Genomic DNA, 113,219 nt, shown 5'->3' with positions numbered 1-113,219 from the left:
CACTGCTGGAGCCCAGCCTCGACCCGTCCCGCATCAACTCCCTCGCCTGTCTGCACTTCGTCACCAGGGCCTGCGACACGATCCGCACGCTCAATTCCGGCAGCTACCCGGCCGACAGGACCGCCGAACTGCTCGACTACGCGCACAGCGTGTCCCCGATGTCGTATCTCGACCGCGTCCAGGCACCCACGCTGCTGGTCCAGGGACAGGCCGACAGCCTCTTCAACCTCAACGAGGCGACGGCGACGTACAAGACGCTCAAGGCGCAGGGCACCCCCACCAAGATGATCTGGCAGTCCTGGGGGCACAGCGGCGGGCTCACCGACCCGGCGTCCGGTGAACTCAACCTGAGCCAGGGCAATCTGGACTCCTCCTACGTCGGCAAGCGCATCCTCGCCTGGTTCGACCGGTACCTCCACCGGCAGCAGGTCGACACCGGACCCGCCTTCGCCTACTACCGCGACTGGATCACCGACCCCGACGGCACCTACGCCACCGCAGGCCAACTCCCCGCGATCAGCCAGAGGTTGTACCTCTCCGGCGACGGCAAGCTCGTCGACAACCACAAGAAGGTGGCGCGCGGCAGCCGTACGTACACCAACTGGCTGATCTCCACGAGCCATTCGGAGAGCTCGCTGACGGGGATCATCGGGCTGCCCGATCCGGCGCCGTACGACACGCCGGGCACGTACCTGGGCTGGACCAGCGAGCCGTTGGCGCAGTCGGTCGATGTCGTGGGCGCGCCTCGGGCCACGCTCAAGGTGGTCTCCCCGAAGGCCGAGCGGAAGCAGGGCTCCGGCGACGCCGCCGACAAGCTCGTCCTGTTCGCCAAGCTGTACGACGTCGCGCCCGACGGCACCAAGACGCTGGTGCACCGGCTGGTCGCGCCGGTCCGTGTCCCCGACGTCACCAAGAGTTTCACCGTGACGCTGCCCGGGATCGTGCACCGGTACGAGAAGGGGCACCGGCTTCAGTTCGTGATCGCGGGGAGCGATGACGCCTACTTCGGGAACCGGGGGATCAAGCCGGTGACCGTGGTCAGCGCGCCGGGGGACACGGGGGTGCTGGAGCTGCCGGTCGCGGGCGGCTGAGCGAGCGCTCACTCGCCCGGCCCTTCGCGCACGGCGGGCGCTCACCGTGCGTGAAGGCCGGGGACGGACCATGCTGGTGGTATGAGTACGAAGACGTCGGAGAAGGGCGGCAAGGTCGGCGGGCGGGGCGGCGGCGCGCGCGGGGTCATGACCCCCGCCCGGACCACCGTCCTGGTGCTGGCCGTCCTCGCCCTTGTCTTCATTTTCGAGAACACCGGCTCCACCGAGATCAGGCTGCTGATCCCCCTGGTGACGATGCCGCTGTGGGTGGCCCTGCTCGCCATGGGGGTCATCGGCGCGCTGTTCGGTGCCTATTTCATGCGACGGCGACGGTAGCCCTGCGCAAGGAGGCGCGTCGTAGGGTGGCGGGATGCCGCATCCCGCATCCCGCCATCTCGCCGAAGGCCCCCGTGTGGGCATACGCTTCTTCACCCATGCGGACGGCGCCGAGTTCACCGCCCGCGCCCGGGAGAGCAAGGACCTGCACCATCCGTGGCTCTTCCCGCCGGACACCGCACAGGCCTACGCCGCCTACGCGGGCCGGCTGATCGACGACCCCACCAAGGCGGGCTTCCTGGTCTGCGAGAAGGACGGCGGCGCCATCGGCGGATACATCAACATCAACAACATCGTCGAGGGTGCCTTCCTGAGCGGTGCCCTCGGCTACGGCGCCTTCGCGCACGCCGCCGGGCGCGGGCTCATGCGCGAGGGGCTCGACCTGGTCGTCGGATACGCCTTCGGCCCGATGCGGCTGCACCGGCTCGAGATCAACGTCCAGCCCACCAACACCGCGTCCATCGCCCTGGCCCGTGCCTGCGGATTCCGCCTGGAGGGCTTCTCGCCCGACTTCCTCCACATCGACGGGGCCTGGCGGGACCACGAGCGGTGGGCGATCACCGCGGAGCGCTCCGCGGGAAGTGCCGGGAGCGGGGCCGCGCCCCGATAGGTGGTCGGTATGCCGTCGTGTCCGCCTTTGCGCAATCCTGACCGGTAGCTCCTCTGGTCAGGTCTGCGCTGTGCGGGTTCCATGGTGATCGTGACGACGATCCGACGTGACGTAGTGACACTGCCCGCCGCCGAGTTGGGGCCCGACAATCCACTGCCGCCGCTGCGCACCCTCGGCGAGGTGCACCATGTCGACGAGCGGGACCGGGAGGAACTGCCGCGGGACATGGCCCGGCAGATCGGCTACGAGCCGTTGCGCAGCCTGCTGCCGGTACGGGTGCGGGACGGCTACGACCGGACGCGCGAACCCCGCGACATCGACACCCTGGTGATCGAGAACGACCGGCTCAGGGCCACCGTGTTCCCCGGCCTGGGCGGCCGTGTCGCCTCCCTCTTCCACAAGCCGACGGGACGTGAACTGCTCTACCGCAACCCGGTGTTCCAGCCCGCCAACTTCGCCCTCAACGGCGCCTGGTACTCCGGCGGCGTCGAATGGAACATCGGCGCCACCGGGCATACGACGCTCTCCTGCTCGCCCCTGCACGCCGCGCGCGTACCCGCCCCCGACGGCGGTGAGATGCTCCGCCTCTGGGAGTGGGAGCGGCTGCGTGACCTGCCCTTCCAGGTGGACCTCTGGCTGCCGGAGGGCTCCGACTTCCTGTACGTCGGCGTCCGCATCCGCAATCCGCACCAGCGGCCGGTGCCGACGTACTGGTGGTCCAACATCGCCGTCCCCGAGGAGCGAAGGGTCCTCGCGCCCGCCGAGGAGGCGTGGCACTTCGGATACGAGCGGAGTCTGCGCCGGGTGCCCGTGCCGACGTACGACGGGATCGACCGGACGTACCCGCTGAACAGCCCCTACGCCGCCGACTACTTCTACGAGGTGCCCGACGGGCGCAGGCGTTGGATCGCCGCGCTCGACGCCGACGGACAGGGGCTGGTGCAGACGTCCACCGATGTGCTGCGCGGGCGCAAGCTGTTCGTGTGGGGCGCGGGTAGTGGCGGGCGGCGCTGGCAGGAGTGGCTCACCGAGCCGGGCACCGGCGGCTACTGCGAGATCCAGGCGGGGCTGGTGCGCACCCAGTTGGAGCATGTGCGGCTGGAGCCGGAGAGCGAGCTGTCGTGGCTGGAGGCGTACGGGCCGTTGACCGCGTCTCCCGAAGTGTCCGCGGCCGAGGCGCAGTTGGAGGCCGTACTGCCGCGCGCCGACGTCGATGCCGCCTACGCCGCCTGGAAGCCCTGCGCCGACACCGAACCGGGTGAGGTGCTGGCCGTCGGATCCGGCTGGGGTGCGCTCGAAGTGCTGCGCGGGGAGTGGAAGTTGCCGGGCACGCCCTTCGACGAGGGCACGCTCGGGGACGCCCAGGCGCCGTGGCTGGAGTTGCTGCGGGCCGGTGTCCTGCCCGAGCCGCGCCGTGTGCAGCCGCCGGGGGAGACGCTGGTCGCACCGCACTGGCGGGACATGCTGGAGACGGCGCCGGCGACTCCGCTCGCCGAGTACCACCTCGGGGTCGCCCAGTGGCATGCCGGGGACCGGGCGCAGGCGGTGCGCAGCTGGGAGCGGGCGCTGGAACTCGCCCCGTCGCTGTGGCCGTTGCTGCGCTGCCTCGCCGTCGCCGACCAGGAGAGCGGCAACCCCGAGCGAAGCGAGATGGGGGTCCCTCCGCCCGAAGGGTGGGGGAGGGCCGCCGACCGGTATGCGGAGGCCTTCGACGACCTGTGCCGGGAGCGGCGGGACGACGGGGAACGCTGGACGGCGGCGACCGCCTCGCTGGGCCGCGAGGCCGTCGAGGCGCTGCTCGCCGTGGGGCGTACGGCGCACGCACGTGCCGTGTGGGAGCGGCTGCGCCCCGAGACCCGGGCGCGCGGGCGGTTCCGGCTGATCGAGGCGCGGTTGCTGCTCGCGGAGGGGCGGCGTGCGCAGGCCCGCGCCGTCCTCGACGCGGACTTCGAGGTCGCGGACCTGCGCGAAGGGGACGAGGGCATCGGGAGCCTGTGGGCCCGGATCGGCGACGAACCGCTCCCGGCACACCACGACTTCCGTATGCGGCCGCCCGCGGCACCGTGAGGCGTCAGGACGGGCGGCGGTCCACGTACTCGTAGATCGCCCCGTCCGGATGCATCACGATCATGTTCCGGCCCACCGGCGTCGTCATCGGGCCCGCGACGATGTACGCGCCGAGCTCGGTGAGCACCTTGTGGGCCTCGTCGACGTCCGCGACGGCGATCGTCGCCGCGACCTTGCGCAGCACCTCCAACTCGGCCTCGGGCCCGCTCATCAGCAGGAAGCAGCCGACGGCGGCGACCTGGACGCCGCCGCGCTCGAAACGGAGGGCGGTGCCGCCCGCGAGGCGTTCGTAGAAGGGGACCGCGGTCTCCAGGTCGTCGACGCAGACGCGCAGCGTGGCTCCCAGAATGTCCATGTGGACGAGCCTAGTTGGGACGGTCGGCGAGAGGAGATCGTTTTGCCCGATCTCCTCCGCCCGACCACCAAGTCGCCCATGGCCGTGCGCCGCGGCGTTACGCGCACCGGGCCGGGGGTACCCGGCGGCCATGAACCGCTTGGATCATCTGGAGCACTTGGACAAGGCGCTGGTCGACGAACTGGCGCAGGTGGCGCGCGAGACCATACGCGACGAACTGCGTGAGCAGACCCGCAAGCAGCGCCGCACGGCCGTCCTGTACGCCGCGTCCGGCGCCGTCGCCCTGTACGCGGGCGCGGCCCTCGCGCTCGCCCTGGGCCTGGCCCTCGCCATCGGACTGCCGGACTGGGCCGCCGCCCTGATCACCGCGGTGATCCTGGGCGTCGTGGCCTATGTACTGCGCGGAACCGCCCGGCCGTCGGCGTCCCGGCCGACACGCGACGGTGCGGGCGAACCCGTCGCCGAACCCACCCCCGCCGGTACGCCGCCGTATCCGCCCGTGCCGCCCGCCGCGCCCGGCGGGTTCAGCGGGGCGACCGGCGCGCCGGGGGCCGGCGTACCGTCCGCCGCACCGCGCCCCGACGACGGCGACCCCGAGCCGCCGCACCACCGGGCGTGACGAGCGGTTCCTGCGGGTCGGGTCCACCCGCCGGGGGTCACCGGCCATAGGGGGCAGGACCCTCGCTCACGCCGTGTTTGGGGGCGCTGACCAGGGGGACGCGGAAGACCCCGTACGAGCCACAGCGCCGGAGGCGAACTGTGAGTCGACCCCGCATCGTGATCGTCGGAGCCGGATCCGCCGGGTATCAGGCGGCCCGCACGCTGTCGCGGCTGACCCGGAACCGGGCCGAGATCACCCTGCTGAACCCGACCGACTACTTTCTGTATCTGCCCCTGCTGCCCCAGGTCGCCGCCGGAATCCTGGAGCCGCGCCGGGTCACCGTCTCCCTCTCGGGCACCCTGCCCCGGGTACGGCTGGTGCTCGGCGAGGCCGACGGCGTCGACCTCGACGCGCGCACCGTGCACTACCGCGACCCCGAGGGCTCGCGCGGCACGCTGCCGTACGACCGGCTGGTGCTCGCCGTCGGCAGCGTCAACAAACTGCTGCCCGTCCCCGGGGTCGCGGAGCACGCGCACGGCTTCCGTGGGCTGCCCGAAGCGCTGTACCTGCGCGACCACGTGACCCGGCAGGTGGAGCTCGCGGCCGCCGAGGACGACCCCGGGAGCTGCGCCGCCCGGTGCACCTTCGTCGTGGTCGGCGCCGGATACACCGGCACGGAAGTCGCCGCGCAGGGGCAGCGCTACACGGACGCGCAGGTGCGGCATCCGCTGCGGGGCGGCATACGTCCGCGCTGGCTGCTGCTCGACGTCGCGCCGCGCGTCCTGCCCGAACTGGACGAGCATCTTTCCCGCACCGCCGACCGTGTGCTGCGGCAGCGGGGCGTCGAGGTGCGCATGGGGACCTCGGTGAAGGAGGCCACGCACGACGGAGTCCTGCTGACCGACGGGGAGTTCGTCGAGACCCGCACGCTGGTGTGGTGCGTGGGCGTACGGCCCGATCCGCTCGTCGAGGGTGTCGGGCAGCCGCTGGAGCGCGGGCGGCTCATCGTCGACCCGTACCTTCAAGTGCCGGGCCGGCCCGAGGTGTTCGCCTGCGGTGACGCGGCCGCCGTGCCCGACCTGAACAACCCCGGCTCCTTCACACCGATGACCGCCCAGCACGCCTGGCGGCACGGCAAGGCCGTGGGCCGCAATGTCGCGGCATCCCTCGGCATCGGCGAGCGGAGCGTCTACCGCCACCGCGACCTGGGGTTCGTCGGCGGCCTGGGCGGCGCCCAGGCCGCCGCCAACCCTCCCCCACCCTTCGGGCGGGGGGACCCCCATCTCGCTTCGCTGGGCGTGCCGCCGGCCGGCCCGCTCGCCGGGGCGGTCACCCGCGGCTACCACCTCGCGGCGATGTCCGGCAACCGCGTCCGGGTCGCCGCCGACTGGCTGCTGGACGCCGTACTGCCGCGCCAGGCGGTGCAGTTGGGGCTCGTGCGGTCCTGGTCGGTACCCCTGGACACGGCCTCACCGGAACTGCCACGGATGCCGGAGGAGGCGCTCGAGGCAGCGCACAGCTCCGCGTACCCCGAACCACCCGGCCCCGTCAAGCGCCCCGACCACCCCGCGGAAGGAGCCTCATGAACACCGGTGAACTCCAGGAACTCGCCCAGCAACTGCGGGTGGACAGCGTCCGTGCCGCCGACGCCGCGGGCTCCGGGCACCCCACCTCCTCGATGTCCGCCGCGGACCTCATGGCGGTCCTGCTCGCCCACCACTTCCGCTACGACTTCGACCGCCCCACCCACCCCGCCGCCGACCGCTTCGTGCTGTCCAAGGGGCATGCGTCGCCGCTGCTGTACTCCATGTACAAGGCGGCCGGCGCCCTCGACGACGACACGCTGCTCACCTTCCGCAAGCTCGGCAGCATGCTCGAAGGGCATCCGACGCCCCGGCGGCTGCCCTGGGTCGAGACGGCCACCGGCTCGCTCGGTCAGGGACTGCCCGTCGGCGTCGGCATCGCGTTGGCCGGCAAGCGGCTGGACCGCACCGGATACCGGGTGTGGGTGCTCTGCGGCGACAGCGAACTGGCCGAGGGGTCCGTGTGGGAGGCCGCCGAGCACGCGGCGTACGAACACCTGGACAACCTCGTCGCGATCCTCGACGTCAACCGGCTGGGCCAGCGCGGCCCCACCCGGCACGGCCACCACCTCGACGCCTACGCACGCCGCTTCCAGGCCTTCGGCTGGCACACCGTCGAGATCGACGGACACGACGTCGACGCGATCGACCGCGCCTACGGCGAGGCCCTGTCGACGACCGGACAGCCGACCGTGATCATCGCCCGCACCCTCAAGGGCAAGGGCGTCGCGGCCGTCCAGGACCGCGAGGGACTGCACGGCAAGCCGCTGCCCGACGCCGACGAGGCGATCGACGAGCTCGGCGGCCGACGCGACCTGCGCGTCCGCGTCCAGGAGCCGCCCGCCGCCCGGATGCTGCACGCCGTACGCACAGGGCACCTCGACCTGCCCCGCTGGGACGAGGGCGACGAGGCCGCGACCCGGGACGCCTACGGCCAGGCGCTCACCGCGCTCGGCACCGCGCGCGGGGACATCGTCGCCCTCGACGGCGAGGTCAGCGACTCCACACGGGCCGAGTTCTTCGCCAAGGAACACCCCGACCGGTTCTTCGAGTGCTACATCGCCGAGCAGCAGATGGTCGCCAACGCGGTGGGGTTCGCGGCGCGCGGCTGGGTGCCGTACGCGTCCACGTTCGCCGCGTTCCTCACGCGCGCGCACGACTTCGTGCGCATGGCCTCGGTCAGCGGTGCCGGCATCAACCTCGTCGGCTCGCACGCCGGTGTCGCGATCGGACAGGACGGGCCCTCGCAGATGGGTCTGGAGGACCTGGCGATGATGCGGGGGGTGCACGGCTCGACCGTCCTCTACCCGTGCGACGCCAACCAGACCGCGCACCTCGTCGCCGCCATGGCGGGCTGCGACGGCATCCGCTATCTGCGTACCTCCCGCGGCAAGAGCCCGGTGATCTACGGCCCCGGCGAGGAGTTCCCGGTCGGCGGCAGCAAGGTGCTGCGCTCCTCCGCGCAGGACCGGATGACGATCGTCGCGGCAGGCGTCACCGTGCACGAGGCGCTGGCCGCGGCCGACGCGCTGGCGGGGGAGGGCATCGCCGTCCGGGTCGTCGACCTGTACTCGGTCAAGCCCGCCGACCTGCCCACCCTGCGCAAGGCCGCCGAGGACACCGGCTGTCTGCTCACCGTGGAGGACCACCACGAGGAGGGCGGCATCGGCGACGCCGTCCTGGCCGCGTTCCTCGACGGCCGGCCCGTGCCGCGCCTGGTGCGGCTCGCCGTACGGTCGATGCCGGGCTCGGCGTCGCCGGAGGAGCAGCTGCACGCCGCGGGCATCGACGCCGAGTCGATCGCGGCTTCGGGGCGGCTGCTGGTGGAGGAGGCGGTCGTGCGATGAGCCGCGACGACGTGACGACGGTCCGTGCGGGCCGCCGTACCGTCGACGTGCACCGCCCCGACAAGGTGCTCTTCCCCGGCGGCGGGGACGCGAAGGAGTACACCAAGGGCGATCTCGTCGACTACTACCGGGCCGTCGCGCCGTTCATGCTGCCGCACCTGCGCGGCCGCCCGTTGATGCTCCAGCGGCACCCCGACGGGCTCGACGGGCCGCGGTTCATGCAGAAGAACACCCCGGACCACTACCCGGAGTGGATCACGCGCGTCGAGGTGCCCAAGGAGGGCGGCACCGTCCGCCACACCGTCTGCGACGACACCGCGACCCTCGTGTACCTCGCCGACCAGGCCTGTCTCACCCTGCACCGATGGCTGTCGCGCACCGACAGCCTCGACCGGCCCGACCGGATGGTCTTCGACCTCGATCCGTCCGCGGACGACTTCGAGACGGTGCGCGAGGCCGCCCGGCTGCTGGGCGAACTGCTCGACGAACTGAGGCTGCCCTCGGCCCTGATGACCACCGGCTCCCGCGGACTGCATGTGATCGTGCCGCTCGACGGACGCCATACGTTCGACGAGGTACGGGAGTTCGCCCGCGACCTCGCCGGCGCGCACCCCGACCGGCTCACCACCGCCGCCCGCAAGAAGGACCGCGGCGACCGGCTGTACCTGGACGTCCAGCGCAATGCCTACGCCCAGACCGCCGCCGCGCCCTTCACGGTCCGTGCCGAGCCCGGAGCGCCCGTCGCCACCCCCCTCACCTGGACCGAACTGGACGACCCGGGCCTGGACGCCCGCCACTGGACCATCGCCGACGCCGTCGAGCAGGCACGCACCGATCCCTGGGCCGGAGTGCTGAGGAAGGGCCGCGCCCTGGGCCCGGCCCGGCGCAGGCTCAACGCCCTGCGCGACTGAAATCAGTGGTCCCGTGGGTTTGGCCGACGCGTCCAGGGCCACTCGCCGTCCGAGGCGCCCATGACTAATTCACAGAACACACCCAAATCATCCAGACAACAACGGGGCGGGGCGGACGACAAGCCGACCCCCATGGAGATCCTGAGCCAGGCACGCGCCCAACTCTCCGAACTCACCGGCATGACCGCGGAGACGGTGTCGTCCTTCGAACAGACCGAGGACGGCTGGGTGTTGGAGATCGAGGTCCTGGAACTGGTCCGCGTCCCCGACACGATGAGCCTGCTCGCCAGCTACCAGGTCGATCTCGACTCCGAGGGGCAGCTCACCGGCTACCGACGCGTCCGCCGCTACGAACGCGGGCGGTCCGACGCACACAGGCAGGGCGGCCGTTAGGTCGCCCGCCCACCACAACCCAAGACAAGGAGGAACGGTCGGCATGACCGTTGTCCCGGCACAGCAAGGCGGCGGAGCGGGTGGCACCAGCGGCCTCTACGACGTCCTGGAACTCATCCTCGACCGAGGGCTCGTCATCGACGTGTTCGTGCGAGTCTCCCTGGTCGGCATCGAGATCCTGAAGATCGACGTCCGGGTCGTCGTCGCCAGCGTCGACACCTATCTGCGCTTCGCCGAGGCGTGCAACCGGCTCGACCTGGAGGCGGGACCGCGCAAGAGCCCCGGCCTGCCCGACGTCGTCGGCCAGATCACCGAGTCCGGTGCGCGCGGCAAGTCCAAGGGGGCGCTGTCCGGTGCCGCCGAAACCATCTCCGACGCCTTCAAGCAGGCACGCCAGGAAGGGGAGGCCGAACCCCGGCCGCGTCCCCGCAAGTCGGCCGCCGCACGCCGGAAGGAGGAGCAGGAGTGAGTACGTACGTCTACGGCATCACCGCCGCCTCCCATCCGGCCCTGCCCAAGAAGCTGTCCGGCGTCGGCGACCCGCCGCGCCCCGTTCGCGTCCTGACCGAGGCGGACCTGGCGGCCCTCGTCAGCGACGCGCCCGACGGGCTGCGCCCCAAGCGCCGGGACCTGCTGGCCCACCAGGCCGTGCTCGCCGAGACCGGCGCCGCCGGCTGTGTGCTGCCCATGCGGTTCGGCAGCGTCGCCCCCGACGACGGCTCCGTCACCGACGTGCTCGCCGAACGGGCCGAGCACTACAAGGAGCGCCTGCGGGAGCTGGACGGCAAGGTCGAGTACAACGTCAAGGCGGTGCACGACGAAGAGGCCGTCCTGCACCGGGTGCTCTCCGAGAACCCGGAGATCCGGGCCATGACCGAGGCCAACCGGCAGGCGGGTGGCGGCACTTACGATCAGCGGCTGCGGCTCGGCGAGACGGTGGTCTCCGCGGTGAAGGCCCGCGAGGCCGCGGACGCGGTCGAGGTGCGCGGCGCCCTGGAACCGGTCGCCGCCGCCGTGAGCACGGGCCCCGAGTCCGCCGGCTGGCTGGCCAACCTGTCGTTCCTGGTGGACCGAAGGGCGGCCGAGACGTTCGTGACCGCCGTGGAGGCGACCCGCAAGGCCTTCCCTCACCTCGAACTACGCCTCAACGGGCCGCTGCCGCCGTACAGCTTCGTCGAGCCCGGACCGGCCGAGCCGGCGGATTCCGTCCTCGGCGCCGACGCCGGCGAGGAGTGAGCCGTGGGGTTGCTCGGAGAGATCCTGCTGCTGCCGTTCGCCCCGGTGCGCGGCAGCGCGTGGGTGGTGAGACAGGTCCTGAGCGAGGCGGAACGGATCTACTACGATCCGGCCGCCGTCCGGGCCGAACTCGCCCAGCTCGAAGAGCGGTTGGAAGCAGGCGAGATCGATGAGGAGGAGTTCGACCGCCGGGAGGACGAACTCCTCGACCGGCTGGAGACGGGCCTGCGCACCGGCGCGGGCACAGGCAACGGGACGGCACGATGAACCGAATAGCACTGGGCCTCGCGATCGGGGCCGGATACGTCCTCGGACGTACGAAGAAGATGAAACTGGCGTTCGCCGTCGGCACGTTGGTGGCGGGCAAGCGGATGCAACTCGGCCCGCGGGCGCTCGCGGACCTGGTCACCGGGCAACTGGCGAACAACCCGCAGTTCAAGGAGATCGGGGACCAGCTGCGCGAGGACCTGCGAGGCGTCGGCAAGGCGGCGTCGGGCGCCATGGTCGCGCGACAGCTCGACGCGGTCGCCGACCGGCTGCACGGACGTACCGAACAGGTCCGTGACCAGCTCGCGGGCGTGGTACCCGAAACGCCCGACCTCGGCTTCGAGAGGAACGCGGAGGACGAGGAAGAGCCTGAAGAGGCCGAGTACGCCGAAGAAGCAGAAGACGCGGAAGACGCGGAAGACGCGGAAGGTGCCGAAGACTACGAGGAGTTCGACGACGAAGCGGAGCCGCCCCGGAACGACGAGGCCATGAAGGCGCCGGCGAAGAAGGCGGCCAAGAAGGCGCCGGCCAAGAAGGCGGCCGCGAAGAAGACGGCGGCGGCCGAGCAGCCCCCGGCCAAGCAGCCCCCGGCCCGGAAGAAGGCGCCGGCGAAGAAGGCGGCCAAGAAGACCGCGGCCACCGCGCGCAAGAGCACCAGCGGAGCCAGGAGCGCCGTCCGCGGCGCCCGGTCCCGGCTCCCGAAGGGGGGCGGTGAGTGATGACCGACACCCTCGGATCCGCACGCTCCGCCGCACGCGGGGCGACCGCGAGCCCGCTCGGCGACCTCGCTCACAGCGAAGCCGCCGACCGGCTCAAGGCCGAACTTCAGGAATACCTGGCCGCCCAGGCCCAGCGGATGCTGGTGGGCGTCGGCCGCAAGCTCGGCGAGACCACCGGCAAGCTGAACGACATCGCGGAGGGCAACAGCCCCGGCTTCGCCAAGCTCGCCCTCGACGGCGGCCGCAAGCTCGCCGAGGGCAAGGGGCCGCTGCGCAGCGCCCTGGAGCTCGGCGCCGCCCGCGCCAAGGACAACATCGTCGGCGCCCTGAAGAACCTCGGCGGCGGCAAGGGCAGGCGCAAGGGCGGCGCGGGGAAGAAGCCCACCGTCATCATCGAGTACATCGACGTCGGCGTACCGCTGCGCACCGCGTACGACCAGTGGACCCGCTACCAGGAGTTCAGCACCTTCGCGAAGGGTGTGAAGAGCGCGGGCCGCGCCGACGACACGAACTCCGACTGGCAGCTCAAGGTCTTCTGGTCCAACCGCAGTTGGAAGGCGCACACGACCGAGCAGGTCCCCGACGACCGCATCGCGTGGACGTCGGAGGGCGCCAAGGGCACGACGAAGGGTGTCGTCTCCTTCCACCACCTCGCGGACAACCTCACCCGCGTCCTGCTGGTGATCGAGTACTACCCCAAGGGTTTGTTCGAGAAGACCGGCAACATCTGGCGCGCCCAGGGCCGCCGGGCCCGCCTCGACCTCAAGAACTACGTCCGCTTCATCACCCTCAAGGGCGAGGCGGAGGAGGGCTGGCGCGGCGAGATCCGCGACGGCGAGGTCGTCCGCAGCCATGAGGACGTGGTGGCGGAGGAGGAGGCGTACGAGGAGGAAGAGGAGGAAGAGGAGGAAGAGGAGGACGCCGGCGAGTACGAGGACGCAGAAAACGCAGAAGACATAGAAAATCCAGAAGACGAAGAAGAGGAAGAGTACGAGTACGCAGAAGGCGGGAGTCGTCGATGACGATGGCCAGCCGGCTCCCCGAGCCCTACGGCTCGAACGGCGGTGCGAACCTCGCCGACATCCTGGAGCGCGTGCTCGACAAGGGCGTCGTCATCGCCGGCGACATCCGGATCAACCTGCTCGACATCGAGCTGCTCACCATCAAGCTGCGCCTCATCGTCGCCTCTGTCGACAAGGCACGCGAGATGGGTATCGACTGGTGGGAGGACGACCCGTCGCTGTCCTCGCGTGCCCGGCGCGACGAGCTCGCCCGTGAGAACGCCGAGCTGCGCGAGAGGCTTGCCGCCCTGGAGCCCGGCCGAGGGCAGGAGGAGATCCCATGACCGGCCTGCGTTACGTCTACGCCGTGTGCCGTCCCTTCCGGTCCGCGCTCCAGGCCCAGCTGAACGGCGTCGCGGGCGAGCCGCCGAAACAGCTGACGCACCACGGCCTGGTCGCGGTCCTCAGCACGGTGCCGGAGCGCGACTTCGCCGAGGAACCGCTCCGCGCCCATCTGGAGGACCTGGACTGGCTCACCGAGACCGCGCGTGCCCACCAGAGCGTGATCGACGCGCTCACCGTGGTCACCACTCCGCTGCCGCTCCGGCTCGCCACCGTCTTCCGGGACGACAGCGGTGTACGGATCATGATGGAGGCGCGCGAGGCCGAGTTCCGCCGCACCCTGGACCGGCTGGAGGGGCGGGTGGAATGGGGTGTGAAGGTGTACGTCGACCTGGAGCCCGCGGAGACCGGCCCGCCCGCGGGGCCGGCCGCGTCGGGCCGGGACTACCTGCGGCAGCGGCGTTCGCGGGCCCGTGCGCACGAGGACACGTGGCAGCACGCGGAGATGTTCGCGAGCAGCCTGCACACGACGCTTTCCGCGTGGGCCGAGGATTCCAGGCTGCACACCCCGCAGAGCACCTCCCTTTCCGGCGCCTCCGGACGGAATGTGCTCAACGCCGCCTATCTCGTGCCGCGTGCCGATTCCGAGGGGTTCGTCGAAATGGTGGACCGTACGAAGGACGAGGAAGCGGGAATTCGCGTCGAACTCACCGGGCCCTGGGCGGCCTATTCCTTCGTGGGGGAGGAGAGCGCGTGACGGTCATCGAACGCCGTGAGGTCGCCCTCGTGGATCTGCTCGACCGGCTGCTGGCCGGCGGCGTCGTCATCACGGGGGACGTCACCCTGCGCATCGCGGACGTCGACCTCGTCCGTATCGATCTGAACGCGCTGATCAGCTCCGTGAACGCACAGGTTCCCTCGCCCTTTCAGGGGCTGACATGACCCCGCGCAGCCGGCTCGACCTGGAGCCCGACACCGTCGAACGCGACCACGACCGGATGACCGAACTCCGTGAGCGCTACGGACTGCGGCCCGAGGACCTCAATCTGGACCTCGGGCCGCTCGGACCGCTGCTCCCCAGGGACTGATCCGATCAGGGATCGATCGATCGAAGGATCAATCGATCGAGGGGAGCCGACTCACAAGCCGACTCACCACCTGTACCAGCGGCCCCTGCCTCCGGCTGCCGTAGTGCCTCGCATGAGGAATCCCAGCAGCCACAGCACCAGCACTATCAGTGCAATCCACCACAGCAGCTTTACGGCGAATCCGGCACCGAAAAGTATCAGCGCCAGAAGAAGTACCAGCAGAATGGGAACCATAATTCCACCTCCTACTGGCCGGGTTTCCCGGAATCCGGATTTCAGGCTTTCTTGCGGCAGAGAATCTCCCCGTGCAGGACGCTGAACCAGCCGTCCTCCTGCTCGCCCCACGTACGCCAGGCGTCCGAGACGGACCGCAGCCGTTCGGGGGTCGCGTGACCGCCGGCCGTGGCCCGCTCGGCGTACCCGGAAGCCTCGGTGCGGTCCGCCCACAGGCCGCTCCACCAGGCCCGCTCCTCGGGCGTGGAGAAGGTCCAGGTGCTGGAGGTGGCGGTGATGTCGGTGAGGCCGGCCTCCAGCGCCCAGGACTTCAGCCGGCGCCCCGCGTCCGGCTCGCCGCCGTTGGCGCGGGCCACCCGCCGGTAGAGGTCCAGCCAGTCGTCCATGCCCGGTGACGCGGGATACCAGGTCATCGCCGCGTAGTCCGAGTCGCGGACGGCGATGAACCCGGTCGGCTTCGTCACCCGCACCATCTCGCGCAGCGCCCGCACCGGATCGCCGACGTGCTGGAGCACCTGGTGGGCGTGGACCACGCAGAACGTGTCGTCGGGGTGGTCCAGGGCGTGGACGTCGGCGACCGCGAAGTCGACGTTCGTCAGGCCGCGCTCGTCGGCCGTCGCCCGGGCCTGATCCAGGATCTCCGGCGCCCGGTCGACGCCGGTGACATGCCCCTCGGGGACCAGCGCCGCCAGGTCGGCGGTGATCGTGCCCGGACCGCAGCCGATGTCCAGGATCTTCATATGCGGTTTCAGTGAACCGAGCAGGTACGAGGCTGAGTTGGCGGCGGTCCGCCAGGTGTGCGAGCGAAGTACGGACTCATGGTGGCCGTGCGTGTAGACAGCGGTTTCCCGGGTTTTCTCCTGCGGTTTCGACATGCCGACACCGTACGTCGGCATGTCGAATGATGAGACCCGCATTTCATTATGTGGACGTGCCGTTCAGTGGGCGGTACACCGTGAGCGCCTCCGGCAGCTTCTCCAGCGTCACCTCGCCGTGCACTTCGGTGACTTCGCCGTCATGGGCGAGCGGTGTCCCCGGTGCGACGCCGGCCACGCGCAGTCGGTCCACCTGGACCGCGGCGTGGGCCGGGGAGCGGGTGAGCGGGCCCGCGAAGGCGGCCGCGAGCAGGCGCAACGCCGGTTTGCGGCCGCCGTGCACCACACGTACGTCGAAGCGGCCGTCCGCCAGATCCGTGCGGCGGCCCGGCACGAGGCCCATGCGGTGGTAGGTGCAGTTCCCCACGAACAGCAGCCACAACGGACGTGCCCGACCGTTCAGTTCGGCCTCCAGCGGATGCTGGTCGGCGTTCAGCACCCGCAGTGCCGCGAGCACTCCGGCCGGCCAGCCGCCGATGCGGTGCGACCAGCGGTCCCGCTCGCGCACCAGCTCCGGGTAGACGCCGAGGCTGCAGTTGTTGAGGAAGATGCCCCGGTGCTCGCCGGAGGCGAACCGGCCGACGTCCACCCGCACGGCCTCACCACCGCGGACGGCCCGGCTCAGATCGCGGGCGTCCTCCACACCCAGGTCGTAGGCGAAGTGGTTCAGCGTGCCGCCGGGCAGCACCGCGAGAGGCAGGCCGTGCCGCAGGGCGACCTCGGCCGCGGCGTTCACGGTGCCGTCGCCGCCGCAGACGCCGAGGGCCTGGGCGCGGGCGGCCGCCTTCGCCAACTCGTCGCGCATGTCGGCCGGTTCGCACTCCACGAGCTCGGCCTGCGGCAGCGCCTGGGCCAGCGTGCGCGCCCGGTCGGCGCTGCCCGCGGCGGTGTTGGACACGACGATCAGACCCGCACCGTCCGGCAACGCGGGGGCGTCCGCACGCGGCCGGGCCGGCGGGGTGCCCTGGACCCGGGTCGGCACCAGGCCCTGTACGGCGAAGGCGGCACCCGCGCCCAGCGCCGCGCCCGCGAGCACATCGCTCGGGAAGTGGACGCCGGTGTAGACGCGGGACAGGGCGACCGACCAGGCGAGCGGTGCCATCACGGCGCCCCAGGTGGGGGACTCCAGGGCGACGCCGGTCGCGAAGGCCGCAGCGGACGCGGAGTGACCGGACGGGAACGATGTGGTGATCGGCTGCCGCTTCAGGTGCCGCGCCGCCGGAACCGGGTCGAGGACGGGGCGCGGGCGGCGCACACTGCGCTTGCCGAGGGTGTTGATGGTGGCCGAGGCCAGGGCGAGGGAGGCGATACCGCGGGCCGCGGCACGGCGCCCCCGGGGCGTACGGCTCGCCGCCATGACGGCCGCCGCCGTGAACCACAGCACGCCGTGATTGGCGCTCCGGCTCAGCCGGGGCAGGACGTGTTCGGCGCCGGGCCAGTTGCGTTCGGCCGCGAACTCGAACAGCCGGGAGTCCAGCGCGAGCAGCCGGTCGCGCAGCGCGTGCCGGCCGGGGATGGGGGCGGTGAGGTCGACGTCTGGGTTCATGGGGTGCCGGGTACCCTGAAGTGCCCGTTTCTTGTACGCCGGGCCGCGAACGACACCCGGAGGACCCAGTAGATGCGCCTGCTCCTCATACGCCACGGCCAGACCCCCTCCAACGTGGACCATCTGCTGGACACGGCCGTTCCCGGGCCGGGTCTGACGGCACTCGGCGAGCGCCAGGCGGCCCTGCTGCCGCAGGCTCTCGCCGACGAGGACATCGACGCCCTGTACGTCTCCACCCTGATCCGCACCCGGCTCACCGCCGCCCCACTGGCCGCCGCCCGCGGCCTCGACATGCTCGTCCGCGACGGCATCCGGGAAGTGTCGGCGGGCGATCTTGAGATGCTGCCCGGCGACGCGGAGCACGGCCGGATCTACATGCAGACCGCGTTCGCCTGGGCGGCGGGTGACGTGGGCCTGCGGATGCCGGGCGGCGAGAGCGGCACCGAGGCGCTGGGCCGGTACGACGCCGTGGTCGCCGAGGCCGCCGGCAGCGGGGCCGGGACCGTCGCCATGGTCAGCCACGGCGCGGCGATCCGCGTGTGGACCGCGGCCCGCGCCGACAACGTCGACATCTCCTTCGCCGCCGCCCGCCCGCTCGACAACACCGGCGTGGTCGTCCTGGAGGGCTCCCCGTCCGACGGCTGGAAGGCGCTGTCGTGGGCGGGCGCCGTCGTGGAGGCCACCGGACCCGGCACCGAGGGCGGTCCCACCGGTCAGCCCCTGGAACCGGCCGAGTAGGCGCGATAAGAGTTTGCCCGGTCTCGTCCCCCGCCCGCAGAATGCGTTCCCATGGGACATCTGGAAGCCGCACATCTCGAGTACTACCTCCCCGACGGGAGGGCGCTGCTCGGCGATGTGTCCTTCCGGGTCGGTGAAGGCGCCGTCGTGGCCCTGGTCGGACCGAACGGCGCGGGCAAGACGACCCTGCTGCGGCTGATCTCCGGCGAGCTGAAACCGCACGGCGGGACCGTCACCGTGAGTGGCGGCCTCGGCGTCATGCGCCAGTTCGTGGGCTCCGTACGGGACGAGACGACCGTACGGGATCTGCTCGTGTCGGTCGCGCCGCCCCGGATCCGCGAGGCCGCGCAAGCGGTCGACAAGGCCGAGCACGCGATGATGAGCGTCGACGACGAGGCCGCGCAGCTGGCGTACGCGCAGGCGCTGGCCGACTGGGCGGAGGCGCGCGGATACGAGGCGGAGACGCTGTGGGACATGTGCACCACGGCCGCGCTCGGGGTGCCGTACGAGAAGGCGCAGTGGCGGCAGGTGCGGACCCTGTCCGGCGGTGAGCAGAAGAGGCTGGTCCTGGAGGCGCTGCTGCGCGGCACCGACGAGGTGCTGCTGCTCGACGAGCCCGACAACTACCTCGACGTGCCCGGCAAGCGCTGGCTGGAGGAGCGGCTGAAGGAGACCCGCAAGACGGTGCTCTTCGTCTCCCACGACCGTGAGCTGCTCGCCCGTGCCGCCGAGAAGATCGTCTCCGTCGAGCCCTCGCCCGCCGGCGCCGACGCCTGGGTGCACGGCGGCGGCTTCGCCACGTACCACGAGGCGCGACGCGAACGCTTCGCCCGCTTCGAGGAGTTGCGCAGGCGCTGGGACGAGAAGCACGCCCAGCTGAAGAAGCTGGTGCTGAATCTGCGGCAGGCCGCCTCCATCAGCCATGAGCTGGCCTCCCGCTACCAGGCCGCACAGACCCGGCTGCGCAAGTTCGAGGAGGCCGGGCCGCCGCCGGAGCCGCCGCGCGAGCAGGACATCAGGATGCGGCTGAAGGGCGGCCGTACCGGCGTAAGGGCCGTCACCTGCAAGGGACTTGAGCTCACCGGCCTGATGAAACCCTTCGACCTGGAGGTGTTCTACGGCGAGCGGGTCGCCGTCCTCGGCTCCAACGGCTCGGGCAAGTCCCACTTCCTGCGGCTGCTCGCCGGGGACACCGTCACGCACACGGGGGAGTGGAAGCTCGGCGCGCGCGTCGTGCCCGGGCACTTCGCGCAGACGCACGCCCACCCCGAGCTGGCCGGGCGCAAGCTGCTCGACATCCTGTGGACCGAGCACTCCCAGGACCGGGGCGCCGCGATGTCCCGGCTGCGCCGCTACGAGCTGACGAACCAGGCCGAGCAGAGCTTCGACCGGCTCTCCGGCGGCCAGCAGGCCCGCTTCCAGATCCTGCTGCTGGAGCTGGAGGGCGTCACGGCCCTGCTGCTCGACGAGCCGACCGACAACCTCGACCTGGAGTCCGCCGAGGCCCTCCAGGAGGGCCTGGAGGCCTTCGACGGCACGGTCCTCGCGGTCACCCACGACCGCTGGTTCGCCCGCTCCTTCGACCGCTACCTGGTCTTCGGCAGCGACGGCCGGGTCCGTGAGACGCCGGAGCCGGTGTGGGACGAACGGCGGGTGGAGCGGGCGCGCTGACCCGGGGAATGTTCGTACAGTGGAGGCGAGAAGCGAGATCCGGCGGGTACTCGAACCGTATGGACGACCACGACGAGCGGGGCACCACCATGACCGGAGTCGACCCGGGTCGGCTGGACGACCAGCAGCTCATGAAAGAGCTGGAGACCATCCACCGCACGCGCCACGACACACTGCTGCACGGCTCGAACGACGCGCTGCGCGCCCATAACGACCGTATGGCCCAGCTGGAGGGCGAGTATCTGCGCCGCAACCCGCGGCGACCGGTGGCCGCGGGGCGCACCCGCGAAGGGGCCCGGGAACGGGGCGGGGACACATAGTCCCGGCGAAGGCCGGAAGGTCAGACCGTCTGCCGGGCGAACACCGCGAGGAACGCCGCGTCGAACGCCTTCAGGTCGTCCGGCCTGCGACCGGTGATCAGCAGGTTCGGGCCCTTGTCGTCGATGTGGACCTGCTCGTCGACCCAGGTGCCGCCCGCGTTGCGGATGTCGGTCCGCAGGCTGGGCCACGAGGTCAGCGTCCGACCACGTACGACGTCCGCCTCGACGAGCGTCCACGGGGTGTGACAGATCGCGGCGACCGGCAGTCCCCGCTCGAAGAAGGCTGGACGAACGTCACCGCGCGCTCGTCCATGCGCAGGAAGTCCGGGCTGGCCACACCGCCGGGCAGCACCAGCCCGCCGAAGGACTCGGCCTGCACCTCACCGGGTTCCGTCGATACGAGAACCGGCTCGTGTCCCGCCTCGACCGCCGCCCGCCAGGGGTCGGTCAGCTCGATCTGCTCCACGCCCTCGGGTGCTGTCAGAAACGGGATGCGCATCGTTGTCCACCGTCCTTTCTCGGTGCCGCGCAGCTGCCGGTCGCTCAGCCGCGGGTCAGGGCTTCGGAGAGTTCCTGGACGTTGGCGTAGCGCGCCGAGCGCGGCTGCCGCTCCAGTGCCTCGACGAGGGCGTCCGGCGCGTACCGGCGCCGCAGCTCGCGTGCCAGTTCGCGCGGGCCCGCCGGGAAGGCGCCGCGGGCGAGGAACCTGGCCAGCTCCAGTCGGACCGCGGCCAGGGAGGCCCGGGTGCGGCCGGGTGCCACCGGACCGCCCGCGATCTCCGGGTCGTCCTCGGCCGTCGGCTCGGGGTCGTGCCATTCCTCGGTCCGTGTCGGATGGCCCGACCTGAGCAGACCCTGTAGTTCGTGCTTCATCTCGTCGTCGCGATGGACGCTCAGCCGGTCACTGCCTCGCTGCATGACTCCCTCCAGATCTTCGGGGTGAAGGCTCCGCGTACCCGAAGACCGGCGCGCGACACGCGGCTCATATCGGGAGGCGTGTTTGTGGGAGAGGGAGCAGGGCAGGCGAAGTACCAGTGCTTCGGACAGGAGGCACGTCCGTGGGAGCGACGCTTTCGCCGCCACGGCCGCGTCTGTCCGACGTGCGGCCGCACTCCCACGGTGACCGTCCAACCAGAGCACCGACCAAGGGAGTTGCGGCGCATCATGCCCACTCAAGTGAGCGCGAAGCACCACCCGCACGACGACGCCCCTGACACCGCGGGAGATTTCCGCAAGCTCGCCACGCTTCCGCCGGGCCCGCAGCACGACACGATCCGCGAGCGGATCGTCGAGTCCTGGCTGCCCATGGCCGACCGGCTCGCCGGGCGCTTCCGCAGTCGCGGTGAGAGCCTCGACGACCTGCGTCAGGTCGCGGCACTCGGCCTGGTCAAGGCCGTCGACCGGTACGACCCCGCACGTGGCAACGCCTTCGAGAGCTACGCCGTACCGACCATCACCGGGGAGATCAAGCGGCACTTCCGCGACCACATGTGGACGCTGCACGTGCCGCGCCGGGTCCAGGATCTGCGCAACCGTGTCCGGTTCGCCTGCCAGGACCTGTCGCAGACCGCGGCCGGCCAGCGGCCCACCGTGGCCGCGATCGCCGCGCACGCGAACATGAGCGAGGAAGACGTCCTGGTCGGCCTGGAGGCCCTGGAGAGCTTCACGGCCCTCTCCCTGGACGCCGAACTGCCCGGCAGCGAGGACGGCTACTCCCTGGGCGACGCCCTCGGCTCGCCCGACCCCGCACTCGACACGGTCGTGGACCGTGAGGCCGTACGGCATCGGCTGGCCGCGCTGCCGGAGCGTGAACGCGCCATCCTCTACATGCGGTTCTTCGGCGACATGACACAGAGCCGTATCGCCGAGCACCTCGGCATCTCCCAGATGCATGTCTCACGGCTGATCAGCCGGTGCTGCACCAGGGTGCGCGATCAGGTGCTGGAGGACGCGGCCTAGTCAGCCGCTCTTCCCGAGGGCCAGGGCCAGGTGCCTGGACATCGTGTCCATCGCCTGCGCCTCGGCCATCGAGAACGCCGGCCGGGCCCCGCACCGCAGCAGGGTGAGGACGCCGTGCACGGTGCCTGCGGCCGTCAGTGGCACGCACAGCAGGGATGTGACGTTCGCCTGTACGAGCAACGGGGCCCCGGACGCGTCACGGCCGAGGGCGTCCGGGTCCTCGGGGCGCACCTGGAGCGCCGGGGCGCCGCCACGTGCCGTTTCGACGACGAGGGGGGAATCGGCCGGATCCAGCGCTGCCAGCGCGGCCGATTCCTTCTCCGACGGACCGAGCACGGCCGTACGGGACAGCCGGGCGCCCCCCGCGTCGGCGATCACCCAGTCGGCGAACCGTCCGTGCAGCACGCGCGCCGCGCGCTCCAGGACCTCTCCGGGCGGGGCCGTGAGCAGCGCGGTGGTCATCGCGTCCAGCAGGTCCATCAGGGCCGCGTGCCGGGTGGTCTCGGTGAGATCCGGGACATGGCTGCCCGTGGCGCTGCGGTCCGGTGCCGGGTCCGCGGGCACACCGAGCCCGCCGGGCTGCAACAGGACGAGCACCGTGGTGCGCGGCTCACCGCTCGGCCGTACGGCGGTCAGCGTCACGTGCACCGGCTCGGCGGGGCGGCGCTGGAGATGGACGGTGAGGCTGCGGTCGCCCTCGCCGCGTGCCACGGCCGCGGCCTGGGAGCGGAACGCCGCCCGGCCGGCGTGGGCGAGGAACCCCGTGAGCGGCCGACCCGTCGCGTATCCGGACCGCACGCCCGTGAAGGCGGTCGCCGCGAGGTTCAGCCGGCGCACCACGGTCTCCCGGTCCACCAGCGCGACCGGCAGCGGGAGACACTGGAACACCGCGCGCAGCAGCCGCTGTTCCTGGCGGTCGGCGGGGGCCGGGCGGGGCTTGCCGTGTGTGGAGAGCCTCTCGTACCACGGCCACAACCGGTCGGCCACATGGTCGAGTTCGAAGATGGCCGCGTCCAGGACGGTGGGCAGGTCGTCGGCCGACACGGACCGTGCCGCCTTCAACTCCGCGACACGGCGCACGAAATCCGCGAGCTCTTCACCGAACTCTTCCATCTCCGCCATGCGATGAACCTAGCGCGTGGTAAAGCGTCCCGGGTCCGGCTGGCTCCATCGCGCAGCCTGATCCGTCTCCTCCCGCTGTTTCCCCGCCAGTTGACCGGGAAGCTGACGGGGGAGGGGAGGATCTCATCATGCCGGACACCCAGGACTCCGGCCGCTGGGGCGTGGAGTCCCCCGAATCCACGCTCCCCGGCCGGCGGCTGTCGGAACTGGTCGAGCAGGCCGCCCGCTGCACCACCCACTGCTGCGGAGCGAGCAGCACGGTGGGCGAGGACAGCCCCGAACGCCCCGCGGCCGTCACCCACCCCGACCTCTCCGCGCTCGTCGCGGTGCAGATGCGCTCAGGGGAGGGACCCATCCCGGCTGCCCTGGAACGCGGTGAGCCCGTCGACGCGACGGACCTGCTGAGCGAGGAGCGCTGGCCGCAGTACCGCGCCCTGGCGCTGGACTCGGGGGTGCGGTCGAGTGTCACCATCCCCTTCCGTCGCTCCGGGCTCACGGTCACGCTGAGCCTGTACAGCTTCCGGCCGGGCGCCCTGGAGGACGCCCCGCGCGGGCCGGCCCGGGCGCTCGGCGACCTGGCCGCGACCTGCCTGGTCCGCGACCGCTCCTACCGCGCCGCGCTCAGGGAACTCGACCAACTCGGCACCGCGCTGCGCACCCGCCCCGTCGTCGACCAGGCGTGCGGCATCGTCATGCACGTACTCGGCTGCGACGCGGACGCCGCCTTCGCAATCCTGCGCCGTATCTCCCAGAGCACCCAGCGCAAGCTGGGCGACGTGGCGTCCGCGGTCGTCGACCGGCGTGGCCGAGGCCTGGAGGCGGATCTGGCGGCGCTGCTGAACTGAGCCGGGGCCACGGGCCGCGCGCGGAGGCGGCGCGCGGCGACGGTCTGCCCGGTGGCGGTAAACCCCGCGTCACCCGCTCGGCCGAGTCCGTCCCGCGAATGGTGCCCGGCCGCGCGCGCCGGGCTGCCGTGCGGGCTGTGATGGCTGCGGGGGCACGACCATCGCGCCCCCGCAGCCGTCGGCCGAAGGAGTCCACGCCATGCGCCGCACCGTCCGTGCCCTGTCCGTCGCCGCCCTGGCCGGTGTCCTCCCGGTCATCGCCGCCGCGGCCGCCTTCGCGGATCCGGCCGCGGAGGTCAGCCCAGGACAGGTCTCCCCGGGCCGCAGCATCACCGTGTCGGTCTCCTGCGACGCCCTGGGCGGTCCCGCGCCCGCCGCCCTCGACGCCGCGTCAGAGGCCTTCGAGGAGGGCACCGTCCCGCTGCGCCGGGTCGCCGGCAACGAGGACGGCGTGTCGGGGCCCGCCTACTCCGGCACCGCCCGTATCGCTCCGGCCGAGGATCTGGACGGCGACGGCGGTGTCGGCCCCGACACCGCGTGGACCGTCGACGGGAACTGTCCGGCCGCTCCCGGCGGGCAGGGCAAGGCGTGGAGTGCCACGTTCACCGTGCCCCGCAGCGGCAGCAGCGGCCCGTGCGCCGACCCGCTCGACCTGACCTGCGCCACCAGCAAGCCGTGCCCCGAGCCGACGGTCACCTCCTGCGCCACGAGCAAACCCTGTCCCGAGCCGACCGTCACCTCCTGCCGCACGAGCAAGCCCTGCCCCGAACCGACCGCCACCTCCTGCGCCACCGACAAGCCCTGTCCCGAGCCGCACGACACCTCCTGCGGCGGTGCGGTGATCGAGCACGGAGTCCATGCCGGCGAGGGAGGGGCCTTCAACGACTCCGTGCCCGCCCTGGTGGCCGGCGGTGTGCTGATCGCGGGCGCGTTCGGCGGTGCCGTGTACCGGCTGCGACGCAAGGCGTCGGCGCCCGGCGAGGACTGCTGACCGCCATCGCCTCCCTCGTGTGACCGGCACGACCCGAGCGATACCCCATGGCTCACCGGGACCCTGGGTACGGACAGCCCAGGGACCCGCACCGGACGACGGGCGACCCAGCGACACCGAACCGGACCGGAGGGACCATGCCGCGGACGGACCCGGAAGGCCACGGCCCTGTCCGCTACGGGCCGCCGATCCCGGACGACGGGCTGCCCGTGCTGCCCGAACTCTCCGACGTGGTCGCCGAAGCCGCCACCCGTGCCGTGAGCGAACCGATCGGCGGCGGCCCCGCGCTCCTGGACGCCGCGTGCGGCTACTGGGAGCGGCGGGGCCTTGCCGTCGGGCCCGAACGGACCGTCGCCGCGCCGGGCGCGCCCGCGCTGCTGCTGGCGCTGACCTACGCCATCGGCGGCGACGTCCTGGTGCCCCGGCCCTGCGCGGCCTGGTGGGCGCCGTACGCACGGCTGTTGGGCAGACCCGTCTTCCATGTGGCGACACCCGCCGAGTGCGGCGGTGTCCCGGATCCGTACGCCCTGTTGGAGACCGTGCGCCGGGTCCGTGCCGAGGGCGGTGATCCGCGGCTGCTGGTGCTGTCCGTCGCCGACGACCCCACGGCCACCGTCGCACCGCCCGAAGTACTGCACGCGGCCCTCGAAGCCGCCGAGAGCGAGGGGCTGCACCTGGTCAGCGACGAGACCTGGCGCGACACCCTGCACGCCCCGCACGACACCGTGCTGCTCAGCCCCGCCGAGATGCTGCCCGACCGGGTCACCGTCTTCACCGACCTGGCCGGCGCGCTGCTGCCGCCCGGCTGGCCCGCCGCCGTCGCCCGCTTCCCGGCCGGCGAGACGGCCGACGGCCTCCACGCGCGCGTGCTCGACGTGCTCACCGCGCTCGGCGCCCGCGTCGCCGGACCGGTCGCCGCCGCGGCCGCGTACGCGCTGACGGAGCCCGAGCCGGTGACCGTACGGCAGTCCGCCGCCGTACGCCTGCACGCGCGCGTGGCCGCCGCGGTGCACGCCGCCGTCGTCTCGGCGGGCACCCTCGCCCGCCCGCCGCAGTCCGGCCGCCATCTCTACGTCGACCTCGGCCCGTTGCGCGCCGCGCTCACCGAGCACGGGGTCGGCGACGCCCAGGAACTGGAGGACTTCCTCGCCGCCCGGCTCGGCATGCCCGCGCCCGGCGGCCACCGTTTCGGTGACGACCTGGGGGCGCTGCGCGTACGGCTGTCCACCGGGCCGCTGCTCGGCGCAGCGGACACCGAGCGCGCGGAATGCCTCAGCTCACCCTCGCCGTTGGAACTGCCACACGTGCACCGTGCGTTGATCCACCTGAAGTCGGTCTTCGACGATCTCCGCGACGACGCTCAGCGATGGGAGCCTCCTCGATGACACAGCAGTCCGAGTCGCCCACCACGAGTTCGCCCACGACGAGTTCGCCCACCCGGGAAGCCGACGCACCTCCGGCCCCGTCACCCTTCGCGCCCCCGTTCCCGCCCCTCGCCGAACCCCGCCCGCTCGGCGAACGCCGGGTGTGGCCCCGGACGTTCCACGACCGGCTGACCGCCCCGCTGCCCGGCCTCAAGGCCGCCGCCCGCTTCGCCCGCGAAGGCGCCGTGCGACCGGGCAAGGAGGGCCTCGCCGACATCCCGCGGCTGCCCTTCGAGCCCGCCCCGCTGCCCCGCGTCGACGCGCGCACGGTCGCCGTCTCCTGGGCGGGGCACGCCAGTTGGGTCGTCCGGATCGGCGGACTCACCGTCCTCACCGACCCGGTCTGGTCCCGCCGCATCCTCGGCACCCCGGCCCGTATCACCCCCGTCGGCATCGACTGGGACGACCTTCCGCACGTGGACGCGGTCGTCATCAGCCACAACCACTACGACCACCTGGACGCCCCCACCCTGAGCCGCCTCCCGCGCGACACCCCGATGTTCGTGCCCGCCGGCCTCGCCCGCTGGTTCCACCGCCGTCGCTTCACCTGCGTCACCGAGCTGGACTGGTGGGAGGCGGCGGAACTGCACGGCGTGCGCCTCGACTTCGTGCCCGCCCACCACTGGTCCAAGCGCAGCCTCGTCGACACCTGCCGCAGCCTCTGGGGCGGCTGGGTGCTGACCGCCCCCGACGGACAGCGTGTCCACTTCGCCGGCGACACGGGCTACGGCCACTGGTTCTCCCGAATCGGCCGCCGCTACCCCGGCATCGACCTCGCCCTCCTCCCCATCGGCGCCTACGACCCCCGCTGGTGGCTCAGCGACGTCCACTGCGACCCGGAGGAGGCGGTACGGGCAGCCCAGGATCTGGGGGCCAGACGGATGGCTCCGATGCACTGGGGGACGTTCGTGCTGTCGGCGGAGCCGGTGCTGGAACCGCTGACGCGGGTGCGGGCGGCGTGGGAGAAGGCGGGCCTGGCACGCGAGGACCTGTGGGACCTGCCCGTCGGAGGCTCACGGCTGCTCCAGCGGGCCTAGGGGCGCGCGGCCCGAACCCGCCTCCACACACTCGGCGCCGCGCTGATCGCAAGGGTCAGCGCGACCGCCGCGACCACCCCTTGCCAAGGTTCCCTGAACAGCGCTCCGCCGAGGATCCCGATCAACTGATAGGTCACGGCCCAGGCCATGCACGCCGGAAAGTTGCCCCGGGCGAACCTCCGCAACGGCCACTTCGCCATCAGACAGGCCAGCATCACCGGAATCCGTCCGGCCGGCACCAGCCGGGACAACACCAGTACGGCAACCCCGTGATCGACCAGCTTCTCCTGCGCCCGCGCCAGCCGCTCCTCCGGCGCACGCGAGCGAATGGCCTCCAGCCATCGCGACCCGTTCTTCGACCCCATCCCGCGCCGCCCCAGCCAGTACAGGGCGATGTCCCCGAGAAACGCGGCAAGCGACGCCGTGACAAAGACCAGCGCCAGCGCGAACGGCGCCGTCTGATGGAACGCCACCACGGCCGCCGAACTCACCAGCGCCCCCGTGGGCACCACCGGCACCAGCGCCCCGATCAGCACCAGCAGAAACAGCGACGGATAGCCGATCGCCTGCTGCGTCGACTCCTGTTGCGTGGTCGTCGCGACAACCGCGAGCCACGTCACCGCGCCACCTCCAGGCGCACGCTCTCCCCGTGTCCGAGCAGATGCACCGCCACCTCGGGCGCGACCCCGGAGGCCAGTCGCACGAACTCCGCGCCCGGCGCATGGAATTCGTGCGGGCGTACGGCGTCCATCCCGATCGGCCAGTACGTGCCGTAGTGCACCGGCACCGCGCTGCGCGGTGCCAGCCTGGCCAGCGCCTGAGCGGCCCGGCTCGCGTCCAGATGGCCCTCGCCGAGATACGGCCCCCAGCCGCCGACCGGCAGCAGCGCCACGTCGACCGGCCCGACCTCCTCGGCCATCGAGTCGAACAGCCCCGTGTCCCCGGCGAAGTACGTGCGCGCCTCGCCCTCGACGACATAGCCGAGCGCGGGGGAGCGGTGCGCTCCGACCGGCAGCCGTCGTCCGTCGTGCCGCGCGGGCACGGCCCGTATGAGCAGGCCCCCGACCACCGTCTCGTCGCCGGGCTCCACCTCACGGATCCGGAGATGGCCGAGCCTGCGCAGCCCCGGCACCGCCCGGGGTGCGCCCCGGGGCACGAGCAGGCGGGTGCCGGGCGCGAGGGTGGCGAGGGAGGGAACGTGCAGGTGGTCGGCGTGCAGATGGGAGACGAGCGCCACGTCCGCTTGCCGGGCCCGGGGCGGTGGCACTGCGCCTCGCCGGCGGCGCAGATGCGCGAGCCGGCGCGCGAACAGGGGATCGGTGAGCACGCGTACGTCCGAGTCCGCGACCGTGCAGGTGGCGTGACCCCACCAGGTGATCTCCACCGGCACCTCTTTGCCTCCTTCGCGCGACTCCCCCGAAGCCTACGACCAGGAGTAGTGTCGGCGCCTGAAACCCGGAGGTGAGGGGGACGCCATGGGACCGGTACGTGTCACGACGATCGCGAGTCTGACGCCACTGGAAGAGCTGGACGAGGACCCCTTCCTGGTGGACTCCCGCAGCCAGCACGCCATGTGCGCCAGCTGGGCCGCGGAGCGGGGCTACACCGTGAGCCGGGAGCTGCTGGTCCGCGGGCTGCGCCCCGACCACTGCGTGCTCTGGGACGGCGTCCGGCCCGGCGTCGACCTGTTCGTGGCCCCCAGCCGCCGGGTCCTGGAGAGCGCCCTGTCCTCCGTCGACGAGTTCACCGCCGAGTGCGCCCGGCGCGGGGTGCGGGTGGAGACGGTGGGGGTCGCGGAGCCCGCGTACGACTCGCAGATGAAGGCCCGTGTCCACCGGCGGCTGTCGATGCCGACGGCGGGGTACGACGGCCGCTGAGCGCCCCCGGCGCCCGCCCGCAACCGACGACTTCTCGCGGTGTGCCACGCTGGAAGCGGCCCGCATCGATGACGGACCAGGACGTGAGGTGTGCGGGTCGTGCGTGGTGGGCGTTGGCGGCGGGTCGTCAGTCAGGTGGGGCGGAGTGTCGCCGTGTGGGCGGTCTCCACGGTCACCATGCTCGTGCTCGCCGGCATCCTGCCCGACTTCCAGCTGCGGTCCGCGGACGGTGACAGCGCCACCGACATCGCGGTGACCGCCGCGTTCGGGGCGGGAGCGTTCGGTGTGCTGTCGGCGGTGGTGTGGCCGCTCCTGGTCCGGCTCCTGCTGCTGGTGCCCGCGCTCGTCCTCGGGCTGCTGGTGTTCTTCCTGAACGGCGCGCTGCTGCTGCTGGCGCTGCGCCTCGACCCGACCGAGGGCGGCGCCGTCGCTTGGGAGACCGCGGTCGTGGTCGCCGCGGTGATGTCCGCCGTCGCCTCCGCCACCGGCGGCGCCCTGGCCGTCCGCGACGACGACGCCTACCGCCGTCGGCTGTACCGCCTCGCCGAACGCCGCCGCGGCTCCGGGCCGCCCTGCCCCGCCGTCCCCGGCACCGTCTTCCTGCAACTCGACGGAGTCGGCCACGACGTGCTGCTCGACGCGGTCGGCAAGGGCCTCATGCCGACCGTCGCCCGCTGGCTCGCCACGGGGGACAGAGCCCGGCCCACCCACCGGCTCACCGCCTGGCGCACCGACTGGTCCAGCCAGACCGGCGCCAGCCAGCTCGGCATCCTGCACGGCAGCAACCACGACGTACCCGCGTTCCGCTGGTACGAGAAGGACCGCCGGGAGGTGATGGTCAGCAACCGCCCGACCAGCGCCGCCGAACTCCAGCGCCGTGCCGTCGAGCGCACCGGCGACGCCGGACTGCTCTCCGTCGACGGCGCCAGCCGCGGCAACCTGTTCAGCGGCGGCGCCGACGAACAGGCCCTCGTGCTGTCCATCGCCATCAGGAGGCGCCACCGGGAGAACCGTTCCCGGGCGGGCTACTTCGCGTACTTCTCCGACCCGGCGAACGCCGTGCGCACCGCCCTGTCCTTCGTCGCCGAGGTCGGCCGCGAGATCGGCCAGTCCAGCCGGGCCCGCTTCTGCAAGGTCCGTCCGCGGGTCGGCCGCGGCGGCCTCTACCCCTTCGTCCGCGCCTTCGCGACCGTCGTCGAACGGGACGTCGTGGTCGCCGCCGTGATGGGCGACATGCTCGCCGGGCGCACCGCCGTCTACGCGGACCTGGTGGCGTACGACGAAGTGGCGCACCACTCCGGACCGATGAGCCGCGATGCCGGGAAGGTCCTCGAACGCCTCGACCGGGCGCTCGCGCTGATCGAGAAGGTCGCCGAGCACGCCCCGCGGCAGTACCGGATCGTCGTGCTCTCGGACCACGGGCAGAGCCCGGGCGAGACCTTCCGGGCCCGCTACGGCCTCTCCCTCGGCGATCTGGTGCGGGCCGGCTGCGGGCTGCCCGTGCCGCGCAAGGCGCAGCGCACGCACAGCGGCGCCGAGGCCCGCGCGGCCGTACGGGCCGCGCTGCGCCGGCCGGTCGAGGAGCGCGGCGAGCAGTACCGCCCCTCGCGCCGCCACTCCGAGCCACTGGTGCTGGCCTCGGGGAACCTCGCGCTGGTCTCCTTCCCGGACACGCCGCACCGGATGAGCAAGGAGGAGATCGACGCCCGCCACCCCGCCCTGCTGACCACGCTCGCCAACCACCCCGGCATCGGCTTCCTGCTCGTCCGCAGCGAACAGCACGACGGTGTCGTCCTCGGCCCGTACGGCACGGAGATCCCGCTGGACCGACTCGACGAGGACCCGGGTCCCCTCAAGGACTTCGGCCCCGGCGCCGCCGACGCCGTCCGGCGCACGCACTCCTTCCCGCACACCGCCGACATCATGGTCAACTCCTGGTACGACCCGGCCGACGGCGAAGTCCTCGCCTTCGAGGAGCAGATCGGCTCGCACGGCGGCCTCGGCGGCGCCCAGGCGAAGCCCTTCCTGCTGTCGCCCGTCGCCCTGTCCGCCCCGGTCGACGACGCAACTGAACTCGTCGGCGCCGAGCACGTCCACCGCGTCCTGCGCCGCTGGCTGCGCGAGTCGAACGGGCCGCAGGTGCCGCTGACGACGGAGCCGGAGGAGCGGGCCGCCTGAAAACCGGGTGCGTCAAAACGGTCGTACGCACACACTGTTCTCAGTCGAACCTGCTCGAACAGACTTGAGGAGCCAGCTGCTTTGCAGGCTGCCGTCACCGTCACCCCCGCCCGTATACCCGAGCTGCTGCTCGGTCTCGCGACCGTCCGTCCGGTCTTCCTCTGGGGCGCCCCCGGCATCGGAAAGTCCTCCCTGGTGAGGGAGTTCGCCGAATCCCTGGGGCTCGAGTGCGTGAGCCTGCTGGGCACGCAGCTCGCCCCCGAGGACCTCATCGGCGTGCCGCAGATCCGGGACGGGCGGTCCGTGTTCTGCCCGCCGGAGGCGATCGCCCGCGACGAGCCGTACTGTCTGTTCCTGGACGAGCTGAACGCGGCCACCCCGGATGTGCAGAAAGCGTTCTACTCGCTGATCCTGGACCGCCGTATCGGCAACTACGACCTGCCGGACGGCTCGATCGTCATCGGTGCCGGAAACCGGTCCACGGACAACGCCCTCGCCCGGCCCATCGCCTCCGCGCTGGTCAACCGTCTCGCCCACGTCCATCTGGAGGCCTCCGCCAAGGACTGGCTCGCCTGGGCCGCGGGCAACGGCATCCACCCCTGGATCCTGGACCACCTCACCGACCGCCCCGACCATCTGTGGTCCAAGCCGCCCAAGACCGAGGAGCCCTTCTCCACGCCCCGCTCCTGGCACATGCTCTCCGACGCCCTGCACTCCTTCGGCCACGGCCTCGACGAGGAGACGCTGAAGGTGATCGCGCACGGCACGCTGACGCCCGCCCACGCCACCGCGTTCTGCGGCTACGTCAAGATCGTCCGCAGTCAGTACGGCATCGAGGCGATCATCAAGGGCGACGCCCGCTGGCCGCACCGCATGGAGGACCGCGACCTGCTCTACTACCTCGCCGAGTCCTTCCGCGGCCGCCTCGTCAAGGAGCTGCCGGCCAGCAAGGAGCACCTCTCGGCGAACGGGCAGCAGATGGCGTACCGCGCCAAGTCGCTGCTCGTGCAGCTCGCGGAGATCTCGGTGGAGGTCGCGCAGAGCGTCATCGCCCCCGACACCGACGGCAACCCGCTGCTGCCCGCCTGGTTCCTGGTCGAGTCGGCCCGCGACATGCCCCGGCTGGTGGAGGCGCGGCAGTGAGCCGCACCCGCGGTGCCCAGCGGCCCAAGAAGGACCTGGCGGCCGAGGCGTTCGCGGAGGGCATGCGACTGGTGCGGGCCAACCGGGCCCTGGCGGCCGTCGGATTCAGTACCTGCCGCCAGGAGGACTGCCCCGAGTCACCGGCCTCGGGCCTCGTCCGCGTCGACTCCGACGGCGTGCTGCACGTCCACCCCACCCGGCGCGCAGAGCCCGTCGAGTGGGCCTGGGCGGTCGCCCACGGCATCATCCACCTCGGCTTCGGCCACGTCCCGGCGAAGGAGGGCCGGCGCACCCAGCCCGACCGGTACGACCTCGCCGCCCGCTGCACCGTCGTCAACCGCTTCCTGCTCGGTTTCCCCGTCGGCCGCACCCCCGACGACCTGCCGCCCTCCTACCCCGACGGCGACGAGGAGCAGCTCGCCGCCCGCTGGCGCCGCGACGGCATCCCGGCCCCGTACGAGCACTGCGGTACGGCCGGCGGCGACCCGGACCAGCTCCTGGTGCCCTGGGACACCTGGATGGGCGGCGCGCCGAAGAACTGGCAGCTGGAGTTCGCGCACGCCCTCACCCGCACCGTGGCCACCGCCATGGACGTGGCCGGCGGCCGCCGCAACTCGATGCGCGGCGGACCCACCCGGCTCCAGCCCTGGGAGCGGGCCCTGAGCTGGTTCGTCTCCTCCTACCCGCTGCTCGGTGGGATCGCGGCCGGCATCACCCTGGTGGCCGACGCCGAACTCGCCCGCGCCCACGGCATCTCCGTCGCCGCCGTCGACGCGCAGGCGGCCGAGATATACGTCAATCCCCTGCGCGAACTCGACGACGAGGAATGGCGCTTCGTCCTCGCCCACGAGATGCTGCACGCCGCCCTGCGCCACGGCGACCGCTGCGGCCCCCGCGACCCCTATCTGTTCAACGTCGCCTGCGACTACGTCGTCAACGGCTGGCTGAACGAGATGCAGGTCGGCCTCATGCCCGACGGACTGCTCCACGACCCCGACCTCAAGGGCCTGGCCGCCGAAGAGGTCTACGACCGCATCGCCGTCGACCTGCGCCGGATACGCCGGCTGTCGACCCTGCGCGGCAAGGGCGTCGGCGACATCCTCGGCGGACCGCTCGGCAGCCCGCGCGACTACGTCGACCTCGACGAGTTCTACCGCCGTGGCCTGTGCCAGGGCCTCGATCTGCACCAGGGACAGGAGCGCGGACACCTGCCCGGCGGGCTGATCGAGGAGATCCGCGCGCTGAGCCATCCACCGCTGCCGTGGGACGCGCAACTGGCCCGCTGGTTCGACGAGTTCGTACCCCGTCCGGAGCCGGTGCGGTCGTACGCCCGTCCCTCGCGCCGCCAGTCCTCCACCCCCGACATCCCGCGCGCGGGCCGGTACTTCCCGCCCGAGGAGATCGCCCGCTGCACCTTCGGCGTCGTCCTCGACACCTCCGGCTCCATGGACCGCACCCTGCTCGGCAAGGCGCTGGGCGCGATCGCCTCGTACGCCGAGGCCCGTGACGTACCGGCCGCGCGCGTCGTCTTCTGCGACGCGGCGCCGCACGACGCCGGTTTCGTACCGGTCACCGAGATCGCCGGACGGGTGCGGGTGCACGGCCGCGGCGGTACGGTCCTCCAGCCGGGCATCGACCTGCTGCACCGGGCGGACGACTTCCCGCCGGGCGCTCCCGTCCTGGTGATCACGGACGGCTGGTGCGACACGCTCCGGGTGCGGCGCGAGCACGCGTATCTGATTCCCGAAGGCGCCCGACTGCCGTTCACCGCGCGAGGACCGGTGTTCCGCGTGCAGTAAGCCGGAATGTGATCGGATGGGGGCCAGGGAACCCCGCACAGGGACCACACGTGAAAGGAAGAACAGTGGCAACCACGCGCTCCGCACACACCGTCTGGGAAGGCAACCTGCTCGAGGGCAATGGGGTCGTCACCTTCGACTCCTCCGGTGCCATCGACGAGCAGCCGGTCACGTGGGCATCGCGCGCCCAGGACGCGAACGGCAAGACCAGCCCCGAGGAGCTGATCGCCGCCGCCCACTCCAGCTGCTTCTCCATGGCCTTCTCCAACATGCTCGCCAAGGCCGGTACCCCGCCCACCAAGCTCGTCACCTCGGCCGACGTCAACTTCCAGCCGGGTGAGGGCATCACCGGCATCCACCTCACCGTCGAGGGCACGGTCCCGGGCATCGACAACGACACGTTCGTCGCCACCGCGGAGGAGGCCAAGGTCGGCTGCCCCGTCAGCCAGGCACTCACCGGCACGACCATCACGCTGTCGGCGAAGCTCGCCTGAGGCGTCCGCCTCGTCCCGACGTCGCGCAGGCCCGCCCCGAGCCGGGGGCGGGCCTGCGCGACGCTCGGTTCACGGCCCCGGACCGGGGTATGTAGATGACGCTGAGATGTCGGAAGGACTTCGATGTTGCCGGGAACGTCCAGCAATGGAACGGCGCTTGACTCCGCCACTCGGGAACTGACCCGCATCATCCTGTTATTCAGCCTCGCCGGACGGGTGCGGCCGGACAGCGCCGATCTGGGCGGTCTCGTCGACCGCCTCGACTTCGGCCGTTTCACCCCGCATCTGACGACCAGCGAGGCGGTGCTGCCCGTACCCGTGCTGGCCGACACCGTGGCGCCCGGCGACCTGGGGCTGCCGCACGGGGACCACGGCCTGTCCCTCGCGTCCGTGGGGATCCTGGTCGTCGCCACCCCGCGCGGCGACGCGACACTCGTCGTGGACTGCGGCTTCCAGGGCGAGACGGACGCCGGGGCGGTCGCCGCCTGGCTCGCCGCCACCTGCTTCGACCGCGCACGGCTCACGCTCCGTTCACGGCCCCTGCTGGAGGTGCTGAGCGAACGGCTCGACCTGCCCGAGCCGCTGGACTTCGGACAGAACGTGCACCAACTCGTCTTCCCCGGCGGCCGGTTGCTCCGGGAGCTGCTGGACGCCGAGCCCGGGCGGGACCTGCTGCTCAACGAGATCATCTACCGCGCCAAGCTGCCCCGGCACCCCGGAGCCCCCCTCGACGTCAGCGTCCCGCCCAACCTCAGGAACCACGGCGTGACGCTGTCCGCGCACGGCCGCGGCGTCTCCGTGCAGGCGGGCTGGGCCCCGCACGTGGAGAACGGCCTGACCCTGGTCGCCGTCGGCATGATCTCCGCCCTGGCCGTCCTCCAGCGCACCCGGCTCGCCGCCTTCGACATGATGCGGCGCAACGAACAGGCGCTCACGGACTCGCCGTCCGAGGTGCGCACGCTCATCTCCCGGCTGTCGACGGGCGTGAACGAACTGCAACTGGACCTGGCCTTCGGCGTGGAGGCCTACGTCGACAGCCTGCTGATCCCGGAGATGCTGATGGAGGGCTTCCAGTCCTCGCTGCGGGACACCCTCGGCATCCGCGACAGCCTCGACAACTCCGCGCGCATGGTCGAGCGCCTCACCTCCGTGATCAACGCCCGTTCCGCCGCCCTGGACGCCGCGCTCGCGGAGCGTGACGAACACCGAGACCGCACCGTCTCCGCCCTGGTCGCAGTGGCCACGCTGATCGCCCTGCCGCCCACCCTGCTGCTGGCCTTCTTCGGCGTGAACGCGACGAACGTGGACGACCACCACTCCATCCTCGACCTACGGGAGTACGGACTGGCGTACGCGCTGGCCTGGATTCCCTTCGTCGTCCTGGCCGTGATCGGATACATCCTGCTCAGGCGGGTCAGCGGACGCTCCGGCTCGCTGCTCGACCCGTCCGACGACGGATCGGTTACGGTGCCCGCACCGCGTTCCTCATCCGGGAGTTGACTGTCCATGTCGCGACGACCCGCCGTATCGGCACACAAGGGAGGGTCCGAGCTGGCCGCCGCCGCCACCTGGGAGGCCTATGAGGACGCGATCGCCTCGGGTGCCGAGTACGTCGAGTTCGACATCCGGCGTACGGCGGACGGCGTCTTCGTCGTCTACCACGACCCCCGGGTCGACCACACCGGCCCGCTGCTCTCCCGGATCACCCACGCCGAGCTGAGCGAGCGCGCCGGATACGCCGTGCCGGTCGTGGACGACGTCATGGCCCTGATCGCCGGGAAGCTGATCGGGCACCTCGACCTGAAGGAGGTGGGCGAGGAGCGTGAGGTGATCGACCGGGCGGTCGCCCTGCTCGGCGAGGACGGATTCGTGGCCACGACGCTGGAGGACCGTTCCGTCGCCGCCATCTCACAGGCGTTCCCCGGCGTGCGCACGGCCCTGTCCCTGGGCCGCAACCGCAAGGAGCTCGGGTGGGCCCGGCTGCCGATGACCCGGCTGGGCGAGCTGTTCCCGATGCGCCGGGTGCGCGCCTGCGGCGCGAGGGGGGTGGCCGTGCACCAGCGGCTCGCCCGCGCCAACGTACTGCGCGAGGCCGCCCGCAACGGCCTCTTCACCATGGTGTGGACGGTCAACGACGACGACCTCCTTCAGACCTTCCTCGGCGACCCCCGCGTCGACGTGCTGATCACCGACCGACCCCGGCGCGCGGTTGCGCTCCGCGGGGAGCCGCGGGAGCCTGAGCGCACGCTCAGCTAGCCGGCGCCGAGGCTGCCGCCCCCACCCGCTGGGTACCCGTCCCATTGACAAGAGCGCACTCAAGTTTTGTGCTGGAGTGCGGGAGCGGCCCTGGCGGAAGGGGACAGCGATGGCACGTGCGGTCGGAATCGATCTCGGGACCACGAACTCGGTGGTGGCCGTCCTGGAGGGCGGCGAACCCACTGTCGTCGCCAATGCGGAGGGCGCGCGGACCACACCGTCGGTGGTGGCCTTCGCGAAGAACGGCGAGGTGCTCGTCGGTGAGGTGGCCAAACGGCAGGCCGTGACGAACGTGGAGCGCACCGCCCGCTCGGTGAAGCGGCACATGGGCGACGGGGACTGGCGCTTCCCTGACCAGGGCGACATCGACGGCACCCGCTACCGGGCGCAGGAGCTGTCCGCACGCGTCCTTCAGAAACTGAAGCGGGACGCCGAGTCCTACCTCGGCGAGGACGTCACCGACGCGGTGATCACCGTACCGGCGTACTTCGACGACGCCCAGCGGCAGGCCACCAAGGAAGCCGGGGAGATCGCGGGCCTGAAGGTGCTGCGGATCATCAACGAGCCGACGGCCGCCGCCCTCGCCTACGGCCTCGACCGGGGCGAGGAGCAGACCGTGCTCGTCTTCGACCTCGGCGGCGGCACCTTCGACGTGTCGCTGCTGGAGATCGGCGACGGCGTCATCGAGGTCAAGGCCACCAACGGCGACACGCACCTCGGCGGTGACGACTGGGACCAGCGGATCGTCGAGTACCTGATCAAGAAGTTCAAGGGGCAGAACGGCATCGACCTCGGCAACGACAAGATGGCCGTGCAGCGGCTGCGCGAGGGCGCCGAGAAGGCCAAGATCGAGCTGTCGTCGTCCTCCGAGACCACGATCAACCTGCCCTACATCACCGCCTCCGCCGAGGGCCCCCTCCACCTCGACGAGAAGCTCACCCGCGCCCAGTTCCAGGAGCTGACCGCCGACCTCCTCGACCGCTGCAAGACCCCCTTCCACCAGGCGGTCAAGGACGCCGGCATCAAGCTCTCCGCGGTCGACCATGTGATCCTCGTCGGCGGCTCCACCCGGATGCCCGCGGTGACCGAGCTGGTCAAGGAGCTCACCGGCAAGGACCCGCACAAGGGCGTCAACCCGGACGAGGTCGTGGCGGTCGGCGCCGTCCTCCAGGCAGGTGTCATCCGCGGCGACGTCAAGGACGTCCTGCTGCTCGACGTCACCCCGCTGTCCCTGGGCATCGAGACCAAGGGCGGCATCATGACCAAGCTCATCGAGCGCAACACCACGATCCCGACCCGGCGTTCGGAGATCTTCACCACCGCCACCGACAACCAGCCCTCGGTCGGCATCCAGGTCTACCAGGGCGAACGCGAGATCGCCGCCTACAACAAGAAGCTCGGCGTCTTCGACCTCACCGGACTGCCGCCCGCCCCGCGCGGGGTCCCGCAGATCGAGGTCGCGTTCGACATCGACGCCAACGGCATCATGCACGTCTCCGCCAAGGACCTCGCCACCGGCCGCGAACAGAAGATGACCGTCACCGGCGGCTCGGCCCTCCCCAAGGACGACATCGACCGGATGATGCGGGAGGCCGAGCAGTACGCGGAGGAGGACCGGGGGCGCCGGGAGGCCGCCGAGACCCGCAACCAGGCCGAGCAACTCGTCTACCAGACCGAGAAGTTCATCCGGGAGAACGAGGACAAGGTCCCCTCCGAGACCAGGTCGGAGGTCGAGTCCGCGATCACCGAACTCAAGGAACTCCTGGAGCGCAACGCCGAGACCGGCGAACTGCGCACCGGCGTCGAGAAACTCGCCACCGTCAGCCAGAAGATGGGCCAGGCCATGTACGCCCAGGCCCAGGCCCAGCAGACACCGCCGGAGGGCACCGAGCAGCCCACCGGACCGCAGGACGAGGAAGGCGTGGTGGACGCGGAGATCGTCGACGACGACAAGGACCAGAAGGGCGGGGCGGCCTAGGCCTCGGAACCCGCCCCGTCAGGACCCCGCCCGCTCCCAGCCCCGTCGCTCCGGGCGTGGTCCCAGCTGGTTCAGATCACGGCTGCGGTAGACGATGTACGGCCGGAACAGGTACTGCACGGGCGCGCTGAACATATGCACCAGGCGGCTGTACGGCACGAACGCGATCAGGGCCATGCCGATCACCGCGTGGATCTGGTACAGCACGGGCACGCCCGCCATCCGTTCGGTGTCCGGCTGGAGGGTGAACAGGCTGCGGGCCCAAGGGGCGATGGACTCACGGTAGTTGTAGCCGTCGCCGGAGGCGTGGGTGAGCTTGGCGACCATGCCCAGCGCGATCGCGGCCAGCAGGACGACGTACATGACCTTGTCGTTGACCGTCGTCGCGCGGAAGACCGGCGCATGGGTGCGGCGGCGGTGGATCAGGAGCACGATCCCGGCGACCGTGAGGAGGCCGGCCGCGGTCCCGCCGTACAGGGAGAACAGGTGGTAGGTGTGCTCGCCGACGCCGATCGCGTCGGTCCACGACATCGGGATGAACAGGCCGACGACATGGCCGGCGAGGACGAACAGGATGCCGTAGTGGAAGGCCGGGGAGGCGATGTTCAGCAGCTTCGACTCGTAGATCTGCGAGGAGCGCGTGGTCCAGCCGAACTTGTCGTAGCGGTGGCGCCAGACGAGGCCGGCGACGAGGAGGACGACGGCGACGTACGGCAGGACGCCCCAGAGGAAGACGGTCATGAGCGTGCTCCGGTGCGGGCGGGCGGCAGGGTCGCGCACACGGCGTCCAGGACGCACGCGTACGGGGTGCCGAACTCGGTGAGCCGGGAACGGAGTTGTTCCAGGGCTCCGCGGTGCTCGGTGAGCAGGTCGGTGTTGCCGGTGCGGGACGCGAACTCCAGGACCGCGGGCAGGAAGTCCGGCAGCTCCTCGCCGGTGAACTCCAGGCCGTGGGCACGGTAGATGTCCTTGAAGCGGACCAGGGACATGCCCCTGCGCCGGGTGTCCCCGTCGCTCCACCAGCTCAGATACAGGCTGTGGCGGTTCTTGAAGTCGAAGACCTGGACATAGTGCGCGGCCAGGACCTGCGGATCGGTCAGCGCGGCGTGGTCGGTGAACTCCCGTAGCTGCGGGGCGGCTTCGCGCAGCAGCGGCAGCCGGGCGCGGAACTCGTCGTCGGGGTAGGTGAGACAGAGCGCCGCCGCCTGATAGAGCATCTCGAATCCGGGCATCAGACCTCTCCCTCCTTGTCCGAGGTCTGCCGATGGCGCAGCGCGTGGAAGTTCTCCACCGACACCAGCGGCAGATGGGTACGCCCCCCTGAGTCCTGGCCGAACGGCCCGTCGCCGCCCATGCCCGGCCCGCCGTCGACGTCGAGGCTGCACCCGTCCGGGAGCGCGGACTCCTCCAGCCGCCGGGCGTCCCCGACGGCGGCGGTCGGGATCACATACCGGTCCTCGTACTTGGCGATGGCCAGCAGCCGGTACATCTCCTCGATCTCGTCGGGTCGCATGCCGACGGCGGCGGGGACGACCGGATCGGGCATCTCGCCGAGGTTGATCGCCCGCATATGGGCACGCATCGCGGCGAGCTTCTCGAGCGACGCCCGGACCGGGGCGACATCGCCCGCCGTGAAGAGCTCCGCCAGGTACTCCAGCGGAATGCGCAGGGTGTCGATCGCCCCGAAGAGGTTCTGTGCGTTCTCGCCGTCGTGCCCGGTCTCCGTCAGCGCGTCGACCACCGGAGAGAGCGGCGGGATGTACCAGACCATCGGCATGGTGCGGTACTCCGGATGCAGCGGAAGCGCCACCCGGTACTTGCTGATGAGCGCGTGCACGGGGGAGCGGCGGGCCGCCTCCATCCAGTCGTACGGGATCCCCGCCTCGTCGCAGGCGCGCCGCACCCCCGGATCCTCGGGGTCGAGGAAGACGCCCAACTGGGCCTCGTACAGCTCCTGCTCGTCCCGCACCGAGGCCGCGGCCGTCACCTTGTCCGCGTCGTACAGCACCACCCCGAGATAGCGCAGCCGCCCCACGCACGTCTCCGAGCAGACCGTCGGCAGACCGACCTCGAGCCGCGGATAGCACATCGTGCACTTCTCGGCCTTGCCGGTGCGATGGTTGAAGTAGACCTTCTTGTACGGGCATCCCGTCACGCACATCCGCCAGCCCCGGCAGCGGTCCTGGTCGACCAGGACGATGCCGTCCTCCGCCCGCTTGTACATCGCGCCGGAGGGACAGGAGGCCACACAGGACGGGTTGAGGCAGTGCTCGCAGATGCGCGGCAGATAGAACATGAAGGTCTGCTCGAACTCGAACCTCACCTTGTCGGCGGCCTGTCTGCGGGTCCGCTCGACCATCGGGTCGAGGTCGCCGTGGGCCGGGGCGCCGGCGAGGTTGTCGTCCCAGTTCGACGACCACTCGATCTTCATCGGTTTGCCGTCGAGCTGCGAGACGGGCTGGGCCACCGGGTAGTCGTCGCCGAGCGGGGCGTCGGTGAGGTTCTTGTAGTCGTAGGTCCAGGGCTCGTAGTAGTCCTTGATCTCCGGGAGCCTGGGGTTGGAGAAGATGCCCGCGAGCTTCTTGAAGCGGCCCCCCGCCGTCAGCTTCAGCGCCCCGCGCCGGTTCAGTTGCCAGCCGCCCTGCCACTTCTCCTGGTCCTCGTAGCGGCGCGGATAGCCCTGCCCGGGCCGGGTCTCGACGTTGTTGAACCAGACGTACTCCATGCCCTGGCGGTTGGTCCACGCCTGTTTGCAGGTCACCGAGCAGGTGTGGCAGCCGATGCACTTGTCGAGGTTCATCACCATGGCGATCTGGGCCATCGGACGCATCAGTACTCGACCTCCTGGCTGCGGCGCCGGATCACCGTCACCTCGTCGCGCTGGTTGCCCGTGGGGCCCAGGTAGTTGAAGGCCCAGGAGAGCTGGGCGTAGCCGCCGACCAGGTGGGACGGCTTGAGGATCAGACGGGTGAGGGAGTTGTGGATGCCGCCGCGCCGGCCCGTCGTCTCCGTCTTCGGCACGCCCACCGTGCGCTCCTGCGCGTGATGCATGTAGACGGTGCCGTGCGGGATGCGGTGCGAGACGACGGCGCGGGCGACGACCACTCCGTTGCGGTTGACCGCCTCGATCCAGTCGTCGTCCTTGACGCCGATCGCGTCCGCGTCCTGCGGGGCCATCCAGATGTTCTGGCCGCCCCGGGAGAGCGCCAGCATGAACAGGTTGTCCTGGTACTCGGAGTGGATGGACCACTTGTTGTGCGGGGTGAGGTAACGGACCGTCACTTCCCGTTGGCCGTCCGGGCCGAGGCGGGGTTCGCCGAAGAGCCGGTTCATGTCCAGGGGTGGCCGGTACACCGGGAGCGCCTCGCCCAGCTCATGGATCCAGTCGTGGTCGAGGAAGAAGTGCTGGCGCCCGGTGAGGGTGTGCCAGGGCTTGAGATGCTCGGTGTTGAGCGTGAACGCCGTGTAGCGGCGCCCGCCGGACTCGCTGCCCGACCACTCCGGTGAGGTGATCACCGGCACCGGCGCGGCCTGTGTGTCCGCGTAGGTGACGCGCTTGCCCTCGTGCTCGGCGGCCAGGTGGGCCATCCGCTGCCCGGTGCGCGCCTCAAGGGTGCGGAAACCCTGGGTGGCGAGGCGCCCGTTGGTGGTGCCGGACAGGGCGAGGATCGTGTTCGCGGCCTTCACCGCCGTGTCGAGGGACGGACGGCCGTCGTACGCGGTGCCGTTCAACTGCCGAAGGTCTTCGACCTCCTGGTCGGGTTGCAGGGCGATTCCCTTGGCGGGCAGGCCGAGTTGCTCCACGAGTGGACCGAGGGCGGTGAACTTCTTGCCGATCGCCGTGTAGTCACGCTCCACGACGGTCAGGTTCGGCATGGTCCTGCCGGGCACGGGATCGCACTCGCCGCGCTTCCAGTCCCGGACCACCCCGCCCGGCTGGGCGATCTCGCCGGGTGTGTCGTGCTGGAGCGCCGACGCGACCAGGTCCTTGCGCACCCCGAGGTGGTCGACGGCCAGTCGGCTCAGCTTCTCGGCGAGCGCCTTGAAGGTGTCGAAGTCGGTGCGCGCCTGCCAGGGCGGGTCCACGGCCGGGGTGAAGGAGTGGACGTAGGGGTGCATGTCCGTGCTGGACAGGTCGTGTTTCTCGTACCAGGTCGCGGCGGGCAGTACGACGTCCGACAGCAGTGTCGACGACGTCTGCCGGAAGTCCAGCGACAGCAGCAGGTCGAGCTTGCCCTCCGGCGCCTCGTCCCGCCAGGTCACGTCCCGTGGACGCTCGTCCGGCTCGGCCTCCTGCGCCCTGAGCGAGGACTGCGTGCCCAGCAGATGCCTGGTGAAGTACTCGGCGCCCTTCGCCGACGAACCCAGCAGATTGGCCCGCCACAGCGTCAGTACGCGCGGCCAGTTCTCCGGCGCGTCCGGGTCCTCGCACGCGAACTTCAGGGTCCCGGCGCGGAGTTCGGCCACCACCCGCGACACCGGGTCGCCGAACGCCCCGCTCAGCTCCAGCGGATTGCGGTCGAAGGTCGGATACGACGGCATCCACCCCGAACGCGCCGACAGGGCAAGGCAGTCGGCGCCCGTCATCCCCGCGAACCGGCCCTCACCGAGCGGTGACGCGAGCACGTCGGCGGTGAACCGGTCGTAGCGCCACTGGTCGCTGTTGAGGAACCAGTACGCCGTGCCGATCATCTGGCGCGGCGGCCGCGACCAGTCGGAGGCGGCGGCGAGCGTCGCCCAGCCGGTCACCGGGCGGCACTTCTCCTGGCCCACATAGTGCGCCCAGCCGCCGCCGTTGCGCCCCTGGCAGCCGGTGAGCTGGAGCAGGGCGAGAAAGGCGCGATAGATCGTCTCGGAGTGGAACCAGTGGTTCGTCCCCGCGCCCATCAGGATCATGCAGCGGCCCTTCGACCGCTCGGCGGTCCGCGCGAACTCCCTGGCGATCTTCACGCACTTGGCCGCCGGGACCGAGGTGTGCACCTCCTGCCAGGCGGGCGTGCCGGGTGAGCCGGCGTCCTCGTAGGAGGCGGGCCAGCGGCCGGGCAGGCCGTGCCGGAAGACGCCGTACTGGGCGAGCAGGAGGTCGAAGACCGTGGTGACCAGGGGCCCGTCCACGCCGCCCAGCCGGGTCGCCGGAACGCCTCGGCACACGACGTCCCCCCGCCCCTGTCCGTGTTCGCCGCCCTCGGTGTCGAAGCGCGGGAGCAGCACCGCCACACCGCCGGCGGCCGCATGGCCGTACAGGCTCAACTGCGGTTCGATCGGCCCCAGTTCGAGATTCCAGCGACCCTTGCCTGAGTCGGTCCAGCGGAAGCCGAGCGAGCCGTTCGGGGCGACCGCCCGACCGCTCGCCGCGTCCAGCACGACCGTCTTCCACTCCGCGCCCTCGCTCTCCTGGCCCAGGTCCGAGGCGCGCAGGAACTTCCCGGGGACGTACGCTCCGTCCCGCTCGGACAGGGTCACCAGGAAGGGCAGATCGGTGAACTTCCGTACGTAGTCCGCGAAGAACGGAGTCTCCCGGTCGACGAAGAACTCCTTGAGGATCACATGGCCCATCCCCAGGGCGAGGGCGCCGTCCGTGCCCGGGTGCGGGTGCAGCCACTCGTCCGCGAACTTCGCGTTGTCCGCGTAGTCGGGGGCCACGACCACGACCTTCTGGCCGCGATAGCGGGCCTCCGCCATCCAGTGCGCGTCCGGTGTGCGGGTCACGGGGACGTTCGAGCCCCACATCATCAGATACGCGGCGTCCCACCAGTCGCCCGACTCCGGTACGTCCGTCTGGTCGCCGAAGACCTGCGGCGAGGCCACCGGAAGGTCCGCGTACCAGTCGTAGAACGACAGCATCGGGGCGCCGATCAGCGAATGGAAGCGGGCGCCCGCCGCGTGCGACACCATCGACATCGCGGGGATCGGGGAGAAGCCGGCGATGCGGTCCGGGCCGTACGTCTTGATGGTGTGGACATGCGCGGCGGCGACGATCTCGACCGCCTCGTCCCAGGTGGCGCGGACCAGGCCGCCCTTGCCGCGGGCCTGCTGGTAGCGGCGCCGGCGCTCGGGGTCGCCCTGGATGTCCGCCCAGGCCAGGACCGGGTCACCGAGACGGGCGAGCGCCTCGCGGTACATCTTCAGCAGGACGCCGCGGATGTACGGGTAGCGCACGCGCGTGGGGGAGTACGTGTACCAGGAGAAGGCGGCGCCGCGTGGGCAGCCTCGGGGTTCGTACTCGGGGCGGTCGGGGCCCACCGACGGGTAGTCCGTCGCTTGCGTCTCCCAGGTGATGATGCCGTCCTTGACGTACACCTTCCAGCGGCACGAGCCGGTGCAGTTCACGCCGTGGGTGGAGTTCACGACCTTGTCGTGGCTCCAGCGGTCCCGGTAGAAGGCGTCCGCCTCCCGGCCGCCGGTCAGAGCGATGCTGTGCAGGTCGGGGGAGGCGGTGCCGGGCCGGAAGAACCGCCCCGCGCGCAGCAGCGCCGCGCCAGGTTCGGTGGGCGGTACCTGGGTGTCCGTCACATACGCTCCCTTGCTTGCCCGTGGCTTCGAACCTAGGGGCGAGCGGGGGAGCGCACCTGTTCACGGCGCCCGTACGGGTCAGGGCCTGCGGGCGACTCCCGCGTACAGCGGCACGATGCCCTCCGCCTGGACGGCCACGTCCTCCGGGCCCGGCCGCCACCCGGAGGCCGGGATCACGCCGGGACCCAGCAGCTCCAGGCCGTCGAAGAAGCGGGAGAACTCGGCGAGCGAGCGTGGGTAGAACGGGGTGCCGCCGGCGCGGAAGTGGTCGGCGACCTTCGCGATCACCTCCGGGCTCAGGTCGGGGGTGACCTGGGAGAGGATCAGGTAGCTGCCCGGGGCGAGCTCGGCGACGTACCGCTTGAGCAGGCCGTAGACATCGTCGCCGTCCGGCGCGTCGTCCAGGTAGTGGGTGAGCGCGACCAGGGACAGCGCGACGGGCTGCGACAAGTCCAGGGACTCCGCGGCCTGCCGCAGGATGGTGTCCGGGTCGCGGAAGTCGGCGTGCACGTAGTTCGTGGCGCCCGCGGGCGTGCCGCGCAGCAGCGCCTCGGCGTGCCGGAGGACGATCGGGTCGTTGTCCGCGTACACGACCCTCGACTCCGGGGCGACCTCCTGGGCCACCTGATGGAGGTTGGGTTCGGTGGGGATGCCCGTGCCGACATCCAGGAACTGGCGTATCCCGGCCTCGGCGACGGTCCGGACGGCCCGGTGCATGAAGCGGCGGTTGGCGCGCGCCGAGCGCACCGCCGCCTCGTCCGTGGCGGCGATCCTGCGGGCCAGTTCCTCGTCCACCGGGTAGTTGTCCTTGCCGCCCAGCCACCAGTCGTAGACGCGGGCCGGATGCGGCCGGCTGGTGTCGACGGGGGCGAACTCGGCGTCGGATCCGGTCATGCGGTTACTCTCCTACGACTTCGGGACGGGGTGGCTCAGCAGGCGTCGCGGTAGTCGTGCAGGACCTTCTTGGTCCGCTCGGCGGACGCGGCACGTGCCGTCATGTGGTCCAGCACCTCCAGGTGCGTGGAGACCTCCGTGCGCGAGTCGAGATACAGCGCACCGGTCAGATACTCCGTGAAGACCATGTCGGGAAGCTCGGGCTCGGCGAACCGGAACAGGGTGAACGGCGCGTACGTCCCCGGGTGTGGGCCCGCCTTGAACTCGGCGACCTGAAGGGTCATGCGGTCGCGCTCGCCGAACTCCAGCAGCTTGTCGATCTGTTCGCGCATGACGGAGCCGTCGTCGCTCACGGGGCGGCGCAGGACCGTTTCGTCCATGATCACCCACAGGTGGGGGCGGTTCGCGCGCTCCAGGAGCTGCTGCCGGGCCATACGCAGCGACACATGCCGCTCGATGGTCCGCGGGTCCGTCTGCCCGATCACCCCGGCCTCCAGGACGGCCCGCGCATACGCCTCCGTCTGGAGCAGACCGGGCACGAAGTGCGGCTCGTAGGAGCGGATGATCCCGGCGGCGCCCTCCAGACTCACGTACAGGCTGAACCAGTCCGGCAGCACGTCGTGGAACCGCTGCCACCAGCCCGGCTGGTTGGCCTCCTCGGCGAGCGACACGAACGCCGACGCCTCGTCCTCGGTCACCCCGTACGCGCCGAGCAGCAGCTGGACGTACGGGATCTTCAGCGCGACCTCGGCCATCTCCATCCGCCGTACGGTCGCGGGGGCCACCCGCAGGACCTGTGCGGCCTCCTCGCGTTTGAGGCCGGCCGCCTCACGCAGCTCCTGCAGCCGCCTTCCGAGCACCACCTGACCCACAGTGGGCGCGGGCCGTCGCTCACTCACGCCACGCCTCCCCTACGTGCCGAAGTCAGGGAGCAGTGTGCCATGTTCCGCTGAGCGTCTCACAGACACGGGGGTGAGGCGCTCACCACGCCTCATTACCTCGGGGGTCATCGACCCCGCCGCACGCGCGGGGGATCGTGGACGCATCGGGTTCCGGGCCGGCGCACTCCGGTCCGGAATCCGGGTCCCGCTGCCGCACCTCGACCTCGACATCGACCTCGACGGAGGGTGATTCGTCATGTCCGCGATCCAGCTCGCCGCGCTCGCCCGGACCCTTGACCCGCACGCCGTGCTGCGTCGCTTCCTCGCCCTGGACGCGGTGGTGACCGGAGCGAACGGAGTCGCCTACCTCGCCGCGTCCGGGCCGCTCGGCCGCTTCCTCGGGGTCGACTCCACGCTGCTGCTCGGCCTCGGCGCACTGCTCGCCGTGTACGGGGCCGCCGTCGGCCTCCTCGCCACCCGCGCCCGCCCCGCCGCGCTGCCGGTCCGGGCCGTGGTGGAGGTCAACCTCGCCTGGACGGCGCTGAGTTGCGTCGCCCTGGTCCTGTGGCCGTCGCCGACCACGGCAGGCGCGGTGTGGACGGTGCTCCAGGCGCTCGTCGTCGCCGGGTTCGCGCTGCTCCAGTTCGCGGCCCTGAAGAACCGTCAGGGCAGCAGCGACTGAAGGTACTTGACCGTCGCCGGGTCCGCCGGGAGCAGGGTCTCGATGGCCAGCTCGGCGACGGTCACGTCCATCGGGGTGTTGAAGGTGGAGATGGACGAGATGAAGGACAGCACCCGGTCGTCGTGCTCGATGCGCATCGGGAGGGCGAAGGGCGGGACGGGCTCGGACGGTTCGTCCGCGGGCTCTGCTTCCGCCTCCTCCGGTACCGGGTACGCGGCCACCTCCGCGTACAACTCCCTGAGCGGCTGGGAGCGTTGCAGGGCGATCTGCCGTTCCATCTGGGCGAGCAGATGGCCGCGCCACTCCCGCAGATTGCGGATCCGGGGCGCCAGGCCCTCCGGGTGGAGGGTCAGCCGCATCGCGTTGAGCGGCGGCACGAGCAGCGACTCGGGCAGGCCCTCCAGCAGGGTGAGGATGCCCCGGTTGGCGGCCACCACGTCGTACGTCGCGTCCACCACGAAGGCCGGATAGGGCTCGTAGCCCTGGATCAGCCGCTCGATGCCCTCGCGCAGCGTGTCCAGCGCCGGGTCCGCCAGCGGCGTCTCCCGGTAGCGCGGGGCGTAACCGGCCGCCAGCAGCAGGGCGTTGCGCTCCCGTACGGGCACGTCCAGGTGCTCGGCCAGCCGCAGCACCATCTCCTCGCTCGGCCGGGAACGGCCCGTCTCGACGAAGCTGATGTGCCGTGCGGAGGAGTCGGCCCGCAGCGCCAGCTCCAGCTGGCTGACCCGCCGCCGCTCCCGCCAGGCCCGCAGCAGCGGTCCGACGCCTTCGGCGGCGGGGAGTACGGCGGCGTCGGACGCGGGAGTGGTCATACGTCGACCGTAGTCGAGGCCGGCGGAAATGTGTCCGGGACCGATCTCCGGGCACACGTCTGACCAGGGCCGGGAGTGCGCGGCTGTGGCACGCTGAAGAGGAACCCCGACGCCCTGGAAGGAGCGAGGTCATGCCCCTCGAACCGCTGTCGCAGAAGGAGATCGAGGACCGGCTCGCGGAGCTGCCGGGCTGGTCCCTGGACGGGGACCGCATCGCCCGCTCCTACCGGCTGCGTTCGCACTTCGCGGCCACCGCGATGGTCGTCCACATCGCCCAGGTCCAGGAGGAGCTCGACCACCACTCCGACCTCACCCTGGGCTACAACACCGTGTCACTGAGCGTGAACACGCACACGGTGGGCGGGGTGACCGAGCGGGACTTCGAGCTGGCCCGCCGGGTGGAGGAGCTGGCGCCGGGCCACGGGGCACAGTGACACGGTGCTGGACTACGACAAGGAAGCCGGCGCCTACGACATCACACGCGGCGGCGAACCCCGGGCCGCCGCGGCCGCCGACGCCGTCCTCGACCTGATGCCGGCCGTGACGGGCCGCCTGCTCGACGTCGCCTGCGGCACCGGCATCGTCACCAGGCGGCTGGCGGCGGCCCGCCCCGCCCTGCGGGTGACGGGCGCGGACCTGACGTACGGGATGGCCCGGATGGCCGCCGCCCGCGTGCCGGGCGCGGTCGTGCTCGCGGACAGCCGTCGGCTGCCCTTTCCGGACCGGGCCTTCGACGCCGTGACCAGCGTGTGGCTGCTGCACCTGCTCGACGAACCCGACGACGTACGGGTCGCCGTCGCCGAGTGCGCCCGCGTGCTGCGGCCCGGCGGTGTGTACGTCACCACGGTCGACAAGGCGGCCGCGCACGACGTGGGCAGTGACATCGATGTCGTCCTCGCCCCGCGCCCGCGCCGCCCCGCCCGGGACGCGGCGGCCCACGTGGAGTCGTGCGCCGCCGGCCAGGGCCTGCGCCCGGCCGGGCAGGCCCGCTTCCCGGGCGTGGGGCAGGGCCGCAGCCCGCGCCGGACCGCCGCAGACCTGCGGCGCGGCTGGTTCACCCAGCTGCCGCCCGGCGAGCCGCTCACCGAACGGTTCGCCGTGTCCCTGCGGGCCCTCCCCGACCAGGACAGGCCGCGCCCCGACCCCGTCTTCAGCCTCCGGGCCTTCAGGAAGCCGGCCGACGGCCGAACTCCATGATCCGGTTGTCACGGTCGAGGAGCCGCTGGGTCAGGCCCTCCGCTCCCGGACACGGCATGACGATCATGTGCGGTCACCCGTGGTTCCTGTCTACCGGGACGTCGAGGCGCTGAGCGCGGCCGGTGTCCCGCTCTACGGCGACGCAGGCCACGCGGGCGGCTGTCGACTGCTCGACGGGTACCGCACCCGCCTGACCGGGCTGACGGCGGACGAGGCCGAGGCGCTGTTCCTCGCGGGCGTCCCGGGACCGGCCGCCGAACTGGGCCTCGGCTCCCTTCTCGCCGCCGCCGAGCTGAAAGTGCGCGCCGCGCTGCCCGTCCAGGCCGACCGCATCAGCGGCCGCTTCCACCTCGACGCCCCCGGCTGGTACGCCGACGGTGAGCAGGTCCCGTATCTCCCGGCGGTCGCCGACGCGGTGTGGAACAGCCGGGTGCTGCACGTCGTCTACCGCCGCCGGCGCGAGCCCACGGACGTGGAGCGCCGCCTGGAACCGTACGGACTGGTCCTCAAGGCGGGCCGCTGGTACGTGGTCGCGGGCCCCGGGCCGCGCACCTTCCGGGTCGACCAGGTTCTCGAACTCACCGCGTCCGACGAGGAGTTCGAACGCCCGGAGACATTGCGAACGGCCGTAGCGACGACGACGGTTGGATCCAGGCCACCGTCCCGATCGAGTCCGTCGACCACGCACACGGCGAGTTCCTGCGGCTGGGTGCGGACATCGAGGTGCTGGAGCCGCCGGAGCTGCGCGAGCGGATCGCCCGTACGGTCGCCGAACTGGCCGAAAGATACGGCAACTTCGAGGTGCGCGGCGACCACTGAGGGTTCGGAACCCGTCCGTCCACCCAGGAGGTACGTCTCGTGCAGCACCCGCACAAGCACCGCAGACGAAGGGCCGCCCTCTCCGCGCTGGGCGCCACGACCGCGCTCGTCGCCGCCGGACTCACCACGCTCAACACCACCGGCACGGCCGAGGCCGCCACCGCCCGCCAGGTCGAGGCCCTCGACCGGGGCGTCGTCAGCGTCCACACCAGCAGCGGCAACCTGGTGAGCTGGCGCTGGCTCGGCACCGACCCGAACGACGTCTCCTTCAACGTCTACCGCGCCGGCACGAAGGTCAACGCGACCCCGATCACCGGCTCCACCAACTACTTCCACTCCGGCGCACCCGAACAGGCCGACTACACGGTCCGGGCGATCGTGGGCGGCGTCGAGCAGGGCGACTCGGTCCACGCGATCCAGTTCCGCACCGGCTACAAGGACGTCCCGATCACCCCGCCCGCCGGCGGCACCACACCCGACGGCGTCGCCTACACCTACGAGGCCAACGACGCCTCCGTCGCCGACCTCGACGGCGACGGCGCCCTCGACTTCGTCCTCAAGTGGCAGCCCACCAACGCCAAGGACAACTCCCAGTCCGGCTACACCGGCAACACGATCGTCGACGGCGTCAAGCTCGACGGCACCCGCCTGTGGCGCATCGACCTGGGCCGCAACATCCGCTCCGGCGCGCACTACACGCAGTTCCAGGCGTACGACTACGACGGCGACGGCAAGGCCGAGGTCGCCATGAAGACGGCCGACGGCACGGTCGACGGCACGGGCGCGGTGATCGGCAGCTCGTCCGCCGACCACCGGAACTCCGGCGGATACGTGTTGTCGGGCCCCGAGTTCCTGACCATGTTCAACGGTCAGACGGGCAGGGCGATGGGGACGGTCGACTACGTCCCGGCCCGGGGCACGGTGTCGTCGTGGGGCGACTCCTACGGCAACCGGGTCGACCGCTTCCTCGCCGGCACCGCCTACCTGGACGGCGCCCGTCCCTCGCTCATCATGGCGCGCGGCTACTACACCCGCTCGGTGATCGCGGCCTGGGACTGGCGGGGCGGCGCCTTCACGCGTCGCTGGACCTTCGACACCAACTCCTCCACCAACACGGGGAAGGGGTTCGACGGCCAGGGCTCGCACAGCCTCTCCGTCGGTGATGTCGACAACGACGGCAAGGACGAGATCGTCTACGGCGCGATGGCGGTCGACGACAACGGCAACGGGCTGTGGACCACCAGGACCGGGCACGGCGACGCCCAGCACCTCGGCGACCTCGACCCGTCACACGCGGGCCTGGAGTACTTCAAGGTGTCGGAGTCCACGTCGCAGCCGGCGGAGCTGTACATCAACCCCGCGAACGGCACGGTCAATTGGAGCCTGGCGGCCTGCTGCGACAACGGCCGGGGAGTGGCCGGGGACATCTACGCCGGCAACGCCGGTGCCGAGGTCTGGTCGGCCTCCGACACCTCCATCCGCGACGAAGCGGGCGCCACGAAGGGCCGCGAACCGTCCTCCGCCAACTTCCTGTCCTGGTGGGACGGCGACACCACCCGCGAACTCCTCGACGGCACGCACATCGACAAGTACGGCACGTCGTCCGACACACGGCTGCTGACCGGAGCCTCGGTCCACTCCAACAACAGCACCAAGGCGACCCCCTCGTTGTCCGGGGACATCTTTGGCGACTGGCGCGAGGAGGTCGTCTGGCCGACGTCCAACAACACGGCCCTGCGGATCTACTCCACGCCGAACGAGACGACCACGAAGATCACGACCCTGCTGCACGACCCGATGTACCGCACGGGCCTGGCCTGGCAGAACACGGCTTATAACCAGCCCCCGCACCCGAGCTTCTTCATCGGCAACGGCATGGCCACGGCGCCCAGGCCGTCGGTGTACACACCCTGACCTGGTGAAAGGCGGTCACCCGGGCACTGCGGTGCCTCGGGTGGCCGCCTCTCTTACCCTATTTTTAATAGGGAAACTATATAGGCCGGTGATATGAATATGGATGTGGAACGGATGGGGCCGGAAGAGATCGCCCAGGCGCTGGCCGAAGTCGCCGGGGCCGTGATCCGGAGCCTGGTGGACCGGCGGGGCATGAGTTTCACGACCGGCTCCACACTCGGGCGGCTGGAGCGGGAAGGCCCCGTCCGGCTGACCGTGCTCGCCACGGCGGAGGGGGTCGCGCAGCCGTCGATGACCCAGCTCGTACAGCGGCTGGAGAGCCAGGGGCTGGTGACGCGGATCGGCGATCCCGACGACGGCCGGGTCACCCTGGTCGCCATCACGGACGCCGGGCGCGAGGTGCTGGCCGAGCGCAGACGGGAGCGGGAAGCGCGGCTGGTGAGTCTGCTGGCCACCCTCTCCGAGGACGAGCGACGAGCGCTGGGCTCGGCCATGGAGACGACCCTGCCCCTCGTCCGGCGGATGGCGGACCGCCCGGCCCACCTCGGCGACCTTCAGCGAGACAAGGCCTGACCGAGGAGGCCGGTCCCGTAAGGCATGAGTCTCGGAAGGCATCGGTCCCGGAAAGCAGCGGTCCAGGAAAGCACCAGAGAGAGCAGGCATGGCCACCGAAGAAACGACCGAGCCCGCCGCCGACGTCCGCGCCGCCCGGCGACCCGGACGCACCCCCTGGATCGGCGCCGACCACCCCCGCTACAAGTGGGTGGCGCTGACCAACACCACGCTCGGCATGCTGCTCGCGACCATCAACAGCTCGATAGTGTTGATCTCCCTGCCGGGCATCTTCACCGGCATCCGGCTCGACCCGCTCGAACCCGGCAACGTCAGCTACCTGCTGTGGATGCTGATGGGCTACATGCTGGTCACCGCCGTGCTGGTGGTCGCCCTCGGCCGACTCGGCGACATGTGGGGCCGGGTGCGCATCTACAACGCCGGATTCCTGATCTTCACCCTGACCTCGGTGGTCCTGTCCCTCGACCCCTTCCAAGGGGCGGCCGGTGCCCTGTGGCTGATCGGCTGGCGGATAGCGCAGGCCGTCGGCGGCGCCATGCTGATGGCCAACTCCGCGGCCATCCTCACCGACGCCTTCCCGGCCCGGCAGCGGGGCATGGCCCTCGGCGTCAACATGGTCGCGGGCATCGCCGGATCGTTCCTCGGCCTGGTGCTGGGCGGGGCGCTCGTGACGTGGAACTGGCGCTCGGTCTTCTGGGTCAATGTGCCGATCGGCCTGATCGGGACGGTGTGGGCGTACAAGTCGCTGCGCGAGACCGGCATCCGCACACCGGGGCGGATGGACTGGTGGGGCAACGTGACCTTCGCCGTCGGGCTGACCTCCCTGCTGGCCGGCATCACCTACGGCATTCAGCCGTACGGCGCCCACACCATGGGCTGGAGCAACCCCTGGGTGCTGGCGGGGCTGATCGGCGGGGTCGTCGTACTCGCCGCCTTCTGTGTGATCGAGACACGGGTCGCCGAACCCATGTTCCCCTTGCGGCTCTTCCGCGACACGGCCTTCGCGGGCGGCAACGCGGCCGCCCTGCTCGGTGCCATCGCGCGCGGCGGCCTCCAGTTCATGCTGATCATCTGGCTCCAGGGCATCTGGCTGCCGCTGCACGGCTACGACTACGCCGACACCCCGCTGTGGGCCGGTATCTACATGCTGCCGCTGACCGTCGGCTTCCTGGTCGCCGGACCGGTCTCGGGACATCTCTCGGACAAGTACGGAGCACGGCTGTTCGCCGCCGCAGGGTTCGCGGTGATGGCGGCCTCCTTCGCCGGACTGCTCGCCCTGCCCACCGACTTCGGCTACGGGCTCTTCGCGTTCCTGATCTTCCTCAACGGGCTCGGCGGTGGTCTGTTCGCCGCCCCCAACACCTCCATCATCATGTCGAGCGTGCCGGCCGAGGCCCGCGGCGCCGCGTCCGGTATGCGCGCCACGTTCCAGAACGCCGGCATGGTGCTGTCCATGGGCGTCTTCTTCTCGCTCATGGTGGCCGGACTCTCCGGCTCCCTGCCGCACACGCTGACCTCCGGGCTGACCGCACAGGGCGTACCGGCCGACGCCGCGCACTCCGTTGCCGGGCTCCCGCCCGTCGGCGTCCTGTTCGCCGCGTTCCTCGGCTACAACCCCATCCAGCACCTGCTCGGCACCGACATCCTGGGCGGGCTCCCGCAGGCCAACGCCGAGCATCTGACCGGGCGGGAGTTCTTCCCCCATCTGATCTCGGGGCCCTTCCACGACGGCCTGGTCGTGGTCTTCTCCCTGGCGATCGTGATGTCCCTGGCCGCGGCGGCCGCCTCCCTGATCCGCGGGCGCGTGCGAACCCCGGCCTCCGGCGAGGCACGGGTGGAGCGTCCGTGAACGCGCGCTCCACCCGCGCTCCGGGCCCGCGCTACAAGTGGATCGCCCTGTCCAACACCACGCTCGGCGTGCTGATCGCGACGATGGACGCGTCCATCGTGATCATCTCGCTGCCGGCCATCTTCCGCGGGATAGGCCTCGATCCGCTGGCCCCCGGCAACATCGGCTATCTGCTCTGGATGATCCTGGGCTATCTGCTGGTGTCGGCGGTGCTCGTCGTCGTCCTCGGCCGGCTCGGGGACATGTTCGGCCGGGTCAAGATCTACAACCTCGGCTTCCTGATCTTCGCCTGCGCGTCGATCGCCCTCTCCCTCGACCCGTTCCGAGCGGGGGCGGGCGCCCTGTGGCTGATCCTCTGGCGCATCGTGCAGGCCTTCGGCGGATCCATGCTCACCGCCAACTCGGCGGCCATCCTCACCGACGCCTTCCCCGCCAGCCAACGCGGCATGGCCCTCGGCATCAACCAGATCACGGCGCTCGCGGGCCAGTTCCTCGGCCTCCTTGCGGGCGGTCTGCTCGCCGTCGTCGACTGGCGGGCCGTGTTCTGGGTGAGCGTCCCCGTCAGCGTCACCGGCACGATCTGGTCGTATCTGAGCCTGCGCGAGACCGCGACGGGCCGGCGCGGCCGGGTCGACTGGTTCGGCAACGTCACCTTCGCCGCGGGCGCCGGCATCCTGCTCGCGGGCATCACCTACGGCATCCAGCCCTACGGCGGCGACGCCACCGGCTGGGGCAACCCCTGGGTGCTCGCCGGGCTCTTCGGCGGGGTCTTCCTCCTGCTGCTGTTCTGCTTCGTCGAGACGCGGGTCGCCGAGCCGATGTTCCAGCTGGCGCTGTTCAAGGTGCGGGCCTTCGCCGTCGGCAACCTCGCCGCGCTGCTGACCGCCATCGCGCGCGGCGGGCTCCAGTTCATGCTGATCATCTGGCTCCAGGGCATCTGGCTGCCGCTGCACGGCTACGACTTCGAGGACACCCCGCTGTGGGCGGGCGTCTTCATGTTGCCGCTGACGCTGGGCTTCCTGGTCGCCGGTCCCGTCTCCGGCTATCTGTCCGACCGGTTCGGCGCCCGGCTGTTCTCCACGACCGGCCTGGTCCTGGTCGCCGGCTCGTTCCTCGGCCTGCTGGCGCTGCCCGTGAACTTCACCTACGAGGCGTTCGCGGCGCTGTTGCTGCTCAACGGCCTCGGCCAGGGCATGTTCTCCGCGCCCAACACATCGTCGATCATGGGGAGCGTGCCGGCCGAGTTCCGGGGCGTGGCCTCGGGCATGAGGTCCACGTTCCAGAACTCGGGCACGGCCCTGTCGATCGGCGTGTTCTTCTCGCTGATGGTCTCCGGGCTGGCCACGTCCCTGCCTGCCGCGCTCGGCAGCGGCCTCCAATCGCACGGAGTGCCCGCCGCGACGGCTCACGAGGCCGCCTCCCTGCCGCCGGTGAGCACACTGTTCGCGACGTTCCTGGGCGACAACCCCATCGGCCACCTACTCGGTTCGAGCGGCACCCTCGACCACCTGACCCCGGCCCAGCGCACCACCTTGACCGGGCACACCTTCTTCCCCGAACTGGTCTCCGGCCCCTTCCACCACGGACTCACCATCGTCTTCTCCGTCGCCGCAGGCATGGCAGCGATCTCCGCCCTCGCCTCGGCCCTGCGCGGCCGCCACGAGCCCGCCGACCGGCAGGGCCGGGGAGGACGGGCCGACTCCACGAAGGAACAACGGAAGCGGCCCACGGCACGTTCCTCGTGACGGCCGCCGTCAGACGACCGTGCAGCTCTGCTCACCCAGCCTGAACGACGCCGGCTTCGTGTTCGCCCCCGACCAGCTCCCCGTGAACCCGAAGCTCACCGACGACCCGGCGGCCACGTTCCCGTTCCAGCCGACGTTCTTCGCGGTCACCGCCGAACCGGACTGTGTGTACTCGGCGTTCCACAGCTGAGCGATCCGCTGACCGTCCGGGAAGGACCAGCCGAGCGACCAGCCGCTCCAGGCACCGGAACCGGTGTTGGCCAGCTGCACGTCCGCCTGGAAACCGCCCGACCACTGGTTGGTGATCTTGTACGTCACCGCGCAGGCGCCGGTCGGCGTCGGAGTGGGGTCGGTTCCGCCGCCCGTGTCCGAGGTGTCGCCGTAGACGACTCCGCGGCCGTTCGTAGACACGTACACCCGGCCGTACACCCTCGGATCGCCCGTGATCGCCGCACCCGTCCAACCCCACTGGTGGGCATCGTCGTTGATGCGGGTCCAGGTCGCGCCCCGGTCGGTCGAGCGGAAGATGCCGCGTACGCCGCCGATCTTCGCGCTGGTGTAGAGCGTCTGGTACGTCGCACCGGGCGCCGCCTTGCCGAAGCCGATCGTGTCGGCCTGCTCGACGCCGGACAGCTTGGTGAAGGAGGCGCCGGAGTCGGTCGAGTGCCACAGGCCGTACGCCCCGTCGCTCGCACCGCCCGCCAGCCACACGTCCCCCTTCGTCCCGGGCAGCGCCTTGAAGCGGACGCTGTCACCGCTGGGCAGCCCGGTCGCGGCCGACGCCGAGAAGGTCGCGCCGCCGTCCGTACTGACGTAGAACTTCCCGGACTTGAAGCCGTAGAAGGTCTGCGGATCCACTCGGTCCGACTCCACGATCGCACCCGCCGGGATGCCGCTCGACGCGGACCACGACGAGCCGAAGCCGGAGGCGTGGTGGACTCCCGTTCCCTGCGGACTCCACACGAATCGGCTGCCGTCGGCCGCCGCCGCGACCGTGCCGCCCCCGCTGACACCCGAAGGGTCCGTGCCCGCGAACCAGTTGGCGCCGTTGTCCGTCGAGAACGCGATGTGCGGTCCGGAGTCGAGATTGCCGACCCGCACGACCGTGTTCGCGTTGCTCTCGGCGTAGTCGAGGCCGGTCGTCGAGGTGAAGTTCGGCTGGGTGAACATCATCGACGGGACCTTCGTCAGGTCCGTGTGGCGGAAGCCGCCGATGTCACCGAGCGCGCTGAGCAGGGGCGCGCCCGACGGGGGCGACGCCAGGTCGTTGACCGCCGTCTCCTCCAGGCCCTGCACCATCGGCTTGATGGTGAACTGGCCTCCGCTGTCCCACTTCGACAGATCCTCGGTGCCGTAGACCGTCGCGCCGGTCCCGTACATCATGCGGTCCGAGTTGAACGGGTCGATCTCCAACGCCTCGGTCATCCAGCCCAGTTTCGGGGTCTGTTCCGGTGGTGACGGGTTCGCGCCCCAGGTCAGCCACGGCGACGACGAAACGTCCATGGTGAAGCGGTTCGAGCGGTCCGGGTACGACGTGTAGTCCCAGGCCCTCGTCCAGGTGCCGCCGCTGTCGGTCGAGCGGAAGATCTGGGTGTCCGGCCACCAGGAGCTGTACGCCGTCGCCATCACCGTGCCGGGACGCTGCCGGTCGACGGTCAGGCCACTGAAGCCGTAGTACGTGTCGGCCTCCGCCACCGGGCTGATGTCCGTCCAGGTGCCGGTCGCGGTCGCGTACCGCCACAGCCGGCCCTTGCCGCCGTCGTACGGACCGCCCTTGTCGCTGTAGGCGAGGTACAGATGGCCGTTCGTCGCGTCGAGTACGCCCTTGTGGGCGAGGTAGCCCGTGGGCTGCCCGGCGACGCGGGACCAGGTCGCACCCGCGTCCGTCGACCGGTACACCGCGTTGTCCTGGTCGGCGACCCCGACGTAGATCGTCCGCGTGGCGTTGCCCGACGTGCCCGTCGACTCGTCGAAGGTGACCCAGACGATGCCCTGGTTGTCGGAGGCGTAGCCGCTCGTGTCGCTCGGATCCTGGACGTAGTTGCCGACGTTGGGGAAGTTCGTCACCTGCGACCAGGACACACCGGAGTCCGTCGACCGCCACAGCCCCTTGCCGCTCGGCGCGCCCAGGTACAGCACGCTGTTCCTGTTCGGGTCCACGGCAAGCCGCTCGCCCATGCCCCGGCCGGGCATGTTGCCGCCCAGCTTGAACGGCAGATCCGCCTTCTGCCAGCTCGCGCCCCGGTCGGCGGAGCGCAGCACGGCACCGTTTCCCGGGTCCCAGCTGTTCGTGTACGTGCCGACAGCCGCGTACACCCTGTCCGGGGCGACCGAGTCGGACGCCACGCTCACGACACCCGTGTGCCCCCAGTCGTCCCATCCCACCGAGTCCAGCAGCGGCGTCCAGGTCTTCGTCGCCTCCTGCCAACGGTAGGCACCGCCGATGTCGGTGCGGGCGTACGCCAGGTTCTTCTCGGTGCGGTTGAACACGATGCCCGGGACGAAACCGCCCCCGTCGATCCGGGCGTTCTTCCAGGTATACGTGTCGGCCGCGATCGACACCGGCTCGGCATCGGCGGCGAGTGCGGGCGGTGTGCCCGCGAGTAATCCGGCCGCGAGCGCGAACACGGCCGTGAGGATGCGAGTTCTTCGCACGGACGGGGTTCCCTTCTCCAAAGAGGGATGGCCAGAGGCCCCGAAAGGGGCGCGGGGAACTGCGCGACCAGCCACATACGGCCCGCAGTCGCCAGCCCACCCGCGCCCCCCGGAACGCCCCGCGGCCCTTACTCCAGCAACTCCGCATACGAGCCCATGGCCAGCGCAATATCCGCCTGAGCCCAGAACCGGTGATACGTGAAGGACGGCGCCGCCCCACCCGCGAGATAGGACTCGATCTTCGACCACGCAGGGTCGTCCTCATAGAACGACCGAATCGAATCGAACGTCGACGACGAGTTGATCACGTCACCGTTCGGCATCGTGCCGCTCCAGCCGCCCGGGACGTACACGCCGTCATCGAACCGGCTGTAGTCGGACCGCGTCTCCGGCACGGCGACACCCAACGCGTCCTGGTGGTTGTCCCACATACCGTCCAGCAGCGCCTTCGCCGTCGCCGCGGCAGCACTGTCACCGGAGCGGTCCGCGTAGTACGTCAGGGTCTTGGCGTACGCGGCGGCCACACCGACGTCGTTCGTGTAGTCGGCAACGGTGACGTGAAGGCCGTTGTTGGCGCCGGGACTCGACGCGTTCCAGGTGTCGGGCTGGCCCGACCACTGGAGCGTGGACGGAATCTGGTACGTCCCGTCGGGGTTGACGGTCGTCTCGGACAGCGCCCAGTCCACCCACTTGTCGAGAACCGCCTTCGCCTCGGCGTTCCCCGTCTGCTGGTAGTACTCGGCGACCCGCTCCATCGACCACGCCTGGAAGCCGAACCACTGGTTGGACGGCGGGTCGTGGTAGACGGGCTGCTGGTCGTAGTACATGCCGTAGAACGTCGACTTCCCGGCGGGCGGTGTCGCGTACCGGCCCGCCCAGCTGTTCGTCGCGCCGCCGGCGATCGCGCCCTCGGACGACTGGAGCCAGCGGTAGAACTCCAGCTGCCGGTCGAGCGAGGTGGCCCAGTCCTGCTGCCCAGTCGCCGATTTGGGCTTCAGGTCGGCGTAGCTGCTGAGCGCGTAGGCGGCCAGCGGGTTCTGGTAGCCGCCGTGCATATGGCTCGATCCGATGCGCCAGGCCCAGCCCGCGCTCGTGTCCGTGGCGCCGCCCCATGCGTAGTACCAGGACAGCAGATAGGACGAGGCGTCCTTGCCGGTGCCGGCCGCACATGTGGTCGGGCCGACGCAGTTGCCGATTTTCTTGAAGTACTTGTCGTACATGGCGTAGCGCAGATAGTCGCCCATCTTCGCCGCCTTGCCGACGGTCGCCGAGACATCCGAGCCCTTGCCCTGCTGCTCGGCCCAGATGTCCGCCCAGTACGCGGCCTGCACCGCACGCGCGTCGGCGTCCGGGGCGTTGGTGAACTTCCACTGCCTCGCATAGGAGGAGTCACCGGTGAACAGGTCCAAGTACCCGTTCGTGCCGCCGTACTTGAAGGAGTCACAGGTCGGTTGCGGAACCGTTTCCCACACCGATTCCTGGGCGCCGCGCTGGAAGGTGTTGATGTACGACGGGCCGGTGTCCGCCAGACCTGCCTCGCACTTGCCGGGCGAGTTGCCGTAGCCGTAGACGTTGTCGACGTCCTGGAGCCAGTGCATGCCGTACACGTCGTCCGTGCCGTACGCGCTCTTCAGCTCGGCCGCGATCGGGTCCGAGCCGACGGAGACCGACGGGTCGAGCCGGGCCGGGTACTCGTTCGGAGTGTCCAGCTCGGGCGCGTAGGTCGCCGGCTTCGAGGGGGTGTAGAAGGAGTTGGTCGGCTGGTCGGCGTGGGTGGGGATCATGTACTTCTCCATGATTTCCCAGGCACCGTTGAACTTCGACCAGTCGCCCGTCACCTTGCCGTACATGGCCTGGAGCCACAGCAGATAGCTGTACGCCTCCGAGGTCGTCTCATGGCCGTGGTCCGGCGCCTCGACGATCAGCGTCTCGACCGAGTGGTAGGGGACGCCCTCGGGGGAGAAGTAACCGTTTGCCGGGTTGGTGATCTTGCCGTAGAGATCCAGGAAACGGGCGTCGTACAGCTTCGTCGAGGCGATCTGGGTAACCGTTACCGACGCTTTCGCATGCCCGGTGGCGGTGGACTCGAAGGCCGCCGCTCCGGTGCCCGAGGAAGCGGCCGTGATCGAAACCGTTTGCGCGGTGTTCCAGTTCGACGGTGTGAAGGTCAGCGAGGAGCCGCCGGTCACCGTCAGACCGGTGTTCCCACTGGTCCGCGCGCTGGTGACGGTCACATTGGAGGACGGTTGCGTCGACAGCTTCACCTGGTACGTGCCCGTCCTGCCCTGCTGGACGGCCAGTTGGTTGGTCGAGGCCACCACGGCGGGACCCGAGGCGACCGTGATGCCGACCGGTGTGGAGGTGCCGGACGCCCCCAGGCTGTCGTAGGCCTTCGCCACCAGCGAATGACTGCCCACGGTCAAACTTGAGACCGAGAGCGAGTACGGCGCGCTGGTGTCGGTGCCGAGCAGCGTGGTGTCGTCGTAGAACTCGACCTTGAGAATCGTCGCGTTGTCGGCCGCCGCCGCGGTGGCCGCGAGCGGGATCGCGTTGCCCTGCGAGTAGACGGCGCCCGCGGTCGGGCTGGTCAGCACGGTGATCGGCGGCTGGTGTGCGCCGGCGCAGGTGGTGCCGTTGATCGCGAAGTTCGTCGGGGCGGCGTTGCTGCCGCTGTAGGTGAACTGCGCGCCGGTCGACACGGCGGCTCCCGCGGCGATCGACGCGTTGTGCGGGGCGTTCTGCACGGTGACCGACTGGCCGGACTGGGACCAGGTGCCGTTCCAGCCGTTCGTCAGTCTCTGGTTGCCCGCGTACCCGTACGTCAGGGTCCAGCCGCTGATCGGGTCCGTGCCGCGGTTGGTGATCGTCAGGTCCGCGGTGAAGCCGGAGCCCCAGTCGTTGGTCTTGTAGTCGACGCTGCACTGAAGTGCCGCCGCCCGGGCGGGCGTCGACCCTGTCGACAGCATCGTGAGGGGGAGGGCGAGGGCTGCCACGAGGGCGGTCCATAACCGCCGCACGGCGCGGCGTCTCCTTCTTGGGGGCATGGTGCTGGTTCCTCCTTGCGGCTCGGAGAAGTCAAGGCTTGAACCAGTGGGAGCGCTCCCATAGTGAGGATGGGCGCAAGAGGGGTCAAGGTGCTTGAAGAGTCGAAAAGATTCGATGGATCGAGTTGAGGAAAAGTCAAGCGCATCCCCTGTCCTTTACCGTCACTTGGCGCTACCTTCCTTCGCACCAGTGGGAGCGATTCCATCAGTCGACGCGTCCGTCACGACGCGCCCGAGCTGCAAGGACTCGCTCATGCGACACCCCCCGCGTTCAGGACTTTTACTCGTCCTCTCAGCCGCCGTGGCTCTGGTCGGCACCGCGATCGCACCGGTCGTCACGGCGTCGGGAGCCACGCCCGCGTGCACGGTGGAGTACGCCGTCACGAGCCAGTGGGAGACCGGCTTCCAGGGCGGCGTGACCATCACCAACAACATGGCCGCGGTGAGCAGTTGGAGCCTCACCTTCGACTTCTCCGGCGGCCGGCAGATCAGTCAGGGCTGGAACGCCAAGTGGTCCCAGTCCGGCACGACGGTTACCGCGGCCAACGAGAGCTACAACGGCGCGCTCGCCACCGGCGCGAGCGTCAGCGCCGGGTTCATCTCCTCCTGGTCGGGGAGCAACGCCGCGCCGGCGTCGTTCAGGCTCAACGGCACGACATGCAATGTGGACGCCGAACCGTCGCCCTCTCCCACGCCGACACCGACCGATCCGCCCGACCCTGACGCCGCGCCACCTGCGCTGCGGGTCTCCGGGAACAAGCTCGTGGACGCCGCCGGCACCACGCGTCGTCTGCTCGGCGTGAACCGTTCCGGCGGCGAGTTCGCCTGTGTGCAGGGCTACGGCATCTGGGACGGCCCGGTGGACGACGCGGCCGTCAAGGCGATGGCCGACTGGAACGCCAACACCGTCCGTATCCCGCTCAACGAGGAGTGCTGGCTGGGCCTTTCCAACATCAAGCCCGAGTACGCGGGCGCCAACTACATCAGCGCCGTCAAGGACCTGGTCGCCAAGGTGAAGGCGCACGGCATGACGCCGATGGTCGAACTGCACTGGTCCTGGGGGCAGTACACCGGAAACTCGGCCGGTTGCTCCGATGTGCACGCCAGTTGCCAGAAGCCGATGCCCGACATGCAGTACACGCCGTCCTTCTGGACCTCGGTCGCGAGCACCTTCAAGGACGATCCGGCGGTCGTGTTCGACCTGTTCAACGAGCCCTACCCGGACCGCGCGACCTCCACGGCCACCCAGGCGTGGCAGTGCTGGCGGGACGGCGGCACCTGCCCGGGCATCGGCTACGAGGTCGCCGGCATGCAGGACCTCGTGGACGCCGTCCGGGCCACCGGCGCCCGGAACGTGATCCTGGCCGGCGGGCTCGCCTACTCGAACGACCTCAGCCAGTGGCTGACGTACAAGCCCACCGACCCGGCGGGCAATCTCGCCGCGGCCTGGCACGTCTACAACTTCAACTCCTGCGCGAACGAGAGCTGCTGGAACTCCACGCTCGCCCCCGTCGCGGCCCAAGTGCCGCTGGTGGCAGGCGAGATCGGCGAGAACACCTGCGCGCACTCCTTCATCGACCAGGTCATGAGGTGGTTCGACGACCGTGGCCTGTCCTACCTGGGCTGGACCTGGAACACCTGGAACTGCAACTCCGGGCCGGCCCTGATCTCCAGTTACGACGGCACTCCCACGTCGTACGGCATCGGGCTGCGCGATCACCTGCGCGCCCTCAACGGATAAGCGCCCGTCCGGACGAGCCCCCGTCCTGACAAGCCCCCGTCCGGAGAAGCCCTCATTCGGACAACTCCCCTCACGGAGAAGGAACCCGCACTCATGAGTCGTACGAGAACAGCGATGCTCGCTGCCCTGGCGCTGGTCGCCGGGGCCTCCGGGACGGCGCTCGCCGTCGACACCGGCGGGATGGAGACGGCCGCCGTCCCCTGCACCGTCGACTACAAGGTGCAGAACCAGTGGGGCACCGGCTTCACCACCGCCGTGACGGTCACCAACAACGGCGCCGCCAAATCCACTTGGGCTCTCAAGTGGTCGTACGCCGGAAACCAGACGATCACCAACGGCTGGAACGCGAAGCTCAGCCAGAGCGGTGCCGCCGTCACCGCCGCCAATGAGTCCTACAACGGGACGCTGGCGACCGGCGGTTCGGTCAGCTTCGGCTTCAACGCCTCCTACAGCGGCAGCAACGCACTGCCGACGACCTTCACGCTCGACGGCGTGACGTGCAACGTCGACGACGGCGGCGGCGGTCCGACGGATCCGCCCGACCCGACCGGCCCGCGGGTCGACAACCCGTACTCCGGCGCCAAGGTGTACGTGAACCCGGAGTGGTCCGCGAAGGCCGCCGCCGAGCCGGGCGGCAGCCGGATCTCCAACCAGCCGACCGGCGTCTGGCTGGACCGGATCGCCGCGATCAACGGCGTGGGCGGCGGGATGGGGCTGCGCGACCACCTCGACGAGGCGCTGACGCAGAAGGGCACAGGCGAACTCGTCGTCCAGCTGGTGATCTACAACCTGCCGGGCCGTGACTGCGCCGCGCTCGCGTCCAACGGCGAGCTGGGCCCGACGGAGCTCGGCCGGTACAAGACCGAGTACATCGATCCGATCGCCGCGATCCTGGCCGACGCCAAGTACGCCGCCCTGCGGATCGTGACCACGATCGAGATCGACTCGCTGCCCAACCTCGTCACCAACACCGGCAGCCGTCCGACGGCCACCCCCGAGTGCGACGTGATGAAGGCCAACGGCAACTACGTGAAGGGCGTCGGCTACGCGCTCAGCGAGCTGGGCGACGTGCCCAACGTCTACAACTACATCGACGCCGGGCACCACGGCTGGATCGGCTGGGACGACAACTTCGCCGCGTCCGCGACCGTGATGAAGGAGGCGGCCACCGCCGAGGGCGCCACCGTGAACGACGTGCACGGCTTCATCGCCAACACGGCCAACTACAGCGCCCTCAAGGAGCAGAACTTCACCATCGACGACACCGTGGGCGGCACCTCTGTGCGCCAGTCGAAGTGGGTCGACTGGAACCGGTACGTCGACGAGCTGTCGTTCGCCCAGGCCTTCCGGAACCAGCTCGTCACGACCGGCTTCAACTCCGGGATCGGCATGCTGATCGACACCTCCCGCAACGGCTGGGGCGGCTCCGCCCGGCCCGCCGGCCCCGGTGCGACGACCAGCGTCGACACCTACATCGACGGTGGCCGCTACGACCGCCGCATCCACATCGGCAACTGGTGCAACCAGTCCGGCGCCGGCCTCGGCGAGCGTCCGCAGGCCGGTCCGGCCGCCGGGATCGACGCCTACGTGTGGATGAAGCCGCCGGGGGAGTCCGACGGGTCCAGCACGGCGATCCCGAACGACGAGGGCAAGGGCTTCGACCGCATGTGCGACCCGACGTACACGGGCAACCCGCGCAACGGCAACAACCTGTCCGGCGCACTGCCGAACTCGCCGCTGTCGGGGCACTGGTTCTCGGCCCAGTTCCAGCAGCTGATGCAGAACGCCTACCCGCCGTTGTCGTAGTGCGATGACTGCGACTGCCGGTCCGCTGTGGCTGATCGCGCCCGCGCGGCGGAGCCGCATATAGATACAGCCCCGCGCCCCTGACGGGGCGCTGTAATCCGCCGGGGTCCAGTCAGTTCTCTTGGGCCAGGCCCCGGCGGATTGCGAACTCCACCGCCGAGTAGTTCGCGTCGGCCCGCTCCAGCTCGTACGGCACCGTCGGATGCAGGGGTGGCTGTGCCATGAAGCGGGGGCGGGTGCCGTGGTTCGGCTGGGCGGAGTGGACCAGGAAGGGGTGACAGAGGTAGACGTCGCCGGGGCGGCCGGTGGCGTGGGCGAGGGGGCGGTGCGCGGAGGCTTCGGCGACCTTCGGGCCCAGCTCCAGGAAGGAGGCGCCCGCCTCGCCGTACGGAGCGAGGACCTGCGGTACGTCGAGGTGCGAGCCGACCCGGATGCGGGTCGGGGCGTTGTCCTCTGCGACGTCGCTGAACAGGAACAGCATCAGCAGCGCGCGGTCCTTGGAGCGCAGGTTCGTGTGCGCGTGCTCGGCGCCCTCGGGACAGTAGCTGCCCTCGATGTGCCAGCCCGCGTCGTCCGGTTCCTCCTCGTGCGGGAACCGCAGCGGGAAGCTGCCCAGCGAGTAGCGCGACTGCCAGCGGTCCTCACCCACCAGCACGTCGAACGCCTCATGCAGGACAGGGGAGTTGACGGCCGCCGCAAACGGGCCCTGCGCCATGTCGTACACCCAGTGCACGGGGTCCTTCCAGGTGCCGGGGTCCTGAGGGTCGTACCCGGTCTCCCGCCACAGCAGCCGCGCGCAGTGCTCGGCGACGCGCGGCGGAAAGGCGCCCTCGATCTTCACGAACCCGTCCTCGAGGAACCGCTCCACCATCTCGTCGTCCATGGGGCCATCGTGGGCGACCGGCGAAGGGCGGCGCATCTGATTTTCGGCGCCACGACTTTGCTGTAGCGGCAACAGTGTTTGCCTGTTCGGGGTGTGTCGGCGCACGCTGTGGCCGTACCCGGACGAGAGGCCGACGACCATGGCGCACGAGCACCAGCACCAGCACACGCATGATCACCAGCACGAGCACACCGACATCGACTGGGCGGAGATGGCCCCGCTGCTTCAGGCCCAGGCGGAGCTGTACACGCCCTTGCACGAGCACGCACTCGCCTGGCTGGGCAAGAAACAGACCGAGCCGGGGCTGATCGTCGATGCGGGCAGCGGACCCGGCGTCGTCTCCTGTCTGCTCGCCGACGCCTTCCCCGGCGCCCGGGTCGTCGCCGTCGACGGCTCCGAGCCACTGCTGGAAATGGCGCGTGCAAGGGCGGAGCGGCTCGGCGTCGCGGACCGCTTCGGTACCCTCACCGGTGAACTGCCGGACACCATGGGCGACTTGGAATACCCCGCCGATCTGATCTGGGCCAGCCAAAGCCTGCACCACCTCGGCGACCAGCGCGCCGCCATCGCGGCCTACGCCGAACGGCTGGTGTCCGGCGGCACGCTCGCGCTGGTGGAGGGCGGCCTGCCCACCAGGTTCCTGCCGCGCGACATCGGAATCGGGCGCCCGGGCCTACAGGCACGTATCGACGCCATGCAGGAGGAGTGGTTCACCGAGATGCGGGCGGCCCTGCCGGGCAGCGTGGCCGTGGTCGAGGACTGGCCGGCACTGCTGACCGCCGCCGGACTGAAGCCCTCCGGCACCCGAAGCTTCCTCCTCGACCTGCCCGCCCCGACCCCCGACCGCGCCCGCACCGTCGCCGCCGCCACCCTCTCCCGCATCCGCGAGCGGTTCGGCGACACCTTCGACGCCACCGACCGCGCCACCCTCGACCGCCTCCTCGACCCCGACGACAAGGCGAGCGTGCACCACCGGACGGACCTGTTCGTACTGGCGGCGCGTACGGTGCACACGGCCGTGCGGAGCGGCTGACGGCGGTTCGGCAACCTGCGCCTCTTGACTTGGAGAGCGCTCCAAGTGATGGACTCCCCGCTGTTCACCGAGAGACGTTCCACCGGGACGCGATCCTCCGGGACACGTTCCGCTGAGACGTTCACGAGACACAGGGGGAAACCATGACCGACTCACCGGTCGCGCTCATCACCGGCGGCGGCAGCGGCATCGGTGCCGCGGTCGCCCGGCGGCTGCTCGACGCCGGGCAGCGGGTGGCCGTCACCGGCCGTGGTGAGGAACGGCTGCGCGGCCTCGCCGAGGAACTCGGGGATCCCGAGGGGCTGTTGACGATCGCCGGCGACGCGGCCGACTACGACCAGGTGCGTGGGGCCGTCGAGGCCACGCTGAAGGAGTTCGGGCGGCTCGACACGGTGGTCGCCAACGCCGGGTTCGCCACCCATGACTCGGTCGCCGAGGGTGATCCCGCGGGGTGGACCGAGATGGTGCTGACCAATGTGCTCGGTCCGGCGCTGCTCATCCGTGCGTCCGTCGACGCCCTGAAGGAGACGCGGGGCCGGATCGTGCTGGTCGGCAGCGTCGCCGGGTTCGTGAACACGCCGGGCAACATCTACGGGGCGACGAAGTGGGCGGTGACCGGGCTCGCCGAGAACACCCGGCGGCAGGTCACCGAGTGGGGCGTCGGGGTGACCCTGATCGCGCCGGGCCGGGTGGAGACCCCGTTCTGGGACGGCTACGGCAGCCTGCCGCCCGGGCATCTCCTGACCGCCGACCAGATCGCCGAGTCGGTCGTCTGGGCGATGCGGCAGCCGGCCGGAGTCGACATCAACACCGTGGTCGTACGCCCGATCGGGCAGCCCAACTGACCCAGTGCGGGCGGCCCGTCAACGGGCCGCCCGCCCGGTGCCGCGTGGCGTCACTCGGTCGTGGCCGGGTCCGGACCGAGTCGCCGGTCCTCGTTCAGCGCGCTGATCGCCGCCAGGTCCTCGGTGTCCAGGCTGAAGTCGAAGACCTCGATGTTCTCCTTGATCCGGGACGGCGTCACGGACTTGGGGATCACGACGTTGCCGAGCTGGACGTGCCAGCGCAGCACGATCTGAGCCGGGGTGCGGCCGTGCTTCTGCGCGATGGCCACGACCGCCGGGACCTCCAGCAGACCCTGGCCGGAGCCGAGCGGCGACCAGGCCTCCGTGGCGATGCCCTGCTCCGCGTGGTACTCGCGGGAGGCGTGCTGCTGGAGGTGCGGGTGCAGCTCGATCTGGTTGACCGCCGGAATGACCGACGTCTCGCCGATCAGCCGCTCCAGGTGTTCCGGCAGGAAGTTGGAGACGCCGATGGCACGGACCCGGCCGTCGGCGAGGAGCTTCTCGAACGCCTTGTAGCTGTCGACGAAGTTGCCCGTCGCCGGTCGTGGCCAGTGGATCAGGTACAGATCCAGGTAGTCCAGGTCGAGCTTGCGCAGGGACTCGTCGAAGGCGCGCAGGGTGGAGTCGTACCCGTGCTCGCTGTTCCAGAGCTTGGTGGTGACGAAGAGATCCTCGCGGGGTATGTCGGCGGCGGTGATCGCCTTGCCGGTGCCCTCTTCATTGCCGTAGATCGCCGCTGTGTCGATGCTGCGGTACCCGGCCTCCAGCGCCGTGGCGACCGCCTGCTCGGCCTCGTCGTCGGGCACCTGCCAGACGCCGAAGCCCAGCTGGGGCATCTCGACACCGTTGTTGAGGATGATCGGGGGGACCTTGCTGCTCACGCGCTCTCGATCCTTCGGTTGTCGTCAGGTGGTACTGACATCGTCAACGATCACGAGCCGTGATGCATTCCTGACCGAAGAATCCGCAGAAATGTACTGGTATCGGCGGTGTGGGCCGCCGCTACGCCCGGTACAGCGCCTCGACCTCGTTGGCGTACGCGTTCTCGATCGCCTTGCGCTTCAGCTTCAGGGAGGGCGTCAGCAGCCCGTGCTCCTCGGTGAACGGCTGCGCCAGTATCCGGAACGTACGGATCGACTCGGCCTGCGAGACCAGGGTGTTGGCCGCGACCACGGCGCGCCGCACCTCCGTCTCCAGGTCCGCGTCGCGCACCAGCTGGGCCGGGGACATCTGGGGTTTGCCGCGCATCGTCAGCCAGTGCTCGACGGCCTCCTGGTCGAGGGTGACCAGGGCGGCGACGTACGGGCGGTCGTTGCCGACGACGATGCACTGGGAGACCAGCGGATGGTCCCGTACGCGCTCCTCCAGCAGGCCGGGCGAGACGCTCTTGCCGCCTGAGGTGACCAGGATCTCCTTCTTGCGGCCGGTGATGGTGAGATAGCCGTCCTCGTCGAGGGAGCCCAGGTCGCCGGTGGCGAGCCAGCCGTCGTGCAGGGTCTCGTCGGTGGCCTTCTTGTTGTTGAGGTAGCCGTGGAAGACATTGGCGCCGTGCAGCCAGATCTCGCCATCGTCCGCGATGTGCACGGTCATACCGGGGATGGGCTGGCCGACGGTGCCGTAGCGGGTGCGCTCGGGCGGGTTGGCGGTCGCGGCCGCCGTCGACTCGGTGAGGCCGTAGCCCTCGTAGATCTGCACGCCCGCGCCCGCGAAGAACAGCCCGAGCCGCCGGTCCATCGCCGAGCCGCCCGACATCGCGTGCCGGACCCGGCCGCCCATGGCCGCGCGCACCTTGGCGTAGACGAGCTTCTCGAAGAGCTGGTGCTGCATGCGCAGACCCGCCGAAGGGCCGGGGCCGATGCCCCATGCCTTGGCCTCCACCGCGTCCGCGTACTTCACCGCGATCTCGACGGCCCGCTCGAAGGGCCCGGACTTGCCCTCCCGTTCGGCCTTGCGGCGGGCGGCGTTGAACACCTTCTCGAAGATGTACGGCACGGCGAGGAAGAAGGTCGGCTTGAAGGCGGCCAGGTCCGGCAGCAGGGCCGCCGCGTTGAGCTGCGGCTGGTGGCCGAAGCGGACCCTGCCGCGGATCGCGGCCACCTGCACCATCCGCCCGAAGACGTGCGCGAGGGGCAGGAACAGCAGGGTGGCCGCCTCGTCGCCCTTCTTGGAGTGGAACACCGGCTCCCAGCGGTCGATGACCGTGTCCGCCTCGTACATGAAGTTGCCGTGCGTGATGACACAGCCCTTGGGGCGGCCCGTCGTCCCCGAGGTGTAGATGATCGTGGCGACCGAGTCGGGGGTGACCGCCTGCCGGTGCCGGTGCACGATCTCGTCCTCGATGTGGGCGCCGGCGTCGTACAGCTCCTGCACGGCCCCGGAGTCGAGCTGCCACAGCTGGCGCAGCTGCGGCAGCCGGTCGATGACGGTGGCGATCGTCATCGCGTGGTCCTCGTGCTCCACGATCGCGGCCGTGCACTCGGCGTCGTACAGCGCCCAGAAGCACTGCTCTGCCGAGGACGTGGGATAGACCGGCACCACCTGGGCGCCGATCGTCCACAGCGCGAAGTCGAAGAGCGTCCACTCGTAACGCGTGGGGGACATGATCGCGACCCGGTCGCCGAACCGGATGCCTCGGGCAAGCAAACCCTTGGCGAGGGCCAGCACTTCGTCACGGAACTCCGCGGCGGTGACATCCCGCCACTGACCCAGCTCGTCCTTGCGGCCGAGCGCGACGTAGAGCGGGTCCTCCTGGGCGTGCTGAAACACGACATCGGCCAGTCCGCCCACCGGCGGTGCCAACGCCAACGGAGGGTTGGTGAACTCGCGCAAACCCCGCTCCCCGCTCCTGGTGACGCTCCGCAGGCCGTGAAAGCTACCCCACCCGGGAGCGGGGCGGGAGGGGGGTCGAAACGGAGCAACGTTCAGAAACGCCCTGGTCGGTGTCCGAAAATGCGCTCACATAGGGAAGGGTCGGACACTTTCCTTACGGTTGAGTAAGTTTCGGTGCCGTAATCTCCACCGAATCTGTACGGCGCGATTACGGCACCGGGCGGGTCGGCTCCGGTGTGCGGTCTGCTCTTCTGCCAGCGTCGGCACGGGCGCATTCGTCACTGGGCCCGATGGCCTGACCAGGGCGGGCGTTCTCGGGGAAGGCGCCACCAGCCCCGTACCGATGCCCACGAGGATCAGCGCGCCGACGTCTCAGAAGGCCTTCTGCTGACGCCGGTGCAGTCGGTCGCCGCCCGTCAGGATGGCCGCGGCGAGGGCGTCCGCTGCGCCCTGGGCCGAGGTGCGGTGGCGGCCGTGGACCACGACGAAGTCGACCTGGCCGAGTTCGGGCAGGCCCGCGCGCTCCGGCATGCGGACCAGGCCGGGTGGGATCAGGCCGCGGGAGTGGGCCATCACGCCGAGACCCGCGCGGGCCGCCGCGAGGAGGCCGTTGAGGCTGCCGCTGGTGCAGGCGATGCGCCATTCGCGGCCCTGGCGCTGAAGGGCCTCCAGGGCCAGGGCGCGTGTGATGCCGGGCGGCGGGTACACGATGAGCGGGACCGGGCGCTCGGGGTCCAGCCGCAGGCGTTCCGCGCCGATCCACACCAGGTCGTCGTGCCAGACCAGTTCGCCGCGCGGGTCCTGAGGGCGCCGTTTCGCCAGGACCAGGTCCAGCTTCCCGGCGGACAGCTGCTCGTGCAGGGTGCCGGAGAGCTCCACCGTGAGCTCCAGGTCGACCTCGGGGTGGTCGTGGCGGAAACCTTCGAGGATCTCCGGCAGCCGGGTCAGCACGAAGTCCTCGGAGGCGCCGAAGCGGAGCCGGCCGCGCACCCGGGTACCGGTGAAGAACGCCGTCGCCTGCTCGTGGACCTCCAGGATCCGGCGCGCGAAGCCGAGCATCGCCTCGCCGTCCTCGGTCAGCTCCACGGAGTGGGTGTCCCGGGTGAACAGCAGCCGTCCGGCGGCGTCCTCCAGCCGCCGTACGTGCTGGCTGACGGTCGACTGGCGCAGTCCGAGCCGCCGGGCGGCCTGCGTGAAGCTCAGCGTCTGCGCCACCGCAAGGAAGGTACGCAGATGGGAGGGGTCGTACATGGGAACCACGCTAGCGCCTTATCGCGGAACGTGATGACAGTCAGAGCGGTATGACGGATTCCCGATCAGGCTGTGGAGGAGGACGATGGAGCGGGGAAGTGTTGGCCCTGTACCGCCCGAGAGCAAGAGTCAGTGGAGCACCGTGAAACGCCTGCGTTGGCCGAGTTGGATGCCGATCGACCCGTACATCCTGCTGTTGCTCGGGACGGTCGGGCTCGCCGCGCTCCTCCCGGCGCGCGGGACGGGCGCCGACGTCGCCTCGGGTGCTTCCACGGCCGCGATCGCCTTCCTCTTCTTTCTGTACGGGGCCCGGCTGTCGACGCGCGAGGCACTGGACGGGTTCAAGCACTGGCGGCTCCATGTCACGGTCCTGGCCTGTACCTTCGCGATCTTCCCGCTGCTGGGTCTGGCCGCCCGCGGATTCGTCCCGGTGCTGCTGACGGAGCCCCTCTATCAGGGCCTGCTCTTCCTCACCCTCGTCCCGTCGACCATCCAGTCGTCGATCGCGTTCACCTCGATGGCCCGCGGCAATGTGCCCGCCGCGATCTGCGCGGGCTCCTTCTCCTCGCTCGTCGGCATCGTCATCACCCCGCTCCTGGCGGCCTCGCTGCTGGGCAGCAGCGGCGGCTTCTCCGGCGACTCGCTGATCGAGATCGTGCTCCAGCTCCTGGTGCCGTTCCTCGCCGGGCAGGTCCTGCGGCGCTGGATCGGCCGGTTCATCACCCGGCACAAGAAGGTGCTCGGGCTCGTCGACCGTGGATCGATCCTCCTCGTCGTCTACACGGCGTTCAGCGAGGGCATGGTGCAGGGCATCTGGCATCAGGTCAGCCCCGCCCGGCTGGGCGGCCTGCTCGTCGTCGAGGCCCTGCTGCTCGCCGTGATGCTCGCCCTGACCTGGTACGGCGCCAAGGCGCTGCGCTTCGACCGCGCGGACCGGATCGCGATCCAGTTCGCCGGCTCGAAGAAGTCCCTGGCCGCCGGACTGCCCATGGCGAGCGTCCTGTTCGGCGCGCACGCCTCGCTGGCCGTGCTGCCGCTGATGCTGTTCCACCAGATGCAGCTGATGGTGTGCGCGGTGATCGCCAAGCGCCGGTCGCACGACAAGGAGCTCAGCGGGCCGGTGCCAGCCGGAGAGACACGAATCGCGGTCGGTACAGGGACACGTTCCGGCTGAGCTGCGCCGCCGCGCCGCCGCCGGTGTCCAGCCAGTTGACGTCATAGCTGAGTACCAGCCGCCCGTCACCGCTCAGTTCGGGATGGACCTGCGGGTTGTAGGCGGCGACCTGGCCGTCGGGCAGTCCGGGGCTGAAGCCCCGGGTCGGCCCGTGCCAGGGCCCGGTGGGGGAGCAGGCCCAGTACGAGGTGACGGTGGTCAGACCCTTCGCACCCGCCGCCATGGTGAACAGGACGTACGTCCCGTCCGCGCGCACCACCGAGAACGCGCTGCCCACCCCGTCGCCCAGCACCGTGCGGGGGACGGCACCGGCAGCCCACTCGGAGCCGTTCCAGTACTGCCAGGCGCCCGGCTCGGCGAGCCTGCCCGCGGGCACCCGCGCCACATACGCCGACGAGGCGGGGCGGGACGCCGCCTGGCCGTCGTCGCCACCGAAGACATACGTCCACCCGCCCTCCCGGACCAGCGTCGTGCCGAACAGGACCCGCCGGGAGGGATCGGCGACCCACTGCTGGTCCAGCACCGGGACGACCGACTCGACCCGCAGGTCGGGCAGGGACAGTGTGGCGACCTCGGTGGCGGTGGGCACGCCGTAGATCCAGGGCGACTGGCCTGCCGTCCGCACCCACAGCAGCACCCGTACGACCTGCTCCGACGAGCCGGGCGAGCGGGGCTCGACCTGCGCGGCGACCGGCCACCGCCACCGGTTCGGGGCCGGGTCGGGGAAGAGGGGTGCGGGGAGGGTGCTCCGGAGCCGCCCGTCACGCATCACCACGGCCGAGTTGCGGACCAGCGGGGCTGTCGTGTCGCGCCAGGCGTACGACTCGCCGACCGGGTTGGGCGGCGCATGCACCTGACCGAGATAGGTGTCCGAGAACAGCCACAGCAGCCGGCCGTCCGGCAGCCGCACCGAGTGGCTGCCGTCGCCGCCGGTCCAGTCGTCCGCGCGGCTCGCGTCGTCGCCGTAGCGGGCGAACTCGCCGGTGAGCCGCCGGTCCGCCGACCAGGAACCCACCGCACGGGCCGGGCACGCGCCGCCGCCCTCCCGGTCGCCGTCCGGGAGGGCGGTGAGCAGTACGGCCGCGAGCACCAGGGTCAGCAACAGGCCGAGCCCGGTCCCCGTCCGCTGTCGCGCTCGTACGTCGTCGGGCACGCCCCGCGACGTTAGTCGCTGCCGGTGACCTGGTCCATGGGTAGCCACAGGACGGTGTCGCCAACCGGACCCGTGCCGTCCGTACGGACCTGGGCGATCTCCGTGTCGGTCAGCGCCCGGGACCAGACGTGGACGTCGTCGATCGCGCCGGTGAAGAAGGCGCGGCTGTCCATGCGCTGGCCGATGTGCACGCCGAAGGGAGAGTTGCGGCTGACCGAGCCGGCCACGTCCGCGGTGCTCATCGTCTCCCCGTCGATGAAGAGCGTCAGTTTTCCACCACCGCGGCGGAACGCCAGATGGTGCCACCGGCCGTCGTTGTACGCGCCCGCGGTGTTCACCTCCGCCTTGCGCACGATCGTCGCACCCTCGCGCGCGGTCATCAGGGCCTGCACGCGGTTGCTCGCGGGCTCGCCGCGCAGCGTGATGTGCGGCTGGCCGGTCGCGACCCCGCCCATCGACAGCAGCGGCTGCTCGCCGGTCTTGGCGGTGTGGCGGAACCAGAGGGAGGCGGTGAAGTCCCTGGTGCCGATCGGGAGCCGCTCGTGGTATGGCAGGCGTACGGCGTCGTCGGCGCCGTCGAAGGCCAGCGCTCCGTCGAACGCGCCGTCCGTGGGCGTGGGGCCGCCGAGCACGGAGGCCGGTGAGGCGAGCAGGGCCTGGTCGGCGGTGGTGGGGTCCGGGCCGCGTTGCGGGGTGAGCCAGTCCTCGGTGAAGCGGGCGAAGCGGATCTCGTCGCGGGCGTCGACGGCCCCGCCCTCGTACATCAGGCCCACGGTGGTGCCGCTGATGTGCACCAGGTCGGAGTAGCCGGACCAGTCCCGGGCGACGACCGTGCCACGGTCCACGCTGTCCCAGGTGGCGCCGCCGTCGTACGAGGAGCGGATCATCATGGTCCGGCGGCGGTCCGGGTCGCCGGGGCAGGCCAGCAGGAGGCGGCTGGTCACGTTCAGCATCGAGCACTGGACCTGAGGGGCGTAGAGGTCGGGGAGGTCCTGGAACGGCGTGGCGAAGCTGTCGCCGCCGTCCTGGCTGACGGCCTGGGTGCGATGGCCGAGGTCGGTGCCGTCCGACTCGCGGCCGCTGACCAGGATCGTGCCGTCGGTGCGTTCGGCCAGCGTGAGCTCGCCGTTCTTCTGCTTGAAGGTGCCGTCCTCGGCGACCTCCGAGGACTCGCCGGCGCCGAGCCGCCAGTGGTCGCCGCCGTCGTCGCTGACGATGAGCGCCGCGTGGTTCTGGGTGACCCGGCTGCCGTCCCAGGTCTCGCCGTTGACGCTGATGACGATCCGCCCGGCGTTCTCACCGCGGGTGAGCTGGATGCCGTGCACCGGCCCGGTGGCGTACCAGGAGTTCCAGTCCTCGGGCAGGATCTCCTCACTCAGATCGCGCGGCTCGGTCCAGGTGCGGCCGTCGTCGTCGCTGTGCTGGAGATACGGGCTGCGCTCGCAGGGCGTGGCGCAGTTCCCGGTGTCCGTACGGCCTTCGTTGTACGTCTCCGCCAGCAGGATCCGGCCGCTCTTCTGGTCCACTACCGGTGTCGGATTGCCGTGCGTGTCGCCCACGCCCTCGTTGACCACCTGGAGCGGGCCCCAGGTCTTCCCGCCGTCGGTGGAGCGCTTGACGACGATGTCGATGTCGGTGGCGTCACCGCAGTTGAGGACGCGGCCCTCGGCGAACGCGAGCAGTGTGCCCGCGTTGGTGCGCACGATCGCCGGGATGCGGAAACAGGCGTAGCCGGGGTCCTGCGAGGCCTTGAAGAGGACCTGCTGTTCGAACACGGGGGCCTTGGTGGCGGGTTGGGCGTGTGCGGGGCTCGGCAGTGCGGCGGCCGCCGTGGTGACGGCGGCCGCGGTGAGAGTGGATCTCAGAGCCCGGAGGGTGGATCCAAGACGTGCACGAAGACTCGGCGGCATGGCATGACCTGCCCTTCAGGCATGTGGACATCTGACCTCTGGACATCTGACCCCTGGACATCCCACGTCCAACGCGCGTGTCACAGACGGTAGTTGTGGTGAACGACAGCTCACAAGAAGCGTGCAGGGGGGCGCGTGGGAGCGTTGGGGGGATTGCTGCCGGTGATGCGTTTCCCGGGCCTCGGGAACCCTCGGCGGACCACCGCCACGGCTCCCGGCGCTACGACGCGAACAACTCGGTCCGCTCGCGGACTATTCGGGCCGGCAGAAGGCCCGTCACGGTCCTGCCGCCCACGAGAGGGTCGTACGCCCGGACGGTCCCGCCGCCGCCCAGCCCGTCGGGCTCATGGTCGACGGGCCGGCCCGGGACATCGCCCCGCAGCCGGGCGAGCCGTACCGCCGGTCGGCCCACGCCGCGAGACGCTCCGCGGGATGGGAGGACATGCGGCTTCGCCGCCGGGCCGCGACGGGCCGTCGGTCGTCTGCGGTTGCGTCGTGGCCGGTCGTGCGGTTCCTCGCGCCCCTCCAGGGCGCTGCTGAACCGCACCAGACGTCGCCGGGGCTGCTCCAGGAGGGGGCCACCGGGGGCGTCGTACCGGACGCGACGCATCGACCGCACCTCCAGGAGTTCGTTGGGAGTCCCAACGATAAGCAGATGATCGTGGGGAAGTCCAACGACTTTTCACCTAGTGTGTTGCCATGGCCGAAGCTCCCCTTCCTGCGATACGGGCCCTGCCCGGCTGGCTGCTCGGTCGGGCCGCCGCCCGGGGGCGCGCGCTGGTGGCCGCCGCGCTGGCCACGGAGGGCATGAAGGTGTGGCACCACGTCGTGCTCTCGGCCGTCTCCGACCTCGCCCCCGTCGCCCAGGCCGACCTCGGCAGAAGCGTCGGCCTCGACCCCAAGGACGTCGTCGGGATACTCGACGATCTACAGTCCGCGGGCCTCGTCGTCCGCGCCCCCGACCCGACGGACCGGCGCAAGAACGCGGTGTCCGTCACCGGGGAGGGTGCCCGGCTGCTGGCGCGCTGCGAGAAGGCGGCCCGGGTGGCGGACGACGAACTCTTTGCCCCGCTGTCGGCCGCCGAACGCGACCAGTTCATGGGGCTGTTGATCCGGATTTCCGGTACGGACGGCTGACGGCGGATAACGTTCCGTCATGAACGCACCTCTCGCGCTTGATCCCACGCGCAGCGCCCTCGTGCTCGTCGATCTGATGGACCGGATCGTCGCGCTGCCCCTGGAGCCCCGCAAGGGCGCCGAAGTCCTGCACGTCGCCGAGGAGTTGGCGGCGGCGTTCCGCTCGGCCGGGGCGCCGGTCGTGCTGATCCGCGTCGAGCGCCCCGGCGTCGCCGAGCAGCCGTCCGGCAGCGGTCTCGCCGCCGGACTGCGCGGGGACGGCGACCTGGAGGTCGTCAAGCGCACCATCGGCGGCTTCCAGGGCACCGGCCTCGACGACCGCCTTCGCGAACGCGGCGTCACCACTCTGGTGTTCGGCGGCATCACCACCAACCTCGGCGTCGAGTCCACCGCCCGCGCGGCCGGCGACCTCGGCTACGAACTCGTCTTCGTCGAGGACGCCATGACCGCGTTCACGGCCGCCGAGCACGACGCGTCGGTCCGGCTGGACTTTCCGCGGCTGGGATCGGTGGTGTCGGCGGCCGACGTGGGCTTCATGGTCGGCTGAGGCCTCAGACCAGCACCGTGCCGCCGTCGACGACGACCACCGAGCCCGTGCTGACGCCGCCGCGCATCAGATAGAGGTACGTCTCGGCGATGTCCTCGGGGCTGGCGACCCGGCCGATGGGCAGGGAGTCGGCCGTGGCCCGGTACAGCTCCGCCCGGTCCGCCTCCGGGAGGTCCCGCCACAGATCGGTGCGGACGACGCCGGGCGCGACCGCGTTCACCCGGACCGGCGCCAGCTCCAGGGCCAGCGCCCGGGTCAGCGCCTCCATCGCACCGCACAGTCCGGCCGCGACGGAGGTACCGGCCATCGGTCGCCGGGCGACGGTGCCCGAGGTCAGCACCACCGAGCCGCCCTCGCGGATCAGCGGGCCGCCGTGCTTGACCACCGCGTACGTGCCCCACAGCCGTGCCTCCAGGAAGGACCGCCCGAGGGTCAGGTCCATGGTGGCCAGCGGCTGGAACGTGAGCGGTTCCCCGGCCGTGAAGACGAGATGGTCGAAGGCGCCGACCCGCCCGAAGAAGGCCTCGACCGACGCCTCGTCGGTCACGTCGAGCGGGTGTCCCTCAGCGCCCTCGGGCAGCAGCTTCAGCGCGCTCTCCACGCGTGACGCGCTGCGTGAGGCGACCACCACGTCGGCGCCCTCCTGTGCGGCCGCCTCCGCGACCGCCAGTCCGATGCCGGACGTGCCTCCGACGACGACGATCCGCTGTCCTTGCAGGCTCATGATGTTTCCCTTCCGCGTGTGGTTCACCGTGATCCAGCCTGCGATCGCACCCCCGCCGCCGTCCAAGACCTCTTTCGGCGTCGGCGATACCCTGAAGACATCGCCGCCGGCCGGACGGAAGGAGCGGGCCATGGACCTCGACCTGCGGAAGGTCCGCTACTTCGTGGCGGTGGCCGAGCTGCTGCACTTCGCGCGCGCGGCGGAGCGGCTGCACATCGCGCAGCCGGTGCTGAGCCGTCAGATCCGGGCGCTGGAGAAGGACGTGGAGGCGACACTCTTCGAACGCGACAGCCACGGCGTGACCTTGACCCCGGCCGGGCATCAACTCCTCGAAGACGCCCGGTACCTGCTCGCGAACGCCGAGGCCGCCCGGAGCCGAGTGCGGCGCGCCGCGAACGGGCCGCGCCGCCTGGTCGTCGGCTTCCGGGCGGGGATCGTGCTGTCGCGGGCCCTGCGCGACTTCTGCGCCGCCCATCCCGACATCGGCGTCGAGGCCCGCCGAGTGGAATGGGACGACCAGGAGGACCTGATCCTCGACGGCACCGTCGACCTGGCCTACGTACGCCGGCCGATCCGCGAGCGCGGCCTGAAACTGCTGCCGCTGTTCACCGAGCGCCGAGTGGCGATGCTCCCCACGGACCACCGGCTCGCAGGCAAGGAGGAACTCGTCGTGGCCGACCTCGACGGCGAGCCACGACTGCGCTACGCGGACCCCGGGCCGGACGACGTCCCCATCCGCACCATCGAGGAGAAGTTCGAGCGCGTGGTGGCCGGACAGGGCATCACCCTCGTCCCGGAATCCGTCGCCGCGCAGTACTCACGCCCCGACATCACCTACGTCCCCGTGACGGACGCCGACCCCGACCAGGTCTACCTCGCCTGGGAGGCGGACCGCCGCTCACCCGTGATCGCGGCGTTCGTGAAACTGGCACAGGGCTGAGGCGAGACCCGCGGCGCAGGGGGCGCTCCCCGCCGGTGGGCCCCGCCGTCGTGTCGCGGGGGGCCGTTCAGCCCTGGGTGGCCGCGGCCCGTAGGGCGATGCGGTCCTGTCCCGCGTACACGTTCATGGAGGTGCCCCGTAGGAAACCGATCAGGGTGAGGCCGGTTTCGGTGGCCAGGTCCACGGCCAGGGAGGAGGGGGCGGAGACGGCGGCCAGGACCGGGATCCCGGCCATGACGGCCTTCTGCGCCAGCTCGAAGGACGCCCGGCCGGAGACCAGGAGGATGGTTCGGGAGAGTGGCAGGTTGCCGTGTTGGAGGGCGCGGCCGATCAGTTTGTCGACGGCGTTGTGGCGTCCGACGTCTTCGCGTATGTCGAGTAGTTCGCCGTCTTCGGTGAAGAGGGCGGCGGCGTGCAGGCCTCCGGTCCGGTCGAACACCTGTTGTGCCGCGCGCAGCCGGTCGGGGAGGCGTGCGAGCAGTTCGGGGTCGAGTCGGACCGGGGGAGTGTCGTTGATGGGCCAGCGGGTGGTCGTGCGGACTGCGTCGAGGCTTGCTTTGCCGCACAGGCCGCAGGAGGAGGTGGTGTATACGTTCCGTTCGAGTGTGATGTCGGGGATGACGACCTCTGGGGCTGTTCTCACGTCTACGACGTTGTAGGTGTTGGAGCCGTCGGTGGTGGCGCCGGCGCAGTAGACGATGTTTTGGAGGTCGTTCTGTTTGGCGAGTACGCCTTCGCTGACGAGGAATCCGGCGGCGAGGGCGAAGTCGTCGCCGGGTGTGCGCATGGTGATGGCGAGGGGTTTGCCGTTGAGTCTGATTTCCAGGGGTTCCTCGGCGACGAGGGTGTCCGGGCGGGTGGAGACCGCCCCGTCCCGGATCCGGATCACCTTGCGTCGTTCCGTGACTCGTCCCATGTCCTGATCAGCCCCGGTTCTGTACGTGCTGGTAGCCGAAACGGCCCTTGATGCAGAGGTTGCCGTGGGTCACCGGGTTGTCGTGCGGGGAGGTGACCTTCACGATCTCATTGTCCTGCACGTGGAGCGTGAGATTGCAGCCACCCGGGCCGGGTCGTCGATGGCAGACGGAATATTGTCTACAGTGCAGGCTTGAGGCGGCAAGGGTTCTCGCAAGACCGGCAGTGGCTCGACGGCGGCTTCGGAAACCGGCCGGTCCGACCGTTCATCGCGTCACGGATACCGCTCACCGCATACGGTCGACGCGCCGCCTTTTCAACTACCTCTGTTCTTTCTACCGTTCGGGATCATGAGTCCCCCTGTCGCACCCGCGGGCTGGAGCCGCTGGCTCGTCCCCCCAGCCGCGCTCTCGGTCCATCTCTCCATCGGCCAGGCCTACGCCTGGAGCGTGTTCAAGCCGCCGCTCGAATCCGCGCTCGACCTCAGCGGCACCCAGAGCGCACTGCCCTTCCAACTCGGCATCGTGATGCTCGGTCTGTCGGCCGCGTTCGGCGGCACGCTCGTGGAGCGCAACGGACCGCGCTGGGCGATGACCGTGGCGCTGGTGTGCTTCTCCTCGGGCTTCCTGCTCTCCGCGCTCGGCGCGGCGACGGAGCAGTACTGGCTGATCGTCTTCGGCTACGGCTTCGTCGGCGGTATCGGCCTCGGTATCGGGTACATCTCGCCCGTCTCCACCCTGATCAAGTGGTTCCCGGACCGACCCGGCATGGCCACCGGCATCGCCATCATGGGCTTCGGCGGCGGCGCGCTGATCGCCTCGCCGTGGAGCGCGCAGATGCTGGAGTCGTTCGGCAGCGACAGCTCCGGGATCGCGCTCGCCTTCCTGGTGCACGGGCTGTCGTACGCCGTGTTCATGCTGCTGGGCGTGCTGCTGGTACGGGTGCCGCGCACGGAGAAGCCGGTCGAGGGTGCGCCGAGTGCCCTTCAGGGCCCGCAGGTCTCCGCGAACCAGGCGATCCGCACCCCGCAGTTCTGGTGCCTGTGGGTCGTGCTCTGCATGAACGTGACCGCGGGCATCGGCATCCTGGAGAAGGCCGCCCCGATGATCACGGACTTCTTCGCGGACACCTCGACCCCGGTCTCGGCGACGGCCGCCGCGGGCTTCGTCGCCCTGCTGTCGGCGGCCAACATGGCGGGCCGCATCGGCTGGTCGTCGACCTCCGACCTGATCGGACGCAAGAACATCTACCGCGTCTATCTGGGCGTCGGCGCGCTGATGTACGCCTCGCTCGCGCTGTTCGGCGACTCCTCCAAGCCGCTGTTCATCCTGAGCGCGCTGGTGATCCTCTCCTTCTACGGCGGCGGCTTCGCGACCGTCCCCGCCTATCTCAAGGACCTCTTCGGCACGTACCAGGTCGGTGCGATCCACGGGCGGCTGCTCACCGCCTGGTCACTGGCCGGAGTCCTCGGACCGCTGATCGTGAACTGGATCGCCGACCGGCAGGAGGAGGCCGGCAAGCACGGCTCGTCCCTGTACGGGACGTCCTTCGTCATCATGATCGGGCTGCTCGTCGTCGGCTTCATCGCCAACGAACTCGTCCGGCCCGTCAACCCCCGCCATCACATCCCCGCACCCACCAGTCAGGAGGCCGTCGATGTCCAACGACAGCAGCCAGAGTCCGCCTGACCGGCGCGGGCTGATCGCCTTCGCCTGGCTGTGGGTGGGGGCGCCGCTCGCCTACGGGCTGTACGAACTCGTACAGAAGGCGACGCAGCTGTTCACCGGGTGACTGTTCGGGAAGTGTTCGGGCGTCCGAGGGCCTGACGGAAGCCGACAACCCGGACGCCCGTTTCCTGTGGCATCACCTGCCGCCGTACCCGCGAGTCACTGATCAGACTGGTGGATCCGCTACCCAAGGCAACGAGGGGGACCACCCATGAACGGCTCGCGGATCGCCGCCGTCGGCCACTACCAGCCCGCCAAGGTACTCACCAACGAGGACCTGGCGGGCATGGTCGACACCAGCGACGAGTGGATCACGAGCCGGGTGGGCATCCGGACGCGCCACATCGCCGGGCCCGACGAGCCGGTGGACGAGCTGGCCGCGCACGCCGCCGCCAAGGCGCTCGCGTCGGCGGGCCTCACACCCGCCGACATCGACCTGGTCCTGGTCGCCACCTCGACGGCCGTCGACCGCTCCCCGAACATGGCCGCCCGGGTCGCCGCCCGGCTGGGGATCCCTTCGCCCGCCGCCATGGACGTGAACGTCGTCTGCGCGGGCTTCACGCACGCGCTGGCCACGGCGGACCACGCCGTACGGGCGGGAGCGGCCGTCCGCGCCCTGGTCATCGGCGCCGACAAGATGTCCGAGGTCACCGACTGGACCGACCGGACCACCTGCGTCCTCGTCGGGGACGGGGCGGGAGCCGCCGTCGTCGAGGCGACGGACGATCCCGGGATCGGGCCCGTGCTGTGGGGCTCGGTGCCGGAGATGGGGCACGCCGTACGGATCGAGGGCACGCCCGCGCGGTTCGCACAGGAGGGGCAGAGCGTCTACCGCTGGGCCACCACCCAGCTGCCGCCCATCGCCCGCAAGGTCTGCGAGAGGGCCGGGTTCGCGCCCGAGGACCTCGCCGCGGTCGTCCTGCACCAGGCCAACCTGCGCATCATCGAGCCCCTCGCCGAGAAGATCGGCGCGGTCAACGCGGTCGTCGCCCGCGATGTCGCCGAATCCGGCAACACCTCCGCCGCCAGCATCCCCCTCGCCCTGTCGAAGCTCGTCGAACAGGGCGAGATCTCCACCGGTGATCAGGTCCTGCTGTTCGGCTTCGGCGGCAATCTCTCCTACGCGGGACAGGTCGTCCGCTGCCCATGAGCTGCGACGACGCCCGGGTGTGACGAGGCCAACTCCGCGTTCCCCTGGCCATGGTGCGCCGTAGACTGTAGACGAAAGGCAATTCATGCTGACGCTACGGCTGCGGTGTACGGCCCTGCCGAGGAGGGGGACCGCGATGTTGTCGACAGGACTGCCGCAGGGAGCTGTGCCCAAGCTCGAACGACCCGGACCGCTGCGCGACCGTGTCTACGAGGCGCTGCTCGAACTCATCACCACCCGCGCCCTCCAGCCCGGCCAGCATCTGGTCGAGAGTGAACTCGCCGGCCATCTAGGGGTGTCGCGTCAGCCGGTGCGCGAGGCGCTGCAGCGGCTCAGCACCGAGGGCTGGGTCGATCTGCGGCCCGCCCAGGGCGCGTTCGTGCACGAGCCGACCGAGGAGGAGGCGGACCAGCTCCTCACGGTCCGTACGCTCCTGGAGGCCGAGGCGGCCCGGCTCGCCGCCGCCAACGCGGGCAGCGCCGGCATCACCACGCTGGAGGAGCTGTGCGCGCAGGGCGAGAAGGCCGTCGCCGCCGACGACGTGGACGGCGCCGTCGCCATGAACGCCCGCTTCCACGCCAAGATCATGGAGCTGGCCGGCAACGCGGTCCTCTCCGAGCTCGCCGCCCAGGTCGACCGCCGCGTCCGCTGGTACTACACGCCGATCGCCCGGCAGCGCGGCAATCAGTCCTGGATCGAACACCGGGACCTGATCGCCGCGATCGCCGAGCGGGACGAGCGGCGCGCCACCGAGCTCATGCGGGAGCACACCGAGCACACGCGCCGCTCGTACCACGCGCGCCAACGGTCGTAGTCCCACTGGGGTTCGCGGTTCAGAACGCGTCGGCGTGCTCCCGCGCCCACTCGGCGAAGGTGTGAGGCGTCCGGCCCGTGACATCCGCGACCGTCGGCTGGACCACCGACTCGTCCAGGGTGCCGTCGACGAAGAAGCTGAAGAAGGCGTCGACGTACGGCTTCGGCATGCGCGCCTCCAGGTCGGCGCGCGCCTCCTCGTGCGTGAGTCCCACGGCGCGCAGGTCCCGGCCCAGCACCTCGCCGAGGATCCGGACCCGGTCGGCGGGCAACAGCGCCTCGGGTCCGGTCAGTTCGAGGGCCCGGCCCGCGAACTCGTCGGACAGCAGGGCGCGGAGGGCGACCTGCGCGATGTCGTACGGGTCGATGTCGGTGGTGTACGCGTCCGGGAACGGCACCCGCACGATGTCGCCCTTGCGGATCTGGTCCGCCAGCTGAAGCGCGTTCGACATGAAACTCGTGCACCGCAGGAACGTCCACGACAGCCCCGACTCGCGCACCGAGCTCTCCGCGTCGATCAGATAGCCGGCGACCGCGTTGCCCGTGTCGCCCGAGCCCGCCGACTTCCCGGACAGCAGGGCGACCCGCTGCACGCCCGCGGCCCGCGCGTCCGCCAGGACCTGCCGCTGCCCTCCGTAGCCGGGCATCAGGAACAGGCCCGTCACGCCGTCCAAGGCGTCCCGCACCGTCTCGGGCCGGTTGAGGTCGCCGGCCGTGACCTCCGCTCCGGCCGGTAACCCGTCCGCCCGGCCGGAACGGCTCAGCGCCCGCACCGGCTGCCCGGCCCCGGCCAGGGCACGGACGAGTTCCGCACCCACGTTTCCCGTGGCACCCGTCACCAGAATCACGCGGTCCCCCTCTGCCGGTCCCGGGCCGCGGCCGGCCCGGGTGTGGTGCCCATCCTGCGGTCCCGGAGCGGGTGGCACCAGGGCATCCGGTGTTTCGGGAGCCATCTTTGTCCTGTGAGTGGAGAAAGTTGGCGGCAATCTCTGCACAGCTTCTTCCCAGCTTCGGCGACCGCTGCTACGTTCCACTCGAAAGCCCGGCAACTGGTGGCCGATTGAGGCGGGGAGGGGCACGTGAGACGCATGACTGCACGACCCGCGAACGCCCACCAGGCCCGCCTGCTCCAGCTGCTGAGGGACGGCGGCCCCAACTCACGGGCCCAGCTGGGCGATCAGGTCGATCTGTCACGGTCGAAGCTGGCCGTGGAGGTGGACCGGCTCCTGGAGACCGGCCTCGTCGTGGCCGACGGACTCGCCGCCTCGCGCGGCGGCCGCCGCTCCCACAACGTCCGGCTCAACCCGGGCCTGCGCTTCCTCGGCGTCGACATCGGCGCGACCTCGGTCGACGTCGCCGTCACCAACGCCGAACTGGAAATCCTCGGCCACCTCAACCAGCCCATGGACGTACGCGAGGGCCCGGTCGCGGTCTTCGAGCAAGTCCTCGCCATGGCCGCGAAGTTGAGGGCCACCGGGCTCGCGGAGGGCTTCGACGGCGCCGGTATCGGCGTCCCGGGGCCGGTCCGCTACCCCGAGGGTGTGCCGGTGGCACCGCCGATCATGCCGGGCTGGGACGGGTTCCCGGTGCGGGAGGCGCTCAGCCAGGACCTCGGCTGCCCGGTCATGGTCGACAACGACGTGAACCTGATGGCCATGGGGGAGCAGCACGCCGGCGTCGCCCGGACCGTGGCCGACTTCCTCTGCGTCAAGATCGGTACCGGCATCGGCTGCGGCATCGTCGTCGGCGGCAACGTCTACCGCGGTACGACGGGCAGCGCGGGCGACATCGGGCACATTCAGGCCGTGCCCGACGGCCGCCCCTGCGCCTGCGGCAACCGGGGCTGCCTGGAGGCCCACTTCAGCGGGGCGGCCCTGGCCCGGGACGCCGTGGAGGCGGCCCAGCAGGGACGGTCCGCCGAACTCGCCTCCCGGCTGGAGGCGTCCGGCACCCTGACCGCCGTGGACGTCGCAGCAGCGGCGGCCGCGGGTGACGCCACCTCCCTCGATCTGATCCGTGAGGGCGGCAACCGCGTCGGCCAGGTCATCGCCGGACTCGTCTCCTTCTTCAACCCCGGCCTGGTGGTGATCGGCGGTGGAGTGACCGGCCTCGGCCACACCCTGCTCGCCGCGCTCCGCACCCAGGTCTACCGCCAGTCGCTGCCTCTGGCGACCGGCAACCTGCCCATCGTTCTGGGGGAGTTGGGCCCCACCGCCGGAGTCATCGGCGCGGCCCGGCTCATCAGCGACCACCTGTTCTCACCCGCGTAAGCAGCACCTTCGCACGGCACGTCCAGCACCGCGCTCCTGCTTTGCCCTGCCCTGAAACCGGCCCGCACGCCCGCCAAGGGGAAGCCACATGGCACCAGAATCTCCGCTGCTCAGCATGTCCGGCATCACCAAGTCGTTCCCCGGAGTCCGGGCCCTCGACGGCGTCGACCTCGATGTCCAGGCCGGTGAAGTGCACTGTCTGCTCGGCCAGAACGGGGCCGGGAAGTCCACCATGATCAAGGTCCTGGCCGGTGCCCACCAGCCGGACACCGGCACGATCCACTGGCGCGGCGAAGCGGTCACGCTCCGCTCGCCGATCGCCGCCATGCGCCTCGGCATCGCCACCATCTACCAGGAACTCGACCTGGTGGAGCACCTGTCGGTGGCCGAGAACGTCCACCTGGGCCATGAACCCACGGCCGCCGGTTTCGTCGTACGACGCAAGTCCGCACGCGAGTCGACGGCCGCGCTGCTCCGGCGCCTCGGGCATCCGGAGATCGATCCGGCGCGGCTCGTCGGCGAGTTGTCGGCGGCGCAGCAGCAGATCGTGTCAATGGCGCGGGCGCTCTCCCACGACGTACGGCTGATCGTGATGGACGAACCGTCCGCCGCGCTCGACCCGGACGAGGTCGACAACCTCTTCCGGATCGTGTCCGACCTGACCGCCGACGGGGTGGCCGTCGTCTACATCTCGCACCGTCTGGAGGAGATCCGTCGCATCGGCGACCGGGTCACCGTCCTCAAGGACGGGCGGGCCGTGGCGGTCGGACTGCCCGCGAAGTCGACACCGACGCGTGAGGTCGTGGCGCTGATGACCGGCCGGAACGTCGAGTACGTCTTCCCGGACCGGCCCTCGCGCGATGCCTCGGGGAGTCCGCTGCTGGAGGTGCAAGGGCTGTCCAGGGAAGGCGAGTTCGAGCCCCTCGACCTGACGGTGCACCCCGGAGAGATCGTCGGCCTGGCCGGTCTCGTCGGCTCCGGCCGCTCCGAGATCCTGGAGACGATCTACGGCGCCCGCAAGGCAGGCTCGGGACAGGTCCGCGTGGACGGGCGGCCGCTCAGGCCCGGCAGCGTGCGAGCCGCCGTCCGTGCCGGACTCGGGCTCGCCCCGGAGGAACGCAAGGCGCAGGCACTGCTGATGCTGGAGTCCGTCACCAACAACGTGTCGGTCTCCTCCATGGCCCGCTTCTCGCACGGCGGCTGGGTCGACCGGGGCGCCGAACAGAAGGCGGCGCGGGCCGCGACGCGCGAGCTGTCCCTGCGCCCCGACAACCCCGCCGTGCCCATCCGCACCCTGTCCGGCGGCAACCAGCAGAAGGCGGTCCTCGCCCGCTGGCTGCTGCGCGGCTGCCGGGTGCTACTGCTCGACGAACCGACCCGCGGCGTCGACGTCGGCGCCCGCGCCGAGCTGTACGCGGTGATCCGCCGCCTCGCCGACGAAGGACTCGGCGTGCTGCTGGTCTCCAGCGAGGTGCCCGAGGTGCTCGGCCTCGCCGACCGCGTGCTGGTGCTGCGCGAGGGGCGAGTCGTCCACGAGGCGCCCGCCCGCGAGCTCGACGAACACCGTGTACTCGACCTCGTCATGGAAGGAAGTCCGGCGTCATGACGCAGCACGTCTCCCCGCCCCGGGGCGGCACCGAAAAGACGGCCCCGGTGGGCCGACCACCCGTCTGGCGGGGGATGTTGGCAACCGCCGACATCCGTACGCTCTCCCTTCTCGGCGTGCTCGCCGCGCTGATCGTGATCGGCGGCATCACCAAGCCCGACGAGTTCCTCGACACCCGCAACCTCCAACTGGTCCTCACCCAGGGCTCGGTGATCGGTGTCGTCACGGTCGGTATGACCTTCGTCATCATCTCCGGCGGCATCGACCTCTCCGTCGGCGCGATCGTCGCCCTCGCCTCGGTCTGGGCGACCACCGTCGCCACCCAGGAGTACGGCTTCGCGGGCATCCTCTTCACGGCGGTGCTCGTCGGAGTGGGCTGCGGCCTGGTCAACGGACTGCTCATCGCGTACGGCGGGATGGTCCCGTTCATCGCCACGCTCGCCATGCTGGCCTCGGCGCGCGGACTGGCGCTCCAGATCACCGACGGCAAGACCCAGATCGTCACCGTGGAAGGCATCCTGGACCTCGGCGAGCGCGACTCGTACGTCCTCGGCATCCCACCGCTCGTGATGGTCTTCGCCGTCGTCACCGTCATCGGCTGGCTGATCCTGAACCGGACCACCTTCGGCCGCCGCTCCGTCGCCGTCGGCGGCAACGCGGAGGCCGCCCGGCTGGCCGGCATCGACGTACGCCGCCAGCGGCTCTACCTCTACCTGCTGTCCGGACTGTGCTGCGGCATCGCCGCGTTCCTGCTGATCATCCTGTCCGGCTCGGGTCAGAACACCAACGGCAACCTGTACGAACTCGACGCCATCGCGGCGGCGATCATCGGCGGCACGCTGCTCAGCGGGGGCCGCGGCACCATCGTCGGCTCCGTGCTCGGCGTTCTGATCTTCACCACGATCACCAACATCTTCGCCCTGAACAACCTGCAGAGCGACGTCCAGCAGATCGCCAAGGGCGCGATCATCGTCGCCGCCGTGCTGGTCCAGCGCCGTACCGCAAGCACGACTTGAGGAAAGGGTTCACCGAAATGTCAGAGCTCACGAGCCGTAGAGGACTGCTCTTCGGGGCCGCCGCCGTCTCCGCCGGTGCCCTCCTTACAGGTTGCACGAGTAACGAGTCGAGCGACGACGAGCCGGCCGCGAACGACCAGCCCGCCGCCGAGGACAAGCCCGGCAAGCAGGTCACCATCGGCTTCGCCGGACCGCAGGCCGACCACGGCTGGCTCAACGCGATCAACGACAACGCCAAGAACCGGGCCGAGAAGTACTCCGACGTCACGCTGGAGATCACCGAGGGCTCCAACGACACGGCCGCGCAGATCGGCCAGATAGAGACCCTGATCAACAAGAAGGTCGACGTCCTGGTGGTGCTGCCCGCCGACGGCAAGGCGCTCACCCAGGTCGGGTTGCAGGCGATGCGCGCGGGCATCCCGGTCGTCAACCTCGACCGGATCTTCAACACCCCGCAGGCGTACCGCTGCTGGATCGGCGGCGACAACTACGGCATGGGCCTCAACGCCGGTCACTACATCGGCGAGAAGCTCAAGGGGAAGTCGAACGCCCGCGTCATCGAACTGGCCGGGCTCGACAACCTGGAGCTGACCCAGCAGCGCACCAAGGGCTTCGACGACGCGCTCAAGAACTACCCCAACGTGAAGAAGGTGGCCCGCCAGGCGGCCGAGTTCACGGTGGAGTCCGGGCAGGCCAAGATGGCCCAGCTCCTCCAGGCCCAGTCGAATTTCGACGCCCTGTGGAACCACGACGACGACCAGGGCGTGGGTGCGCTGCGCGCCATCGAGCAGGCCGGACGGGACGACTTCCTGATGGTCGGCGGCGCGGGCGCGCTCTCCGCCTTCCAGGCCATCAAGCAGGACGACGGCGTACTCAAGGCGACCGTCCTCTACCCGCCGACCATGGCCGCGTCCGCGATCGACCTCGCCCGCGCACTCGGCCAGGGCAAGGGCGTCAGCGGCCTCGCCGAGTTCGAGATCCCGGCCTCGATGACGCTCTACTCGGCCGTCGTCGACAAGACCAACGTCGACCAGTACATGTCCACCGGCTTCAAGTAAGCGCGCCCGGACACCCGGGTCCGGCCCGCGCACCGGGCCGGACCCCACCCCCCACCGCGCCACGACGACGAGGAGGACCACTCCATGGGACAGCCGAACCCGCCGGCGGGAGCCGAGCCCGACAAGCCGCCGCTCCGTGTCGGCATGGTCGGGTACGCCTTCATGGGCGCCGCCCACTCGCAGGGCTGGCGTACCGCGGGCCGTGTCTTCGATCTGCCCCTGCGCCCGGAGCTGACCGCGATCTGCGGACGGGACGGAGCCGCCGTGCGCGCCGCTGCCGACCGGCACGGGTGGGCGACGGCCGAGACCGACTGGCGGGCCCTGATCGCGCGGGACGACATCGACCTCGTCGACATCTGCACCCCCGGCGACAGCCACGCCGAGATCGCCGTCGCCGCCCTGGCCGCCGGCAAGCACGTCCTGTGCGAGAAGCCCCTCGCGAACACCGTCGAGGAGGCGGAGGCCATGACGGTGGCCGCTCGGGCGGCCGTGGAGCGCGGCCAGTTGGCGATGGTCGGCTTCAACTACCGCCGGGTGCCCGCCACCGCCCTCGCCCGGCAGATGATCGCCGACGGCAGGCTCGGCGGGCTGCGGCACATCAGAGTGACGTACCTTCAGGACTGGCTCGTCGACCCCGACTTCCCGCTCACCTGGCGGCTGCGCAAGGAACTGGCCGGCTCGGGCGCCCTCGGCGACCTGGGCGCCCACATCATCGACCTCGCGCAGTACCTCGCGGGAGAGCAGCTGACCGGGGTGTCCGCGATCACGGAGACGTTCGTGCGCGAACGACCGCTGCCGGGCGGGGCCGTGAAGGGCCTCGCCGCCGTGTCGGCCGCGGGCACGGGCGCGGTGACCGTGGACGACGCCGCCCTGTTCACCGGCCGCTTCCCCTCCGGCGCCCTCGCCTCCTTCGAGGCCACCCGGTACGCCACCGGCCGTAAGAACGCCCTGCGCATCGAACTCAACGGCGAGCGCGGCTCGTTGGCCTTCGACCTGGAGCGGCTCAACGAACTCTCGTACCACGACGGTACGGAGCCCGGCACGCACGCCGGCTTCCGCCGCATCCTCGTCACCGAACCCGACCACCCCTACCTGGACGCCTGGTGGCCGCCCGGGCACGGCCTCGGCTACGAGCACACCTTCGTCCACCAGGCCCGCGACCTCGTCCACGCCATCGCCGAGGGCCGCCAGCCGCAGCCCTCCTTCGCGGACGGCCTCCAGGTGCAGCGCGTCCTGGCGGCGGTCGAGGAGAGCGCCGAGAAGAACTCCGTCTACACACCCATAGCCGTCTGAGGAGGCCTTTCAGCCATGCCGCGGAACTTCACGCTCTTCACCGGCCAGTGGGCCGACCTCCCGCTCGAGGAGGTCTGCGGCCTCGCCCGCGACTTCGGCTACGACGGACTCGAACTCGCCTGCTGGGGCGACCACTTCGAGGTCGACAAGGCCCTCGCGGACCCGTCGTACCTGAAGTCCAGGCACGAACTGCTCGACAAGTACGGCCTCAAGTGCTGGGCGATCTCCAACCACCTCGTCGGCCAGGCCGTCTGCGACGCCATCATCGACGAACGCCACCAGGCGATCCTGCCCGCCCGCATCTGGGGCGACGGCGAAGCGGAAGGCGTACGGCAGCGCGCGGCCGCCGAGATCGCCGACACCGCACGTGCCGCGAGCGCCTTCGGCGTCGACACCGTCATCGGCTTCACCGGCTCCGCGATCTGGCACCTGGTCGCGATGTTCCCCCCGGCCCCCGAGTCGATGATCGACCGCGGCTACGAGGACTTCGCCGAGCGCTGGAACCCGATCCTCGACGTCTTCGACCGGGAAGGCGTGCGGTTCGCCCACGAGGTCCACCCGAGCGAGATCGCCTACGACTACTGGACGACCCAGCGCGCTCTGGAGGCAGTCGACCACCGGCCCGCCTTCGGCCTGAACTTCGACCCCTCCCACTTCGTGTGGCAGGACCTCGACCCGGTCGGCTTCCTCTGGGACTTCCGCGACCGCATCTACCACGTCGACTGCAAGGAAGCCCGCAAGCGGCTCGACGGCCGCAACGGCCGCCTCGGCTCGCACCTGCCCTGGGGCGACCCGCGCCGCGGCTGGGACTTCGTGTCCGCGGGCCACGGCGACGTCCCGTGGGAGGACGTCTTCCGCATGCTCCGCTCCATCGACTACCAGGGCCCCATCTCGGTCGAGTGGGAGGACGCCGGCATGGACCGGCTCCAGGGCGCACCCGAGGCGCTGACCCGCCTCAAGGCATACGACTTCGAGCCGCCGTCGGCCTCCTTCGACGCGGCGTTCGGCAACTGAGCTCATCTCACGTCTCCGGGGTGACGGCGCACCCCGGCGCACAGCACCCGCATGGACAACCGGCCCCATTCTGGAGGCACCCGTGCACGCGAACGACCGCACCACCAGCACCGACAGAATCGAGACCCACAGACGACGCCGGCCCTTCCGAAAGGCGGTCGCCCTGCTCAGCGGGGCGCTGCTGGCGGCCGCCTCCCTCACCCTCGTGGCGCCCCCTGCCGTCGCCGAACCGGCCGCGGCCGCCGAGGACTTCCAGCAGGTGACCCTCGCCAAGGGCGAGCCCGAGGTCGGCGAGCCCATGTCCCTCGCGGTCCTCCCGGACCGCTCGGTCCTGCACACCTCACGCGACGGCGAACTCCGCATCACCGACGCGGCGGGCAACACCAAGCTCGCGGGCAAGCTCGACGTCTACTCGCACGACGAGGAAGGCCTCCAGGGCGTGGGCGTCGACCCGGGCTTCGCGGAGAACCGGTTCATATACCTCTACTACGCGCCCCCGTTGAACACACCCGCGGGCGACGCCCCCGAGACCGGCACGGCCGCCGACTTCGCCCCCTTCGACGGCGTCAACCGCCTCTCCCGCTTCGTGCTGAAGACGGACGGCACCCTCGACACCGCCAGCGAGACGAAGATCCTCGACGTCGCGGCCTCCCGCGGCCTGTGCTGCCACGTCGGCGGCGACATCGACTTCGACGCGGCCGGCAACCTGTATCTGTCGACGGGCGACGACTCCAACCCGTTCCAGTCGGACGGCTTCACGCCCATCGACGAGCGCGCCGACCGCAACCCGGCCTTCGACGCCCAGCGTTCGGCCGGCAACACCAACGACCTGCGCGGCAAGATCCTGCGCATCAAGGTGAACGCCGACGGCTCGTACGCCATCCCGGACGGCAACCTCTTCGCACCCGGCACGGACAAGACGCGGCCCGAGATCTACGCGATGGGCTTCCGCAACCCGTTCCGCTTCAGCGTCGACAAGGCCACCGGCATCCTCTACGTCGGCGACTACGGCCCCGACGCGGGCGCCGCCGACCCGGCGCGCGGACCGGCCGGCCAGGTCGAGTTCGCCCGGGTCACCGGCCCCGGCAACTTCGGCTGGCCGTACTGCACCGGCGACAACGACGCCTACGTGGACTACGACTTCGCGACCAAGACATCGGGCGCCGCCTTCGACTGCGCGGCTCCGAAGAACACCTCGCCCCACAACACCGGTCTGACCGACCTGCCGCCGGCCCAGGCCGCCTGGATCCCGTACGACGGCGCGTCCGTGCCCGAGTTCGGTGACGGTTCCGAGTCCCCGATGGGCGGGCCGGTCTACCACTACGACCCCGCGCTCGACTCGCCGGTGAAGTTCCCCCAGGCGTACGACGGTGACTTCTTCGCGGGCGAGTTCGGCCGCCGCTGGATCAAGCGCATCGAGAGCGACGCAGGCGGCAGCGTGCAGTCCATCAACGACATCCCGTGGACCGGCACCCAGATCATGGACATGACCTTCGGCCCGGACGGCGCGCTGTACGTCCTCGACTACGGCACCGCGTGGTTCGGCGGCGACGAGCACTCCGCCCTGTACCGGATCGAGAACGCGACCGACGGCCACTCCCCGGTCGCGCAGGCCGCGGCGAACGTCACCTCCGGCCAGGCACCGCTGAAGGTGCGCTTCTCGTCCGAGGGCACGAGCGACCAGGACGGCGACGCACTCACCTACAGCTGGGACTTCGGCGACGGCGGTACGTCGACCTCCGCGAGCCCCTCACACACGTACAAGAAGAACGGGACGTACACGGCGACGCTGACCGCGAAGGACGCGAGCGGCCGGACCGGTGGTGCGAGCGTGCAGGTCGTGGTGGGGAACACCGCGCCGAACGTGGTGCTGCAACTCCCCGAGGACGGACAGCTGTTCGGCTTCGGGGACGCGATTCCCTTCAAGGTGAAGGTCACCGACCGCGAGGACGGCAAGACCATCGACTGCTCCAAGGTCAAGGTCACCTTCATCCTCGGCCACGACAGCCACGGCCACCCGCAGACCTCGGCCAACGGCTGCACCGGCACCATCCAGACCAGCGCCGACGGCGGCCACGACCCGAACGCCAACATCTTCGGGGTCATGGACGCCGAGTACACCGACGGCGGAGGCGGCGGCCAGGCCCCGCTGACCACCCACGACCAGGCCGCCCTCCAGCCCAAGCACCGCCAGGCCGAGCACTTCGGCAACGGCTCCGGCGTCTCGATCGTCACCAAGGACACCGCGAACGGCGGCAAGACGGTCGGCGACATCAACAACGGCGACTGGATCTCCTTCGAGCCGTACGCCCTGAGCAACGCCAAGAGCCTCACCGCGCGCATCGCCTCCGGCGGCGCGGGCGGCACGCTCGAGATCCGCGCGGGCTCGTCGACCGGCCGGCTGCTCGGCAAGGCGACCGTCCCGACGACCGGCGGCTGGGGGAACTTCCAGGACGTCACCGCAGGCCTGTCCCGCGCACCCCGCGGCACGACCACGCTCTATCTGGTCTTCAAGGGGAGCGGCACCGGCGCCCTGTACGACGTCGACGACTTCACCTTCACGACGAGTTGAGGGGAGGAGCTGTGATGCACTCAACCAGCCGACTGGCAACCGCGGTTGTGGGCGCGGCCCTCGTCCTCGGATGCGTCTCGGGGCCGGCCGCGTCGGACTCCGACGCGGCCGCGGGGCGGGTACTGGTCTTCTCCAAGACGGCCGGCTTCCGCCACGACTCCATCCCGGACGGGGTGGCGGCCCTCAAGGAACTCGGCGCGACAAGCGGCTACACGGTCGACGCGACCGAGGACGCGGGCGCTTTCACGCCGAAGAACCTGCGGCGCTACGACGCCGTGGTCTTCCTGTCCACGACCGGGGATGTCCTGGGCGGCAAGCAACAGCGCGCCTTCGAGGGCTACATCCGGCACGGCGGCGGCTACATGGGCATCCATGCGGCGGCCGACACCGAGTACGACTGGGCGTTCTACGGTGGCCTCACCGGTGCGTATTTCGAGTCGCACCCGGCGATCCAGCGTGCGACGGTGCACGTCGAGGACCGCGCACACCCCGCGACCGCGGGTCTGAACGCCGCCTGGGACCGGACGGACGAGTGGTACAACTACCGCTCCAACCCCCGGGAGAATGCCCACGTCCTCGCCACGCTGGACGAGTCGTCGTACACCGGCGGCACCATGGCGGACGACCACCCGATCGCCTGGTGCCAGGAATACAAGGGCGGCCGCTCCTTCTACACGGGCGGCGGCCACACCAAGGAGTCCTACGCCGACCCCGCCTTCCGGCAGCACCTGCTGGGCGGGCTCCGCTGGACGACCGGCGACGCCCAGGCCGACTGCCGACCGGAGAACGACTACCGCTCGCTCTTCGACGGCACGGCCGACTCGCTCGCCGACTGGCAGCAGGCGGGCCCCGGTTCGTTCGTCCTGAACGACGACGGCACGCTCACGACGACCGGCGGCCTCGGCATGCTCTGGTACGCCGGCCAAGGCTTCGGCGCGTACTCGCTGAAGCTCGACTGGAAGGTGGACGGAGACGACAATTCCGGTGTATTCGTGGGATTTCCGCCCTCGGACGATCCGTGGTCGGCTGTCAACAACGGCTATGAGATCCAGATCGACGCCACGGACGTACCGGAGAAGACGACCGGGTCCGTCTACGGCTTCCAGTCCGCCGACCTGGCCGAGCGCGATCGTGCGCTGAACCCGCCGGGAGAGTGGAACACGTACGAGATCCGCGTGCAGGGCGAACGCCTCACGGTGTGGCTCAACGGCGTGCAGATCAACGACTTCACCAACACCGATCCGGCCCGGAGCCTGCGCGACGGACACGTCGGCATCCAGAACCACGGAGGCGACGACCAGGTGTCCTTCCGCGACATCCGGATCAAGGAACTGCCCGCGAAGGGGTCGACGACCTCGGCCTCTCCGGGCGACTGAACGGCGACGGGCGGGGGACGCCGGACCCCCGCCCGTCGTCCCCCCACTCGTGCGCGGGGTCTCGTGCATGACGGTTCGCGTGCGGCGTCCGAGTCTGTCGCCTCACGCCACGGCGTTCGCGGACGACGGTTCGCGGACGACGGCTCATGCACGGCGTTCGCACACGGTGTTCGCGTACGACAAGGAGGCTGCCCATGTCCGCGTCCCTTTCCCGACCGCCTCGTGTGGGCGTATGGCTGATCGGAGCCCGCGGCTCCGTGGCCACGACCGTCGTCGCGGGGTGTGCCGCCGTGACCGCGGGCCTGCATCCGCCCACCGGCATGGTCACCGAGACCCCCGACTTCACGGACTGCGGCCTGCCGCCCCTGTCCTCCCTCGTCTTCGGCGGCCACGACACGGTCGACTGCCCCCTGCCGAAGCGCGCCGAGGCCCTGGCGGCGGGCGGCGTCCTGCCACCGGGACTCCCCGCGGCCATCGCGTCCGAACTGGCCGCGGCGGACCAGGAGATCAGGCCCGGCGGCCCGGCTCCCGGAGACACCCGGGACGAGGACGACCTGATCACCGCCTTCGCCGCCGACATCCAGGACTTCGTACGACGGTGTGGTCTGGCGCGGGCGGTGGTGGTGAACGTGGCCTCCACCGAGCCACCGGCCAACGGCGCCGCGCTGCCGCCGAGTTCCCTGTACGCGGCGGCCGCCCTCCGCGCGGGCTGCCCCTACGTCAACTTCACCCCGTCGACCGGCCTGCACCACCCTTCGCTCGCCGCCTCGGCCGAGGCGAGCGGTCTGCCGTACGCGGGCCGCGACGGCAAGACCGGCCAGACACTGCTGCGTTCGGCGCTGGGCCCGATGTTCGCGCAGCGCGCGCTCGCGGTCCGGGCGTGGTCCGGCACGAACCTGCTGGGCGGCGGCGACGGCGCGGCGCTCGCCGACCCCGGTGCCGCGGCGGCGAAGAACGCCGGCAAGGAGCGGGTGCTCGCGGAGACCCTGGGCGCCGTCCCCGAGGGCGAGGTCCACATCGACGACGTCCCCGCGCTCGGCGACTGGAAGACCGCGTGGGACCACATCGCCTTCGACGGCTTCCTCGGCACCCGGATGATCCTCCAGACCATCTGGCAGGGCTGCGACTCGGCGCTCGCGGCGCCACTCGTCCTGGACCTGGCCCGGCTGGTGGCCCGCGCCCACGAGACCGGCGCGTCCGGCCCGCTCTCCGAACTCGGCTTCTTCTTCAAGGACCCGGTGGGGGAGGGTCCTTCGGCTCTTGGCGAGCAGTACGTGGTGTTGCGGGAGTTCGGGGGGCGGTTGCGGGATGCGGGGGATGCGGGGGATGCGGGGGATGCGAGGGATGTGGGGGGCGGTGCAGGGGCCGAGGTCGCGGGGGAGCCGGGGAGTGGGTCCGTGCCGCGGGTTGGGGAGCAGCGATGAGCGGGGGGAGCGAGAGGGCTGAAAGGGCTGAAGGGGCTGAAGGGGCTGAAGGGGCTGGGAGGGCATGGCTGCGTGCCGTGGGTGACGGGGTGACGGGGTCGCGAGCTGCGCGGCAGGGTGAGGGGGCGGCGGTGCGGGGTGCGGGCGAGGTTGGTGCCGGTGCCGGTGCCGGTGCCGGTACGGGGCAGGTCGTGCGCTTGGTCGGTGACCGTACCGATCTGACCCCGCGTCAAGTCCACGCACGCGCCGACACCCCGGGCCGTGCCCGCGCCTGGGCCGAACTGCTGCGTCTCCCGGCCCTGTTCACGGTGCCCGGCGACGCCCTGGCCGGCGCGGCCGCGACCGGGGTGCGCCCCAACCACCGGACCCTGCTCGCCATCGGCTCCTCCCTCTGTCTCTACGAGGCCGGTATGGCCCTCAACGACTGGGCGGACCGGGACGAGGACGCCGTCGAACGCCCGCACCGCCCCCTCCCGTCCGGCCGCATCCACCCCGCCGCGGCCTTCACGGCAGCCTGCGCCTTCACCGCGGGAGGCCTCGCCCTGGCCGCACGTGCCGGACGCCCCGCCCTCGCGGTCGCGGCACCTCTCGCTGCCACCGTCTGGGCCTACGACCTCGCCCTGAAGCACACCCCCGCAGGCCCACTTGCCATGGGACTGGCCCGCGGCCTGGATGTCCTCCTCGGCGCCGCGGCCACCGCCGGCCGCACCCGCGATGCCCTTCCGTCCGCCGCGATCCTCGGGAGCCACACCCTCGCGGTCACCACCGTGTCCCGCCAGGAGACCCAGGGCGGCTCACCGCTGGCACCCCTGGCGGCGCTGGTCACGACCGCCTGCCTGTCCGGGCTGCTGACTCGCGCACACCCCGCGCGCGAATCCGCCGAAACCTCCCCGGATTCCCCCGCCCGCACCAGCCGTCCGTCCCTCCGACTCCCGGCAGGCCGAGTGACCGCAGCAGTCCTCGGCCTGCCGGGCGCCACAACCCCGACGACCCCCGCCACCCCGAGCCCCCTTCCCACCATCCTCGCCACGGCCTACGCCGCGACCACCGCACGCCCCTACTTCCACGCCACGCTCAACCCCTCACCCCCACTCACCCAACGAGCCGTCTCCGGCGGCATCCGCGCGATGATCCCCCTCCAGGCCACCCTCGCCGCCCGCTCCGGCGCCCCCGTCACCGCCTTGCTGACGGCCGCTCTGGCTCCGCTGGCTCGCAGGTTCGCGAGGAAGGTGACGATCACATGACCGCGGTACCGCACGTCCCTGGAGACATCGGGGTCCCCGGCGCCAGTGCCTTCCGCGCCGCCCTGGCCGCCCGCTCCGGCGCCCCCGTCACCGCCTTGCTGACGGCCGCTCTGGCTCCGCTGGCTCGCAGGTTCGCGAGGAAGGTGACGATCACATGACCGCGGTACCTCACGTCCCCGAAGGCACCGGGGCCCCCGGCGCCAACCCCCTCCGTTTCGGCTACGGCACCAACGGGCTCGCCGATCTCCGTCTCGACGATGCCCTCGCCCTGCTGGCCGACCTCGGCTACGACGGGGTCGGGCTGACTCTCGATCACATGCATCTCGACCCGATGGCGTCCGACCTCGCCGCCCGCACCGGCCGGGTCGCGCGGCGGCTGGAGGCGCTCGGTCTGGACGTCACCGTGGAGACCGGCGCCCGCTATGTGCTCGACCCGCGTCGCAAGCACGGGCCCTCGCTGCTGGACGCCGATCCGGCGGACCGGGCGCGCCGCGTCGACCTGTTGATCAGGGCGGTCCGGGTCGCCGCCGACCTGGGGGCGAACGCGGTCCACTGCTTCAGCGGGATCACCCCGGCCGGAACGGACCCGGACACGGCATGGAAGCGGCTGGCCGAGTCGCTCGAACCGGTGCTGGAGGCCGCCACCGCCGCCGGAGTCCCCCTCGCCGTCGAACCCGAACCCGGTCATCTCCTCGCCACCCTCGCCGACTTCCACCGCCTCCGGCAGACCCTCGGTGACGCCGAGCACCTCGGCCTGACCCTCGACATCGGCCACTGCCAGTGCCTGGAACCCCTGTCGCCCTCCGACTGCGTACGCGCCGCCGCCCCCTGGCTCCGGCACGTCCAGATCGAGGACATGCGCCGCTCCATCCATGAACACCTCCCTTTCGGTGACGGGGACATCGACTTCCCGCCCGTACTCGCCGCCCTCGCCGCCACCGGCTACCAGGGCCTGACCGTCGTCGAACTGCCCCGCCACTCCCACGCCGGCCCGCACCAGGCCGAACTCTCCCTCCCCTTCCTCCGCACCGCCGCCCGACAGCCCACCCCGCCCGTCGCACCACCCCCCGGCGAGCCCTCCGCCACCCCCGCAGGGAGCACCCCATGACGCAACCGCACGCCGCCCCGGACACCCCGGCGGCCGGCACCCCAGGCGGCACCACACTCGCCCGCACCCCCCTGGACGAGCTGCACCGCCACCTCACGACCCGCCTCACCGGCACCGCCCGCACCTGGCTCGACCGGGCTCTCGACGAGGCCACCGCACACCCCGGCACGCACGGCCCCATCTCCGTGTGGGAGCTGCGCCTCGCCGAGGCCGGACGCCGCTGCGGCACCGAGCACGCCGACGCCGCCCGCGTCCTGATCCTGCACGCCGCCCGCGCCGACACCGCCGCCCTGACCCGGGTCTACTCCCAGGGCACCGCCGCCGAACGCCGGGCCGTCCTGCACGCCCTGCCGCACCTCGTGCCGGGCCCGGACGCCCTGCCGCTCATCGAGGACGCCCTGCGCACCAACGACACCCGGCTCCTCGCCGCGGCCGTCGGCCCCTACGCCGCCCGGCATCTCACCCCCCACCACTGGCGGCACGCCGTCCTGAAGTGCCTCTTCACCGGCGTGCCCGTCGACGAGGTCGCCGACCTCAAACGCCGCGCGTACGCCGACGCCGAACTCGCCCGCATGCTCGGCGACTACGCGGCCGAACGCACCGCGGCGGGCCGTCCCGTACCGGAGGACCTGCACCGCGTCCTGGCCCTCAGCGAGCCCGCAGCCCCACGGCAACCAGCGGCCGACCCCCACGGCAAGGAGTCCTGATGCGCCTCTTCGACCCCCACATCCACATGACGTCACGGACCACCGACGACTACCAGGCCATGCACGCGGCCGGAGTCCGCGCAGTCGTCGAACCCTCCTTCTGGCTCGGCCAGCCCCGCACCTCACCCGCCACCTTCCTCGACTACTTCGACTCCCTCCTCGGCTGGGAACCCTTCCGCGCGGCCCAGTACGGCATCGCCCACCACTGCACACTCGCCCTCAACCCCAAGGAGGCGAACGACCCGCGCTGCCTCCCCGTCCTCGACGAACTGCCCCGGTATCTCGTCAAGGACCAGGTCGTGGCCGTCGGCGAGATCGGCTACGACTCCATGACGCCCGCCGAGGACACCGCTCTCGCCGCTCAGCTCCAACTCGCCGCCGACCACGAACTGCCCGCGCTGGTGCACACCCCGCACCGCGACAAGCTGGCGGGCCTGCGCCGCACCCTCGACCTCGTCCGGGAGTCCGCACTGCCCCCGGACCGCGTCCTCGTCGACCACCTCAACGAGACCACCGTCAAGGAGGCCAAGGACAGCGGCTGCTGGCTGGGCTTCTCCGTCTATCCCGAGACCAAGATGGACGAGCAGCGGATGGTCGCGATCCTCCAGCAGTACGGGCCCGAGCAGGTGCTGGTGAACTCCGCCGCCGACTGGGGCCGCAGCGACCCCCTGAAGACCCGCAAGGTCGCCGACCTGATGCTGACCGAGGGCTTCACCGAGGACGACGTCGACCGGGTGCTGTGGCGCAACCCCGTCGCCTTCTACAACCTCAGCGGCCGGCTCAACCTCGATGTCGCGGCCACCGACGCCACCCACGAGGGCAACTCCATCCTGCGCGGCGGGGAGTGAGCGATGCGTTTCCGCCACCCCGACGGCTCCATCGTCCACCTCGCCTACTGCACCAACGTCCACCCCGCCGAAACCCTCGACGGCGTCCTCGCACAACTCCGCGACCACTGCGAACCCGTGCGCCGCCGCCTCGGCCGCGACCGCCTCGGCATCGGCCTCTGGCTCGCCAAGGACGCGGCGCACGCCCTCGTCACCGACCCGTCCGCGCTGCGCGGCCTGCGCACCGAACTCGACCGCCGCGGCCTCGAAGTCGTCACCCTCAACGGCTTCCCCTATGAAGGATTCGGCGCCGAAGAGGTCAAGTACCGCGTCTACAAACCGGACTGGACCGACCCCGAACGCCTCGAACACACCACAGCCCTGGCCCGCGTCCTCGCCGCGCTTCTCCCCGACGACGTCACCGAGGGCACCATCTCCACCCTCCCGCTCGCCTGGCGCACGGACCTGCACCCGACCGGGAACGACACATCCCTCGAGCAGCGCACCGCGACGTCCCGCACCGCTCTGCTCACGCTCGCCGAACGGCTCGACGCACTCGACGAACTGACCGGCCGCTCCATCCGCATCGGCCTGGAGCCGGAACCCGGCTGCATCGTCGAGACCACCGCCGACGCCCTCGCCCCGCTGACCGCGATCGCCCACGAACGCATCGGCATCTGCGTCGACACCTGCCATCTCGCCACCTCCTTCGAAGACCCGCACACCGCCCTGGACGCGCTCACCGCGGCCGGCGTCCCCGTCGTCAAGTCCCAGCTCTCCGCCGCCCTGCACGCCGAACACCCCCACCTCCCCGAAGTCCGCGAGGCGCTCGCCGCCTTCGACGAACCCCGCTTCCTGCACCAGACCCGCACCGCCATCGCCGCCGGCCTGCGCGGCACCGACGACCTCGGCGAGGCACTCAAGGGCGACACCCTCCCCGACGCCGCCCCCTGGCGAGCCCACTTCCACGTCCCCCTGCACGCAGCCCCCGCCGCGCCCCTCACCTCCACGCTCCCCGTGCTCAACTCCGTGCTGACCCGCCTGGTGGGCGGCCCGCATCCGCTCACCAGCCACCTCGAGGTCGAGACGTACACCTGGCAGGCCCTCCCGCCCGAACTGCGGCCCCGCGGCCGGGGTCAGCTCGCCGACGGAATCGCCGCCGAACTCACCCTCGCCCGCGATCTGTTGACGGACCTCGGCCTCAAGGAACTGCCATGACCCGATCCGAAGAGCCCACTCCTCTCCTCGTCCTCGACGTCGTCGGTCTCACCCCCCGCCTCCTCGACCACATGCCCCACCTCAAGACGCTCGCCCAGTCCGGCTCCCGCGCCTCGCTCGGCACCGTCCTGCCCGCCGTCACCTGCGCCGCACAGTCCACCTTCCTCACCGGCACCCACCCGTCGGAGCACGGCATCGTCGGCAACGGCTGGTACTTCCGCGAACTCGGCGACGTCCTCCTCTGGCGGCAGCACAACGGCCTGGTCGCCGGGGACAAACTCTGGGACGCCGCCCGCCGCGCGCACCCCGGCTACACGGTCGCCAACATCTGCTGGTGGTACGCCATGGGCGCCGACACCGACATCACCGTCACCCCCCGTCCGATCTACTACGCCGACGGCCGCAAGGAACCCGACTGCTACACCCGCCCCGTCGCCCTGCACGACGAACTCACCGCCGAACTCGGCACCTTCCCCCTCTTCCACTTCTGGGGCCCCGGCGCGGACCTGGTCTCCAGCCGCTGGATCATCGACGCCACCCGCCACATCATGCGCACCCGGCACCCCGACCTGACGCTCTGCTACCTCCCTCACCTCGACTACGACCTGCAACGCTTCGGCCCCGACGACCCGCGCTCACTCAAGGCGGCCGCCGAACTGGACGCGGCCCTGGCCCCACTCCTGGACGACGCCCGCGCGGAGGGCCGTACCGTCGTCGCGCTCTCCGAATACGGCATCACCCGCGTGGATCGCCCCGTCGACATCAACCGCGCCCTGCGCCGCGCCGGCCTGCTGGAAGTGCACACGCAGGACGGCATGGAGTACCTCGACCCGATGGCATCCCGCGCCTTCGCCGTGGCCGACCACCAGATCGCCCACATCTATGTGCGCCGCCCCGAGGACCTCGACGCGACCCGGGCCGCGCTCGACGGACTGCCCGGCATCGAGCAACTCCTCGACGACGAGGGCAAGAAGACCCATCACCTCGACCATCCGCGCTCCGGCGAGCTGGTCGCCGTAGCGGAACCGGACGCCTGGTTCACGTACTACTACTGGCTCGACGACGCCCGCGCACCCGACTTCGCGCAGCTCGTCGAGATCCATCGCAAACCCGGATACGACCCGGTCGAACTCTTCATGGATCCCCTCGACCCCTACGTGAAGGTCAAGGCGGCCACGGCACTGGCGCGCAAGAAACTCGGCATGCGCTACCGGATGGCGGTCGTGCCCCTCGACCCGTCACCTATTCGCGGCAGCCACGGCCGCCTCCCCATGAGCGACGACGACGGTCCGCTCATCATCTGCTCCACCCCCCGCGCTGTCGGCGACCGCCTCGCGGCCACCGATGTGAAGTCACTGCTGCTCCAACTTGCCGGTCTTTCCTGACTGGTCACCAGTGAAGCACCCACCACTGACAACGCCCTCCGACACCGAGGAGTCCAAGGAATGAGCCGCACCCCCGGGACCGATCCCGAACTCACCCACCGCCTCAGCAGACGGGGCATGCTCGGCGTGGCCGCCGGCGCCACCGCCGCCGCCCTGCTCGCCACCGCCTCCACCCCCGCGCTGGCCGCCACCGACGCGGAAGCCGCCGCCAAGGGCCGTGGCCGTCCCGTTCTGCCCCCCGGCCGCCTGGGCATCCAGCTCTACAGCCTGCGCGACAAGGTCTCCACCCTCGGCTTCGCCGCCGTCTTCGCCGAACTGGAGAAATACGGCTACGACGAGGTCGAGTTCGCCGGATACACCCAGGGCTCGGCGGGCCCGATCACCCTCGCCCAGCTCAAGCGGCTGGCGAGGAACCACGGTCTGAACCCGATCGGCAGCCACGTCGGCTACTACTCCGACGACCCGAACGCCTACACCTTCGCGCAGAACCTCACCAAGGTCCTCGACGACGCCCAGGCCCTCGGCCTCAAGCACATCGGCACCGCATCCGGCCCGTTCCGCTACGGCTCGACCGTCGACGCCTGGAAGCGGGCCGCGGAGGAGTTCAACACCTACGGCGCCGCGGCGAGGAAGCGCGGCATGAAGTTCTACCAGCACAACCACTCCGAGGAGTTCTCCTTCGCCAGCGACAACCCCAAGGTCCGCCTCTACGACGTGCTGCTCGCCGAGACCGACCCGGATCTCGTCTTCCTGGAGATGGACATCTTCTGGGCCTACTCGGGCCAGTTCCGCTTCTCCAAGCGCCCCGACGGCACGCCCGCCCCGTTCGAGCCCCTCGACTACGTACTCAAGCAGCCCGACCGCTACCCGCTGTTCCATGTGAAGGACGGCGAGAGCGACCCGGCGAACGAGTACGGCTACCGCATGACCGACGTCGGCGACGGCGACATCGACTACCAGCGGTTCATCTCCGCCGTGACCCGTCTGCGCGGCCACCGCCTGGCGCACCACTGGCAGGCCGAACACGACAACCCGACCGAGTCCTTGACCTTCGCCCGCCGGTCCAGCGAGTACCTCCACTCGCTGCGGGAGAAGTGCTGACGAATACGACTTGGACGAGGCCCACCGGCGCAGGGGGCGCTCCCCGCCGGTGGGCCCCGCCGTCGTGTCGCGGGGGGCCGGTCAGCCCTGGGTGGCCGCGGCCCGTAGGGCGATGCGGTCCTGTCCCGCGTACACGTTCATGGAGGTGCCCCGTAGGAACCCGATCAGGGTGAGGCCGGTTTCGGTGGCCAGGTCCACGGCCAGGGAGGAGGGGGCTGAGACGGCGGCCAGGACGGGGATTGCGGCCATGACGGCCTTCTGGGCGAGTTCGAAGGACGCCCGGCCGGAGACCAGGAGGATGGTCCGGGAGAGTGGCAGGTTGCCGTGTTGGAGGGCGCGGCCGATCAGTTTGTCGACGGCGTTGTGGCGTCCTACGTCTTCGCGTATGTCGAGTAGTTCGCCGTCTTCGGTGAAGAGGGCGGCGGCGTGCAGGCCTCCGGTCCGGTCGAACACCTGTTGTGCCGCGCGCAGCCGGTCGGGGAGGCGTGCGAGCAGTTCGGGGTCGAGTCGGACCGGGGGAGTGTCGTTGATGGGCCAGCGGGTGGTCGTGCGGACTGCGTCGAGGCTTGCTTTGCCGCACAGGCCGCAGGAGGAGGTGGTGTATACGTTCCGTTCGAGTGTGATGTCGGGGATGACGACCTCTGGGGCTGTTCTCACGTCTACGACGTTGTAGGTGTTGGAGCCGTCGGTGGTGGCGCCGGCGCAGTAGACGATGTTCTGGAGGTCGTTCTGTTTGGCGAGTACGCCTTCGCTGACGAGGAATCCGGCGGCGAGGGCGAAGTCGTCGCCGGGTGTGCGCATGGTGATGGCGAGGGGTTTGCCGTTGAGTCTGATTTCCAGGGGTTCCTCGGCGACGAGGGTGTCCGGGCGGGTGGAGACCGCCCCGTCCCGGATCCGGATCACCTTGCGTCGTTCCGTGACTCGTCCCATGACCGGCCTCAGCTCCGTGCCGCCGCGACCGGCAGCTTCTCGATGCGGATCGCCGACGCCGTGAACTCCGCCGCCCCCGGAATCGGACAACTGCCCCTGACCGTCTGCCGGTCGACGTCCCCGTCGTCCTGCGGAAGGCGCAGCGCCGTGAACGCCAGACCCGGCCGCAGTGCCGGGTCCACCCATACCGGTGCGACCAGCGAGTCGCGCCGGGTGGAGACCCGTACCGTCTCACCGACCACCACGCTGTAGTGCTCGGCGTCCTCCGGGCTCAGCTCGATGCACTCGCCCCGCCGCAGCGGCGAAGCGGAACCGCCCTTGTGGACACTGCTGTTGTACGAGTCGAGGCGGCGTCCCGTGGTGAGGCGGACCGGATACCGCTCGTCCGTCAGGTCGACGGGCGGGGACTGCTGGACGAGCCGGAAGGGCGCCCGCCGAAGCCCCGAGCCCTGCTGACCGGTGTGGCCGGTCAGCAGGGACAGGTTGATCAGGGCCTGGACGTCGTCGGCGCCGTCGACGTGCTCCGTGACGCCCGGCAGCCGAATCAGCCGGCTGTGCTCACCGAGGGCCACGACATGCGCCGACTCCCATATCGCGGCAGCCGGAATGCCCGTCACCTTCTCCGTGAGCGACAGGGTCCAGGGTTCGACAAGGATCCGGTACTCCTCGAAGCCGCTCGTCGCTCGTCGGATGAAGGCCTGGTCCGCGAGCCCGGCGCGGATGATCTCCCGGCCGATCGCGTGGGCCAGCGGGACGTCGGTACCGGGGTTCGGCCGGAGCTCGCCCTCCGTCCCTTGCGTGCGGGCCCGCGGGACAGGTCCGCTCATGCGGCGGTCCGCAGTGCGAGCAGGTCCGAGATGGCGTGCACGGTGCGCAGGGTGGGCACCTCGACGCCGGTGATCTCCGCCAACTCGACCACGGCGGCCAGAAGGACGTCGAGTTCGAGCGGCTTGCCTCGCTCCAGGTCCTGGAGAGTGGAGGTGCGGTGGTCCCCGACGCGTTCCGCACCCGCGAGCCGGCGTTCTATGGAGATGCCCACCTTGCAGCCCAGCGCCTCGGCGACGGCCAGCGTCTCGGCCATCATGGTCTCGATGACCTTGCGGGTGCCGCCGTGCAGGCACATCTGCCGCATGGTGGCGCGGGACAGGGCGCTGATCGGGTTGAAGGAGATGTTGCCGAGCAGCTTAAGCCAGATGTCGTTGCGCAGGTCGGGTTCGACCGGGCACTTCAGTCCACCGGTCTGCATGGCCTCGCTGAAGGCCTGGCAGCGGGCCGAGGTGCTGCGGTCCGGTTCGCCGATGGAGAATCTGGTGCCTTCCAAGTGGCGGACGACGCCGGGACCTTCCAGTTCGGTGGCCGCGTAGACCACGCAGCCGATGGCCCGTTCGGGCGCGAGCACCGCACTGACCGCGCCGTCCGGGTCCACACTCTCGATGCGGTGGCCGTCGTAGAGGCCACCGTGCGAGTGGAAGTACCACCAGGGGATGCCGTTCTGAGCGGCGATCACCGCTGTGGTGTCGTGCAGCAGAGGCTCGATCAGCGGCCCGCACGCCGCGTACGAGTTTGCCTTGAGGCCGAGGAAGACGTAGTCGACCGGGCCGATGTCGGCCGGGTCGTCGGTGGCGTGGGCGCGGGCGGTGAAGTCGCCGCGCGGGCTGAGAACCCGTACTCCGTGTTGCCTCATGGCCGCGAGATGCGGTCCACGGGCGATGAGGTGCACATCGGCGCCGGCGCGGTGGAGTGCGGCGCCGACGTAGGCGCCGATTGCTCCGGCGCCGAGGACTGCGACTTTCACTGGATGGCGCTCCGTTCGGTCGAGGGTACCGAGGAACTGCCGAACTGTGTCGACGAAATATTGTCTACAGGATGGAGTCGACGACAGCAAGAGTTGCGACGGCACTCGGGCCGCCCGCCCCATGGCTTCCGCTGTCCGTGAGCTGCCGGTACGGCTCCGGTCGGCAAGGTCGACTTCTGCGTCTGCGGGCGTTTGTGCGCCGTAGACTGTAGGCGAAAGCCAATTCATACTTGGCTTTGTGCTGCAGCGCCTTCCGCTGCTCAGGAGGGACCGCGATGTTGTCGACGACAGGACTGCCGCAGGGCGCGGTGCCCAAGCTGGAACGCCCCGGCCCGCTGCGCGACCGTGTCTACGAGGCGCTGCTCGAACTCATCACCACCCGCGCCCTCCAGCCCGGCCAGCATCTGGTCGAGAGTGAACTCGCCGGCCATCTCGGGGTGTCGCGTCAGCCGGTGCGCGAGGCGCTGCAGCGGCTCAGCACCGAGGGCTGGGTCGATCTGCGGCCCGCCCAGGGCGCGTTCGTGCACGAGCCGACCGAGGAGGAGGCGGACCAGCTCCTCACCGTCCGTACGCTCCTGGAGGCCGAGGCGGCCCGGCTCGCCGCCGCCAACGCGGGTACCGAGGCGATCGCCGCGCTGGAGGAGCTGTGCGCGCAGGGCGAGAGCGCGGTCGACGCCGACGACGTGGACGGCGCGGTCGCGTTGAATGCCCGGCTCCACGCGAAGGTCATGGAGCTCGCGGGCAACACGGTCCTCGCCGAGTTGGCCGCGCAGGTCGACCGTCGCGTCCGCTGGTACTACACGCCGATCGCCCGGCAGCGCGGCCGGCAGTCGTGGATCGAGCACCGCGAGCTGATCGCGGCGATCACGGACCGCGACGAGCGACGTGCCACGGAGGTCATGCGCGCTCACACGGAACACACGCGGAAGATGTACCACGAGCGCGAGAGGTGACCGGGCGGCCGTGACCTGCGGATCAGACGGCTCTGCCCAGCGACGGATGTCGCTGGGCAGAGCCGCCTGATGTCCGGACCTCCTTGCTCAGCCCGCTGCCTGCGGCTGAGGCGCCGACGCGCCGGCCCCGGTCCGCCCCGGCTGCCGCAGCAGCAGGGTGATCGCCGCCGCGACCATCGAGGTGGCGCCGGCCAGGGCGTAGGCCCCGTTGTAGCCCCAGGCCGCGACCACCATGGAGCCGAGGCCGCCGCCGAACAGGCCGCTGATCAGCTTGCCGCTGTACACCAGCCCGTAGTTGGAGGCGTTGTAGTTCTCTCCGAAGTAGTCCGGGGTGAGTGCCGCGAACAGCGGGTAGAACGCGCCGCCCCCGAAGCCGGAGAGGAAGGCGAAGAACAGGAACAGTGCTTCGCTCTTGACGTCACCGGCCCAGATCACGCCGAACTGGGCGAGCCCCAGGACGACGATGACGAACACCAGGGTGGACTTGCGGCCCCACTTGTCGGAGAGCCAGCCCACGACCCCGCGGCCGATGCCGTTGATGACCGCCATGACACCCATGGAGGAGGCCGCCACCAGCGGGCCGAAGCCCACTTCCTTGGCGAAGTCGACCTGGAAGGAGATCCCGAAGATCGACACCCCCGCGGTCATGACCAGGGCGATCCACATGAGGGGAAGCATGCCGGTCCTGATGGCCTCCTTGGGTGTGTACTGCTTCACCGCCGGAGGGTTCTTGGCCAGGCTCTCGGCCCCCTTCTTGGTGCCGCCGTACGTCAGCGGGTCGACGTCCGAGGGCCACCAGTTCTTCGGCGGATCCTTGAAGAAGAACGCGCACCCGAAGACCACGATCACGATGTAGCAGCCGATGAGGTCCAGGACGCGGTGGTAGTTTGCCGTGTCGAAGCCGTAATTGAAGATGAAAATGAAGGGCAGTGATCCGTACGCGAAGCCGCCGTTGACGAAGCCGGTCTTGGCCCCCCGGCGTTCGGGAAACCACTTGCCGACCATGTTGATGCAGGTCGCGTAGACGAGGCCGGCGCCGATCCCCCCGATGACGCCGAATCCCAGGATCGCCAGCCAGACGTTGCCCAGGTGCGACAGGGCGAGGAACCCGACCAGGCACATGGCCGAGCCGATGTACATCGCCCTGCGGGCTGTGAGCAGGCCCTTCTCCCGCAGCCAGCCCGCCGGGAAGGCGATGCCGGCCTGGAAGAAGACCCAGACGCTGAGGATCCAGAAGGTGTTGCTCTGCGTCCAGCCGTGGGCGTGGGACAGCGTGTCCTCCGCCGAGCCGTACGCGTACTCGAAGACGCTGATGGCCATCATGGCGATCCACGGCAGATACACCATGATCTTGCGTGAATGGCCGAGGATGTCCCGGTCACTCTCGCCGACGCGATAGACGCGACCGTGGGTATCGGTCACTTCGCGGTAGGGACGGTGTGCGGCATCGCTCTGTTCGGATTTGTCGGTATTGCTGCTTGCTGCGTACGGATCTGCCGTCATGTCAGGCTGTTTCCTCGCCGAGGGGGTGCGGGTTGGGGACGGTGAGACGACCGGTCTTTGGCCTGCCGGGGGCCTTGAGGAAGAGCGCCAGCACAGCGGAGCCCAGGCCGATGCAGCCGGCCAGGACGAACGCGCCCTCGTAGTCCCACACGCCGACCACGATCGAGCCGACTCCTGAGCCCACCAGGCCGGAGATGAGCTTCGAGCTGTAGACCATGCCGTAGTTGGAGGCGTTGTTGTTCTCGCCGAAGTAGTCCGCCGTCATGGCGGCGAACAGGGGGAAGATCGCCCCGCCGCCGAAGCCGGAGACCATGGAGCAGAAGAGGAAGAACGGCATGCTGCCCATCTGGCCGGAGATCAGCACACCGAACTGGGCGGTGCCCAGCACCAGACACACGATGATCAGCGTGTTGCGGCGGCCGAACTTGTCGGAGATCCAGCCGATCACGCCGCGCCCCGTGCCGTTGACAATCGCCTTCAGGGACATGGCCGTGGCCACGATCCCGCCCGCGAAGCCCATGTCCTTCCCGAACGGCACCTGGAAGGCGATGCCGAAGATGTTGATCCCGGCCGTGCACAGCAGGCAGAACCACATCATCCACAGGACGGGCGTGCGTGCGGCCTCCTTCGGCGTGTACTGCTTCACCGCCGGCGGGTTCTTCTCCAGCGCGCGCCGGATCTTCGGGTCGTCGGTCGCCCTCAGCGGGTCGACGTGCGGGGGCCACCAGTTCTTCGGCGGGTCCTTGAAGAACCACCCGGCGAACGCCACGACCGAGCAGCAGATCAGGCCGACCATCACCAGGACGGTCTTGTAGTTGCTCAGGTCCATGTACGAGGTGAAGAGGAACACGAAGGGCACCGAGCCATAGGCGAAACCGCCGTTGACCATGCCGGTCTTGCCGCCCTTGCGCTCCGGATACCACTTGCCGACCATGTTCACGCAGGTCGCGTAGACGAGGCCGGCTCCGATGCCGCTGCACATGCCGAAGCCGAGGTAGGCGACCATCACGTTCGGCGCGAACGCGAGAGACAGATAGCCCAGGACCGTGCCCAGCGCGCCGAGCATCATCGCGTACCGCGCGGGAAGCTTTCCGCTCTCCCGCAGCTGCCCGGCAGGGAAGGCCACGGCCGCCTGGAAGAACACCCAGACGCCCATCAGCCAGAAGATGTGCCCACTGCTCCACAGATGCGCGTCGTGCAGTGTGTCCTCGGCCGACGTGAACGCGTACTCCGAGGAGCTGATGCCCAGCATGCCCATCCAGGGGAAGAGCACCATGGTCCATCGTGGCCGCCCCATGATGTCCCGGTCGGTTTCACCGATCCGGTACATGCGGCCGTTGCGGTCCGTCACCTCCCTGTAGGTGACGGACTTCGAGTATTCGACGGTTGTCATGTTCTCGAGCACTCCTTGCGTCGAAAGATCTGGCCAGCGCCCCCTGTCCAAATGCCTTTCGTGCGCACACGTGTCCCGGGGCCGCCCGACGCGCACCGTCAGTCGACCCGACCACATTCACCTCATGGGCCACCGCCCAACAAGACTCGTGACATGGGTCTGGAGCATCAGTCAGATCACCCCGCTCGACCTGAGCAGGCGCAGCTCCTCGTCGCCGAGGCCGAGCTCGCCGACGTAGATCTCTTCGTTGTGTTGGCCGAGGAGGGGTGGGGTGGTGATGTCGGCGGGGGAGTCGGAGAGTTTGAGGGGGTTGCCGACGGTGGTGAAGGGGCCGCG

Annotated in this window: 102 protein-coding genes and 5 pseudogenes (1 of these 107 running past the window's edge); 72 read left to right on the top strand and 35 right to left on the bottom strand. The window is 70.7% G+C overall.

All coding sequences use genetic code 11. The features are described 5' to 3' along the window. The 4 genes from ACIHFB_RS17295 to ACIHFB_RS17280 form a co-directional block, all read left to right on the top strand. Positions 1-1,091: the 3' portion of a CocE/NonD family hydrolase gene (locus ACIHFB_RS17295; protein ID WP_365273765.1), read on the top strand. Its footprint begins 688 nt before the window's first position; the window shows 1,091 of its 1,779 coding nt (coding positions 689-1,779); the start codon falls outside the window, past its left edge; the stop codon is at positions 1,089-1,091. An 81-nt stretch (positions 1,092-1,172) separates the two neighbouring features. Continuing rightward, positions 1,173-1,427: a LapA family protein gene (locus ACIHFB_RS17290; protein WP_365273762.1), complete on the top strand. Its 255-nt coding sequence runs from the start codon at positions 1,173-1,175 to the stop codon at positions 1,425-1,427. A gap of 34 nt (positions 1,428-1,461) precedes the next feature. After that, positions 1,462-2,037 (top strand): GNAT family N-acetyltransferase, encoded by a 576-nt coding sequence (locus tag ACIHFB_RS17285; RefSeq protein WP_365273759.1) that lies wholly within the window; start codon positions 1,462-1,464, stop codon positions 2,035-2,037. Positions 2,038-2,118: 81 nt separating this feature from the next. Continuing rightward, entirely contained in the window at positions 2,119-4,104 is a 1,986-nt protein-coding gene (locus ACIHFB_RS17280; protein ID WP_365273756.1) for a DUF5107 domain-containing protein, read from the top strand. A 4-nt stretch (positions 4,105-4,108) separates the two neighbouring features. On the opposite strand, the gene ACIHFB_RS17275 is transcribed toward ACIHFB_RS17280, so the two are convergent. Further along, on the bottom strand, positions 4,109-4,459 hold the full coding sequence (locus ACIHFB_RS17275) for a VOC family protein (protein ID WP_365273753.1): 351 nt from the start codon (positions 4,457-4,459) through the stop codon (positions 4,109-4,111). Positions 4,460-4,589: 130 nt separating this feature from the next. Between ACIHFB_RS17275 and ACIHFB_RS17270 the strand changes: the two genes are divergently transcribed. The 14 genes from ACIHFB_RS17270 (at position 4,590) to gvpK (ending at position 14,447) form a co-directional block, all read left to right on the top strand. Further along, entirely contained in the window at positions 4,590-5,078 is a 489-nt protein-coding gene (locus ACIHFB_RS17270; RefSeq protein WP_365273750.1) for a phage holin family protein, read from the top strand. Between the two features lie 140 nt (positions 5,079-5,218). After that, positions 5,219-6,646, top strand: coding sequence for an NAD(P)/FAD-dependent oxidoreductase (locus ACIHFB_RS17265; RefSeq protein WP_400127225.1), 1,428 nt, complete (start codon positions 5,219-5,221; stop codon positions 6,644-6,646). Next, positions 6,643-8,490, top strand: a complete 1,848-nt coding sequence (locus ACIHFB_RS17260) for a transketolase (protein ID WP_365273747.1) — start codon at positions 6,643-6,645, stop codon at positions 8,488-8,490. Before ACIHFB_RS17265 ends, ACIHFB_RS17260 begins: the two co-directional genes overlap by 4 nt. After that, positions 8,487-9,401, top strand: a complete 915-nt coding sequence (gene ligD, locus ACIHFB_RS17255) for a non-homologous end-joining DNA ligase (RefSeq protein WP_365273744.1) — start codon at positions 8,487-8,489, stop codon at positions 9,399-9,401. The genes ACIHFB_RS17260 and ligD overlap by 4 nt, the downstream gene beginning before the upstream one ends. Before the next feature lie 60 nt (positions 9,402-9,461). Next, a complete protein-coding gene (locus ACIHFB_RS17250; protein WP_365273741.1) occupies positions 9,462-9,794 on the top strand; it encodes a gas vesicle protein in 333 nt (110 codons plus the stop codon). Between the two features lie 43 nt (positions 9,795-9,837). Continuing rightward, positions 9,838-10,263 (top strand): gas vesicle structural protein GvpA, encoded by a 426-nt coding sequence (locus ACIHFB_RS17245; RefSeq protein WP_365273738.1) that lies wholly within the window; start codon positions 9,838-9,840, stop codon positions 10,261-10,263. Further along, a complete protein-coding gene (locus tag ACIHFB_RS17240; RefSeq protein ID WP_400127224.1) occupies positions 10,260-11,030 on the top strand; it encodes a GvpL/GvpF family gas vesicle protein in 771 nt (256 codons plus the stop codon). The genes ACIHFB_RS17245 and ACIHFB_RS17240 overlap by 4 nt, the downstream gene beginning before the upstream one ends. Positions 11,031-11,033: 3 nt before the next feature. Continuing rightward, positions 11,034-11,297: a gas vesicle protein GvpG gene (locus tag ACIHFB_RS17235; RefSeq protein ID WP_365273732.1), complete on the top strand. Its 264-nt coding sequence runs from the start codon at positions 11,034-11,036 to the stop codon at positions 11,295-11,297. Further along, on the top strand, positions 11,294-12,016 hold the full coding sequence (locus ACIHFB_RS17230) for a DNA primase (RefSeq protein WP_400127223.1): 723 nt from the start codon (positions 11,294-11,296) through the stop codon (positions 12,014-12,016). Before ACIHFB_RS17235 ends, ACIHFB_RS17230 begins: the two co-directional genes overlap by 4 nt. After that, positions 12,016-13,038 carry an SRPBCC family protein gene (locus tag ACIHFB_RS17225; RefSeq protein ID WP_400127222.1) on the top strand — a complete coding sequence of 341 codons (1,023 nt, stop codon included), beginning with the start codon at positions 12,016-12,018 and terminating at the stop codon, positions 13,036-13,038. The genes ACIHFB_RS17230 and ACIHFB_RS17225 overlap by 1 nt, the downstream gene beginning before the upstream one ends. Then, on the top strand, positions 13,035-13,361 hold the full coding sequence (locus ACIHFB_RS17220) for a gas vesicle protein (protein ID WP_365273722.1): 327 nt from the start codon (positions 13,035-13,037) through the stop codon (positions 13,359-13,361). The genes ACIHFB_RS17225 and ACIHFB_RS17220 overlap by 4 nt, the downstream gene beginning before the upstream one ends. After that, the gene (locus tag ACIHFB_RS17215; RefSeq protein WP_400127221.1) at positions 13,358-14,116 is read left to right on the top strand and encodes a GvpL/GvpF family gas vesicle protein; all 759 of its coding nucleotides are present in this window, start codon (positions 13,358-13,360) and stop codon (positions 14,114-14,116) included. The genes ACIHFB_RS17220 and ACIHFB_RS17215 overlap by 4 nt, the downstream gene beginning before the upstream one ends. Beyond that, positions 14,113-14,301 (top strand): gas vesicle protein, encoded by a 189-nt coding sequence (locus tag ACIHFB_RS17210; protein WP_365273716.1) that lies wholly within the window; start codon positions 14,113-14,115, stop codon positions 14,299-14,301. The genes ACIHFB_RS17215 and ACIHFB_RS17210 overlap by 4 nt, the downstream gene beginning before the upstream one ends. Further along, positions 14,298-14,447, top strand: a complete 150-nt coding sequence (gvpK, locus tag ACIHFB_RS17205) for a gas vesicle protein GvpK (protein WP_365273713.1) — start codon at positions 14,298-14,300, stop codon at positions 14,445-14,447. Before ACIHFB_RS17210 ends, gvpK begins: the two co-directional genes overlap by 4 nt. A gap of 63 nt (positions 14,448-14,510) precedes the next feature. Here the strand turns inward: gvpK and ACIHFB_RS17200 are convergent, their stop codons facing one another. From ACIHFB_RS17200 to ACIHFB_RS17190, 3 genes are read right to left on the bottom strand one after another with little or no spacing between them, the layout of a single operon-like run. Next, the gene (locus ACIHFB_RS17200; RefSeq protein WP_365273710.1) at positions 14,511-14,681 is read right to left on the bottom strand and encodes a hydrophobic protein; all 171 of its coding nucleotides are present in this window, start codon (positions 14,679-14,681) and stop codon (positions 14,511-14,513) included. Positions 14,682-14,722: 41 nt separating this feature from the next. Then, positions 14,723-15,556, bottom strand: coding sequence for a methyltransferase domain-containing protein (locus ACIHFB_RS17195; RefSeq protein WP_400127220.1), 834 nt, complete (start codon positions 15,554-15,556; stop codon positions 14,723-14,725). Positions 15,557-15,602: 46 nt separating this feature from the next. Continuing rightward, the gene (locus ACIHFB_RS17190) at positions 15,603-17,102 is read right to left on the bottom strand and encodes a phosphatase PAP2 family protein (protein ID WP_365273704.1); all 1,500 of its coding nucleotides are present in this window, start codon (positions 17,100-17,102) and stop codon (positions 15,603-15,605) included. 72 nt (positions 17,103-17,174) lie between these two features. Here ACIHFB_RS17190 and ACIHFB_RS17185 point away from each other — a divergent pair, with 72 nt between their 5' ends. The 3 genes from ACIHFB_RS17185 to ACIHFB_RS17175 are packed head-to-tail and all read left to right on the top strand — an operon-like array spanning position 17,175 to position 19,831. Further along, positions 17,175-17,840: a histidine phosphatase family protein gene (locus ACIHFB_RS17185; RefSeq protein ID WP_365273701.1), complete on the top strand. Its 666-nt coding sequence runs from the start codon at positions 17,175-17,177 to the stop codon at positions 17,838-17,840. A gap of 51 nt (positions 17,841-17,891) precedes the next feature. After that, positions 17,892-19,511, top strand: a complete 1,620-nt coding sequence (locus tag ACIHFB_RS17180) for an ABC-F family ATP-binding cassette domain-containing protein (protein ID WP_400127219.1) — start codon at positions 17,892-17,894, stop codon at positions 19,509-19,511. 59 nt (positions 19,512-19,570) lie between these two features. Continuing rightward, positions 19,571-19,831, top strand: coding sequence for a DUF6158 family protein (locus ACIHFB_RS17175; protein ID WP_365273695.1), 261 nt, complete (start codon positions 19,571-19,573; stop codon positions 19,829-19,831). A gap of 20 nt (positions 19,832-19,851) precedes the next feature. On the opposite strand, the pseudogene ACIHFB_RS17170 reads toward ACIHFB_RS17175, so the two are convergent. Beyond that, positions 19,852-20,330 (bottom strand): annotated as a pseudogene (locus ACIHFB_RS17170) (type 1 glutamine amidotransferase domain-containing protein). 44 nt (positions 20,331-20,374) lie between these two features. Then, positions 20,375-20,749 (bottom strand): DUF2795 domain-containing protein, encoded by a 375-nt coding sequence (locus ACIHFB_RS17165; RefSeq protein WP_400127218.1) that lies wholly within the window; start codon positions 20,747-20,749, stop codon positions 20,375-20,377. A gap of 246 nt (positions 20,750-20,995) precedes the next feature. On the opposite strand from ACIHFB_RS17165, the gene ACIHFB_RS17160 reads away from it, so the two are divergent. Beyond that, complete coding sequence (locus ACIHFB_RS17160) at positions 20,996-21,790, top strand: RNA polymerase sigma factor SigF (protein WP_365273689.1); 795 nt, start codon at positions 20,996-20,998, stop codon at positions 21,788-21,790. On the opposite strand, the gene ACIHFB_RS17155 is transcribed toward ACIHFB_RS17160, so the two are convergent. Beyond that, complete coding sequence (locus tag ACIHFB_RS17155) at positions 21,791-22,912, bottom strand: GAF domain-containing protein (RefSeq protein WP_400127217.1); 1,122 nt, start codon at positions 22,910-22,912, stop codon at positions 21,791-21,793. A gap of 128 nt (positions 22,913-23,040) precedes the next feature. Between ACIHFB_RS17155 and ACIHFB_RS17150 the strand changes: the two genes are divergently transcribed. The 4 genes from ACIHFB_RS17150 to ACIHFB_RS17135 all read left to right on the top strand — a co-directional run bounded on the left by ACIHFB_RS17150 (position 23,041) and on the right by ACIHFB_RS17135 (position 27,209). Further along, positions 23,041-23,757, top strand: coding sequence for a GAF and ANTAR domain-containing protein (locus ACIHFB_RS17150; RefSeq protein WP_365273686.1), 717 nt, complete (start codon positions 23,041-23,043; stop codon positions 23,755-23,757). A 199-nt stretch (positions 23,758-23,956) separates the two neighbouring features. Next, positions 23,957-24,748, top strand: a complete 792-nt coding sequence (locus ACIHFB_RS17145; protein ID WP_365273683.1) for a hypothetical protein — start codon at positions 23,957-23,959, stop codon at positions 24,746-24,748. A gap of 137 nt (positions 24,749-24,885) precedes the next feature. After that, positions 24,886-26,133 carry an aminotransferase class I/II-fold pyridoxal phosphate-dependent enzyme gene (locus tag ACIHFB_RS17140; protein ID WP_365273680.1) on the top strand — a complete coding sequence of 416 codons (1,248 nt, stop codon included), beginning with the start codon at positions 24,886-24,888 and terminating at the stop codon, positions 26,131-26,133. Next, positions 26,130-27,209, top strand: coding sequence for an MBL fold metallo-hydrolase (locus ACIHFB_RS17135; protein WP_400127216.1), 1,080 nt, complete (start codon positions 26,130-26,132; stop codon positions 27,207-27,209). Before ACIHFB_RS17140 ends, ACIHFB_RS17135 begins: the two co-directional genes overlap by 4 nt. On the opposite strand, the gene ACIHFB_RS17130 is transcribed toward ACIHFB_RS17135, so the two are convergent. Then, positions 27,206-27,829 (bottom strand): VTT domain-containing protein, encoded by a 624-nt coding sequence (locus tag ACIHFB_RS17130; protein ID WP_365273674.1) that lies wholly within the window; start codon positions 27,827-27,829, stop codon positions 27,206-27,208. The genes ACIHFB_RS17135 and ACIHFB_RS17130 overlap by 4 nt on opposite strands. Beyond that, complete coding sequence (locus tag ACIHFB_RS17125; RefSeq protein ID WP_365273672.1) at positions 27,826-28,599, bottom strand: MBL fold metallo-hydrolase; 774 nt, start codon at positions 28,597-28,599, stop codon at positions 27,826-27,828. Before ACIHFB_RS17125 ends, ACIHFB_RS17130 begins: the two co-directional genes overlap by 4 nt. Before the next feature lie 85 nt (positions 28,600-28,684). Here ACIHFB_RS17125 and ACIHFB_RS17120 point away from each other — a divergent pair, with 85 nt between their 5' ends. The 8 genes from ACIHFB_RS17120 to dnaK all read left to right on the top strand — a co-directional run bounded on the left by ACIHFB_RS17120 (position 28,685) and on the right by dnaK (position 38,934). Continuing rightward, a complete protein-coding gene (locus tag ACIHFB_RS17120; protein WP_365273669.1) occupies positions 28,685-29,086 on the top strand; it encodes a hypothetical protein in 402 nt (133 codons plus the stop codon). A 90-nt stretch (positions 29,087-29,176) separates the two neighbouring features. After that, positions 29,177-31,264 carry a phage holin family protein gene (locus tag ACIHFB_RS17115; RefSeq protein WP_400127215.1) on the top strand — a complete coding sequence of 696 codons (2,088 nt, stop codon included), beginning with the start codon at positions 29,177-29,179 and terminating at the stop codon, positions 31,262-31,264. A gap of 81 nt (positions 31,265-31,345) precedes the next feature. Continuing rightward, complete coding sequence (locus ACIHFB_RS17110) at positions 31,346-32,407, top strand: ATP-binding protein (protein ID WP_400127214.1); 1,062 nt, start codon at positions 31,346-31,348, stop codon at positions 32,405-32,407. Continuing rightward, a complete protein-coding gene (locus ACIHFB_RS17105) occupies positions 32,404-34,206 on the top strand; it encodes a hypothetical protein (protein ID WP_400127213.1) in 1,803 nt (600 codons plus the stop codon). The genes ACIHFB_RS17110 and ACIHFB_RS17105 overlap by 4 nt, the downstream gene beginning before the upstream one ends. A gap of 65 nt (positions 34,207-34,271) precedes the next feature. Next, positions 34,272-34,700 carry an OsmC family protein gene (locus tag ACIHFB_RS17100; RefSeq protein WP_365273657.1) on the top strand — a complete coding sequence of 143 codons (429 nt, stop codon included), beginning with the start codon at positions 34,272-34,274 and terminating at the stop codon, positions 34,698-34,700. Between the two features lie 123 nt (positions 34,701-34,823). Then, complete coding sequence (locus tag ACIHFB_RS17095; protein WP_400127212.1) at positions 34,824-36,200, top strand: hypothetical protein; 1,377 nt, start codon at positions 34,824-34,826, stop codon at positions 36,198-36,200. A 6-nt stretch (positions 36,201-36,206) separates the two neighbouring features. Then, positions 36,207-36,956 (top strand): glycerophosphodiester phosphodiesterase family protein, encoded by a 750-nt coding sequence (locus tag ACIHFB_RS17090; protein WP_365273651.1) that lies wholly within the window; start codon positions 36,207-36,209, stop codon positions 36,954-36,956. Positions 36,957-37,065: 109 nt separating this feature from the next. Beyond that, positions 37,066-38,934 (top strand): molecular chaperone DnaK, encoded by a 1,869-nt coding sequence (dnaK, locus tag ACIHFB_RS17085; RefSeq protein ID WP_400127211.1) that lies wholly within the window; start codon positions 37,066-37,068, stop codon positions 38,932-38,934. An 18-nt stretch (positions 38,935-38,952) separates the two neighbouring features. Here the strand turns inward: dnaK and narI are convergent, their stop codons facing one another. The 6 genes from narI to ACIHFB_RS17055 form a co-directional block, all read right to left on the bottom strand. Next, positions 38,953-39,675, bottom strand: a complete 723-nt coding sequence (gene narI, locus ACIHFB_RS17080; RefSeq protein WP_400127210.1) for a respiratory nitrate reductase subunit gamma — start codon at positions 39,673-39,675, stop codon at positions 38,953-38,955. Next, the gene (gene narJ, locus ACIHFB_RS17075) at positions 39,672-40,166 is read right to left on the bottom strand and encodes a nitrate reductase molybdenum cofactor assembly chaperone (RefSeq protein WP_365273642.1); all 495 of its coding nucleotides are present in this window, start codon (positions 40,164-40,166) and stop codon (positions 39,672-39,674) included. The genes narI and narJ overlap by 4 nt, the downstream gene beginning before the upstream one ends. Further along, a complete protein-coding gene (gene narH / locus ACIHFB_RS17070; protein WP_400127209.1) occupies positions 40,166-41,764 on the bottom strand; it encodes a nitrate reductase subunit beta in 1,599 nt (532 codons plus the stop codon). The genes narJ and narH overlap by 1 nt, the downstream gene beginning before the upstream one ends. Beyond that, the gene (locus tag ACIHFB_RS17065; RefSeq protein ID WP_400127208.1) at positions 41,764-45,447 is read right to left on the bottom strand and encodes a nitrate reductase subunit alpha; all 3,684 of its coding nucleotides are present in this window, start codon (positions 45,445-45,447) and stop codon (positions 41,764-41,766) included. Before ACIHFB_RS17065 ends, narH begins: the two co-directional genes overlap by 1 nt. A gap of 78 nt (positions 45,448-45,525) precedes the next feature. After that, complete coding sequence (locus tag ACIHFB_RS17060) at positions 45,526-46,341, bottom strand: SAM-dependent methyltransferase (protein WP_400127207.1); 816 nt, start codon at positions 46,339-46,341, stop codon at positions 45,526-45,528. A gap of 35 nt (positions 46,342-46,376) precedes the next feature. Then, complete coding sequence (locus ACIHFB_RS17055) at positions 46,377-47,240, bottom strand: helix-turn-helix transcriptional regulator (protein ID WP_365273630.1); 864 nt, start codon at positions 47,238-47,240, stop codon at positions 46,377-46,379. Positions 47,241-47,478: 238 nt separating this feature from the next. Between ACIHFB_RS17055 and ACIHFB_RS17050 the strand changes: the two genes are divergently transcribed. After that, positions 47,479-47,904 (top strand): hypothetical protein, encoded by a 426-nt coding sequence (locus ACIHFB_RS17050; RefSeq protein ID WP_365273627.1) that lies wholly within the window; start codon positions 47,479-47,481, stop codon positions 47,902-47,904. Here ACIHFB_RS17050 and ACIHFB_RS17045 read toward each other — a convergent pair. Further along, complete coding sequence (locus ACIHFB_RS17045; RefSeq protein ID WP_400127206.1) at positions 47,886-48,716, bottom strand: helix-turn-helix domain-containing protein; 831 nt, start codon at positions 48,714-48,716, stop codon at positions 47,886-47,888. The genes ACIHFB_RS17050 and ACIHFB_RS17045 overlap by 19 nt on opposite strands. Positions 48,717-48,847: 131 nt before the next feature. On the opposite strand from ACIHFB_RS17045, the gene ACIHFB_RS17040 reads away from it, so the two are divergent. The 7 genes and pseudogenes from ACIHFB_RS17040 to ACIHFB_RS17010 all read left to right on the top strand — a co-directional run bounded on the left by ACIHFB_RS17040 (position 48,848) and on the right by ACIHFB_RS17010 (position 56,813). Then, positions 48,848-49,150: a 4a-hydroxytetrahydrobiopterin dehydratase gene (locus ACIHFB_RS17040; RefSeq protein WP_365273621.1), complete on the top strand. Its 303-nt coding sequence runs from the start codon at positions 48,848-48,850 to the stop codon at positions 49,148-49,150. Between the two features lie 4 nt (positions 49,151-49,154). Beyond that, positions 49,155-49,913, top strand: a complete 759-nt coding sequence (locus ACIHFB_RS17035) for a class I SAM-dependent methyltransferase (protein WP_365273618.1) — start codon at positions 49,155-49,157, stop codon at positions 49,911-49,913. A gap of 67 nt (positions 49,914-49,980) precedes the next feature. Beyond that, positions 49,981-50,732 (top strand): annotated as a pseudogene (locus ACIHFB_RS17030) (helix-turn-helix transcriptional regulator). A 39-nt stretch (positions 50,733-50,771) separates the two neighbouring features. Then, a complete protein-coding gene (locus ACIHFB_RS17025) occupies positions 50,772-52,646 on the top strand; it encodes a rhamnogalacturonan lyase (protein ID WP_365273615.1) in 1,875 nt (624 codons plus the stop codon). Positions 52,647-52,739: 93 nt separating this feature from the next. Then, positions 52,740-53,219: a MarR family transcriptional regulator gene (locus ACIHFB_RS17020; RefSeq protein WP_365273612.1), complete on the top strand. Its 480-nt coding sequence runs from the start codon at positions 52,740-52,742 to the stop codon at positions 53,217-53,219. Between the two features lie 88 nt (positions 53,220-53,307). Beyond that, complete coding sequence (locus ACIHFB_RS17015) at positions 53,308-55,068, top strand: MFS transporter (RefSeq protein WP_400127205.1); 1,761 nt, start codon at positions 53,308-53,310, stop codon at positions 55,066-55,068. Positions 55,069-55,151: 83 nt separating this feature from the next. After that, entirely contained in the window at positions 55,152-56,813 is a 1,662-nt protein-coding gene (locus tag ACIHFB_RS17010) for an MFS transporter (protein ID WP_400127552.1), read from the top strand. 9 nt (positions 56,814-56,822) lie between these two features. Here ACIHFB_RS17010 and ACIHFB_RS17005 read toward each other — a convergent pair whose 3' ends face one another. Continuing rightward, positions 56,823-59,468 (bottom strand): cellulose binding domain-containing protein, encoded by a 2,646-nt coding sequence (locus ACIHFB_RS17005; protein WP_400127204.1) that lies wholly within the window; start codon positions 59,466-59,468, stop codon positions 56,823-56,825. Between the two features lie 128 nt (positions 59,469-59,596). Continuing rightward, the gene (locus ACIHFB_RS17000; protein WP_400127203.1) at positions 59,597-62,512 is read right to left on the bottom strand and encodes a glycoside hydrolase family 48 protein; all 2,916 of its coding nucleotides are present in this window, start codon (positions 62,510-62,512) and stop codon (positions 59,597-59,599) included. 253 nt (positions 62,513-62,765) lie between these two features. Between ACIHFB_RS17000 and ACIHFB_RS16995 the strand changes: the two genes are divergently transcribed. Continuing rightward, positions 62,766-64,253 carry a cellulase family glycosylhydrolase gene (locus ACIHFB_RS16995; RefSeq protein ID WP_365273598.1) on the top strand — a complete coding sequence of 496 codons (1,488 nt, stop codon included), beginning with the start codon at positions 62,766-62,768 and terminating at the stop codon, positions 64,251-64,253. A 93-nt stretch (positions 64,254-64,346) separates the two neighbouring features. Next, complete coding sequence (locus tag ACIHFB_RS16990) at positions 64,347-66,059, top strand: glycoside hydrolase family 6 protein (protein ID WP_400127201.1); 1,713 nt, start codon at positions 64,347-64,349, stop codon at positions 66,057-66,059. A 112-nt stretch (positions 66,060-66,171) separates the two neighbouring features. Here ACIHFB_RS16990 and ACIHFB_RS16985 read toward each other — a convergent pair whose 3' ends face one another. Next, complete coding sequence (locus ACIHFB_RS16985) at positions 66,172-66,942, bottom strand: phytanoyl-CoA dioxygenase family protein (RefSeq protein ID WP_400127200.1); 771 nt, start codon at positions 66,940-66,942, stop codon at positions 66,172-66,174. A gap of 139 nt (positions 66,943-67,081) precedes the next feature. Here ACIHFB_RS16985 and ACIHFB_RS16980 point away from each other — a divergent pair, with 139 nt between their 5' ends. Both ACIHFB_RS16980 and ACIHFB_RS16975 read left to right on the top strand, forming a co-directional pair. Continuing rightward, positions 67,082-67,975, top strand: a complete 894-nt coding sequence (locus tag ACIHFB_RS16980; protein WP_400127199.1) for a class I SAM-dependent methyltransferase — start codon at positions 67,082-67,084, stop codon at positions 67,973-67,975. Positions 67,976-68,118: 143 nt separating this feature from the next. Further along, the gene (locus tag ACIHFB_RS16975; protein WP_365273586.1) at positions 68,119-68,820 is read left to right on the top strand and encodes an SDR family oxidoreductase; all 702 of its coding nucleotides are present in this window, start codon (positions 68,119-68,121) and stop codon (positions 68,818-68,820) included. A gap of 50 nt (positions 68,821-68,870) precedes the next feature. Here the strand turns inward: ACIHFB_RS16975 and ACIHFB_RS16970 are convergent, their stop codons facing one another. From ACIHFB_RS16970 to ACIHFB_RS16960, 3 genes are all read right to left on the bottom strand, one after another. After that, positions 68,871-69,701, bottom strand: a complete 831-nt coding sequence (locus ACIHFB_RS16970; RefSeq protein ID WP_400127198.1) for an aldo/keto reductase — start codon at positions 69,699-69,701, stop codon at positions 68,871-68,873. 121 nt (positions 69,702-69,822) lie between these two features. Beyond that, positions 69,823-71,649 carry an AMP-dependent synthetase/ligase gene (locus tag ACIHFB_RS16965; protein ID WP_400127197.1) on the bottom strand — a complete coding sequence of 609 codons (1,827 nt, stop codon included), beginning with the start codon at positions 71,647-71,649 and terminating at the stop codon, positions 69,823-69,825. Positions 71,650-72,021: 372 nt separating this feature from the next. Continuing rightward, complete coding sequence (locus tag ACIHFB_RS16960) at positions 72,022-72,900, bottom strand: LysR substrate-binding domain-containing protein (protein ID WP_365273578.1); 879 nt, start codon at positions 72,898-72,900, stop codon at positions 72,022-72,024. A gap of 169 nt (positions 72,901-73,069) precedes the next feature. Between ACIHFB_RS16960 and ACIHFB_RS16955 the strand changes: the two genes are divergently transcribed. Then, positions 73,070-74,074, top strand: coding sequence for a bile acid:sodium symporter family protein (locus tag ACIHFB_RS16955; RefSeq protein ID WP_400127551.1), 1,005 nt, complete (start codon positions 73,070-73,072; stop codon positions 74,072-74,074). Here ACIHFB_RS16955 and ACIHFB_RS16950 read toward each other — a convergent pair. From ACIHFB_RS16950 to ACIHFB_RS16940, 3 genes are all read right to left on the bottom strand, one after another. Beyond that, entirely contained in the window at positions 74,010-75,227 is a 1,218-nt protein-coding gene (locus tag ACIHFB_RS16950; protein ID WP_400127196.1) for a DUF4185 domain-containing protein, read from the bottom strand. The two genes, ACIHFB_RS16955 and ACIHFB_RS16950, sit on opposite strands and share 65 nt — an antisense overlap. 11 nt (positions 75,228-75,238) lie before the next feature. Further along, on the bottom strand, positions 75,239-77,137 hold the full coding sequence (locus ACIHFB_RS16945) for an exo-alpha-sialidase (RefSeq protein WP_400127195.1): 1,899 nt from the start codon (positions 77,135-77,137) through the stop codon (positions 75,239-75,241). Between the two features lie 220 nt (positions 77,138-77,357). Then, positions 77,358-77,747, bottom strand: coding sequence for a hypothetical protein (locus ACIHFB_RS16940; protein ID WP_400127194.1), 390 nt, complete (start codon positions 77,745-77,747; stop codon positions 77,358-77,360). A gap of 89 nt (positions 77,748-77,836) precedes the next feature. Between ACIHFB_RS16940 and ACIHFB_RS16935 the strand changes: the two genes are divergently transcribed. Together ACIHFB_RS16935 and ACIHFB_RS16930 are read left to right on the top strand one after the other, a co-directional pair. Continuing rightward, positions 77,837-78,274: a MarR family winged helix-turn-helix transcriptional regulator gene (locus ACIHFB_RS16935; protein ID WP_400127193.1), complete on the top strand. Its 438-nt coding sequence runs from the start codon at positions 77,837-77,839 to the stop codon at positions 78,272-78,274. 19 nt (positions 78,275-78,293) lie between these two features. Further along, the gene (locus ACIHFB_RS16930) at positions 78,294-78,821 is read left to right on the top strand and encodes an isochorismatase family protein (protein ID WP_400127192.1); all 528 of its coding nucleotides are present in this window, start codon (positions 78,294-78,296) and stop codon (positions 78,819-78,821) included. A 4-nt stretch (positions 78,822-78,825) separates the two neighbouring features. Here the strand turns inward: ACIHFB_RS16930 and ACIHFB_RS16925 are convergent, their stop codons facing one another. After that, positions 78,826-79,545, bottom strand: a complete 720-nt coding sequence (locus ACIHFB_RS16925) for an SDR family oxidoreductase (RefSeq protein WP_400127191.1) — start codon at positions 79,543-79,545, stop codon at positions 78,826-78,828. A gap of 130 nt (positions 79,546-79,675) precedes the next feature. Between ACIHFB_RS16925 and ACIHFB_RS16920 the strand changes: the two genes are divergently transcribed. Continuing rightward, a complete protein-coding gene (locus ACIHFB_RS16920) occupies positions 79,676-80,485 on the top strand; it encodes a LysR substrate-binding domain-containing protein (protein WP_365273559.1) in 810 nt (269 codons plus the stop codon). A 67-nt stretch (positions 80,486-80,552) separates the two neighbouring features. Here ACIHFB_RS16920 and fdhD (ACIHFB_RS16915) read toward each other — a convergent pair whose 3' ends face one another. Both fdhD (ACIHFB_RS16915) and ACIHFB_RS16910 read right to left on the bottom strand, forming a co-directional pair. Continuing rightward, on the bottom strand, positions 80,553-81,401 hold the full coding sequence (fdhD, locus tag ACIHFB_RS16915; protein WP_400127190.1) for a formate dehydrogenase accessory sulfurtransferase FdhD: 849 nt from the start codon (positions 81,399-81,401) through the stop codon (positions 80,553-80,555). Positions 81,402-81,408: 7 nt separating this feature from the next. Further along, positions 81,409-81,543: pseudogene (locus ACIHFB_RS16910) on the bottom strand (Fe-S-binding domain-containing protein); the annotation flags it as partial. 207 nt (positions 81,544-81,750) lie between these two features. Here ACIHFB_RS16910 and ACIHFB_RS16905 point away from each other — a divergent pair. The 4 genes from ACIHFB_RS16905 to ACIHFB_RS16890 all read left to right on the top strand — a co-directional run bounded on the left by ACIHFB_RS16905 (position 81,751) and on the right by ACIHFB_RS16890 (position 85,091). Continuing rightward, positions 81,751-83,088, top strand: coding sequence for an OFA family MFS transporter (locus ACIHFB_RS16905; RefSeq protein WP_400127189.1), 1,338 nt, complete (start codon positions 81,751-81,753; stop codon positions 83,086-83,088). Continuing rightward, positions 83,057-83,191: a hypothetical protein gene (locus ACIHFB_RS16900; protein ID WP_015656642.1), complete on the top strand. Its 135-nt coding sequence runs from the start codon at positions 83,057-83,059 to the stop codon at positions 83,189-83,191. Before ACIHFB_RS16905 ends, ACIHFB_RS16900 begins: the two co-directional genes overlap by 32 nt. Before the next feature lie 147 nt (positions 83,192-83,338). Continuing rightward, positions 83,339-84,277, top strand: a complete 939-nt coding sequence (locus ACIHFB_RS16895) for a beta-ketoacyl-ACP synthase III (RefSeq protein ID WP_365273549.1) — start codon at positions 83,339-83,341, stop codon at positions 84,275-84,277. A gap of 136 nt (positions 84,278-84,413) precedes the next feature. Next, complete coding sequence (locus tag ACIHFB_RS16890) at positions 84,414-85,091, top strand: GntR family transcriptional regulator (RefSeq protein WP_400127188.1); 678 nt, start codon at positions 84,414-84,416, stop codon at positions 85,089-85,091. 19 nt (positions 85,092-85,110) lie between these two features. Here the strand turns inward: ACIHFB_RS16890 and ACIHFB_RS16885 are convergent, their stop codons facing one another. Further along, positions 85,111-85,938: an NAD(P)H-binding protein gene (locus tag ACIHFB_RS16885; RefSeq protein WP_400127187.1), complete on the bottom strand. Its 828-nt coding sequence runs from the start codon at positions 85,936-85,938 to the stop codon at positions 85,111-85,113. A 240-nt stretch (positions 85,939-86,178) separates the two neighbouring features. Here ACIHFB_RS16885 and ACIHFB_RS16880 point away from each other — a divergent pair, with 240 nt between their 5' ends. The 17 genes from ACIHFB_RS16880 to ACIHFB_RS16800 all read left to right on the top strand — a co-directional run bounded on the left by ACIHFB_RS16880 (position 86,179) and on the right by ACIHFB_RS16800 (position 106,309). Further along, on the top strand, positions 86,179-87,360 hold the full coding sequence (locus tag ACIHFB_RS16880) for an ROK family transcriptional regulator (protein WP_365273541.1): 1,182 nt from the start codon (positions 86,179-86,181) through the stop codon (positions 87,358-87,360). A gap of 88 nt (positions 87,361-87,448) precedes the next feature. After that, positions 87,449-88,966: a sugar ABC transporter ATP-binding protein gene (locus ACIHFB_RS16875; protein WP_365273538.1), complete on the top strand. Its 1,518-nt coding sequence runs from the start codon at positions 87,449-87,451 to the stop codon at positions 88,964-88,966. After that, positions 88,963-89,982 (top strand): ABC transporter permease, encoded by a 1,020-nt coding sequence (locus tag ACIHFB_RS16870; RefSeq protein WP_365273535.1) that lies wholly within the window; start codon positions 88,963-88,965, stop codon positions 89,980-89,982. The genes ACIHFB_RS16875 and ACIHFB_RS16870 overlap by 4 nt, the downstream gene beginning before the upstream one ends. A 17-nt stretch (positions 89,983-89,999) precedes the next feature. Further along, positions 90,000-91,040: a substrate-binding domain-containing protein gene (locus ACIHFB_RS16865; RefSeq protein ID WP_365273532.1), complete on the top strand. Its 1,041-nt coding sequence runs from the start codon at positions 90,000-90,002 to the stop codon at positions 91,038-91,040. A gap of 84 nt (positions 91,041-91,124) precedes the next feature. Next, the gene (locus ACIHFB_RS16860) at positions 91,125-92,333 is read left to right on the top strand and encodes a Gfo/Idh/MocA family protein (RefSeq protein WP_400127186.1); all 1,209 of its coding nucleotides are present in this window, start codon (positions 91,125-91,127) and stop codon (positions 92,331-92,333) included. A gap of 15 nt (positions 92,334-92,348) precedes the next feature. Continuing rightward, positions 92,349-93,347: a sugar phosphate isomerase/epimerase family protein gene (locus tag ACIHFB_RS16855; RefSeq protein WP_365273526.1), complete on the top strand. Its 999-nt coding sequence runs from the start codon at positions 92,349-92,351 to the stop codon at positions 93,345-93,347. A gap of 82 nt (positions 93,348-93,429) precedes the next feature. Beyond that, on the top strand, positions 93,430-95,919 hold the full coding sequence (locus ACIHFB_RS16850; protein WP_400127185.1) for a PQQ-dependent sugar dehydrogenase: 2,490 nt from the start codon (positions 93,430-93,432) through the stop codon (positions 95,917-95,919). Between the two features lie 14 nt (positions 95,920-95,933). Further along, positions 95,934-97,295 (top strand): ThuA domain-containing protein, encoded by a 1,362-nt coding sequence (locus tag ACIHFB_RS16845; protein WP_365273520.1) that lies wholly within the window; start codon positions 95,934-95,936, stop codon positions 97,293-97,295. Between the two features lie 194 nt (positions 97,296-97,489). Then, positions 97,490-98,719 (top strand): inositol-3-phosphate synthase, encoded by a 1,230-nt coding sequence (locus ACIHFB_RS16840; protein WP_400127184.1) that lies wholly within the window; start codon positions 97,490-97,492, stop codon positions 98,717-98,719. 191 nt (positions 98,720-98,910) lie between these two features. Next, positions 98,911-99,963: an SCO3242 family prenyltransferase gene (locus tag ACIHFB_RS16835; protein WP_400127183.1), complete on the top strand. Its 1,053-nt coding sequence runs from the start codon at positions 98,911-98,913 to the stop codon at positions 99,961-99,963. Continuing rightward, the gene (locus tag ACIHFB_RS16830; RefSeq protein WP_400127182.1) at positions 99,960-100,121 is read left to right on the top strand and encodes a hypothetical protein; all 162 of its coding nucleotides are present in this window, start codon (positions 99,960-99,962) and stop codon (positions 100,119-100,121) included. Before ACIHFB_RS16835 ends, ACIHFB_RS16830 begins: the two co-directional genes overlap by 4 nt. Further along, positions 100,118-101,071: a sugar phosphate isomerase/epimerase family protein gene (locus ACIHFB_RS16825; RefSeq protein WP_400127181.1), complete on the top strand. Its 954-nt coding sequence runs from the start codon at positions 100,118-100,120 to the stop codon at positions 101,069-101,071. Before ACIHFB_RS16830 ends, ACIHFB_RS16825 begins: the two co-directional genes overlap by 4 nt. Next, positions 101,068-101,778: an EboA domain-containing protein gene (locus ACIHFB_RS16820; protein WP_365273515.1), complete on the top strand. Its 711-nt coding sequence runs from the start codon at positions 101,068-101,070 to the stop codon at positions 101,776-101,778. Before ACIHFB_RS16825 ends, ACIHFB_RS16820 begins: the two co-directional genes overlap by 4 nt. Then, complete coding sequence (locus ACIHFB_RS16815) at positions 101,778-102,626, top strand: TatD family hydrolase (RefSeq protein WP_400127180.1); 849 nt, start codon at positions 101,778-101,780, stop codon at positions 102,624-102,626. The genes ACIHFB_RS16820 and ACIHFB_RS16815 overlap by 1 nt, the downstream gene beginning before the upstream one ends. Positions 102,627-102,629: 3 nt before the next feature. Further along, positions 102,630-103,823: a metabolite traffic protein EboE gene (gene eboE / locus ACIHFB_RS16810; protein ID WP_365273509.1), complete on the top strand. Its 1,194-nt coding sequence runs from the start codon at positions 102,630-102,632 to the stop codon at positions 103,821-103,823. Beyond that, complete coding sequence (locus ACIHFB_RS16805) at positions 103,820-105,208, top strand: nucleotide pyrophosphatase/phosphodiesterase family protein (protein WP_365273506.1); 1,389 nt, start codon at positions 103,820-103,822, stop codon at positions 105,206-105,208. The genes eboE and ACIHFB_RS16805 overlap by 4 nt, the downstream gene beginning before the upstream one ends. Before the next feature lie 60 nt (positions 105,209-105,268). Then, entirely contained in the window at positions 105,269-106,309 is a 1,041-nt protein-coding gene (locus ACIHFB_RS16800) for a sugar phosphate isomerase/epimerase (protein WP_365273503.1), read from the top strand. An 81-nt stretch (positions 106,310-106,390) separates the two neighbouring features. On the opposite strand, the gene fdhD (ACIHFB_RS16795) is transcribed toward ACIHFB_RS16800, so the two are convergent. The 3 genes and pseudogenes from fdhD (ACIHFB_RS16795) to ACIHFB_RS16785 all read right to left on the bottom strand — a co-directional run bounded on the left by fdhD (ACIHFB_RS16795) (position 106,391) and on the right by ACIHFB_RS16785 (position 109,034). Beyond that, positions 106,391-107,239 carry a formate dehydrogenase accessory sulfurtransferase FdhD gene (fdhD, locus tag ACIHFB_RS16795; protein WP_365273499.1) on the bottom strand — a complete coding sequence of 283 codons (849 nt, stop codon included), beginning with the start codon at positions 107,237-107,239 and terminating at the stop codon, positions 106,391-106,393. 8 nt (positions 107,240-107,247) lie between these two features. Further along, positions 107,248-108,129: pseudogene (locus ACIHFB_RS16790) on the bottom strand (molybdopterin dinucleotide binding domain-containing protein); the annotation flags it as partial. Beyond that, a complete protein-coding gene (locus ACIHFB_RS16785) occupies positions 108,063-109,034 on the bottom strand; it encodes a 2-dehydropantoate 2-reductase (RefSeq protein ID WP_400127179.1) in 972 nt (323 codons plus the stop codon). The gene ACIHFB_RS16785 and the pseudogene ACIHFB_RS16790, both read right to left, overlap by 67 nt. 278 nt (positions 109,035-109,312) lie before the next feature. Between ACIHFB_RS16785 and ACIHFB_RS16780 the strand changes: the two genes are divergently transcribed. After that, entirely contained in the window at positions 109,313-109,987 is a 675-nt protein-coding gene (locus tag ACIHFB_RS16780; RefSeq protein ID WP_400127550.1) for a GntR family transcriptional regulator, read from the top strand. 87 nt (positions 109,988-110,074) lie between these two features. Here the strand turns inward: ACIHFB_RS16780 and ACIHFB_RS16775 are convergent, their stop codons facing one another. The 3 genes and pseudogenes from ACIHFB_RS16775 to ACIHFB_RS16765 all read right to left on the bottom strand — a co-directional run. Further along, entirely contained in the window at positions 110,075-111,490 is a 1,416-nt protein-coding gene (locus ACIHFB_RS16775; RefSeq protein WP_365273490.1) for an OFA family MFS transporter, read from the bottom strand. Between the two features lies 1 nt (position 111,491). Then, positions 111,492-112,883: an OFA family MFS transporter gene (locus ACIHFB_RS16770; protein ID WP_365273488.1), complete on the bottom strand. Its 1,392-nt coding sequence runs from the start codon at positions 112,881-112,883 to the stop codon at positions 111,492-111,494. Between the two features lie 171 nt (positions 112,884-113,054). After that, positions 113,055-113,219, bottom strand: a pseudogene (locus ACIHFB_RS16765) (formyl-CoA transferase); the annotation flags it as partial.

This window comes from Streptomyces sp. NPDC051963 (assembly GCF_044593495.1).
Classification (GTDB): domain Bacteria; phylum Actinomycetota; class Actinomycetes; order Streptomycetales; family Streptomycetaceae; genus Streptomyces.
The sequence above is the reverse complement of the archived record's forward strand: the minus strand, read 5'-3'. Positions and strand labels throughout refer to the sequence as shown.

Coding starts and splice junctions, on each gene's coding strand:
- ACIHFB_RS17290 (WP_365273762.1), top strand. CDS start 1,173: ATGAGTACGAAGACGTCGGAGAAGGGCGGCAAGGTCGGCGGGCGGGGC.
- ACIHFB_RS17285 (WP_365273759.1), top strand. CDS start 1,462: ATGCCGCATCCCGCATCCCGCCATCTCGCCGAAGGCCCCCGTGTGGGC.
- ACIHFB_RS17280 (WP_365273756.1), top strand. CDS start 2,119: ATGGTGATCGTGACGACGATCCGACGTGACGTAGTGACACTGCCCGCC.
- ACIHFB_RS17275 (WP_365273753.1), bottom strand. CDS start 4,459: ATGGACATTCTGGGAGCCACGCTGCGCGTCTGCGTCGACGACCTGGAG.
- ACIHFB_RS17270 (WP_365273750.1), top strand. CDS start 4,590: ATGAACCGCTTGGATCATCTGGAGCACTTGGACAAGGCGCTGGTCGAC.
- ACIHFB_RS17260 (WP_365273747.1), top strand. CDS start 6,643: ATGAACACCGGTGAACTCCAGGAACTCGCCCAGCAACTGCGGGTGGAC.
- ligD (WP_365273744.1), top strand. CDS start 8,487: ATGAGCCGCGACGACGTGACGACGGTCCGTGCGGGCCGCCGTACCGTC.
- ACIHFB_RS17250 (WP_365273741.1), top strand. CDS start 9,462: ATGACTAATTCACAGAACACACCCAAATCATCCAGACAACAACGGGGC.
- ACIHFB_RS17245 (WP_365273738.1), top strand. CDS start 9,838: ATGACCGTTGTCCCGGCACAGCAAGGCGGCGGAGCGGGTGGCACCAGC.
- ACIHFB_RS17230 (WP_400127223.1), top strand. CDS start 11,294: ATGAACCGAATAGCACTGGGCCTCGCGATCGGGGCCGGATACGTCCTC.
- ACIHFB_RS17225 (WP_400127222.1), top strand. CDS start 12,016: ATGACCGACACCCTCGGATCCGCACGCTCCGCCGCACGCGGGGCGACC.
- ACIHFB_RS17220 (WP_365273722.1), top strand. CDS start 13,035: ATGACGATGGCCAGCCGGCTCCCCGAGCCCTACGGCTCGAACGGCGGT.
- ACIHFB_RS17215 (WP_400127221.1), top strand. CDS start 13,358: ATGACCGGCCTGCGTTACGTCTACGCCGTGTGCCGTCCCTTCCGGTCC.
- gvpK (WP_365273713.1), top strand. CDS start 14,298: ATGACCCCGCGCAGCCGGCTCGACCTGGAGCCCGACACCGTCGAACGC.
- ACIHFB_RS17200 (WP_365273710.1), bottom strand. CDS start 14,681: ATGGTTCCCATTCTGCTGGTACTTCTTCTGGCGCTGATACTTTTCGGT.
- ACIHFB_RS17195 (WP_400127220.1), bottom strand. CDS start 15,556: ATGTCGAAACCGCAGGAGAAAACCCGGGAAACCGCTGTCTACACGCAC.
- ACIHFB_RS17190 (WP_365273704.1), bottom strand. CDS start 17,102: ATGAACCCAGACGTCGACCTCACCGCCCCCATCCCCGGCCGGCACGCG.
- ACIHFB_RS17185 (WP_365273701.1), top strand. CDS start 17,175: ATGCGCCTGCTCCTCATACGCCACGGCCAGACCCCCTCCAACGTGGAC.
- ACIHFB_RS17180 (WP_400127219.1), top strand. CDS start 17,892: ATGGGACATCTGGAAGCCGCACATCTCGAGTACTACCTCCCCGACGGG.
- ACIHFB_RS17175 (WP_365273695.1), top strand. CDS start 19,571: ATGGACGACCACGACGAGCGGGGCACCACCATGACCGGAGTCGACCCG.
- ACIHFB_RS17165 (WP_400127218.1), bottom strand. CDS start 20,749: ATGCAGCGAGGCAGTGACCGGCTGAGCGTCCATCGCGACGACGAGATG.
- ACIHFB_RS17160 (WP_365273689.1), top strand. CDS start 20,996: ATGCCCACTCAAGTGAGCGCGAAGCACCACCCGCACGACGACGCCCCT.
- ACIHFB_RS17155 (WP_400127217.1), bottom strand. CDS start 22,912: ATGGCGGAGATGGAAGAGTTCGGTGAAGAGCTCGCGGATTTCGTGCGC.
- ACIHFB_RS17150 (WP_365273686.1), top strand. CDS start 23,041: ATGCCGGACACCCAGGACTCCGGCCGCTGGGGCGTGGAGTCCCCCGAA.
- ACIHFB_RS17145 (WP_365273683.1), top strand. CDS start 23,957: ATGCGCCGCACCGTCCGTGCCCTGTCCGTCGCCGCCCTGGCCGGTGTC.
- ACIHFB_RS17140 (WP_365273680.1), top strand. CDS start 24,886: ATGCCGCGGACGGACCCGGAAGGCCACGGCCCTGTCCGCTACGGGCCG.
- ACIHFB_RS17135 (WP_400127216.1), top strand. CDS start 26,130: ATGACACAGCAGTCCGAGTCGCCCACCACGAGTTCGCCCACGACGAGT.
- ACIHFB_RS17120 (WP_365273669.1), top strand. CDS start 28,685: ATGGGACCGGTACGTGTCACGACGATCGCGAGTCTGACGCCACTGGAA.
- ACIHFB_RS17095 (WP_400127212.1), top strand. CDS start 34,824: ATGTTGCCGGGAACGTCCAGCAATGGAACGGCGCTTGACTCCGCCACT.
- ACIHFB_RS17090 (WP_365273651.1), top strand. CDS start 36,207: ATGTCGCGACGACCCGCCGTATCGGCACACAAGGGAGGGTCCGAGCTG.
- dnaK (WP_400127211.1), top strand. CDS start 37,066: ATGGCACGTGCGGTCGGAATCGATCTCGGGACCACGAACTCGGTGGTG.
- narI (WP_400127210.1), bottom strand. CDS start 39,675: ATGACCGTCTTCCTCTGGGGCGTCCTGCCGTACGTCGCCGTCGTCCTC.
- narJ (WP_365273642.1), bottom strand. CDS start 40,166: ATGCCCGGATTCGAGATGCTCTATCAGGCGGCGGCGCTCTGTCTCACC.
- narH (WP_400127209.1), bottom strand. CDS start 41,764: ATGCGTCCGATGGCCCAGATCGCCATGGTGATGAACCTCGACAAGTGC.
- ACIHFB_RS17060 (WP_400127207.1), bottom strand. CDS start 46,341: ATGACCGGATCCGACGCCGAGTTCGCCCCCGTCGACACCAGCCGGCCG.
- ACIHFB_RS17050 (WP_365273627.1), top strand. CDS start 47,479: ATGTCCGCGATCCAGCTCGCCGCGCTCGCCCGGACCCTTGACCCGCAC.
- ACIHFB_RS17045 (WP_400127206.1), bottom strand. CDS start 48,716: ATGACCACTCCCGCGTCCGACGCCGCCGTACTCCCCGCCGCCGAAGGC.
- ACIHFB_RS17040 (WP_365273621.1), top strand. CDS start 48,848: ATGCCCCTCGAACCGCTGTCGCAGAAGGAGATCGAGGACCGGCTCGCG.
- ACIHFB_RS17020 (WP_365273612.1), top strand. CDS start 52,740: ATGAATATGGATGTGGAACGGATGGGGCCGGAAGAGATCGCCCAGGCG.
- ACIHFB_RS17015 (WP_400127205.1), top strand. CDS start 53,308: ATGGCCACCGAAGAAACGACCGAGCCCGCCGCCGACGTCCGCGCCGCC.
- ACIHFB_RS17010 (WP_400127552.1), top strand. CDS start 55,152: ATGGACGCGTCCATCGTGATCATCTCGCTGCCGGCCATCTTCCGCGGG.
- ACIHFB_RS17000 (WP_400127203.1), bottom strand. CDS start 62,512: ATGCCCCCAAGAAGGAGACGCCGCGCCGTGCGGCGGTTATGGACCGCC.
- ACIHFB_RS16995 (WP_365273598.1), top strand. CDS start 62,766: ATGCGACACCCCCCGCGTTCAGGACTTTTACTCGTCCTCTCAGCCGCC.
- ACIHFB_RS16990 (WP_400127201.1), top strand. CDS start 64,347: ATGAGTCGTACGAGAACAGCGATGCTCGCTGCCCTGGCGCTGGTCGCC.
- ACIHFB_RS16985 (WP_400127200.1), bottom strand. CDS start 66,942: ATGGACGACGAGATGGTGGAGCGGTTCCTCGAGGACGGGTTCGTGAAG.
- ACIHFB_RS16980 (WP_400127199.1), top strand. CDS start 67,082: ATGGCGCACGAGCACCAGCACCAGCACACGCATGATCACCAGCACGAG.
- ACIHFB_RS16975 (WP_365273586.1), top strand. CDS start 68,119: ATGACCGACTCACCGGTCGCGCTCATCACCGGCGGCGGCAGCGGCATC.
- ACIHFB_RS16960 (WP_365273578.1), bottom strand. CDS start 72,900: ATGTACGACCCCTCCCATCTGCGTACCTTCCTTGCGGTGGCGCAGACG.
- ACIHFB_RS16955 (WP_400127551.1), top strand. CDS start 73,070: ATGCCGATCGACCCGTACATCCTGCTGTTGCTCGGGACGGTCGGGCTC.
- ACIHFB_RS16945 (WP_400127195.1), bottom strand. CDS start 77,137: ATGCCGCCGAGTCTTCGTGCACGTCTTGGATCCACCCTCCGGGCTCTG.
- ACIHFB_RS16940 (WP_400127194.1), bottom strand. CDS start 77,747: ATGCGTCGCGTCCGGTACGACGCCCCCGGTGGCCCCCTCCTGGAGCAG.
- ACIHFB_RS16935 (WP_400127193.1), top strand. CDS start 77,837: ATGGCCGAAGCTCCCCTTCCTGCGATACGGGCCCTGCCCGGCTGGCTG.
- ACIHFB_RS16930 (WP_400127192.1), top strand. CDS start 78,294: ATGAACGCACCTCTCGCGCTTGATCCCACGCGCAGCGCCCTCGTGCTC.
- ACIHFB_RS16925 (WP_400127191.1), bottom strand. CDS start 79,545: ATGAGCCTGCAAGGACAGCGGATCGTCGTCGTCGGAGGCACGTCCGGC.
- ACIHFB_RS16920 (WP_365273559.1), top strand. CDS start 79,676: ATGGACCTCGACCTGCGGAAGGTCCGCTACTTCGTGGCGGTGGCCGAG.
- fdhD (WP_400127190.1), bottom strand. CDS start 81,401: ATGGGACGAGTCACGGAACGACGCAAGGTGATCCGGATCCGGGACGGG.
- ACIHFB_RS16905 (WP_400127189.1), top strand. CDS start 81,751: ATGAGTCCCCCTGTCGCACCCGCGGGCTGGAGCCGCTGGCTCGTCCCC.
- ACIHFB_RS16900 (WP_015656642.1), top strand. CDS start 83,057: ATGTCCAACGACAGCAGCCAGAGTCCGCCTGACCGGCGCGGGCTGATC.
- ACIHFB_RS16895 (WP_365273549.1), top strand. CDS start 83,339: ATGAACGGCTCGCGGATCGCCGCCGTCGGCCACTACCAGCCCGCCAAG.
- ACIHFB_RS16890 (WP_400127188.1), top strand. CDS start 84,414: ATGTTGTCGACAGGACTGCCGCAGGGAGCTGTGCCCAAGCTCGAACGA.
- ACIHFB_RS16880 (WP_365273541.1), top strand. CDS start 86,179: ATGACTGCACGACCCGCGAACGCCCACCAGGCCCGCCTGCTCCAGCTG.
- ACIHFB_RS16875 (WP_365273538.1), top strand. CDS start 87,449: ATGGCACCAGAATCTCCGCTGCTCAGCATGTCCGGCATCACCAAGTCG.
- ACIHFB_RS16870 (WP_365273535.1), top strand. CDS start 88,963: ATGACGCAGCACGTCTCCCCGCCCCGGGGCGGCACCGAAAAGACGGCC.
- ACIHFB_RS16865 (WP_365273532.1), top strand. CDS start 90,000: ATGTCAGAGCTCACGAGCCGTAGAGGACTGCTCTTCGGGGCCGCCGCC.
- ACIHFB_RS16860 (WP_400127186.1), top strand. CDS start 91,125: ATGGGACAGCCGAACCCGCCGGCGGGAGCCGAGCCCGACAAGCCGCCG.
- ACIHFB_RS16855 (WP_365273526.1), top strand. CDS start 92,349: ATGCCGCGGAACTTCACGCTCTTCACCGGCCAGTGGGCCGACCTCCCG.
- ACIHFB_RS16845 (WP_365273520.1), top strand. CDS start 95,934: ATGCACTCAACCAGCCGACTGGCAACCGCGGTTGTGGGCGCGGCCCTC.
- ACIHFB_RS16840 (WP_400127184.1), top strand. CDS start 97,490: ATGTCCGCGTCCCTTTCCCGACCGCCTCGTGTGGGCGTATGGCTGATC.
- ACIHFB_RS16830 (WP_400127182.1), top strand. CDS start 99,960: ATGACCGCGGTACCGCACGTCCCTGGAGACATCGGGGTCCCCGGCGCC.
- ACIHFB_RS16825 (WP_400127181.1), top strand. CDS start 100,118: ATGACCGCGGTACCTCACGTCCCCGAAGGCACCGGGGCCCCCGGCGCC.
- ACIHFB_RS16820 (WP_365273515.1), top strand. CDS start 101,068: ATGACGCAACCGCACGCCGCCCCGGACACCCCGGCGGCCGGCACCCCA.
- ACIHFB_RS16815 (WP_400127180.1), top strand. CDS start 101,778: ATGCGCCTCTTCGACCCCCACATCCACATGACGTCACGGACCACCGAC.
- eboE (WP_365273509.1), top strand. CDS start 102,630: ATGCGTTTCCGCCACCCCGACGGCTCCATCGTCCACCTCGCCTACTGC.
- ACIHFB_RS16805 (WP_365273506.1), top strand. CDS start 103,820: ATGACCCGATCCGAAGAGCCCACTCCTCTCCTCGTCCTCGACGTCGTC.
- ACIHFB_RS16800 (WP_365273503.1), top strand. CDS start 105,269: ATGAGCCGCACCCCCGGGACCGATCCCGAACTCACCCACCGCCTCAGC.
- fdhD (WP_365273499.1), bottom strand. CDS start 107,239: ATGGGACGAGTCACGGAACGACGCAAGGTGATCCGGATCCGGGACGGG.
- ACIHFB_RS16775 (WP_365273490.1), bottom strand. CDS start 111,490: ATGACGGCAGATCCGTACGCAGCAAGCAGCAATACCGACAAATCCGAA.
- ACIHFB_RS16770 (WP_365273488.1), bottom strand. CDS start 112,883: ATGACAACCGTCGAATACTCGAAGTCCGTCACCTACAGGGAGGTGACG.